Genomic DNA, 115,343 nt, shown 5'->3' on the forward strand with positions numbered 1-115,343 from the left:
TTTCCGAGTACGGAGGTCAGGTATGTCCGGGCGGAGCGGGCGGCGGGGTCGACGAAGTACAGCGTGTCGAAGATGTTGCGGTTGGCGTTTGACAGCGTGACTGCGTTCTCGGCGGCGCCGTTGCGGTTGGCGACCTGGTTGGGTCTGCTGGGTGGGGTGATGTCGGGGTTGTTCGTGGTGGGTGCGTTGGTCATCAAGTTGACCGGTCGGGGTGTTCCGGGGTGGACGTCGACGGTGTTGGCGGTGAGTGTGATCGGGGCGATCCAGTTGTTGTGTCTGGGCCTGCTCGGTGAGTACGTCGCCCGGTTGTTCCAGTCGAGTCAGCGCCGGCCACAGTTCCTCGTCGGGTACGACAGCCTCGAAGACTTGGGGCACCACACATACTCCGAGGACAACGACTAAGCTCCGTGCCCTATGAGTTGGTACGACGCACTCGAGGCCGGTGAGCTGACCGTGCGGCCGTCGGTGGATGCGGCGAAGCGGTTCGGGGTCTCGATCGACCGGATGTCCGTGTCCGCCTCGGCAGGTACGCCGCTCGCCGAGGTGCTGTCCGCTGTCGAGAAGTCGACCGCTGACGTGATCGTGCTCCGTTACCCGGCTCGCGAGACCACGTGGTTTGCCGCGCTGGCGAGTGGACCGCGGCGCGCGCTGCTGGCCGACACCGTTGTGTACTGGTCTCTCCCGGTCGGCAAGGGGCGGCGGCCCGCGCCGCTGGCCGGGTTCACCGCGCAAGTGGAGCCGGCGGCCGACGACGAACTGGTGGACGACCTGGTCGCGGACGTCTTCGGCGACTCGGGGAACCACTACTGCGCCAACCCGGTGTTCGACCGGGGTCTCGCGCTGGCCGGCCGGCAGGAGTGGGCCCGGCGGCGGATCGCCGACGCGGGGGCGGTGGTCCTGCGCGGCCCCGACCGGCGGGTGCTCGCGCTGGGGTCGATCGATGAGCAGCGTTCGTGGACAGAGATCCAGCTGGCGGGCGTCGTACCGGCCGAACAAGGCCGCGGCCGCTACGGTCACCTGCTCGCCGCGATCGAGGACGCGTGCACGACCAGGCGGCTGGTCGTGTCGACTCAGTCACACCACACCGGCATCCAGCGCGTCTGGTCCCGCTACGGATTCGAACCGGTGCATAACCTTCTGACCGTTCACCTCGTTGCCGCTGCGTAGAGAGTGCCTTGGGGGGGCACCACGTGGTCCAGCAGTGAGGGAGTTTTGCCGGAGTGACGCCGCGGCTGAGCGTGGTGGTGCCCTTCTACAACGTCGGTGAGTACATCGGAGCCTGCCTGGAATCGATCCAGCGGCAGACGTGGAGCGATTTCGAGGCGATCCTGGTCGACGACGGCTCGCCGGACGACAGCGCGGTGATCGCGAAGGCGGTCTGCGCCCAGGACCCCCGGTTCCGGATCGTCCAGCAGGACAACGCCGGGCCGGGGCCGGCCCGGGACACCGGGATCCGGGAGGCGTCGGGCGAGTACCTGGCATTCGTCGACGGCGACGACCTGGTCTCCCGGCACGGGTTCGCGGCGCTGATCCGGACGCTGGACCGGACCGGCTCGGACTTCGCCGGCGGCAACGCGCGGCGGTTCAACAACAGCTTCGGGGTCCGTCCGTCCTGGCTGCACCGGCAGCCCTTCGCCCGTACCCGGCACGCCACCCACGTGTCCGAGTTCCCCGACCTCGTGCTGGACCGGATGCTCTGGAACAAGGTCTACCGTCGGTCCTTCTGGACCGAGTACGGCTACAGCTTCCCGGCCATCCGCTACGAGGATTACCCAGTCGCGCTGAAGGCGCACCTGGACGCGGTGACCGTGGACACGATCCCGCAGGCGGTCTACTACTGGCGCGAGCGGGAGTCCGGTGAGTCGATCACCCAGCAGAGGTACCAGCTCGGCAACATCCGTGACCGGGTCGTCTCGGCCGGTCTGGTGATGGACCTGGTCGAGGACAGCCTGCCGGTGGTCCGCCGGCGCGTGCACGCACACCTGGCCCAGATCGACCTGCTCACGCTGATGTCCGCGTTCGGTTCGGTGCCGGTCGAGGAGGAGCAGCACCTCATCGAGCTGTCCCGCGAACTTCTCGATCGGCTCGACGGCTCGGTGCTGGCGGCCACCCACCGCTACGACCGGATCCAGCACGCGGCGCTCCGGGTCGGCGACGTCGACCTGCTCCGGAGGCTCGCGGTCTTCCGCAACGACGGTGGACTACGCGGCGGTGCCCGGGCGGTGCCTCGCTCGCGGCGGCGGTGGCATCTCGACTACAACTACCCGGGCCTGCGCGAGGCCGCCGTACCGCAGGAGCTTCACCGCGTCTCGGAGCAGGACCTCACGCTGGCGACGAGTGTGCGCGAGGTGGCTTGGATCGACGGCGCCTTGTCGGTCAAGGGCACGGCTGAGATCCGCCACCTGGAGACAGAGCGCTCATCGGACCTGGAGATCTCCCTTGTCGTCGGGGACACCGCGCATCCGCTCCAGGTACGCCGGTATCCCACGCTGGACCTGCACGGTGACATCACGCCGGTCGGGTTCGAGGTACTGCTGGACCGCGAGCTCCTCGCGCAGTGCACGGCTGATCCGGCGCATTTCGACGTGCGAATGAAGTCTGGGCGACGGCAGCGGCGGGGGATGCTCCGCGGGCAGGGGCCGGGAAGTCCCGGCTGGCCGCCCGGCGCCTGGATCGACGAGGCGAACTGGATTCAGCCCGGGTCGGGGAAGCATGGATGGTTCGCGCTCCGGAGGCTGACGGATCCTTGCCGGCTGACGTCGGTCGAGCGGACACCGGATGCGCTGGTGGTGCGCGGCCGGTCGTCGTTCGACGGTCCGTCGTTGCTCGTCACCCGGCCGGTGAAGGGTGGCGAGGAGAAGGTCCCGCTGGAAGTCGAGGGCCGTGACTTCACCGCCCGGCTGCCGATCCGGGACATCCTGGCGCAGACGAATCCGGACGACCCCTTCGGTCAGCGTACGACGCGATCGTTCCGGCTCCGCGGTCCCGAAGGACAGCACCGGGTGTTGCTGTGGACGGCAGGGGAGTCCGCGGTCTCACACGTCGGCGGCGGCCGAGTGGTCACGCTGACCCGGTCGACCGGTGGGTACGTGAACCTGCACGAGTCGCCGATCCGGACGACGGCGACGGCTGCGGTTGCCGATGGCAACATGTTGGTCGTGCGCGGGTCCGAGGGCGGTGACGTCGACTTCGGCTGGCGGCGCTACCTGGCCGATTCCGATGATCACCTGGACGTGGCCTGTCGGCGTACCGTGACTGAGGACGGCTGGTCGGCAGCTGTCGACGTGGACGCGTTGATCCCGGCTGCGGCGGTGCGCGTCTCGGCCGACCCGCTGGCATCGCTGGCGGACTGGATCCTGTTCGCGACGAAGTCGGACGGTTCGTCCCATGCCGTGCAGTGCGAGCCGTTCCTGTGCAGCCGGTTGCCGTTGACGATCTCGCGCGACAGACACGCCCTCGCCGTACGGCCGCATGCCGGCACCCTGCACGTGGAGGTCCGCTGATGCATCATCACAACCACTACTACGGTCAGGCGCACATCCTGTCGCGCTATGCCGGGCTGGACTTCAATCACCCGCCACGGTTGCGTGGCTATCTGCAGCACGGCTGGAACATCGGCTGCGGGTGGAACCCGGTGCACGAGTTCTACGACGGCGCCTGGCGGTTCACCTGGAGTGATGCACCTCGGCGGCGCGGGCATGCGCTCGGGCGGCGGAACTACCACAGCATCGGCGCCCCCTTCCTGTACCTGCTGGAGTTGGAGAAGGACGCCGAGCCGGTCGAGCGCGAGGGCACGCTGTGGTTCCTCTTCCACGGCTGGGAGGGCGGCAAGATCCACGGCGACCACCAGCGACTGATCGACGAGATCCGCGAGACCGAACCCGGCCCGGTCACCTTCAGCCTCTACTACACCGAGTACGAGCGTCCCGAAGTACGCCGGTACTACGAGGACGCGGGCTTCCGCGTGGTGTCGTTCGGGCGGCGCGGCTTCTCCTACGAGGGAACCGATCGGCGCTTCCTGTTCAAACAGCTGGACGAGCTGCGGCGGCACCGGCGGGTCGCGGCCAACCGGTTGTCGACGGCAATCTTCTACGGCGTCGCGGCCGGCTGCGAACCGGCGGTGTACGGCGACCCGATGGAGATGGAAGGCGAGAATCCCTTGTTCGGTGGGCAGAGCCGGATCGAACGGCTGTGGCCGGAGATGCTCGGCAAGTCGATCGACCCGGAGGCCGCGCGGGCGACGACCGACCTGGAGCTCGGCAAACCCTGGATGATGCCGCCCGCGGAGCTGCGGATGCTGTTCGATTGGAGAGAGCGTGTCTGAGGTGCAGGTGGTTCGTGGCGAGATGCAACCGTGGACCGATCACACGGCGCATCAGCCAGCCCTGGCGGAGCTGCTGACCGATGTCGTTCCCGCCAACCGTCGCACGCTGATCGTCGGGCCGCACGCCCCACTTCTGATCGAGTCGGTCCTGGCCCACTCCGCGGACGTGACGATCCTGGTCCGCTCGATCTCCGACGCGCAGCAGTTGGCCGAGGAGTTCGGGCCCTGTCTGCACGTGGTCGCCGGTGCTCTGGACGGCTTGACCTCGTCGCATCCGTTCGAGGTGATTGTGGCCGCGGACGGCCTCGATCGTGTCCTCGGCTACGACAGCGGTGATCTGAGCTGGACCGAGCGGCTGAACGCCCTGGCTTCGCTCGCCGCTCCTGACGCGGTCGTCGTACTCGGTCTCGAGAACGAGTTCTCGCTGCTGAACCTGCTGGACAGCCGCCCGGCCGACGAGCGCCACGGTGACGACGAGTGGCGTCCGTTGCATGACGACCCGACCCGCCCGGTGTCGGTCGATCAGCTCGCGTCGGCTCTGCCGTGGACCGCGCAGGTGTACGCCGACTTCGGCTCGCGAACCTTCGTGACCGCGGAGGTCGCCGCGGGGGCCCGCCCGGGGGAGCTGCCGACTCGTCTTGCCGTGGATGCGCTGGAGGCGGCCGATGTGCCGCTGCTCTCGCCCATCGCCGAAGGCGTCGACTCAGCCGCACGGGCCGGGCTGCTCGCGTCCATCCCCACCGGCTGGCTGGCCATCTCCGGCGCCCGAGCTCCGCACGACCTGTACGCCGAGACCGGCCCAGCCGTCCTCACCGCCGACCGCTCGCCGGCCGGTTGGCAAACCACGGTGTCGGCCTCGACGTCCGCGAGTGCGGCCGACGCCTCTTCCGCGAGCCCGCTGGTGTTTGACGCGGGCGTCGTACCGCCTCAGGTTCCCGATGGGGTGACCGTTGAGTCCGTCCTCGTTCGTCTGGCTGCGGCCGAGGACGTGCCCGCGTTCCGCAAGCTGGCCGCTCGGCTCGGGGAATGGGCCACGGACTCCCGGGTCGCCCTGCGCTGGGACGACGTCGTGGTCGACGCAGACACGTTCGCCCACGGGGTGTCGCCGTGGGTGACCGAGGAGCCGACGGAGAAGGCGGACCTGCTGGCGGCCGCGTGGTACCGGTTCCACGAGCGGCTGATCGGTCAGCACCGCCGCCACCCCTGGCCACCGTGGATGCTCGGCGACGACCTCGTCTCCACCTGGCTGGGAATGTCCGGCGTCGAGCCGCCCGAGCCCGTCCCGGCGACCTCGCCCGACACCCCACCGGCGTCCGCCGGACAAGTTGCTCGCGGCAAGGAGTTGGCCGCCGCGCTGACCGCCGTACTCCCAACGCGTGACGGCTCGGCGGTCGACGTCCGTACCGCGCTGGCCGACGCCGAGCAAGCGCGGCGCGAGTTGTTCGAGCTGAAGGGGCATGTCTACGGTCTCGAGCGCACGCTGGGGTTCCGCAACAAGGCGATGAAGACGCGGGAGAACCGCATCCGGGAGCTTCGCACGCAGTTGCAGAAGCTGACCGTGGACCACGACCGGATCCGCGGATCACGTACGTACGCCCTGTCCCGGGTGATCTTCCACGCCGCCCAGGTCCGCAGGCCGCACGTGGTGGCCCGCAAGCTGTCCCGTCGCCTGCGGAAGCGATGATGACGCCGCGGCTGAGTGTGGTGGTGCCGTTCTACAACGTCGGCGCCTATCTCGGGGACTGTCTGGACTCGATCGAGCGGCAGACCTGGACCGATTTCGAGGCGATCCTGGTCGACGACGGCTCACTGGACGACAGCGCGGTGATCGCGAAGGAATTCTGCGCACGTGACTCCCGGTTCCGGATGATCCAGCAGGACAACGCCGGACTCGGTCCCGCCCGCAACACCGGCGCCGATCACGCCGTCGGGGAGTACGTCGCCTTCGTCGACAGCGACGACCTGGTCACCCGGCACGGGTTCGGCATGCTGGTCCGGACGCTGGACCGGACCGGTTCGGACTTCGCCGGCGGCAACGCGCGGCGGTTCAGCAACAGCTACGGAGTCCGGCCGTCGTACCTGCATCGGCAGTGTTTCACCCGCGACCGGCTCGCCACTCACGTGTCGGAGACGCCCGAGCTCGTGCTGGACCGGATGGTCTGGAACAAGGTCTACCGGCGATCGTTCTGGGACGAGTTCGGGTACCGCTTCCCGGCCATCCGGTACGAGGACTACCCGGTCACGCTCAAGGCCCACCTCGACGCGGTCACCGTGGACACTCTCGCTGCCCCGGTGTACTTCTGGCGCGAGCGGGAGTCGGGTGACTCGATCACCCAGCAGAGGTTCCAGCTCGGCAATCTCCGCGACCGCGTCCTCTCGGCCGGTCTGGTGATGGACCTGGTCTCGGACGCGTTGCCGGCGGTTCGCCGCCTCGTGCAGGCGCACTTCACCCAGATCGACCTGCCGGCCGTACTGGCGGCCTTCGCCACCGTTCCCGCGGATGAAGTGCAGCAGCTCGCCGAGGTCGCCCACGAGCTGATCGATCGGCTCGACGAGTCGGTGCTCGACGAGTCGGTGCTCGACGAAGCGCCGCGGCTCGACCGGTTGCAGTATGCGGCACTCCGGGCCGGTGACGTCGAGCTGTTGCGACAGCTTGCCCTGTTCCGCAACGACGGCGGGGTTGGTGTGCGTGCAGTGCCCCGGCCGTGGGGACGGTGGCTGCTCGACTACCCGGGCCTCCGCGAGGGCGCCGTACCAGAGGAGCTGTACCAGGCTTCGGACGACGACCTGACCTTGGCGACCAACGTGTGCGAGGTGGCCTGGGTCGACGGCAAGCTGTCGGTCAAGGGCACAGCGGAGATCCGGCACCTGGAGACCAAAGGCTCCTCGAGCCTCCGGATCGCGCTGGTCATCGGCCGGCGTCCCTATCCGTTGCAGGTACGGCGATTCGCGACCACGGACCTGCGCGGCGACGAGTCACTCGTCGGGTTCGAGGTACTGCTGGATCGTGAGCTGCTGGCGAAATGCACGGCCGGTCCGGCCCACTTCGACGTACGGATGACGTCCGGGCGGGTACGGCGGCGGGACGTGCTGCGCGGGCAGCGGGCAGGTAGCCCGGGATGGCCGCCTGGGGCGTGGATCGACGAGACCAGCTGGATTCAGCCCGGGCCCGGCAAGGACGACTGTTTCGCGATCCGGCGGCTGACGGATCCGTGCCGGTTGACCTCGGTGGAGCAGACCCCGGACGCGCTCGTGTTGCACGGCCGGTCGCGGTTCGATCGTCCGTCGCTGTTCGTGACCCGGCCGGTGGCGGGTGGCGAGCAGGAGGTCCCGCTGGAGGTCGACGGCCGTGACTTCACGGCCAGGTTGCCGATCCGGCCGATCCTCGAGGAGACGAACCCGGACGACCCGTTCACCCAGCGGACCACGCGGGCGTTCCGGCTGCGCGGTGCCGAGGGCGAGGAGCAGGTGCTGCTGTGGACGGCCGGCGACCGGCTGGTCTCGCACGCCGAGGGCGGCCGGGTGGTGATGCTCACCCGCTCCACCGGTGGGTACGTGAATCTGCATGAGTCACCGATCCGGACGACCGCCACCGCTGCTGTTGTCGCGGGCAACATGTTGGTGGTGCGTGGACCTGACTGGGGTGAGGTCTGCTTCAGCTGGCGGCGGTACCTGGCCGGCTCGGACGACCCCGTGGACGTGCCGTGTCGCCGTACCGTCTCGGACGACGGCTGGGCGGCCGTGGTGGGCATGGACGCGTTGGAGCCGGCGGACTGGATCCTGTTCGCGACGAAGCCGGACGGTTCGTCACATGCCGTGCAGTGCGAGCCCTTCCTGTCCAGTCGACTGCCGTTGACGATCTCCGCGGGTTTGCACACGCTCGCCGTCCGGCCGCAGGCGGGGACGCTGCACGTCGAGGTGAGGTCAGCGGCGGGCGACGAGGAGCTGGTGGGTGTCCGGCCAGTCGATCGGGTCGCCGCCGGGTGAAGTGAGGGACGCGACGGGTGCGATGCGGTTGTCGACGACCCAGTCGTTGCGCCACGGCTTCGAGGCCGGGTCGATGGTGAACCCGGCCCGCTCGGCGACCGCGGACCAGCCGGCGAAGTTCAGTCCGCAGAATTGTTCGTGCGTCTCACTCAGCCAGTTGTCGACGTAGTCCTTCCGGGTGAGGAAGTCCATCGCGTCGGCCAGCCGGAGTACGAGCCCGTCGTGGCGTACGTCGTACTCGAACGGGACGCCGGCGTTGCGCCGGAAGTCGTGGGCGAACTGGAAGAACCTGGCCCGGGTGGAGAGCTGGCGCACGGAGGACGCCGGGTCGGCGAGCGAGTCGAGCTCGGTGATGCCGTCCGGATTCGTGCCGTCGCTGTCATCGAGTCGCAGGACGACGGGACGGTCCGGCTCGGCGGGTCCGCAGACGTCGGAGTTGACCCAGACGCCGCCGGGTGCGGTGTGCGCGAAGAGCGCGTCGGCGAACCGCTGGACCGTTTCCGGTCGCGACCCGTCGGCGTACGACCAGATCTCGTGGGTCAGCGCGAGTGTCAGCGTGGTGTCGATCGAGCGCGGTGGGAAGACGGCCGAGCCGAGCATGTTGCGCTGGTAGAAGTAGACGTTCGGGTTCTGAAAGCGGCCTTGTTCCTTCTTGTGCACGCATTCGGCGTACAGGTGCCGGGCGACCTCGACCCCGATCAGGTCGGACTCGTGGAAGCGCGGATCCGCGTCGATCAGTTGCAAGGTCGCGCCGGTCGCACAGCCGACGTCGAGAATCCGTCCCGGACGCACGAAGTCCTTGATCTGCTGCCATTTCCGGTCGGCCGCGGTCTCGAAGGCGTCGGCGTACGTCTTGTAGTCCCGCGTCGTGGTCAGCCCGCCGTCGTCGCCGACGACCGGATCGTTCACGCACCGGGTGATGTGCGCGTCCAGGCCGTACCGCTCGAACACGTCCACGGTCGCCGGGTGCGCCAGCTCCTTCCACTGATCATTGCCCTCAGCAATCATCAGCAGCACGTCCCACGGCCGCTGGGTGCCGGCCGGCTCGACGCCGATCACGTCGTACCCGAGCTGCTCGTACAGCTTGCTCACCGCGGGCGTAGAGCAAGCCACCAGCGTGTTGGCCGGGGTCAGCCGGACGAGGTCATCGGTCCCGGCCTCGATCGCCTTGACCGTCACCTCGGCGAACTCGTCCGTCGGCGGCGTGTCCACGACCCCGACGACGATCGACCGGATCCCCTCCACCACACTGAGCCGCTCGATCGCCGCCTCCCGCCGATCAAACCCCACCGGATTCCGCTTCGTCGTCCGATGATTGGCCGAAGTAACCGCCCACACCACGGTCCGGTCGGCGTACTCCCGCAAGAACTCCCCCTGAAACCGGGTCAACACATGATGCCGCCCCGGAAACAACAAGTACTCGGTCATGTCAGAGCAGGTCCCAGGTCAGGGGAGTGCCGGCTTGGGCGTTGACTCGGAACGGGCGGCCTTCGACTTGGGGGTAGAGGTCGGGGGGCAGGCCGCCGGCGGGGCGGATGGAGCGGACGTTTTCGGGGGTGATGAGGTCGCCGGCTCTGACGTCCTGGGTGACGTAGAGGGAGCGGCGGAAGCGCAGGACGTTCTGTTCGGCTTGTTTGGGGCCGATGATCGGTTGGCCGAGGGCGAGTTGGGCGATGCGGGTGTTCTCGACCAGGGACGCCAGTTCGCCTGGCTCCAGGGAGAAGGCGGAGTCGACGCCACCGTCGACACGCTTGAGGGTGACGTGCTTCTCGATGACGGTCGCGCCCAGCGCCACGGCCGCGATGGCGGCGCCGATGCCCATGGTGTGGTCGGACAGCCCGACCTGTACGCCGAGGGCGTCGCGGAGGACCGGGATGGCGCGCAGGTTCGACTGCTCGGGCGGGGCCGGGTAACTCGCCGTACACGAGAGAACGATGATCTGCTCGTTGCCGGTCGAGCGGGCCGCGCGGACCGCGGCGTCGATGTCGGTCAGCGTCGCCGAGCCGGTGGAGATGATGATCGGCTTGCCGGTCTCCGCCATCCCGCGGACCAGCGGCAGGTCACCGATCTCGTTCGACGCGACCTTGTACGCCGGCACGTTCAGCTTCTCCAGGAAGTCGATCGCGGTCCGGTCGAACGCCGACGAGAACGCCACCAGCCCGAGGGACGAAGCCAGCTCGAACAGCGGCTCGTGCCACTCCCAGGGCGTATGCGCCTCGGCGTAGAGGTCGTACAGGCGCGCGTCACTCCACAGCTCGTGCTCCGCCGGTAGCCGGAAGGCCGGCAGGTCGACGTCGAGCGTCATCGTGTCCGCGGTGTACGTCTGCAGTTTCAGCGCCTGCGCACCGGACTCCGCCACCGCCCGGACGATGTCCTTCGCCCGCTCCAGATCGCCGTTGTGGTTCCCCGACATCTCCGCGATCACGAACGGCTGGTGGTCCGGCCCGACCGGCACGCCGCCGATCTCCATGGTCATGCTGTCCTCTGAGGTCGTCGGTCCTGCTTGCGCAGGCTGATCGGAATCACGGTGAGCTCCCGGCCGTCGGCGTACCGGACCTCGGGCGTCCCCTCGGTGAAGCGGAACCGCCGGTTCATCTGCCGGACGACGGTGTTGTGCGCCAGCACCTCGCCGGTGAGCAGCTCGAGTCCGAGGACGTCGAACGCGTACGCCGTCGCCTCGCGCATCACCTCGATCCATGCGGGCAAGGTCTCGCCGCGTCCGGCCAGGCCGTCCGCGTCGAGGAAGAACCCCCAGGCGGCGGTAGGTCCTTCGATGTCGAAGAAGTTCACCACCCCGGCCGTCGTGCCGTCGCGCTCGTAGATCAGCACCCGGCGGGTGGGATCGATCGAAGTCTTCGCCCACCAGGCGGCGTGCTCGTCCGCGCTGATCTCGTGAGACGTGATGCTGACCTCGCGATTGGCCCGCTGGTTACGCAGCCGCCGGATCGTGCCGGCATCATCTTCAGTGGCGTTGCGCAGCATGCGCCTAACCTAGCGTCTTCTCTCCGAGGGCCTTGATGTGTAAACATCTTTCGAGTTCATCGGCGAAGATGGTCGGAGAGTGACATGAGAGTCTGGCGAGTCATGGGCGTCCTCGGGATGACGGCAGGTCTGGTGCTGAGCGGCCTCACCAGTACGGCGTCCGCCGCGCCAACACCCGATGATCGGTGCGTCCCCAGCCCGACCACTCCGCTCCGGCAGTTCCGCGCCTCCTGGGTCGCATCAGTGGTCAACATCGACTGGCCGTCAAAGACCGGTCTGACCGCGGCCCAGCAGCAGGCCGAGCTGATCGGCTGGCTGGACGACGCGGTCCGCCAGCGTCACAACGCGGTGATCCTCCAGGTCCGCCCGACCGCCGATGCCTTCTGGCCGTCCACGATCGAGCCCTGGTCGCAGTACCTGACCGGCCGGCAGGGCGGCGACCCCGGTTACGACCCGCTCGCCTTCGCCGTCGCCGAGGCGCACAAGCGCAACCTCGAGTTGCACGCCTGGTTCAACCCGTACCGGCTCTCGATGGGCACGAACCTCAACGCGCTCGTCCCGACGCACCCCGCCCGACAGCACCCGGACTGGGTCGTCACGTACGGCGGCAAGCTGTACTACAACCCCGGTATCCCGGCGGCCCGCAAGCTGGTCGAGGACGCGATCATGGACGCGGTGACGCGCTATGACATCGACGGCGTCCACTTCGACGACTACTTCTACCCCTACCCGGTGGCCGGTCAGGTCTTCGACGACGCGGCGACGTACGCGCAGTACGGCGCCGGCTTTCCGACCCTGGCCGAGTGGCGGCGGAACAACATCAACCTGCTGATCCAGGAGATGCAGGACCGGATCAAGGCCGCCAAGCCGTGGGTGAAGTTCGGTATCTCCCCGTTCGCGGTCTGGCGCAACAAGGCCACCGATCCGGAGGGCTCCGACACCACCGCCGGTGTTCAGACGTACGACGACCTGGCCGCGGACACCCGGCGCTGGGTGCGCGAGGAGTGGATCGACTACATCGTCCCGCAGGTCTACTGGGCCGGTGGGTTCGCTCCGGCCGACTACAACAAGATCGTGCCGTGGTGGGCCGAGCAGGTGCGTGGCACCGACGTACACCTCTACATCGGTGAGGCGACGTACAAGGTCGGTACGTCGACCCAGTCGCCGGACTGGTCGGACCCGGCCGAGCTGAGTGACCACCTGGCGTTCGACAGCACGATCCCCGAGGTGAAGGGCAACATCTACTTCTCCGCCAAGGACGTCCGCGCAGACCGCCTCGGTGCGACCACGCTGCTCAACAACACCTGGTACACCCGGCCCGCGCTCATCCCGACCATGCCGTCGCTGGACTCGCGCGCACCGCTCCCGGTCCATGCCGTCCGCTCCACCCAGACCACTGACGGTGTCCAGCTCACGTGGCGCCGTACGTCTGCCGACAGCACGTCGTACGCCGTCTACCGTCGCGAACTCGCCGGCGGCGACCACTGCCCCGACAACGACGCCCGCAACCTGATCGGTACCACCCGCGACACGACCTACCTGGACACGACCGCCACCCCGGGCAAGGCCTACATCTACACAGTCACGGCCCTGGACCGCCTCGCCAACCAGAGCGTCCCGATCCCGACGGTGGTCTTGCGCTGACCGCTCAGGGCGTGCCGATGCTCGGTGTCGGAAGGGTCTGACCCGGAGAGGGTGTCTGGGTGGGTGGTGACCCGGTCGGGAAGGTTGGGCTCTGGGACGGGGTGCCCGATGGTGTGGGGAACGGGTTCGCCGGTGGTGGCGGATAGAGCTGGTAGACGCGGACCGTGCCGTAGTGGAAGCGCAGCTCGGTCAGGCGCTCGAGGTTCTTCGGAGGTGCGCTGACGCGTTCGTCGAGCAGCAGCCACTGGACGCCGTACTGAGTCCGCAGCCTCTCGAGTGCGTCGCGCGTCGGCTCGGTGAATGCTTCGTCGTTCAGGCGCAGCTTCTCCTCGTCCCAGTAGCTGCTCTGCACGCCGTCCGGATACGTGTCGTCCACTCTGGCCTGGTACGCCCACCCCTGAACGAGTACACGGCGTTCGGCATACCCGGCGATCCAGTACGAACCAGTGAGGCAGTGTGACGCGCGGGCGCGGTGACAGTGCAGGTTGGTCGCGATCAGGTCGCCCGACCCCGAGTTCCGTCGGATGAACCGCGCTGCCTCGATCCCACCCGGCGCGATCGACTCGTACTCCGTCAACGGCGGCGTGGCGAACTCGCGCAACGACACCACTGTGGGGGAGACCGTCGTACCCAGGAGAACCGCTACCGCGATGACAGCCCAGGTACGCCGTGAGCCGCGCAGGAGGAGTCCGAAGACGCCGATGCCGAGTACTGCGATGACGAGAGCAACCGCCAGCCCCTGTCCGAAGCAGTTCTCGGTCGTGCACGAGGAAGGCGACCGGTAGCGACCCCAGTAGATGGCGGCAACGCCGATGAGCAGTGCGATCGCGGCTACCCAGTACTGACGACGCTCCAGCGACCCGAGACCCCAAGTCGCGAGCAGGACGCCGTAGATGAAGCCGGTGCGGACGAAGAACAGCTGGGACTGGCCGTCGTCATACAGCAACGATGCGGCGCTCAGAGCAGCCAGGAAGCCGACGACGAGGAACACCGGCATCGGATCGCGCGGCAGCCGTCGCCGGATCAGCAGTGCACCGGCAGCAGGCATCAACCAGCCGATCACCACGACCGCGGCGATCACAGCGACTGCAGACCCGTCACCGCCCATGCGGTCCGCCATGCGCTCGAATGTCGCTCCCGGGTCGAACAACACGCTGGATTCGGCGCCGCGCAGTACCAGGAAGAAGGTCAGCGCATAAGCAGCCGCAACGCCCACACCAAGGACCAGCGCACGCAGGTTGAGCCGACCGGCCCGGACAGTTAGGTAGACCCACGCTGCAGCGAGCCCAGCGGCGTACACCGGCAGTGTGGTCGCCTTCGTCAGGGCAAGCACAGCAATGAGCACTCCGGCGGCGACGAACAGTCCAAAGAGCTGTGCACGTGTCTGACCCGGTTTACGTCGCAGAAGCAGCGCAGTGACCGCGATGAGCGGCAGCAACAGCACAGTGGAGAACGCCTGCGGTGGATTGGTCAGTTGACCAAGTGAGAACGGGCTGTCGGTGAACAGCCGGTCCGACACCGTCCACGGCCACGCAGCCAGATCGCCCGCGACCACAGTGAGCCCGGCAGCGATCGGCCCGGCGACAGCCCGTCCAGTGAGCAGAATGCCGACCGCGGCGGCGCCCAGCACAGTCAGCAAGAGCCAAGCGAACGGCACCATGCGGTGCGTCAGTACGTCGAGCGGAATGCTCGTGATCCAGTGTGACGAAGCGATGTGGTCGTACGCGGCCCAGTGGCTGGTCACCCACTTGCCATCGGCGTACGGGACCTTCGCCGGGAAGTGATGCGTGAGCTCTGCTGCCAGTGCGAGGTTGTGCGGCGCATCCGAGTTCGGCCGCAATGCGCTCGGCCCGGTCAGGGGGATGAGCTGCGACCCGACCCGCACGAACCACGCGGCCGCGACGCCGACCGCCACCATCGCGCCCGCGGTCGCCCACCACGGCGTCGGCCGCTCAGGCAGCTTCCGGCGCGGCAACGCGCGAAACATCCCGAAGGCCAGCGCCGGCATCAACAGCGCCGCGAACGGCATGCTGAACACCATCCCGAGCGGGTAGAGCAGTGCCTCGACGGCCAGTCCGAACGCCGTACCGAGGACGACGTCGGTGGTGAACCACCCAGTGCCCCCGGTGAGCCGCCGCCAGAACATCGTGCCCGGTACGACGATGACGACGAGCAGGTAGCCGAGATACGCGCCCGGCATCCACGGCGGATGCTCCTGCAACGCCACGAACCACGCCAGCGGCAGCACCGGAAGACTCACCATCGCGGCGAGCCGCGTTCCCCGGCCGGGACCAACCCGCCTTCCCCGGACGGCGGGCACGCGCTTGTTCCGCCGGCCTGGTCTGATCACCCGGAGAGTCTATGAGCCGGCGGAGTCGCGCTCACGGGCGGTGAGTCGTTTACGCACAAGCTAGGCTTTGGCCTCATGAGTTCGGTAGCACGTGGCAGGGTCAGGGAGTTGATGGGTGAGGTGATGACGGCGCAGGGAAGGACGTTGCCGGGCGACGACACCGCCGATCTGCGCGAGATCGGGTTCCGGTCGCTGGACTTCTCCGAGCTGGCCCTCCGGGTGGAGGACGAGCTGGGTGACGAGCTGAACTTCGATGCCCCCGGGCTGCGCCGGATCGCCACTGTCGGCGACGTGCTGGACTTCATCGAGCAACTCCAGTCGGCGTGACAGCGTCGTGACCAGGCGGCGCCGGACCACCGCTCTCATCGGTGACGACAACACAGTGGTCGTGGCCGGGAAGAGGCTGACCTGGCGGACCCTGCACAAGCTTCCGCAACTGCCCTCACCCGCCGCCGTCCTGGTCGACAACGGTGCGGACGCGCTGGCCGCGCTCCGCCATCACGCGGTCCACGGCACCGAGCTGCTGGTCTCGACCAGATCCCGCGTCGACGAGCGGATGCGCGAGGAACTGGGGGAGTCCGGTTTCGCCATCGTGCTGCCCGACGGCGACGTCACCCCGGCGAAGCTCAAGCGGATCGAGGAGTCCGGCCGCGCCTGGTTGCTCACCTCGGGTTCGACCGGCCGCCCCAAGCGCATCGGCCACACCCTCGAAAGCCTCACCACCGTCACCGGCGAACAGCCGCCGCGCACCTGGCTGCTCCCGTACTCCCCGGGCACGTACGCCTGGTGGCAGGTCGTCACGCTCTCACTGACCCACGCCGACCAGGGCCTGGTCGTGATCGAGCCCGACGAACTGGAGGACTGGCCGGTCATCGCCGCCGAGCACGGTGTCACCGCCGCCTCCGGTACGCCGACGTTCTGGCGCCAGGCGATCTACCGCGATGCCGACGCGCTGGCCGCGGTACCGCTGGAGCAGATCACGCTCGGCGGTGAGCCGGTGGACCAGGCGATCCTTGATCAGCTGCGTGAGCTCTTCCCGAAAGCCCGGATCTCCTGGATCTACGCGTCGTCCGAGGTCGGGGCGTCGATCGTCGTGCACGACGGGCTGGCCGGATTCCCGCGGGAATGGCTGGACCGCAAGCCCGATCCGGATCGTCCGATGCTGTCGGTGGACGGCGATGAGCTGGTGATCCGTTCGCCGCACCACGGTGCCGGGCTGGTCGGCGCGGTGCACACCGGTGACCGGGTCGAGTTCGCCGGCGACCGGGTGCTCATCATCGGCCGGCTCGACACCGACGAGATCAACGTCGGCGGTTCGAAGGTGTCGGCCGGCATCGTCCGCAACGTGCTGATGGGTCACCCGGGCGTCTCCTGGGCGCGGGTGTTCGCGCGCAAGGCGCCGCTGGTCGGCCGGATGGTCGCGGCCGAGGTCGTGCCGAACCCGGCGCTCGGCCCGATCACCGACGCCGACCTGGTCCAGTGGTGCTCCAGCCGGCTGCCGGACTACGGCGTACCGCGGCGGATCCGCTTCCTGGACGAGATCCCGCAGAAAGAGACGCTGAAGAGTGAAGTCTGAAGCCAGTGTGGTCCCGCCCGCGTCGGTCGTCCTGGTGTCGGGTGGATCCCGCGGCCTCGGCCTGGCCATCGTCACCGACCTGCTCGCGGCCGGGCTGAAGGTCGCAGCCTTCGCCCGGACCGTGACCCCGGAGCTGACCGCCCTCGGCGAGAAGTATCCGGACCACCTGTACTACGGCTCCGTCGACGTGAACGATGCCGAGGCCGGACAGGCGTTCGTACGCACGGTCGAAACGACCCTCGGCCCGATCGACGGCCTGGTCAACAACGCCGCCATCGGCCAGGACTCACTGCACGTCCACACGTCGGCCGACCAGCTCGCTCAGATCATCCAGACCAACCTGACGTCACCGCTGATCCTGACCCGCTTCGTTCTGCGCCGGATGCTCGCCAAGGGCCTGAAGGGCCGGATCGTCAACGTCACCTCGATCTGCGCCCAGCGCGGTTATCCCGGCCTGGTCGCGTACTCCGCCACCAAGGGCGGGATGGACGCGGCGACGCGTTCCCTGGCACGCGAGCTCGGCGGCCGCGTGCTGGCCAACGCGGTCGCGCCCGGCTTCTTCGCCTCGGAGATGTCCGCGGTGCTCGGCCAGACCCAGCTCGACCAGATCGTCCGCCGTACGCCGACCGGCCACCTGACCGAGCCGGACGAGGTCGTACCGGTGGTCCGGATGCTGCTGCTCGACCACACCAACATCAACGGCCAGGTCCTGGTCGTCGACGGCGCCGCCTCGATCTGAGCCGGCGCCGTCGACGATCTCACGGCTTGATGTTCTGGTTCCGGTGGAACACGTTGTCCGGGTCGTACTTCCGCTTGAGCTCGACCAGCCGGTCGTACTTGTCCCCGTACGACGCCCGCAGCCGGTCCTCGTCGACATCGGCCAGCCCGTTCACGTAGGCGCCGCGGCCGAGCGCGTGCGGTTGCAACGCGTCCCAGAACGACCGGACCCAGGCCCGCTCCGCTTCGAGCATCTCCGGCGCCGGGCACACCGCGATCGGGAAGACCATGTAGCGCTCGGTGCGTCCACCGCTGAACGCGGTGGCGTCGTCGTCGACCTCGAGGTACGCGCCGTCCAGGTGGTAGAGCAGCACTACGGACAACGGTGACGTCTTGCGCGGGAGGTACTCGGTGATCACCTCGATCGCACCGTCGCTCAGGTCCTCGAGGTAGCAGCCCTTGTCGTAGTTGTGGCGCCCCCAGGCGTTCGCCTCGTCCAGCAGTTGCTGTACGGCGACGTACGGCATCGGAGTGGCGAACTCGACCAGCGGCGGCAGCAGGCGGCGGATCTTGTCCAATGCCTCCGCGTGCTGCTCGGGCGACCCGAAGCCGACGATCACGAGCGCGTAGCCGGGCTTGAAGTGGTGCTCCTCCGGCACGAACGGCGCCGGCGGCGCGTTCAGGCAGGCGGTCACGATGTTGATATCCCGCGGCATGCTCGGGATCAGCTCGCGCGCCATCCGCAGCATCTCGGCCCCCTGGTCCAGACCCCAGAAGAGCATGGCGTACTGCACCAGCGGCCCGGCCTCGTGCAGCCGGAACTCGAACTCGGTCACCACACCGAAGTTGCCGCCACCTCCGCGGACCGCCCAGAACAGGTCGGCGTTCTCGTCCTCGGCGGCGCGCAGGATGCTGCCGTCCGCGGTGACGATCTGGACCGACTCGACATTGTCGATGCTGAGGCCGTGCTTCCGGGTCAGCCAGCCCATCCCGCCGCCGAGCGTCAGTCCGCCCACGCCGGTGTGGCTGATCATCCCGGCCGGTACGGCGAGACCGTACGGCTGGGTCGCGGCGTCGACATCACCCAGCAGCGCCCCGCCGCCGACGCGGGCCCGGCGAGCCTCCGGGTCGACCGTGACCTGGTTCATCAGGCTCAGGTCGATCATCAGGCCGTCGTCGACGGACGACGCGCCGGACATGCTGTGGGAGCCGCCGCGGACAGCGATCTCCAGTCCGTGCGCGACGCCGAAGCGGACGGCGGCCGAGACGTCTTCGGCGGTCCGCACCTGGGCGATCACCGCCGGTCGCCGGTCGTGCTGCGCGTTCCACAGCCGCCGGGCGTCGTCGTACCCGTCCTCGCCCGGTCCGAGCACGGTCCCCGTCAAGGCCGTGCGCAGTTCGTCGAAGCCGGCTTCCGCAAGCTGAGTCATGACTTCCCCTCCCCGATGTGAGTGCAGCCAGGCCAGATGCCTGGTCCCCCTGCAAACAGCGTCCTGTTGGTGCAGATCTTCGCGCGCTGTCTTCAGACAGGCTTCAGAAACGCCTGGTTTTCCACAAGGGCTGGTCATCGCGTTTGGGTGACAACTTCGTGGAGTGTCAGACTCGACCGCGTGAGTGACGAAGAAATCCTTCAGCTGTTGCCGATCGCGGCCACGATCGTTGCCGTGCGCGACGATCGGGCCGACGCCCAGCTCGCCCGCCTGGGTGCGTACGACGAGCGCGACCGGGCGCAGGTGGATCGTTGCGTCCAAGGGTTTCTGACCGCTCTGGTCCGCGCGGCCTGGGAGCGCGGCTGGTCGCCCGCCGATGTCGTCCAGCATGCGCGACGGCAGTTGGATCCAGGAGTCGAGCCGTTGCTGCTGGCCGCGATCTCGGCGGAACACAACGGCTATCCACCCACCACCATCGACCCACGCTGGCTCGATCAACTGACGGATCTGGGCGTCTCGCCACCCTTCACCGAGCTCAGCCTGACCGCGTGGGCGGCCGCGGCTCGCGTCGGCCGCTACCTCACTCTCCACCACTGTCTCGCTCTTGCGGGGTTTCTCCAGTCCCTGCCGATCCTCGCCCGCCTCTACCCCCTGCCGGGTACGCCGGTCCGGCACCAAGCCCCCGTCGTACCTGTGAACGGGAAGATGCTGGCCCGGATCCGGGGACTGCTCGCGAAGGCGGAGGCGACCGAGTTCCCCGACGAGGCGGAGGCGCTGTCCGGCAAGGCGCAGGAGCTGATGGCGAAGTTCTCCCTCGACCGTGCCCTGGTCGAGGCCGACCCGGCGGTGGAGATTCCTGACGACTCGGCCGCCCGCCGGCTGTGGGTCGACACGCCATACGTCTCGGCCAAGGCGCAGCTGGTCGGTGCGGTCGCGTCGGCGAACCGGTGCCGTACGGTTGTGATCGACCAGCTGGCCGTGGTCACCATCGTCGGCGCCGAGCTGGACCTGCAGCTGACCGAGATCCTCAGCACTTCCCTGCTGGTGCAGGCGAATCGGGCGATGCTTGCCGCAGGCAAACATATTGGCCGGCGCGGCGAGTCCCGGACCCGGTCGTTCCGGCAGTCCTTCCTGATGGCGTACGCCCAGCGGATCGGGGAGCGGCTGCAGGCGACCGCCGCGGCCACGCAGGCCGCCGTACCGGAAGCGGATGCGGGCCGGCTGCTGCCGGTGCTGACGAAACGGGAGGAACACGTGGACGCGCTGTTCACCAGGCTGTTCCCGAGCACCACGACCCGGCGGACCAGGATCACCAACGGCGCCGGCTGGGACGCGGGACTCACCGCGGCCGACCAGGCCCAGCTCGACGCCCGCCGGCAGGTCCGCCGATGACGACCACTATCCCTGGCCTGCTGCGGATCGAGCTGGAGGTTCAGCCCCACGACGACGGCTGGTTCAAGGAGAACTTCCACGCCGCCAAGCTGGCAGCCGCCGGAGTGCCGCGCTTCGAGGTGCGTCAGCACAATGTGCTCTATCTCGACGAGCCGGGGACGACGCGGGGGATTCACGCCGAGCCCTGGGACAAGTACCTGTCGCCGTCGGCCGGCCGGGTGTTCGCGGCGATCGTCGACCTGCGCGACGGTGAGACCTTCGGGCGGGTGGAGACGTTCGAGCTCGACGCCGGCCAGGCGCTCTACGTGCCGCGCGGGTGCGGCAACTCCTTCTGCACCTTGGAGCCGCACACCGTCTACAACTTCCTGGTGAACGAGTACTGGTCACCCGAGCGAGTCACCGTCGACCTGTTCGACCCCGAGCTCGCGATCGACTGGCCGTTCCCGCGCGAGAGGCTCAACTGCACCGAGCGCGATGCCGCGAACCCGTCGCTGGACAGCGTCAGGAGGACGCGGGCCTGAGACCGCACAGGACGATGTCGAGCAGCCGGTTCGCCTCTTCCGGCTCCATGTCGCGAGCCATCGTGATGCCGCCGACCAGACGCATGATGTCCATCAGCTCCAGGTCCTGGCGGACGGTCCCGGCGGCCTTCGCCTTCCTCAGCAGGAGTTCGCCGGCCTCCTGCACATTCACCTTGCAGGACTGGAAGAACGGCGAGTCCTTGCCCAGGGCAGCGGTCAGCTCACCGGCCAGGCTCTTCTTCGAGACGCCGTACCCGACGAAGCTGCGCAGCCAGGCGGCGAGCGCCTCGAACGGCTCGAGCTTCTCGGCGAACCCGTAGGCCCGGTCGCAGACGGACTGGATCTCGTCGACGTACACCGCCTCGAGCAGCGCGGTCCGGTTCGGGAACCGGCGGTACAGCGTGCCGATGCCGACGCCCGCCCGGCGCGCGATCTCCTCCAGCGAGGTGTCGGTGCCGTGCTCCGCGAACGCCTCCCGGGCGGCAGTGACGAGCAAGTCGTAGTTCCGCGCCGCGTCGGCGCGGGTCGGCCGTGTTGACGGCAACGGTGTCGGCGCCATCCCGGCCTCCTCACTGTCCGTAGCGGGCGTACCGCGAAAAGTTGCCCGAGAATATCGCTTGCAAAAGCGGAGGGGGCCTCCGTATCGTATCCGGAGGGGCACTCCGCTTTCTTTCTTCAACTGTAACCCCTCCGGGGTAAGGAGCAATATGTCCGCACCAACCTCAGGTCCGGCCGCGGCCGCCACCGGCACGCCCGCGCGGCGGCCGGGGGTCGTCCTCGCAGTCATCCTGATCACCCAGCTGATGGTCATCCTCGACGGCACCGTGGTGAACATCGCGATGCCGAAGATCCAGCACGCCCTCGACTTCAGCCCGTCCAGCCTGTCCTGGGTGCAGAACGCCTACGCGCTCGCCTTCGGCGGTCTGCTTCTGCTCGGCGCTCGCGCCGGTGACCTGCTCGGTCGCCGCCGCGTGTTCGTCACCGGCGTCGCCGTCTTCACCCTCGCCTCGCTGCTCGGTGGTCTTGCGCCGAACGCGGAGCTCCTGCTCGCCGCCCGCGTCCTGCAGGGCATCGGTGGTGCCATCGCGGCGCCGGCTGCCCTGACCCTGCTCATGCTCACGTACCGCGAAGGCCCGGAGCGGATGAAGGCACTCGGCTACTACAGCCTGGTGTCGTCCGGTGGCGGCAGCGTCGGCCTGGTGCTCGGGGGCATGCTGACGGACTGGGTGTCCTGGCGCTGGGGCCTGTTCATCAACGTGCCGATCGGTATCGGCCTCGTCATCGCGGCCCGGCAGGTGCTGACCGAGACCGAGCCGGAGACCGGCCGGTTCGACGTGGCCGGTGCGCTCACCTCGACGCTCGGCATCACCTCGCTCGTCTACGGCTTCATCCGGGTCGCCGAGGTCGGCTGGACGTCGGCCGAGGTGCTGGCCGCGTTCGCCGCCGGCGTGGTGCTGCTGGTCTCGTTCGTCCTGATCGAGCGCCGGGTCAGCCACCCGATCGTGCCGCTGCGCCTGTTCCGGTCGGCTGACCGCTCGGCGTCGTACCTGACCATGCTGTTGGTGGTCGGCACGATGTTCGGGATGTTCTTCTTCCTCACCCAGTACCTGCAGGGTGTGCTCGAGCTCAGCCCGCTGGCGGCCGGTCTCGCCTTCCTGCCGCTGACCGGTCTGCTGTTCGCCGCGTCGCGGATCGTGCCGAAGCTGGTCGCCCGGATCGACGGCGGCAAGCTGATGCTGACCGGGTCCGTCCTGGTCACCGCGGGCACGGTGTGGCTGACCCAGCTCGACGCCCGCAGCACCTACCTGGCCGACGTGGTCGGCCCGATGCTGCTGTTCGGTCTGGGCGCCGGGATGATCTTCATCCCACTGGTCGGCCGGGCCATCTCAGGGGTCGCGCCGGAGGACTCGGGTGCCGCATCCGGCATGCTGAACGTGGTCCAGCAGGTCGGCGGTGCACTCGGCCTCGGCATCCTGGTCACCATCTTCGGTACGGCGAGCCGCAACACCACCGAGGTCGCCCCGCGGGAGATCCTGACCGACGGCGTGCACGCGGCCTTCGTCGGCGCCCTGGTCTACGCGGTGCTGAGCCTGACGATGATCATCCTGAGCGTCCGCCCGTGGACCTGGTTCCGGCGTCGTCCTGCGCTGGTCGAGCCGACGCCCGAACCAGTGGTGGTCGACTCGCACATCTGATGACGGATCCAGCGGTACGCCGGGCGACCGGCGTACCGCTGGATCTCAGAGTGGCAAGCGGTAGGTGATCGTCTTGGTGACGACCGCGAACCCGAGCCGCTCGTACAGTCCCAGCGCGCCAGTCGGATTGTCCGCATCCACTCCGAGCGACACCCGCTGGTAGCCCGCCTTCGCGGCTTCGGCCATCACCCGCGCCAGCACGATCCGCGCCAGACCGCGTCCCCGATGCGACCGCCGGGTCCCCACCTGGCCGACGTACAGCTCCCGGACACCGGTTGCCTCGGTGTCCGCGACGTACTCGTAGCCCAGGACGTAGGCGACAATCTGGTCCCCGTCGAGCAGCAGGTACGACGATCCGCCGCGGAAGGCACGCGATCCGGTGAACCAGACCCGCCAGCTGTCCGGGTCCTTCGGTACCGAACCCCAGTGGTCCAGGAACACCTCGTTGTGAATGACCCGGAGCGTCTCGTTCATCGACGCGTCGAACGGCACCAGTCGCAGTCCGTCCGGCACCGGCACCTCGGGCACCGGGGTGTCGAGCGGCCGGTGCATGTGGAAGAAGTAGCGGCACTCCTCGAAGCCGAAGGACTTCAGCAGGGCGTCCGCGCCGGTGTTCGTACTGATCGCGCTGGTGTTGATCTCGCCCGCGACGTCCGGCCGGAGCTCGGCGTGCAGCTCCCCGGCCCGCCGGATGACCCAGGTCAGTAGTGCCGATCCCAGTCCACGGCCTCGCCAGTCGGGCCGGGTGACCGCTTCGGTGCGGATCCGATGGACGTCGACGACGTCGCTCGGCGTGTTAACGGTGCCGTACCCGACCATCTGGCCATCGGACCACAGCCCGATCGTGTCCCGGGCGGCGTTCAGCTTCGGATCGGACAACTCCTCGAGGAGGTCGTCGGCGTCGTAGTTCTCGCCTTCCTGATCGACCTTCTCCTTGGCGGCCAGCAGCTCGGCCCACGCCGCCGTGTCACTCTTGTCGATTGGCCGGGCCTCAACCCCACCCGGCCAGCTCACAGTCCCCATGGCTCGAAGGTACGGGTCGCCCGTGCGTCAGGCACCTGAATTACCGCAACTGCTCCGCCAGCCAGCGGACCGCAGGCGCGCAACTGGCTCTCGTACGTCGTCTGCTCGAACCGGCCGGCGAGTTCCGCGGACCACGGCAACATGGGCAACCTCCGGGAGAGTCACATGGCGTCCGGGGCCGCCATACCGAGCAGGCCCAGTCCATCGTGCAACACCTTGCGGGTCGCCGTGCACAGGGCGATCCGGCTGGCTCTGGTCTCCCCTTCGCTCGTGAGCACCGGGCAGTGCTCGTAGAACGCCGACAGTGCGGTCGCCACGTCGTACAGATAGGTGCACAGCCGATGCGGCTGCAGTGTCTCGGCCACTTGGAGGACGACGTCCGGGAAACCGGTCAGCAAGAGGGCCAGCCGTTCTTCGGTCGGCTCCTTGAGCTCCTTGATCTCGCCGCCTTGCTCATTCGCCTTGGAGAGCAGCCGGGTCAGCCGGGCGTGGGCGTACTGCAGGTACGGCCCGGTGTTGCCGGTCATCGCGACCATCCGGTCGAAGTCGAAGACGTAGTCGTTGACCCGATCGCTGGACAGGTCGGCGTACTTGACCGCTCCGATCCCGACCGCCTTCGCCGTGGCCTGCCGATCGATGCCCTCCCGGCCCTCGAGGAGTGCATCCGCCCGGGCGACCGCCTCATCGAGCAGGGTGGTCAGCTTCACCGTGCCGCCGGCCCTTGTTTTGAACGGCTTCCCGTCTGGTCCGAGGACGGTGCCGAAGCCGACATGCTCAGCAGCCGTTGTCGGTGGCAACCAGCCCGCGGCCCGGGCGAGCGTGAAGATCTGGTCGAAGTGCAGCGCCTGCCGGTGGTCGACGACGTACACGATTCGGTCGGCGTGGAGGGTGGCGACCCGGTGCCGGACGGCGGCCAGATCGGTCGCGCTGTAGCCGAATCCGCCGTCGGACTTCCGCACGATCACCGGCAGCGGCTGACCGTCCCGGCCGGTGAAGCCGGGCAGGAACGCGCACAACGCACCGTCGGACTCGGTCAGCAGGCCGGCCTGGGTGAGCTCGTCGACGATCCGCGGCAGGTCGTCGTTGTAGGCGCTCTCGCCGACGACGTCGTCCCGTGTGAGCTGGGAACCGAGCAGAGCATAGACCTGGTCGAAGTCGTCCAGCGAGACGTCGACCATCCGCCGCCAGCTCGCCCGGGTCTCCGGATCGCCGGCCTGCAGCAGGACCACCCTGGCCCGGGACTTGTCGGCAAAGGTGCCGTCGGCATCGAAGTGCTTGCGGCTCCGCTCGTAGAGCAGCTGCAAACCCCGCAGATCAAGGGTTTCCGGGTCGAGATCCTCTTCGAGCAGTTGCTCGATCATCATCCCGTACTGCGTGCCCCAGTCGCCGACGTGGTTCTGCCGGATCACGTCGTACCCGACGAACGCCAAGACGTTGCAGAGCGCGTCGCCGATCACGGTCGACCGGAGGTGGCCGACGTGCATCTGCTTGGCTACGTTCGGCTGGGAGTAGTCGACGACGACCCGTTGCTGCCTGCTGGTGAAGGTGACCGGCTCGTTGACCGCGGCCGCCAGGATCGACGGGAGCAGGGTCAAGTTGAGGAAACCTGGCCCTGCTATCTCGACCGGCTGGCAGAGATCGGTGACGTCGAGAGCCTCGACCAGGCCGGCGGCGATTTCCCGCGGCGGTCGGCGGAGGGCATTGCCGAGCCGGAGCGCGAGATTGCTCTGGTAGTGGCCGAACTCGGGCTTCGTCGCCGACCGCAGCTCAGGGTCGAGCTCGCCGTACGCCGAACCGAAGGCGGTCGCGGCGGCGGTGGACAGTCTGGTGGCCAGGACAGGCAGAACAGCGGGCATGACAGGTCCTTCGGAACTGTGCCAATGGAGGATGGCGCACTGGAACGACGAGGTGTTCAGACAGTGCGTCGTCGTCGCAGGCTGGACCGCCGGCGCAGCGCGCTCACGGACTCCAGGCTGATCGACATGTCAGCCATTATGCATGAAGTACGCCGAGGGTGCCGGTTTCCGCTGGGCCAGTGGCACGATCGGCGGTATGTCGGTCTCGCCCAGGAACACTCGCCGGACCACTCGTTCGGCCGCGCGTCCGTCGTCGTACTCGCAGAACTTCTCCCGGTACAGCTGGCGGTGCTTGGCCGCCTCCGCGGACGCGAAAGCGCCGGTCTGCAAGACGGTCAGCAACTCCTCGGGTGACCGCGCGACCAGACCGGGCGGGAACTCGGTGATGTCGAAGTACGTGCCGCGTCGGCCGTCGTAGAAGCTCTTGTCCTCGACCAGCAGCAGGATCGGCCGGTCGAGGTTCGCGTAGTCGAAGGTGATCGAGGAGTAGTCCGAGATCAGTACGTCGGCCGCCAGCATCAGATCCTCGACCCGCGGATACCGGGAGACGTCGATCACCTTGCCCGAGTGAACCTCCGGCTCCGCCGACAGCGAGTAGTGCGTCCGCACCAGCACCCGGCCGTGCTCACCGACCGACGAGGCCAGCCGGTCGAGATCGAGGTGGATACCGGTTCCACCGAGGTCGACCAGGCCGGTCGGGAGCCGCACGGAGTCGACTCCGTCCCGGAACGTCGGCGCGTACATCACCACGAGGTGCGAGTCGTCGAAGCCGAACCCGGCCCGGATCGCGCGGACGTCGTCGATGGCCGCGTTGATCAGCCGGTCGTTGCGCGGAAAGCCGTACTCGAGCTCCTCGAAGTACGCCGGGTAGGTCCGCTCCCAGATCTCCGAGGAGTACCGGTTCGAGGAGATGTTGAAGTCCCACCGGTCGGTCTGCCGCATCAGCTCGTCGAGATCCAGGTCCCTGCCGGCCAGCGGGAAGTGCCGCAGGTCGGTCCCCATCGTCTTGAGCGGCGTACCGTGCTGGGTCTGCAGGTGGATCTGGCCCTCCCGCTTCTCCAGCTCCTTCGGCCAGTTCATGTTGCTGATGAAGTACGTCGCCCGTTCCAGCAGCTTCTGGTACGCCGGGGAGCCCGCGACGACGTACTCGACGCCCTCTGGGATCACGTCGACGTGGTCGGCATCCACGACCCAGACGCCACGCAGGTGCGGAGCCAGCTCGAGGGCCTTCTCGTAGATCGCGCGCGGGTTGCACGCGTACTGCTTGAACCAGTAGGAGCAGTAGGCGGCCAGGTTCGGGTCGAGCTTGCCGCGGTGCAGCAGCTTGCCGACGCTCCTGCGCGCGCTCGGGACCTGCAGCACCTTGGCACTCAGCTTGAGCGTGGAGTACGTCGCGTAGTCGTCGTGGATGAGCAGCCAGCGCTTGAACCCGCGGCGGGTGCGCTCGGTGCTGTAACCCTCCGGCTTCCAGCGCTTCGCGAACGCATGGGCCGCGTGGAAGAACTCGGCCCGGTCCTCCGGAGCGATCCGCTCCGGCTTCGCCAGTACGGCGAGGATGTGGTCCAGTGACCGGTCGAACGCGAACCGCCGCCAGCCGGCCAGCTCCGGATCGGACTGGATGAACGCGTGCACCCGGTCGTACTGGTCGAAGATGTCCCACTGCTTGCGGCCGCGGGTGGCGTGGATGTTGCCGCCGGTCCGGTGCTGCCGGTAGTGCACGACCACCCGGTCCAGCGTGGCGATCCGCTCGGCGGTCAGCATGGTCGAGTACGTCCAGGGCGCGTCCTCGTAGAAACCGGCGGTGAACGCGAAGCCGTGCCGGGTCAGGAAGTCCCGCCGGCAGGCTTTGTTCCAGACCACTTCGAGGAAGGTCAGGAAGATCGGCCGCTCCGCCGCGGTGAACACGCCGGCGCCGTGCCCGGCGAAGGCGTCGTGCCGCTGGTTGCCGACCACCCGGCCGTCCCAGAAGACCCGCTCGTAGTCGAACATCAGGATGTCCGGCTGGTCCGTCGCGTCGATCCGGGCCGCGATCGCCTCCAGCGAGCCGGGCAGGTACAGGTCGTCGGCGTCCAGGAACAGCACGTAGTCCCCGCGGCACTCCTTCAGGCCGGCGTTCCGGGCCGGGCCCAAACCGACGTTCTCGTCCAGGTGCAGCACCCGCACCCGCGGGTCGGCGGCGGCGTACTCGTCCAGGATCCGGCCGGAGCCATCGGCGTCGGCATCATCCACCCCGATGATCTCGAAATCGGTGAACGACTGACCGAGCACCGAGTCCAGGCACGGCCGCAACCACGCCCGCGAGCCATGGCAGGGAACCACGATGCTGAACTTGGGGACGATACCGAGCACCATGCCACGTCATCCTAGGCTGCAGTCATGAGTACAGATGTGTTCGAGCCGCTAGCTGGTCTGGAAGGGGTCGGTTCGGCGGCCCGGGCGGCCCGGGATGCGGTGGACGTCCTGCTCCGGGATCGCGGCCTGCGCAAGGTCGGCTCGGACATGACCGCCGAGGCGCTGCTGCGCGGCGCCCACGCCTCAGCCGCCCTGGCCGGCAGCCCGGCAACACTGGACGAGGTACGGCGCGGCGCCGGCGACGGACTGGCCATGGGCGCGGTCCGGATCACCGGCGAGCTGATGCGACTCGCTCCCCAGGTGGACACCGCGCCGGTGCAGGTCTGGACCAGACTGCACCAGTTGGCCGCTGCCGATCTGGGCCCGGAAGACCAGTTGGGCCATCTGCGGACCAGTCGCGAGCCGGTGCCGGACGACATCCCGGGGCTGCCACCGGCGCCGGGTGCCGACGAGATGTGGGAGCGGCTCAGCGCGCTGGCGCAGAACCTCACCCGCCCGACCAAGGCGCCGGGTCTGGTGGTCGCGGCGATCGTGCATGCCGAGCTTGCCATCCTGCGGCCCTTCCCGACCGCCAACGGATTGGTCGCGCGAGCCGCCGAGCGCAGCCTCTTAGTTGCCCGAGGCATCGATCCGGTCGCGGTCACCGTGCCGGAGGTCGGTCACTATGAGTTGGCAGGCACCTATCCGTCCGGGCTCGGCGACTACGCAGCGCGAGGACTGACCGGGGTCCGTGACTGGTTGCTGCGGACCTGTGAGGTCGTGGCACTCGGTGCCGAACGCTCGCCGCTGGCGCGCCTCGGCTGAGGGTTGCGCACATGCGAACGGCGTTCTCTGATGAGAACGCCGTCGCTGGCACGTCATCCCGGTTACCATGCGTGCACCTGTCTGCCGCCACAGGACTTGCCTGGGTCGCGCTGCCCGGTTGGGATGGGCTGGTCGCCGCGTGGGTGCCTGGATGCCGTGCAATCTCTACCGGACCCGAAGGTCCTTTGTGCTTCCTTTGTACTCCTGAAAACCCTTTCTGTGAAGGGCTTACGTGACCTTCATGGACTTGAGAACATTGAAGCGACCTTCAGCTTCCCGGTGCCGCCGAGGGCTGCCGCCGGTGGTTTTTCGGCGTCGTTCCGGTTCAGCTGTCGGTCCGGCGGGCGCGCCATCGGGCGGCCAGGAACAGTGCCCAGGCGGCGACTCCGGCGACGGCCACGGTGGCCGCGGCGGGTCGCCGTACCTCACGAAAACGGCCGCGCTCGGTCAGCCCGACCGGCTCGTTGAAGTCGAGTACCGGCCAGTTCCGGGCGACCGCGATCCGCCGTAACGCTTTGTCCGGATTGACCGCGAAGGGGTGACCGACCGCAGCCAGCATCGGCTCGTCGGTGACGGAATCCGAGTAGGCGTACGAGTTGTCCAGGTCGTATCCCTCGGCCTCGGCCAGGGCCCGCATCGCGGTCGCCTTGTGCGGGCCGTAGGCGTATTCCTCGATCTCGCCGGTGTACTTGCCGTCGGCAACTACCATCCGGGTGGCGATCACCTTGTCGGCGCCGAGCATCGCCCCGATCGGCTCGACCACCTCCGCCCCGGACGACGACACGATCACCACGTCCCGGCCGGCCGCGTGGTGCTGGTCGATCAGCTCGACCGCTTCCTCGTGGATCATCGGGGTGACGATGTGGTGCAACGTGTCGGCGACGATCGCCTTGACCGTCTCCACGTCCCAGCCGGTGCACATCGCGGACAGGTACTCACGCATCCGTTCCATCTGGTCGTGGTCCGCGCCGCCGAGCAGATACACGAACTGGGCATAGGCGCTGCGCAGGACAGTACGGCGGTTGATCAGCCCGCCGGCGTAGAACGGCCGGGAGAACGCCAGGGTGCTGGATCGGGCGATTATGGTCTTGTCCAGATCGAAAAAGGCGGCCGTTCGGGCCGTCCTGGGGTGCGCCATGGGGTTGAGCATAGGCATCGGGGAGAAACGCCGAGGGACCCGGGCTTTTGTGTGGGCCGGTCTCCCGTTAGACTGTTTGGCAGTGTGGCAGTGGCACTGGCTGGAAACGTCTGATCGGCGGCTTCAGCGCCTGGAGGAAGCGGTCTCGGTTGCAACCGAACTGAGATGTGTGGACTCCGGTCTCAGGGGGTAGATTTCCCCTGACAGTGGCAGACTGTCGCCTCCTGATCGGCCCCCGGCTCCTCCCCCCGAGCCCGTGGCCGAAGACGGCCCCCGGTCACCCCCCCGCCGGGGGCCGTCGCCTTTCTCGGGGCGGTTTCTCCTCGCGCTGATGTAGAAGGGTCCTCAGTTTTCTGACTGTGGGAGCGCTTTCACTTTATGCAGGCTCTTGACAATGTAGTTAAGCAGTCACAGTTTGTAAGTCATGAGAACGCGTGCCGCCGCCATCAACCTGGTCACGTGAGTATGCACAGCTACCGACCGGCTCCGGTGCTGGGAGCGCTCGGTGTCCGCTCGGAGGACGAGCAGCTCTACCGGGCGCTTCTGGCCCGGCCGGAGTCCACGACTACCGACCTGACCCGCGACACCGGCTGGCCGGCTACCCGCGTAGGTAGACACCTTCGGTCGCTGCTGTCGGTTGGCCTCGTGTCGCGTACGACGGGCCGCCCGGCCAGGTACGTGCCGGCCGTGCCGGAGGCCGCTGTCGAACTCCTGGCGCTACGCAAGCAGGCAGCGATCGTTGAGGCCAGGCTCGGTGCGTCTGTGCTGACCACGGAGTTCCGGCGGCAGGACTCGTTCACGGTGATCCGCGGGACCGAGGCGGTCGCACAGCGGTTCTCTCAGGCTCAGCAGAGCGCACAAAGTGAAGTGCTGGTCCTCGACCGGTCGCCGTACGTCGTACTGCAGATCGAGCCGCGGCGTGTGTCCTACCGGGCGATCTACGACCTGGCGTCGCTGTCCGACCCGGCTGATCTGGAGGCTGCTCGGTCTGCCGGTTGCCGGATCCTGCGCGACGTACCACTCAAGCTGGTTGCGGTGGATCGTCGTACCGGACTGCTGCCGACTGGTCCAGACGTGATCGTGGAGCTGGGGCCTTCGAGCTTGCTGGACGCGTTGCTGCGGCTGTTCGAGCTGTTGTGGCAGCAGGCGAGTCCGCTGGCTCCTTCTGCTTCGGACGGGCCCTTGAGTGGTGAGGACCAGCAGTTGCTGGCGCTGGCCGCGGCGGGGCTGACAGACCAGGCGATCGCTCGACGGCTCGGGGTGGCGCAGCGGACGATCGAGCGGCGGATGCAGCGGATCCTGAAGGCACTGGACGCGACGACCCGCTTCCAGGCCGGTTTGCGCGCCGGCCAACGCGGATTGCTCGCCTAGCCGGTGATCTCCTGGTTGGGCCTAGTCGGTGACGTCGGCGACCGTTGCGGTGAGGGCTTTCACCAGGTCGTCGGCGTTCACGGTGATGCCGACGCCGTGGTCGCCGCCACCGATGGAGATCGTGCCGGTGATGCGTTCGTCGGCGACGACCGGCCAGGCATGCGTGCTGCCGAGCGGTGTGATCGTGCCGCGGACATAGCCGGTCACGGCGAAGGCAGTGTCCTTGTCCGGCATCGAGATCCGGTTGACGCCGAGCAGTGCGCGCAGCTTCGGCCAGGCGATCTCGCGGTCGCCCGGCACCAGCACGAAGCGGTAGTCGTCATCGGACAGCCGGACCACGATCGTCTTGATCAGACTCGCCGGCTCGATACCCCGCGCGGCCGCGGCCTCCTCCAGGGAGTTGACCCGCCCGTGCCTGGTCACCTCGTAGCTCAGACCCAGCTGGTCGGCTGCATCGATCGCTTTGGTCACCCGGCTAGTTTCGCACCTTGCTGGGAACGGTCCTCAGGAGAACGGCCAGAACGAGCGTGATGAGGAACAGCGCACCCGCCTCGAGCGCCACGCCGCCCCAGCCGCCATGACTCCACGCCGCTCCCGCCAGACCGCCGAAGACCGACGATCCCAGGTAGAAGGAGAACAGGTAGAGGCTCGCCGCCTGTCCGGTCCCACCACCGCCCGCATGCGCCCTGACGGCCACCCAGCCACCGGCCACACCGTGTACGGCGAAGAAGCCCGCCGTCATCACCGCGAGCCCGATGACGATCAGTGGAAGCGGCGCGGCCAGTGTGATGGCCAGTCCGCCGAGTGTGACCAGGCAGCCGACCGGGACGACCGTACGACGTCCGTACCGGTCAGCGAGCCACCCTGCCGTCGCCGAACCAGCCGACCCGAGCAAGTACACGGTGAACACCAGCCCGGCCGCCCCGGCACTCAGGTTGTACGGCGGCCCGGAGAGCCGGAAGACGGCGCCGTTGTAGACAGCGACGAAGGCGCCAACCGCGGTCGCAGCGATTCCGTAGAGGGCGAGCAGGGCCGGATCGCGCAGTACCCGCCCTGTCTGTGCCAGTAGCTGCCGTCGGCTCGCTGGGGACGGGTGGAAGTTCTGGGAGGCAGGTAGTAACAGCCAGACCACTGCGGCACACATCACGCCGACGAGCGCGATGCCGCCGGCCGCGAGCCTCCAGCCGCCGAGGTCCGCGAGCCCACCTGCGATCAGGCGACCAGCCATGCCGCCCACCGCCGTACCCGCGATGTAGAGGCCGCTGGCGCGTGCGTGACTGTCCTGGTGCACCTCCTCGCGCAGGTACGCCATGGCGACAGCGGGCAGTCCAGCCATGGCGACGCCCTGCAGGCCGCGGAGGGCGAGCAGTGTGTGCCACGTCGGAGCCACTGCACAGAGCAGTGCGATGCCGGAGGTCGCTGCGACCGACCAACGCATCAGAGCAGTGCGCCCGATCACTTCTGAGGCCGGACCCGCGATCAGGAGCGCGATACCGAGCCCGAGTGTGGCCAATGACACGGTGAACGCGCTCTGGCTGGGGGAGACGTCGAACGCCTCGACGAGCTCGGGGAGGAGTGGCTGGGTGCTGTAGAGCAGTGCGAACGTCGCCAGACCCGCCGCGAACAGCGCGACGGACAGCCGGCGGTAGCCGGGTTCGCCGGGGCGGTAGCCGGGGTGGACGGCGACGGAGGCGTGCATGCCTTCGACCGTGCCACGCGGTTGTCGATACGTAAAATGTCGATCTCGGGGGTAATCGATACGATTCTGGTATGAATTTCGAGGACCTGCGGTGGTTCGCCGTACTCGCGGAGACCGAGCACCTGACCGAGGCAGCCGCGGCGCTGGGCACCAGTCAGCCGAATTTGTCCCGGTCGCTGCGCCGGGTCGAGAGCGCGTTCGGTGTCCAGCTCTTCGAGCGCGAGCATCGTGGCCTGCGGCTGAACCCGTACGGCCGGGTCGTCCTGGAGGCTGCCCGAGCCGGTACGGCGGCAGTCGACTCGGCGCGGCAGCGGATCGACGCGTTGCTCGACCCGGAGTCGGGGACGGTCCGGCTCGGGTTCCTGCACTCGGTCGCGACCAGTCTGGTGCCAGACCTGCTGAAGGCGTTCCGTGAGGTGGCCCCAGCGGTGCGGTTCGCACTGCGGCAGGAGCCGGCTCACGACATCGTCCAGGACCTGGAGAGCGGTGAGGCCGAGATCGGCATCCTCGCGCCGCGGCCGGATCCGGAGCGGTTCGGCTGGCACCTGCTCGAACAACAGCGGCTGTGCCTGCACGTCCCGCCGGGGCACCCGCTGGCGTCGCGGCGCCGAGTGGAGCTGGCGGCCGCTGCGGACGAGCCGTTCATCGGGCTGCGGCCTGGGTTCGACTTCCGGCGGATCAGCGAGGAGCTGTGTCGTGCAGCCGGCTTCACCCCGCAGCTGGCCTTCGAAGCGACCGACCTCGCCACCATCGACAGTCTGGTCGGTGCCGGCCTCGGAGTGGCCGTGTTGCCGTCGGGTGCGGTTCGTGGCAACGAGAGTGGAGCGGTCTCGATCCCACTCGCCGGGGTCCGGGCTCGCCGCGAGATCGGCATGGCGTGGCGCCTGGGGGCCCAGCTCGCCCCGGCGGCCGAGCGGTTCCACACCTTCGTCCGGGCCCAGCCGGTGCGGTCGACCTAGGTCCACGCCCCCGCGCGGCACCAGCGACTTCCGTGGCGTTGGTCCAATTTCCACGGTGTCGACTTGCAGTGAGAGGGCTTTCCCACGCACAGTTTCCTCCGTGAGGAAGCGTCTCAGTTCGATCCGCGCGAGCCGGCGCCTGCTGTTCACAGCGGGTACGGCTGCCGCGGCGTCGACGGTTGCGTCGGCTGCCACGGCGTCCGCGGGTGAGCTCGCTTCGACCGGTGCCTACGGTTCCGGCGTACTGGGTGCCTGGGAGCGGCAGGCACGCGCGATCTCGAGCGAGTCGCAGATCCGCAAGACCCGGGAGAACGACGGCGTCTACATGTTCGGCGACAGCATCGGCGTCCAGGACGGTCCGTCACTCGCCAAGCAGCTCGCCCAGCACGGCATCTACATGGCTGTGCACAACTGGGCCGGCCGACCCGTCACGCCGGCCGTCGACGCGCTCGACACCTGGGCCCAGGACTACGGCCTGCCGCACCGCATCCTGATGTCGGTCGGCTCCAACGACATCTTCACCCCGCCGGCAGTGGCCGCCCAGGTCGAGCGGACCATGCAGATCGTCGGCACCGAGCGAACGGTCTTCTGGGTCAACATCCAGGCGGCCCGGACCGCCCACGGTCCCGCCGTCCAGGTCTCCGACCAGCGCAACAGCGCCTGGATCAACCTCCAACTCGCCGAGGCCCAGCGCCGCCACGACAACCTTCGCATCATCCACTGGGCCGAACACCTGGCCGCCAAACCCAACCGCCTGGCCAAGTACCTCCGCGACGGCCTCCACCCCTCCATCCCCCTGGGCCAGAACGCCCGCAACGCCCTCATCCTCGCCGCCCTGAAATCCGGCTGACGTTCGCCGGCGCGGCGACGTGCGGGTGGTTGGCCGCACGTCGCCGTACCGGATTGTCTAGAAGCCCGCGGTGATGCGGGTGAACTCCCAGTCGGGTTGTGCGATGCCGGAGCAGTGGGAGACCACTCCGCCACCGGCGCACCCGCGGTCACGGTTCACCGACCAGAACGCCAGCCGGCCCAGACCGTTGGACCTGGCCCAGTTGGTGATGTTCTGCCAGGTCGCCGTGGTGGTCAGTTCCTGCTGGTCCGACAGCCCGTTCATCCCCGAGATGCCCTGGTGGGCGTAGGCCTGCGCGGTCGTCCAGCCGAAGGTCGCCTTCAGCTTGTTGTTCAGCCCCACGGAAGCGTTGACCGTGTCCTGGTAGATGTTCGAGCTGCCGAAGTCGAACGGCATCAGCGTGTAGATGTCGATCTTCGCGCCGAGTGCCGCGGACCGCTCGATCAGCCGGTTGCCCCAGTAGTTCGGGCCGCTGGTCGACGTACCGAACGTCAGGATCGTCTGGATCCCCGGGTTGTTCTGCTTGACGATCTTGAGCGCGGTGAGGATGCGGTCCTGGACCACCTCGTTCTCGAACTCGTCGCTGTTCTCGATGTCGACGTCGATCGCCTTCAGGTTGTAGGCGTTGATCACCTGCTGGTACGCCCCGGCCAGCGCCTCCGGCGTACTGCAGTTCGGGCCGAGCTTGTTCCCGCTCCAGCCGCCGATCGACGGCACGATGTCGCCGCCGGCCGCCCGGATCTGAGCGATCGCATTCGCATCGGCACTGCCCTGCAGCGGCCTGCTGCCGTCCCAGGCCGGGTTGCAGCCTCCGGACGACAAGATGAATGCCATGGTGAACCACTTGATGCCAGTGGCGTTCATGACGGTCGCAGGACTTGGCGGGTCACCCCAGCCCATGTAGAGGTACGGCGCCGCCCGTCGGGTGCTGGGCTCACCGCCACCAGTGGTGGTCTTCACGGAGATGGTGCCGCTCTTCGGACCCTCGCCTGCGCTGTTGGACGCACTGACTTGGTAGTTGTACGTCGTGTTCGCGGCAAGACCGGAGTCCGTGTACGACGTACCAGTCGGGCTGCCGACCTTCGTGCCGTTGCGGTACACGTTGTAGCTCGTTGCACCGCTTGATGCGGACCAGGTGAGGCTCACCGACGACGAGGTCGCCGTACCGGAGAGACCTGTTGGTGCGCCGGGTGGGGTGCCGCCACCACCGCCGGTGCAGGAGCCGCCGTTCAGTCGGCAGGCCGCGAGCCCGGGGAAGTTGCCAGGGCTGCCGTTGAAGCCGAACGTGACGGTGGCACCGGGAGCGAGCGGTCCGGCCCAGCTCGGCGGGGTGAACGTATGTGTCTGACCACTGCTGCTCCTGGTCGCGTCCCACGAGCTGCTGATCGTGTAGCCGGATGGGAAGTCGAGTGCGACCGACCAGGTGCTCAGCGAGCTCGTGGTGCCGTTCGTGACGGTCACCTTGCCCTCGAAGCCACTGCCCCAGTCGGACACCTTGGTGAAGGCTGCGGTGACTCCAGCCGCATTGGCAGTGGGTGCTGTCAGTAGAGCGAGAACTACTGCGGTGACGGCCGCCAGGGCCATCGAGATGCGCTTCATGTTGCTCCGATCAGTGGGCGGTACGTGATCAGACCCGGCCCCAGAGTGCGGGGACGTTCGGTGGCTCCCAACCGGTCAGGGAGGTGTGACCCTGGATGCACTTGTAGGTGAGGCCGCTGTAGCTCACCAGCGCACCGGTCGTGTACGCCGTGTTGGGCGCCCACGGGGTGGCCGTGGGGGGCGTCGGCGTGGGAGTGGGTGTCGGCGTAGGGGTGGGTGTGGGCGTAGGAGTTGGTGTGGGCGTGGGAGTCGGTGTGGGCGTGGGGCTGGGGGTCGGCCCGCTGCAGCCCGGTGTCTCGGCGTTGACCGCGTTGACCACGTGGTTGAACAGGGTGACGTTCGGGTCGAGTGCCTCGAGGGAGTACATCATCGCGCCGGCCAGACCCTTGCAGTGCTGGTAGTCCGCTTTCGCCTTGATCGACTGGGCGTTGTCACCGGTCCAGAACGTCCCGTTGCGATAGAACCACGATGCCTTGGTCGTGTCGTCGAAGTACGTCGCTGATCGGTCGTCGACGAATCCGACGAGCTCTTTGTAGAAGGAGACCCCTGGCACGTTGCCACTCATCGCATGACCGTCAGCTGGTCCAGTGGCCGGCTGGTACTTGCCGTTCGCCGTACTGGGGACACCCTTCCAACCCCTGTAGTAGAAGGGATATCCGATGGTCAGCTTGTTCGCCGGAAACCCACCGGGGATGCCATATGCCGGGTCACCAGTGGTCCAAGCCTTCACGGCTCCGTCGATCGAGTACTTCGCCGAGCCGGGCGGGATCGGCGTACTCGGGTCGTCCGGAGCCTGGTAGAGCGGGTCCTGGAAGTTGGTCGGCCCGGTGGCGTCCCAGCCGCCGTGCATGTCGTACGTCATCACGTTGTTGTAGTCGAGGTACTGACCGATCTTGTCGGTCTCGATCGTGGCGATCTTGTCCTGCCCGGCCGGCGTGGCGGCGGTCAGGTAGTAACGCTTGCCAGCCTGGTTGCCGTAGGCATTGAGCTGGGCGCGGAACTCGGCCAGCAGCAGCGTGAAGTTCTGCTTGTCGGCCGGGCTCCAGTGGTTGCCGACGTGACCGTTCGGTGAGCCCGGGTACTCCCAGTCGAGGTCGATCCCGTCGAAGATGCCGGCCGCCGTACCGGGGCCGCCGAAGCCGTCGATCACCGGCAGATCGCCCTTGAGGAACATGTTCACGCAGGAACTGACGAAGGTCTTGCGCTTGGCATCGGTCGAGGCGGCGTCGGAGAAGTACTTCGAGTAGGTCCAGCCACCGATCGAGATCAGGATCTTGACATTCGGGTAGCGGGCCTTGAGCTTCTTCAGCTGGTTGAAGTTGCCCTGGATCGGCTGGTTCCAGACGTCGCCGACTCCGTCGACGCTGATGTCCGCGCCGTACGACTTGCCGTAGTCGGCGAACGCGTCACCGGCGCCGTCACCCGCGTTCGGGTTGTTCTCGTCCTGCGAGGCGGCCTTGTTCGCCATGAAGCAGGTGTGGTCGGTCGGGTGGATGTTGGCGAACGCGTAGTTGAGGAAGTCCAGCTTGCCGGCGATCCCGGTGGTGATCATGTTCTTGGGGTAGAACGCATTGGCGTAGATACCCCACTGGGCGAAGTACGCCGTTTTCACGCCGCCGCTGGTGGCGGCCGGGGCTTGGGGTGCGCTGGGCGTCGCGGCCGACACGCCGGCGGCGGTCAGCAGAGCGGTGACGGCGACGGTGGCCGTCGCGGCGAACAGGCGTAATCGACTCATGGGTCCTCCGGAGCTGGGGCGGAAGCGGTCCGGTGAAATTTAGTTAAAGACGCTTCGAAAGGAACCGTAACGGTTCCCGGCGCCGTTGGTCCCCACCTCGTGCTGGCGGATTCCCGCTGCTGACGGAAACCCGACAACGCCTTTGTCCACAGGGTTTCCAGTTGTTCGTCCAGTGACGGTCCCGCGAGTGCATCTTCTAGGCATGGACACTTCTTCCACTTCGGTGCTCTTGGCAACTACTGATGACGTGCTACTCGACGACCTGCTCCGGCTAGCCGCGGCGGCGTCGATCACACCCCTGGTCGAACACGACCTGCTCGGCCTCCGCCGCAACTGGCATGCCGCCTCACTGGTCGTCGTCGGCCACGACCTCACCGAGCCACTCGCCCGCACTCAACCGGTACGGCGCTCAGGCGTCGTTGTGGCCGGGTTCGCGGACGGGGATGACGTGTATCGCTGTGCGTTCGACATCGGCGCGGAGGCGGTGTTCCGGTTACCCACGGACGAATCGGCCCTGGGCGACAAGCTGGCCGATGCCTTGGACGGCGGGGTCCGGACGGCCTTGACGCTCGCGTTCGTCGGCGGCTGCGGGGGAGCGGGGGCGACCACGCTGGCGTCGGCTGTCGCGGTGTTCGGGAACCGGCGCGGCTTCCGGACGATGCTGATCGACGGCGACCCCCTCGGGGGTGGTATCGAGCTGGCGCTCGGGATCGAGCACGATGTCGGTGATCGCTGGCCGAAGCTGCTCAACGCTTCCGGGCGGGTGAGTGCCGCGGCGTTGCGGTCCGCCTTGCCCTCGGTGGATGGTCTGGCGGTGCTGTCCTGGGATCGGTCCGATGTGACCGTCCTGCCGCCGGAGACGATGAGTTCGGTGCTGAGCGCGGCTCAACGCAGTAGTGATCTGGTCGTGGTCGATCTGCCTCGGCGTGCTGATCCCGCCGTTGAGGAAGGTTTCGTCCGCGCCGGCGCGACGCTACTCGTCGTACCGTGTGATGTCAGATCCGTCGCCGCTGCCAACCGGCTGGTCGGTCCGCTCCGCGATGTCGCCGGTGACCTTCGCGTGGTGGCCCGTGATCCCCGCGTGAACGGACTGTCCGCAGCCGACGTCGCCACCCACTTGTCATTGCCGCTGGCAACGAAAGTTGGCTACGAGCGAGACCTGCCCGCCGCGATGGATCAGGGGCGGTTCGATCCGCGTCCGCGTGGACCGCTCGGCCGCGCCGCCTCCGAGCTGCTGGATCTCTTCGGCCTCTACGCATCGGCAGCGGCATGAACGTCTCCACTGCCCTCATCGACCGGGTCCGCGGGACCTTGGCGCTCACCGGTGCCGAGCCGACGCCGGCCCGGGTCGCCGCCGCTCTGCGCGCGGACGGCGGCGTCTACGGCGACGCCATCGTGCTCGCCGTTGTCGCGGCTCTCCGCCGGGAGGCGCTGGGAGCCGGCCCACTCGACACCCTGCTCACCGAGCCAGGGATCACCGACATCCTGGTGAACGGCCCCGACGAGGTCTACGTCGACCGAGGCTGCGGCCTTGAACGGGTGTCGATCCGTACCGGCGACGAGCCCGCGATCCGTCGCCTCGCCACCCGCCTGGCCGCAGCCGCCGGCCGCCGCCTCGACGACGCCACCCCGTACGTCGACGTACGTCTCTCCGACGGCACCCGCTTCCACGCCGTCCTCGCCCCCGTCGCCGCACCTGGCACGTGCCTGTCCCTGCGAATCCCCTCCCGCAAGGTCTTCACCCTCGACGACCTGGTGGCCGCAGGCGCCCTACCACCAGCCGGTACGACGATCCTGCGCGACCTGGTCGACGCACGCCTGGCCTTTCTGATCAGCGGCGGCACCGGAACCGGCAAGACAACCCTGCTCAATTCCTTGCTGTCGTTGGTGGATCCGTCCGAGCGACTGGTGCTCGTTGAGGACGCCAGCGAGCTTCGCCCGGACCATCCGCACGTAGTACGCCTCGAGGCGCGACCACCAAACGTCGAGGGCAGCGGCGAGATCAGCCTGTGCGACCTAGTCCGCCAGGCATTGCGAATGCGCCCCGACCGCCTGGTCGTCGGAGAGGTCCGCGGCGCCGAAGTTGTCGATCTCCTCGGTGCTTTGAACACCGGCCACGAGGGCGGCTGCGGCACGATCCACGCAAACTCCGCGACAGACGTCCCCGCCCGCCTCGAAGCCCTAGGTGCCCTGGCCGGCCTCAGCCGCGAAGCCATCCACAGCCAACTCGCCTCAGCCCTCCACGCCGTCATCCACCTGACCCGAACCCCCAACGGCCCCCGCCGCATCTCCGAGATCCACGTCCTCGACCGTCAACCAACCGGCCAGGTAATCACCCGTCCAGCCATTGAATTCCTCCCCAACGGCAACGTGACCCACCACCCCGCAGCCCGCCGCTTCACCAACCCTCTACCAGCCGCCGCATGACCCTCGCCCTCGTCACCAGTCTTCTCGTCCTGGTCACCGTCCTTCTGATCCTGCCCACCCCGGCCCGGGGCCTGCATCGTCTCGCCGCACGCCCGACACAGCCGTCCGTCCGACGAGGCGGCTCCCCTCTCGCCGCACGCCTACCCCAACGCTGGCTACTCGCTCCGATCGCTGCCCTCACCGGAGTTGTGCTCGGCATGCAATTCCTGGTCTCGGTCTCGGCCCTCGCCGTAATCACCGCGTTGGTCCTCGTCCAGCGAACCCAACACCGCCGCGGCACCTCCGCCGCAACCCGCCGCGCCCACATCATCGAAGCACTCGACATCCTCGCCGCCGACCTCACAGCAGGCCGCCCACCCATCGACGCCTTGGAAGGCGCCGCCACCATTTGCCCCGAGTTCCAGGTCGCCCACGCCGCCGCAAAACTCGGCGGTGACGTCCCCGGCGCCCTCGAGCTAGCCGCAGAGTCCCCCGGCGCCTCCGGCCTCCGAGCCCTAGCGGCAGCCTGGCGCGTCGCCGACGAATCAGGAGCCGCCTTCGCCGCCCTCACCGAACGCTTGGCCGAATCGCTTCGCGCCGACGAAGCCGTCCACCGCCAAACCGCAGCCAGCCTGGCCGGCGCCTACTCAACTGCCCGCATCCTCGCCGCATTGCCCATCTTCGGCATAGCCCTCGGCTACTCCCTAGGGGCCAACCCCCTGACCTTCCTCACCGCCACCCCCACCGGCTGGCTCTGCCTAGCCGCCGGCCTATCCCTAACCACCCTCGGCCTCCACTGGACCACCCACCTAGCCAGGCCCCATCTTTGACCACCCACGAGGCGGACCCACCTCGCGACCACTCGCTGAGCCCACCTCGGCCTGGACCACTCTCTACACGGAGCTTCATCCATGACCGCTACGTCGGCTGCAATCGCGGCGGCCATCTCGTCGTACCTCCTGATACCACCTCACCCAGACCTCCGCCGCCTCTCCCCACAACCCCGCCGCGCCCGGCCGCAAACACCTCGCCTACACAAGCTGGCCACGACCGCAGCCGCCCTCGGCCTCCTCCTCGCCCTCGGAATTCCATGGGGCGTCCCGCTCGCAGCCGCAGCCGTCTTCACCATCCCCAGAGCCCTATCCCGCCTGGAACCAGCAGCCACAAGGCAACGCACTGCCCAGATCACCCACGACCTCCCGCTGGCAGTAGACCTACTCGCCGCCTGCCTCCGAGCCGGACGCCCACCACAACAAGCTCTCGCGACCGTGGCCGCCGCCATCCACGGTCCACTCGCCGAACTCTTGGCCGAGGTCGCCCACCACCTCACCCTCGGCGCAGACCCCGCTGACGCCTGGTCACATCTCCGCTCCGAACCAGCCTGCGCCCCCTTCGCCAGAGCCATCGACCGCTCACTCCGTTCAGGCGCACCGCTGTCAAAGACTCTCGAACACCTGGCCGACGACACCCGCCAGGCACACCACCACGCCGCTGATCAACGCGCCCGCGCCATCGAATCCCGCACCGCCTTACCGCTCGGCCTCTGCTTCCTGCCCGCCTTCGTCCTGCTCTCCATCGTCCCCACCATCGCCGACGCCTTGATCCCTTATCTATCTCGATAAAGGGGCCGCAGGCAACGAGCGCTGGATGGTCGAAGAGTTGTCCCCAGGTCCGAAACTCCTTCAAAAAAAGGGCTCCAACGACGGCACCTTGTCAGTGAGTGGTCCGGACGAGCCGGACCACAGATCGGGAGGTATCAGATGTCCAACGCGCTGGTGGCGGTCCGTCACCGTCTTCGCAACCGCTCCGAGCGCGGAGCCGCCACCGCCGAGTACGCGGTGAGTGTCGTCGCGGTCTGCGGCCTCGGCGGCATCCTCGTCGCCCTGCTGAAGTCCGACGCGATGCTGAACGCACTCAAGGCCCTCATCAACTACGCCCTGCAACTCGCTGGCGTAGAAGGCGTCCAGCTCTAACCCCGGGTCGGTCGCGGGCCCCCTCACCCGCGACCGACCCACCCAGCAAGGAGCCCAAAATGGCACCCACGACGACAAGCTGCGCCACCGCGGCAGACCCGCGCAACACCGCAACCAACCCGCGCCGCCCAGCAAAAGCCAGGCGCCCCACACCTAGAGTCCGGCGCAGCAGAGCTAGGAACTGGCGTGGCACGGCGAGCGACCGTTGTAGTAGAGCAAGAGTCCGGTGCGCCCATATCTGGGCCCCCGCGCTGATTGCCAGCCGCCGCCGGCGAGCTCAGCGTGGCGCGATCACCGCCGAGATCGCTGTCACCCTTCCAGTCCTGCTCACCTTGCTCTTCCTGGGGACCTGGCTGATCGGCGTAGTCATCACCAACATCCAATGCATCGACGCCGCCCGAGACGTGGCCCGCGCGGTAGCCCGAGGCGAATCCCCCGAAACAGCCCAAGAACTAGGCCGCCGCACGGCCCCCACCAACGCAACCATCTCCATCACCCGCATCGGCCCCGACATCCAAGTCACAGTCACCGCCACCCCCCACCACAAGATCCCGCTCCTCTCCGCCCTGCCACCCCCACCCATCCGCGCCCAAGCCACCCTCCAATCCGAGCCCACGACCCAGGCCCCGTCCCCATGACCCCACCCCAAACCTCGCCCTCAACCCCGACCCACCTCCCACCCGCTCCCTCCGCTGCAACCCCTCACCCGCCACCGCCGTACACACCACGCCACCCACCAACCCGCGACGGCGTACGCCGCCCGCCAACCAGGGACGAAGTACGCCGCCCACCAACCCGCGAGGATGCACGCCGTCCACCAGACACCGGCACAGCACTGGAGTTTCCAGCTCCCGACGTAGTACACCCACCGAGCCGACACCCGGTACGTCCTTCACTAACCGGCGACGCAGCACGCCACCTACCGACTCGCGACCTGCTCCTGCCGACTGGCAACGGAGTAGGCCGCCTGCAAACTGGCGGCGCAGTCCGGCGCGAGTCGAACGCCAGGGTGATGTGTGTCCGGCCGGTCGGTGGTGCAGTGCGTCACCGGCGTCGGCGGGTGCGGTCCGAGCGCGGGAGCGGCAGCCTCCTGACGCTCTTCGCCTGCGTGGTGGTTGCCACAGCCGTAGCCATGGCAACCCTCTGGGCAGCCATCTCGACAGAGCGCCATAACCTCGCGGCCGCCGCCGACCTAACAGCGCTGAGCGCCGCCCAATCCCTCGCATCCGGTGCCCCCGACCCCTGCGTGACCGCCCGCCGAGTTGCCACCACCCACCAGGTTGCGCTAGCCGACTGCCGAGTAACCGCCGACACCATCTCGATTCGGGTGACGAAGCAACTAAATCTCGCCGCTCTCGCGAGCCCGACGCTCTCCGCCCAGGCCCGAGCAGGCCCCGCCTAGGCGCCAGTTGCGTGATTGGTGGCCCAGCCCTTCGCCGACGTGCGCGGAATCGTGCGACCGCACAGAACAGAGGTGGAGATGAGAGGAAAGCGGGTGGTACTGAAGCGGTCGCGATCTGGTCGCAATCTGGTAGAGATGCCGCGTTGATCTGGACGAGGCGCAGGCGAGGCCTCCATGATCTGGAACCGAAGTCCTGCCCATCCTCCCGGACGCACTTCCCCGGCGCCCGGACGGTCACCCAGGAGGCTCGTTTGCCCGACCGCATCCGGCTGTTGCTGGTCGACGACCAGATCCTCAGTCGAGGCGTACTCAGAAACGGCCTGGAGCGCGAACGCGACCTGGAGATCGTTGCCGAGCTCAACCGTTCGGACGACGTGGTCGGCGCCGCGAAGCGGCTCCGGGCGAACGTCGCCCTGCTCGACACCGCCGGACCGGGGAACGACAGCATCAAGGTCACCACCAAGCTGCGCACGTCGATACCGGAGTGCCGCGTCGTCATGCTCACGACGTACGGGCGCCCGATCCACCTCCGCCGCGGTCTCGAGGCCGGCGCCAAGGGATTCGCGCTCAAGGGCAGCCCGGCGCCGCAGTTGGCAGACGCCGTACGACGGGTGCACCTCGGGCTTCGCGTGGTCGACGCCAACCTGGCCGCCGAGAACCTCAGGTACTCCGACACGCCGCTGGACGACGACGAGACCGACACCCTCCGCGCGGCCCGCGACGGCGGATCGGTCGCGCTGATGGCGCGCAAACTCGAAGTCTCCGAACGCGTCGTCCGCACCCGCCTCTGGTCCGCCATCGGCAAGACCGGCGCGCGCACCCGTTCCGACGCCATCCAAATAGCCGAACGCAACGGCTGGCTCCTCGACTAGCCAGCCGACCGCCCGCCCGCACCGACGACCACGCTGTGTGGTCGATGGTCATATCGGCGGGTGGCTCAGATCTGCCGGACAAAGAAGGTAGTTCGGCGGACGCCGGTGGTCAGCGCAAGGGTGGGACGTCGGATTCGTCGAGGGAGTGCAGATGTTGTCTGATCTGGTCGGCGGATCGGATGCGGTGGGCGGGGTGTTCGTCCCATTGGCGTAATAGCGCGAGCAGTTGGTCGCCACGGGCTGGCTGCCAGAGGTCGGGTACGTCGCCTAGGCCTCGAGGACGCGTTTGTGCGGATGCGTAAGGGATTTGTGTCTTGTCCATCTGGTCGATCGCCCACCGGATGTGTCCCAGTAACCGCACCACGGAAGCTGCTCGTACGGGACGTCCACCACGACCACCGGATACCCGAGCTCCGCGAGCACCGCATCGAACATTTGCCGAGCCTCGGTCGCCTGGCGGCGGGACAGCCCCGCGAGTTCACGCAAGAGCGTGCCTCAAAGCCCGCCGTCAGCCAGTGCGCCGCAAGCATCGGCAGATCGCATCTCGCACAACCTCACCACGAATCGCCTGCTCAGGCGTGATGTCAAAGTCCACCGCGCAAACCTCACACACCCGCCGTCATCACACCGGCCACCTGCCGTCATCACACCGGCCACCTGCCGTCATCACACCGGCCACCTGTGGTCCTCACCCGCCGACGGTCATAGCATTCACCGGCCCGCCGTTGATGCGCTGCTTGCGGTTGTCGTGCCCGACTGGGTGCTGTCATTGCGTGTCTGCGGTCCACACCAGCACCTGCCTTCGTCACACATCCCAACGTCGTCACACACAAGTCCACCCGGGCGCCGTCGTACGCTCACGGTCGTCACATCCAACCCGCCCGCCGTTGTTGCGTGGGTGCGGTTGGCGTGCCTGTCTGCGTGCCAGCGTTGCATGCCCGCGGTCGTCACACCGCGCTCGCGCTGCTGTTCGGTACGTCGTTCGTCGGCTCCGCCTGTCGTCGCCTCCGCCTGTCGTCGTCGCTGGACCGCAGTCGTCGCACCCCCGCTTGCCGTCGTCGCCGCCATCCGCCCTGCCTTCGTCCGACGCCTAGCGTCGCCACGCTACCCACGTGCCGTTGGCGCGTCCCGGTGTCAATGGGGGAGAGACTGGGCGCATGGTGCGTGGGCGGGTGATTGTGGTGGATGCTGCCAATGTTGTTGGGTCGCGTCCGGACGGGTGGTGGCGTGATCGGGCGGGGGCTGCGCGGAAGTTGTTGGTGAAGCTCGCTGCGCTGCAGGAGAGATTGGGGGAGACGACCGACGTCGTGGTGGTGCTTGAGGGTGCTGCGCGGGGTGCGGTCTCGGGTCCTGAGGCTCCGGAAGTGGGCGGCCTCCGGGTAGTACTCGCCGACGGCTCTGGTGACGACACCATCGCCGCTGTCACCGCTGAGACAGTTGCCGCTGACACCAACCCCGAGGTCACCGTAGTCACTGCCGACCGCGGCCTGCGCGAACGCATCGAACCAACAGGTGCCACAGCGGTAGGTCCCCGTTGGCTCCTCGATCAGCTCGGCCACTAGCCGCCGAAGTGTCGAAGGTATGCCGCGGGTGTCGTGCTGCGCTGTCGGTCTGGTTGGTCGAGCCATCAGCCGCGGCAGGTGTGTTTGAGGAGTGGTGCTGCGGTTGTCTGGCTGGGCCGGTTGAGTGGTCGGTGGGGGCATGGGCCGGGCGGGTGTGTTCAAGCAGTGGTGGTGCAGTTGTCGTACTGCGCCGCCTGTCCGTCGGTCGAGCCCTCAGCGGGCGGGTGTGTTAGACGAGTGGTGCTGCGGTTGGCGGGCTGGGCCAGTTGGCCGGGCCGCTTGATCTGTTGGAGGCGTGGGGCTGCAGTTTGTCCCGGTTGGGCCGGCCGGGAGTCGGTTTGAACGTCGGGCGTGGGGTGTTGAGTGTTGTTGTGGGGCTGCCGGGGTTAGGGGGAGGTGAAGGTCAGGATGTGGGGGGATGCTTTGTGGAGGGTGGGGAAGTGGCGGTGGGTGCCGGTCGGTGGGGTGGGGGTGTTTACGGTCCAGACGGTCATGCCGGCGTGGAGGGCGGATTGGACGCCGGAGGGGGTGTCTTCGATGACCAGGCAGTCGGTCGGGGCGGCGCCTAGTTGTTCGGCGGCTTGTAGATAGGGGATGGGGGAGGGTTTGCCTTCTTCGACGGCGGCTGCGTCGATGATCACGTTCGGGAGTGGTAGGCCCGTGCGTTGGAAGCGGCCGCGTACGCGGTGGTCGTAGTTTGAGGTGACCAAGGCCCAGGTGTCCGGCGGGAGGCTGTGGAGGAGTTCCGAGGCGCCGGGGAAGGCGGTGTAGGTGCCGGATCGGACGTCTTCGTCCTCCAGGGCGTGTAGGAGGGCTAGGCATTCGTGGGGATCACGGGTGGCAGCGACCTGGGCGAACGTCTCCATCGGGCGCGTGCGTAGTGCTACCTCGTAGACCTCGGCTGCGTTCAGACCGTAGTGCGTTGCCCAGGATTCCCAGACCTGGCGCTGGTTGCTCAGGGCGTCGATCAGCGTGCCATCGACGTCGAAGAGGACGTACCTCGTGCGGCGGTCTCCACTCGTCACGCGTCGATGATGCCAGCCGGTCTGCGCGCGAGTGGAGAACGGTCATAGGCGCAGAGCGAGAGGACGGTCCTTACGCGCAGAGGGAGAGGAGGCGCCCGTTGTGGGTGATGAGGTAGTGGGGGCCGGCGGTGGCCGGGACGACTTCGTGGGGGGTGCGGATGGGGCGGCGGGTGCCGTCGGGGGAGATGAGGAGGGTGTTGGGGGCGTCCAGGACTACGAATGAGTCTTCGGTGCGGAGGAGGACGGGAGCGGTGTAGGAGGTGGAGATGGCGGTGCGGCCGGCGGTGAGGGCTTCCAGGACGGCTCTGGGGAGCTCGTCGGGGCCTTCGGCGGAGGCGTCGACGGCGATCCAGGTGGTGGGGGTGCCGGGTGGGGTGATGGAGGACGGGTTGTGCCAGTCGCTCCCGCCGATGGGCGTCGTACTGGTCAGGCCCCAGGCTTGCCACCAGGCGATGGGGCCGCCCCAGGTGTGGTCGAGCCAGTTGGAGTGCCAGATCTCGGCGAGTGGTGGGTGTTCCGGCAGGGGGTGACGCCAGGAGCAGTCGCCGCCGAGTGGGTGGTTGATGGAGAGCAGTCCGCCGCGGGCGGCGACCTCCGTGACCCAGGTGGCAGCCGGACGGCGGAAGTCGACGACGCCGATGTCGCCGAACGCGTTCGCGTGGCCGGACTCGGTGGTCACCTCTTGGCCGGGGATCAAACCGATGCCGAACTTCTTGCTGAGCCCAGGCAGCTCGGGATGATGGGCGACCGTGTTGTGGTCGGTGATCGCCAGTACGTCGAGCCCGGCCACCACACCGAGTGCGGCGAGGTTGGCGATCGGCGTGGACCCGTCGGAGTGCAGCGAGTGCGCGTGGAAGTCGCCGGCCACCCACTTCAAGCCAGGGGCTGCGGGGAGCGTACGGCGTGGAGGACGAGGCGGTACGGCGATAGCCGCGGTGGCGTCGGCGTACTCGTTCAGACCTGGGACTACGTCGACCGGACCGGTGACTGCTTCGACGATGAGCTCGACGCCTTCGACAGGGAGGCGGTGCAGGCCGATCACGACCCACCAGGTGCCTGGCTCGAGGTCACCGGGCAGGTAGCCAGGTGTCGCCGCGGTCGGAGTGATGGCGAACGTACGGCGTGCGCCGCCGGACCACCCGCGCCAACCGCCGGCACCTTCGCAGCCGATGTCGATGACGGCGCCGTCGACCGGTGGGATGGTCAGCGTGACGAGCAGACCGGGGCAGCCGACCGGGATGTCGACCGGCAGCGAGTGCCAGACCGATTCGGCGCGGTCGTCGAGGGTCCAGTGGCGGCGGTACGACGTGTTTGCCATCAGCCTACTGTGGCCGGTTGACGGGCGAGGAGGTCGCCCGACTCGCGGTCGTACAGGAGAACGCGCGACGCCGGTGCCGTGAGCACGACCGTGGTACCAGGCTCCGGCTCGTCCTCCTCCGGCACGGTGACGCCGATCAACGTGCCGTCGCAGTCCACGCTCACAAGGGACTGGGTGCCGAGGTTCTCCGCCACCACGACCTGGCCGCGCAGCGACGGTCCGGTGACGTCGCCGGTGGTGAGCGTGAGGTACTCGGGCCGCGCGCCAACCGTCACCTCAGCACCGACCGGCGCCGACCCGGTTGCTGCAGGCAACAAGCCTCCCGCGACCGAGACGGTGCCGACGGGGTCTGAGCCGGGCCGCGAACCATTCGCACCGGAGGGTGAGCCGGCGGCGGAGGTGACTGTGCCGGGGAGGAGGTTCATGGGGGTAGAGCCGATGAAGTTGGCGACGAAGGTGTTGGTGGGGCGGGCGAAGACTTCGCGGGGGCTGCCTAGTTGGCGGAGTTTGCCGGCCTCCATCACCGCGATGCGGTCCGCCAGGGCCAACGCCTCGGCCTGGTCGTGGGTGACGAAGACGGTGGTGATGCCCAGGTCCCGCTGCAGCTTCTTCAGGAACGTCCGGGCTTCCAGCCGCAACCGGGCGTCCAGGTTGGAGAGCGGCTCGTCGAGCAGCAGCACCTTGCCCTGGGACGCGATCGCGCGGGCCAGAGCGACCCGTTGCTGCTGGCCACCCGACAGTTGGCCGGGCTTGCGTTCGAGCAGCCCCTGCAATGACAGCTCACCAGCGGTCCGTTCCGCTGTCGCCGTACGGGTCGCCGCGGAAACCCGGCGTACCTTCAACGGGTAGGTGATGTTCTCGGACACGTTCATGTGCGGGAACAGGGCGTAGTCCTGGAAGACCATCGCCACCCCGCGCTTGCCCGGCTCGGTGCGCGTCACGTCCACGGCGTCGATCCGGACCGTGCCCTCGGTTGCTTGCTCGAGGCCCGCGATCGTTCGCAACAGGGTGGTCTTGCCGCAGCCGGACGGGCCGAGCAGGGCGAAGAACTCACCGTCCTCCACGTGCAGGTCCAGCCCGTCGACGGCGCGGACGCCGTTCGGGTAGACGGTCGCGAGGCCCTCGATGTCGATACCCGCCATCAGCTCTTGATCCCTCCATGGAAACGGAACCCGTACCGCGAGTTCACCAGCAGGTACAGCACGACGACCGGGATCGAGAACAGCAGCGAGAAGACCGGCAGCACCTGCAGGTTCACGCTGCCGCCTTCGTCGGTGAGGGTCTGCATCAGCACCGCACCGGGCTGCAACTCGATCGACCGGATGAGCAGGAAGGGCACCAGGAAGTTGCCCCAGGAGTTCACGAACGCCCAGACCATGATGGTGGCCAGGCCGGGCCGCGCCACCGGCAGTACGACGTCGCGCAGGATCTGGCCGGTGGACGCGCCGAAGACCCGGGCCGACTCCTCGTACGACTTCGGCACCGCGTCGACGAAGTCCTTCAGAATGAAGATTGCCGCCGGCAACAGCCCGCTCGTCATCACCAGTGCGACCCCGAACCGGGAGTCGATCAGGCCGAGCTGGAAGATCATCACGAAGATCGGCACCATCGCGGCCGTCCCGGTGACGACCGAGGACAGCAGCAACAGCCCGTACAGCAACGCGTCCCGCCCGGGAATCCGGACCCGCGACAACGCGTAGCTGGCCAGCGCGGCGAACGCGGTCACCGCCACCGCGACGGTCACGCAGATGACGAGTGAGTTGACCATCGAGTGCATCGCGTACGGATGGTCGAGGGTCTTGCGCAGGTTCTCCAGCGTCCAGTCCGGCCGGTGGACGCCGAGGCCCGGGTTCTTGTCGAACGGCGCCGACGCGATCCACAGCATCGGGACCGCGAAGAACAGCATGATCGCGCAGATCAACACGTAGAAACCGATCCGCCGTACGACGAAGGCCGCGGTCATGGGGTCTCCCCGCCTGGACTGAGGAGCGGAGCGAGGCCCCATGACCCCGCCGGCGCCGAAGGCCCGGCCAAAAGCACAGTCCTCACGAGCGCCTCCTCAGCAGTCGGAGGTAGATCAGCGAGACCAGCAGGTTCGCGATCAGCAGCAGGAACGAGATGGCCGAGGAGTAGCCGAGCTCGCCGCCCTGCAACGCCACGTTGTAGATGTAGACGGGCACCGTCTCGGACTCGTGGTTCGGCCCGCCCTTGGTGAGCAGGAACGGCGAGAAGTCGTTCGCTGTCCACAGCGAGATCAGCAGCGTGTTGGTGAGCACGTGACCCCGGATGTGCGGGAACACCACGTCCCGCAACGTCTGCCATCCGGATGCGCCGACCATCCGCGCCGACTCCAGTTGCGATGGCGGGACGGCCTGCAGCGCGGAGGAGTAGAGCATCATCGAGAACGCCGTGCCGCGCCAGGTGTTGAACACCACCAGGCATGCCATCGGGTAGTCGATCAGCCAGGCGGTCCCCGGCGTACCCAAGATGCCGTTGAGGGTGCCGCCGTCGCGGTCGAAGAAAGCGACCCACAGGTACGCGACCACCGTGGAGGGCAGGATCCAGGCCAGCAGGACCAGGCCTTCGACGGTACGGCGTACGACGGGACGCGTACGGCGCATCACCCAGGCCAGGGCGAAGCCGAGGATGTTCTGGCCGATGATCGCGGAGCCGAGGACGAACAGCAGCGTCAGCCACAGGGCGTTGTGGAAGAGCGCGTCGTTCAGTGCCTTGGTGTAGTTGGACAGGCCGACGATCGACGGCGACACCGCCTCGACACCGGTGAGCCGGTAGTTGGTGACGCCGATGTAGATGGTCCAGACCGCCGGGAAGACCAGGAACGCCCCGATCAGCAGCAGCGCCGGCGCGACGAAAGCCAGCGCCCGGCCGACACCGAGCCCTGCGACGTCGACTGCCGGACCACGCCGACCCGCCGGACCACGCTCACTCGCCGGACCACGCCCGGCCGGGCCGCCCTGCCCGGCCGGAGCACGTTCCTGGGCCGGGTTGACTGACACAGGTGCGGAAGCAGACGTCATCAGTTGCTGGCGACCTTGTCCTTGCTGCCGGCCGCGGCCTCGACAGCCTTCTGGTACGCCGCCGCCGCGGCGTCGGTGGTCTTCCCGCCGACCACGTCCGCGGTCGCCTGCTGCAGGTTGGCCGAGACCTTCGGGTACTCCGCCAGGCCCGGACGGTACTGCGTGATCGGCAGCACCTTGGTGGCGACGAAGTTCAGCATCGGGTCACTGGCCAGCACCTCGGTGTTGACGTCGGTGCGCTGGGTGATCTTGGCCGCGCCGTTCAGGGACTCCTTCACCATCTCGGCGGAGTTCATGAACTGCAGCAGTTCCCAGGCCTGCTGCGGGAACTTCGTGTTCGGGTTGATCACGGTCGCGCCGCCACCGGACATCGAGACGAAGTCCTGGCCCTTCACGCCACCGCCCGGCTTGCTGGCCGGGATCAGCGCGTAACCGACGGCGGTGTCCCGGTCGGCCATCTTGGCGACGCCCTCCTTCGGCTCCACCACGCTGCGCCAGAAGTAGTCGCTCTCCAGCAGGATGCCGATCTTGTTGGCGGCGAACTGGGCGAACGACTTGTCCCGGCCCTTGGCCTCGCGCTGCAGCACCGGGTCGCCGAGGCCGGTCGAGTAGATCTGGCGGTAGAAGTCGAGCACCTGGCGCAGCTGCGGGGTGTCGCCGAGCCACTTGCTGTCGGAGTAGACGGTCGCGCCGGTTCCCACCAGCAGCGGCAGCACACCCTGCATCGTGGTCGCCTCGCCCATCGCCGTACCGGCGTTGATCTGGATCGGGGTGACGCCGGGCACCTTCTTCAGCGCCTGGCCGGCGGAGATGATGTCGTCCCACGACTTCGGCTGCCAGTCGGCCGGCAGTCCCGCCTGCTGGAACAGCTTCTTGTTGAAGAACAGCACCCGGCCGTCGGTCCCGCCGGGGACGCCGTACCGCTTGCCGTCGAAGCTGCCGAGCTGCTGGACCGCCTCCGGGATCTGCTTCCAGCCGTCCCAGTCGTCCACCTTGCCGGTGTCGCCGACGGTGTCGGTGAGCGGTTTGATGTAGCCGGCCTGGGCGAACTCGCCGACCCAGATACCGTCGATCTGGATCAGGTCCGGGCCGGACTTGTTCGACAGGTCCAGCGACAGTTTCTGCTTGTAGACCTCGTCGTCGGAGCCGTCGCCCTGGAACTTGACCGTGACGTCGACGCCCTTGCCCTTCTGCTCGGCGACGAACTTCGGGATCAGGACGTCCTCGATGAAGGTGGCGCCGGCGCTGCTCTTGCCGCCCTTGACCGCGTTCGAGCCGATGGTCAGCTCCACCTGCTTGGCCTCGGCGTTGCGGTTCGCGTCCTGGTCGCCGCCGGTGTCGGACGAGCCGAGACAGCCGGTGAGCAGCGCGAGAGCCGCGGCGCCCAGGGCTGCGGATGAGTACAGCCTCAGTGATCGCATCAGGGGTCTCCTTGCGGGTCGGTGCAGCGAGTGCCCGTCAAAGATTGGCACTCCTTGGCGACTATGTGAAGACTTTTACCCAACCGCCCGGAAAACGTTGTCAGCCTGTCCCCCGTGCCGCCGGCAACCGGTTGGGGGCTGCAGGCAACGTCGTACGCGAAAAACCCTTCCAGGGGCCCACTCTCAAGCCGCGGACGGTTATCGGTGATCCGGCCGCGGCGTCAAATCAGGTTCGGGCGGGGGCGTTGCGAAAGGGTTAAAGTGAGCTCAAGGTTCTGTAGCAACCGGTATCTGACTAGATACATAACGTGACAACAGCCGGTAACGTCCCTGCCGATCGGTTCAGTGGATCGGAGGTGAAAGACATGCTGTTGCACGGACTGGCTTGCCTTCTCGACGACCTGCTCTGGCACTGCCACCATCACTTCTGGTGATGACAGCCCTGGCCGCCTGGTGACGGCCGCGGACGAGACGTCCGGACGGTGACCCCGACGCGAGGCTCCCGCTGACGCGCAAGCAGCGGGGATCCGCGGCGATCGGACCCGAGCACCGGTTCCGGACCGAAGACCTCACCAGACCCACAACTGAAGGAGTGTCGATCACCGAAGGATGAGAAGGCCAGCCGGCCCCGACGATGTCGGGGCCGGCTGGCCTCTGTGTGGCTGAGGATCCTCCTTCGGATCAGTGAGCCGGACGCGGCCATGCTCCGGTCGGCTGTGCCTGCTTGGCCTTCCCCATGCGCCAAGTCGTTGCTCAGGGCATCGAAATCGTGCTGCGGGATCGTCGTGCCCGACCCTGCGGAGGCTGTGCGGTGATCGAGAGGTTGCGGCAATCTCTGGATACGCGGACACAGCTCTGAGCTAGTTGATGCCCTGAGCAACAGTGTGTTCAGTGGGTTTGTTTCGTGTCAGTGGTGTTGTCGACCGGGTGGCGTTCGGTCGCCGGATGGTCGGCGGCGGGCGCCTCGTCGCGGTCTGCGGTTTGCCCCGAGCCGGCGTCACTCTGAGTAACCTCGGGCGTGGCGTGCGCGCGGAGTTCGCGCATCTCCTTGTGGCGGCGATAGCCGCGGCCGAGCCCCTTCTTGGTCAGCCAGAGCCCGAGGAGCAGTGTGGCTCCGGCCAGCGCGCCGAGGAAGAAGACGGTTGCCAACGACATCCCGAAGTCGACGCCGAAGACTTCCATCGTGGTGGACGCGGACGACGACACCGAGACCCCGAGGCCGAACAGGACGGCGAGGACGATCAGGACGATTCCGAGGACGGCCATGGTGAGCTGCTCTCTGCCAGCCGGGTGGCTGGCTGTTCAGGCCTCACTGCTGAGTAGTGCGGTGAGCAGCGCCACCGCGCCGCTCTTGTCCAGTGGGTTGTTCTGGTTCCCACATTTGGGCGACTGTACGCACGACGGGCATCCATCCACGCATTCACAGTGTGCAATCGCCTCACGTGTCGCAGTCAACCACTCACGCGCCGCGGCGTACCCGTGCTCGGCGAAGCCGGCGCCGCCCGGGTGGCCGTCGTACACGAAGACGGTGAGGCGGCCGGTGTCGGCGTGCCGGGCGGTGGAGACGCCGCCGATGTCCCAGCGGTCGCAGGTGGCGAACAGCGGCAAAAGGCCGATCGAGGCGTGCTCGGCCGCGTGCGCCGCGCCTGGTACGTCGTACAGCCCGAGCGCGGCCACGGTGGTGTCGGGCATCGTCCACCAGACCGCTTTGGTCCGCAGCGTCCGCACGGGCAGGTCGAGCGGCTGCTCATCCAGTACGTCGCCAGTCGCGATCAGCTTGCGCTGGAACGAAACCACCTGGCTCGTCACCTGGACCCAGCCGCGCGACAGCTCCGCCGTACCCCAGGAGCACGTCTCCTCGGTCGCCAGGATGCTGATCTCGGTCACGTCCCGGGCGAAAGTGGTGTAGTCGGGGGCGGCCGGCTCCACGACGGCGGCGTACCCCTCGAGGTCGAGGGTCTTCACCAGGTAGGACTCGCCGGCATGCACGTAGACCGCGCCCTCGTGGACCGACGAGTGCGCCGAGCCGCCGTCGACTGTGCCGAGCAGCCGGCCGGTCTGGTCCTCCACGATCTGCACTGTCTTGCCACCAGCCGAGCGGATGTCGATGGCGTCCACTGCCCGCTCCCGCCGCGTCCAGAACCAGCCGTGCGGCCGCTCCCGCAGCAGGCCCTGACGGACGAGCTGCGCGATGACTGTCGGCGTCGTACTGCCGAAGATCTGGTAGTCCGCTGCGGTCAGTGGGAGCTCCTGGGCGGCGGCGCAAAGCTGGGGGCCGAGGACATACGGGTTCTCCGGGTTGAACACCGTCGCCTCGACAGGACGTCCGAAGATCGCGGCCGGATGTCGGACCAGATAGGTGTCGAGCGGGTCGTCGCGCGCGACCAGCAAAGCCAGTGCGTCGCCACCTGCGCGTCCAGCACGCCCGGCCTGCTGCCACAGCGATGCCCGGGTGCCAGGCCAGCCAGACAGCAGTACGGCGTCCAGGCCGGCGATGTCGATGCCAAGCTCCAGCGCATTCGTCGCGGCGACTCCGGTCAGCTCACCGCTCTGCAGCATGCCTTCAAGCCGTCGGCGCTCCTCTGGCAGATAGCCCGCCCGGTACGCCGACACCTGCTCGGCCAGCGCAGGGTCTACCTCGGCCAGGTTCTCCCGGGCTGTCATGGCGACTGTCTCGGCGCCACGCCTCGACCGGACGAAGGCCACTGTCCTGACACCAGTAACGACCAGGTCGGTCAGCAGGTCGGCCACCTCGGCTGTGGCAGAGCGTCGTACCGGAGCGCCGTTCTCACCGCGCAGTGAGGTCATGGGCGGCTCCCACAAGCCGAAGGCGATGCCGCCCCGCGGAGAGCCGTCCTCGATCACCTCCACCATCGGCAGGCCGGTCAGCCGCTCACCGGACACTGCCGGCTCAGCGACTGTGGCCGATGCGCAGACGAAGATCGGGTGGGCGCCGTACTGGGCGCAGACCCGACGCAGCCGCCGCAGCACGCCGGCCACGTGCGCGCCGAACACACCGCGGTAGTGGTGGCACTCGTCGACCACGACGTACTGCAAGCAGCCGAGGAAGCGAGCCCAGCGCTGGTGATTCGGCAGGACCGAACGGTGCAGCATGTCCGGGTTGCTCAGCACGTACGTCGCGTGGTCGCGGGCCCAGTCGCGTTCGGTGCGTTCCGAGTCACCGTCCAGCGTCGTCGCCCGCAGCCCGGGCACCGTGTACGACGAGACCGCGCGGAGCTGGTCATGCGCCAGAGCCTTCGTGGGAGACAAGTACAGAACAGACGCCGTCCGTCGATGCGGTGAGGCGGCCTGCGCGATGCTCAAGGTGGCAAAGGCGGGCAGCAGGTAACCGAGCGACTTGCCCGACGCTGTCCCGGTCGCGACCACGACATGCTTCCCGGCGTACGCCGCTTCCGCCGTGGCGACCTGGTGAGTCCATGGTGCGGTGATGCCGGCGTCCGCGAGTTGGCTGAGAACCTCGGCCGGGACCCACCGGGGCCAGGCACATGTCTGCCCGGCGCGGGCCGGCACGGACTCGACGTGGGTGAGCCGGTCGTCCCTACCCACGGCAAGGCGCTTCAGCACGACCGCCGCCTCACCACCTGCACGCATAACCCTGAGCTTAGTTATGCCCTCGGACAGTGGTGTTCCGGTCCAGTCCTTCCCGTGCAAGTGCGGATGCACGCAGCTTTTTCGGCACGAAGATCGACTTCGGGTGTAACGAGATGAAAGAGTTTTCGGAGACGGCCCTACTCACGGTCCGTACATGGTTGAATGCAGCAGTTCACGGGATCGGAGGCCGAAGTGGATCTGTCGCTCAACGCGCGCGCCGAGGGCGGGCGGACCGTCATCGAGGTGGCGGGGGAGATCGACGTCTACACCGCACCGAAGCTCCGCGAGAAGATCGCCGCGCTCGTCGACGAAGGTGTCCATCACCTGGTGATCGACCTGGAACGCGTGGAGTTCCTGGACTCCACCGGTCTCGGCGTTCTCGTCGGCGGACTGAAACGGGTGCGTACCCACGACGGATCCCTGTCCCTGGTCTGCACCCAGGAACGGCTGCTGAAGATCTTCCGGATCACCGGCCTGACCAAGGTCTTCGACATCCATCCGGATGTCGAGTCCGCGATCTGAGCCAAGCGAAAAGGTATCCGCACAGCTACGAAGAGTGATGCTCTTGCCTGATCCACCGGGTATGGCGTAGACCACCCTGTCGTCAGGTCTGGTCGAATACCCGTTAGAGTGACCCACCGCGCCAGTCATTGGCGCTGTGTCGTATTTCCCCAACCCTTCGGTTGCGGCAGACGGGGGCCGTCAAGCACGGATGGGTTGCCTACAAGGAGGACGGATGTCCGCGCTGCTTGCACAAGCGGTGGATCTTTCGTCGAGCAACACCACACTGGTGATCGTCGTCGGAGTGATCGCGATCCTCGCGGTCGCCATTGCGATGGTCTTCCGGGGCCAGGTGCTTGCCGCGAACGATGGCACCGAGAACATGAAGACGATCGCCGCGGCGGTTCAGGAAGGCGCCTCGGCGTACCTGAACCGGCAGTTCCGCACCCTGTCGATCTTCGCCGTGATCGCATTTCTGCTGCTGTTCCTGCTGCCCGCGCACAGCGACAGCGGCAACGAGACCACGCTGAAGATCTTCCGGTCCGTCTTCTTCCTGGTCGGTGCGGGCTTCTCCGCCCTGATCGGCTACCTGGGCATGTGGCTCGCGACGCGCGCCAACGTGCGGGTGGCCGCGGCGGCCCGGCACGAGGGCCGCGACCCGGCGATGCGGGTCGCGTTCCGGACCGGCGGCACCGTCGGTATGGCGACGGTCGGTTTCGGCCTGCTCGGCGCCGCGGTCGTCGTCCTGCTGTTCAAGGGTGACGCCCCGACCGTGCTCGAGGGCTTCGGTTTCGGCGCCGCGATGCTCGCCATGTTCATGCGTGTCGGCGGCGGTATCTTCACCAAGGCCGCCGACGTCGGCGCCGACCTGGTCGGCAAGGTCGAGCAGAACATCCCCGAGGACGACCCGCGCAACGCGGCCACCATCGCCGACAACGTCGGTGACAACGTGGGTGACTGCGCCGGTATGGCGGCCGACCTGTTCGAGTCGTACGCCGTGATGCTGGTGGCCTCGCTGATCCTGGGCAAGGCCGCCTTCGGCGAGCAGGGCCTGATCTTCCCGCTGATCGTGCCGGCCATCGGTGCCGTCACCGCGGTCATCGGCGTCTTCCTGACCCGCCCGCGCACCGGCGAGAACGGCCTGCGCACGATCAACCGGGCCTTCTACATCTCCGCGGTCATCTCGGCGGTGCTGTGTACGGTGGCCGCCTTCGTCTACCTGCCGAGCAGCTTCGGCGACCTGACCGGGGCGACCGAGGCGATCGCCGCCCACGACGGCGACCCGCGACTGATCGCGACCGTGTCGGTGCTCATCGGCATCGTGCTGGCCGCGGTCATCCTGGCCCTGACCGGCTACTTCACCGGCACTGAGGACAAGCCGGTCAAGGACGTCGGCAAGACCTCGCTGACCGGCGCCGCGACCGTCATCCTGTCCGGTATCTCGGTCGGCTTCGAGTCCGCCGTGTACACCGCGCTGGTGATCGCGGCCGCCGTGTACGGCGCGTTCCTGGTCGGCGGCTCGGGTGTCGTCGCACTGTTCGCGATCGCGCTGGCCGGTTGTGGTCTGCTCACCACCGTCGGCGTCATCGTCGCGATGGACACCTTCGGCCCGGTCTCCGACAACGCCCAGGGCATCGCCGAGATGTCCGGTGACGTGGACGGCGAGGCGGCCCAGATCCTGACCGAGCTGGACGCCGTCGGCAACACCACCAAGGCGATCACCAAGGGCATCGCGATCGCGACCGCGGTGCTGGCCGCGACCGCGCTGTTCGGTTCCTACACCGACTCGATCTACGCGGTGCTCAACGACGCGGGCGACGCGGCGTTCAACGCGGACGCGCTGGTCTTCGACCCGTCCACCCTGGTCGGCATCATCATCGGCGCCGCCGTCGTGTTCATGTTCTCCGGTCTCGCGATCAACGCCGTCGGCCGCGCCGCCGGTGCGGTCGTCTACGAGGTACGTCGCCAGTTCCGCGACATCCCCGGGATCATGGAGGGCACCGGCAAGCCGGAGTACGGCAAGGTCGTGGACATCTGCACCCGCGACTCGCTGCGTGAGCTGGCCACCCCGGGTCTGCTCGCGATCCTGGCCCCGATCGCCGTCGGCTTCGGCCTCGGCGCCTCGGCACTGGCCGGCTACCTGGCCGGTGCGATCGCGTCCGGCACCCTGATGGCGGTCTTCCTGGCCAACTCCGGTGGCGCCTGGGACAACGCGAAGAAGCTGGTCGAGGACGGCCACCACGGCGGCAAGGGTTCGCCCGCGCACGAGGCCACCGTCATCGGTGACACCGTCGGTGACCCGTTCAAGGACACCGCCGGCCCGGCCATCAACCCGCTGATCAAGGTGATGAACCTGGTCTCGGTGCTGATCGCCCCGGCCGTCGTCGGTATGTCGGCGATCGGCGAGGACACCAACACCCCGCTGCGGATCGGCATCGCCGTCGTCGCGGTCGTCATCCTGGTCGCGGCCGTCATCGTCTCCAAGCGTCGTGAGTCGGTCATCGCCGACACTCCGGCCGAGGTGAACGCCGCCGCCTGATCCAGGCAAGCAGAACGGCCCGCCGGTTGATCCGGCGGGCCGTTTCGCATGGACCCGGACAGTCCACCGCCTTAGTGTCGTCGGTACGACGAATGACGCCAGAGGTCTCGGCCGGTGCAGGGAGGTAGGGTGCCTCGACGACAGGACAACGGCTCTGCTCCTTCCCGGCACATGGCGACTGCCCGTCTGTCGGCGTTTCTGCTTCTTGTCGTGGCGGGAGTGCTGGCTGCGGCCCAGCCGGGGCACGCGGCGCCGACGCAACCGGATGTCAACTACCTCAACGCAGCCCACCAGATCAACCTGACGATCATCCAGGCCGGCGAGGCCGCCAAGACCCATGGCCGGAGTTCGTGCGTGCGGCGCGTCGGCGCCCTGATGGAACGTGACCATCGCAGACTGGCCGCGCAGGAGGTCGAGGTCGCCCGTCGTCTCGGCATCGGGCTGGTGACCATACCTTCGTCGGCCCAGCGTCAGCAGCTCACTGCTCTCGCCGCCAAAGCCGGGACCTCTGGGTACGACGCCGCCTGGCTGGCGTTGCAGCGGCAGGAGCACCGGCGGTACCTGTCGCTGATCGGGGGCGACCTGCCAAAAGCCGCCTCGCCTGCCGTCGAGTCAGTGGCCAACGGCGCCAAACCCGTGGTCCAGATGCATCTGCGCATGGTGGCAGGCACCTGTCGCGCCGAAACCGGCTCCCCGACAGTGCCCACTGGTGACGGCGGCCAGGTGGCGGAAGCCCAGCGGATACGCTCGCGGACAGGGTTGGTGCTGTTCGGGATCGGAATGCTTCTCCTGGCCGGCAAGCACATCCGGCCGCGGCGACGCCTGCTGGGAATCGCGGCGGTGGGCGTAGCGCTCGCGATGGTGTTCGGCGGGCAGCCCGGTGATACCGGAGAGGTCCCGGAAGCCGGCCCTTCGATTGCGGACCGGGAAGCAGCCATTCCGCCGGTCCGGCTGGCGCTGCCCGGCTACCTCGACGCGCCGGTGATGCCGGTAGCGACCGCGCGCGACGGCCAGTTGCAGGTGCCGAAGTCGCGTGCCGACGTGGGCTGGTGGGCAGCAGGTGCGGCGCCGGGCTCGGCCGGTGGCACCGTGCTGCTTGCGGGCCATGTGGACTCGGGCCGCGGGCGCGGGGTGTTCGCCGCGCTGTCCGAAGTGCGGATCGGCGCCAGAGTCGCGGTGACATCCGGGGACGGAGACGTGCACTGGTACCGCATCGTGGCTCGCCGCACTTATCCGCAGGAAGCCTTGCCCTCCGACCTGTTCCGCGGTGCTGCGAAGCCGCGGTTGGCGCTGGTCACCTGCATCGGCTCGTACGACCACTCGGCCCGCCGCTATACCCATAACCTGGTGCTGTACGGCGTTCCGTTGGATTGAAGCCGTTTCGTGTTGAAATCACACGTCGCCGCCATTCGGTGGTGACTTCCATCTTCAACGGCCCGTATCCCGAAGTACCGGCGTACTTCGACTTTCGGCTGATGTGGACCGCGCCCGGATAGGGGATCGTCGGGGTCGTGGTCAGGGCTTTAACCGATGGCAGTGCGAGCCGGCCGGACGGCAGAATCAACCCACGGGTGGACACACCGGATCCGCCCCGGGTCCGATGCTCAGGACGGGTCAGCCCTCGATACTGAATGCGACACAGCCCGCTCAGACGACCAGATGGCGCGCCACCGAACGAGGAGTACGGCGATGATCGAGGCAAAGGGCCTCACCAAGCGATACGGCGCAACCGTTGCCGTAGACAACCTGTCGTTCGAGGTGAAACCCGGCAAGGTGACCGGCTTCCTCGGCCCGAACGGGGCCGGCAAGTCCACCACCATGCGGATGATCCTCGGACTGGACACCCCGACCTCCGGCGACGTCCGGATCGACGGCCAGCGGTACCGCGACCTGCACCAGCCGCTGACCAAGATCGGTGCGCTGCTGGACGCGAAGTGGGTGCACCCGAACCGCTCCGCGCGGGCCCACCTGTCCTGGATGGCCGCCTCCAACAAACTGCCGAAGTCGAGTGTCGACAAGGCGCTGGAGATGGTCGGCCTGACCTCGGTCGCGAACAAGCGGGCCGGTGCCTACTCGCTGGGTATGTCGCAGCGACTCGGTATCGCGGGCGCGCTGCTCGGCGACCCGGAGGTGCTGCTCTTCGACGAGCCGGTCAACGGCCTCGACCCGGAGGGCATCGTCTGGATCCGCACCTTCATGCACCGGCTGGCCGACGAGGGCCGGACCGTGCTGGTCTCCAGCCACCTGCTGTCCGAGATGGCGCTGACCGCCGAGGAACTGATCGTCATCGGCCGCGGCAAGCTGATCGCGCAGAGCTCCACCCGGGAGTTCGTCGACCGCGCCAGCGGCACCACGGTCAAGGTGCGGACCCCGCAGCTGGACCAGTTGGCCGGCGTACTGCACCAGCAGCAGCTGGTCACCCGGATCGAAGAGGTCGACAACGAGGGCAAGGTGCTGTTCGTCGAGGGCGACCTGACCACCGACGAGGTCGGCGAGGCGGCCGCGGCGCACGGCATCGTGCTGCACGAGCTGTCGCTGCAGCGCGGTTCGCTGGAGCAGGCGTTCATGCAGATGACCGGTGACTCGGTCCAGTACCACGCCCACGACGAGCTCGCCCACGTCGGCGACGTGAACCTCGCGCCGCCGACCGGCGTCGAGGTGGCCTCGGGTCCGAAGGAGGACAACTGACATGTCGCTGATCACCGTCGAGCGGATCAAGCTCTTCTCCACCCGGTCGCCGTGGTGGTGCATGATCATCGCGGCCGTCCTGGCCATCGGCCTGGCCGCGCTGGCGACCGGGTTCGCGACCGGGCCGGACGAGGCCCAGGTGACACCGGCGATGACGCAGTTCGGCGTCGGGCTCGGGCAGATGGTCATCATGGTGATGGCTGCGCTCGCGGTCACCACCGAGTACCGCTTCGGCACCATCCGGACCAGCTTCCAGGCGGTCCCGCAGCGTGCCGCCCTGCTTCTGAACAAGACCCTCGTGGTCGGCACCCTGGCCGCTGTCGTCGGCCTGGCCGCCTCCTGGGGTTCGTGGGCGATCGGCAACCTGTTGGCACCCAGCGCGGACATGGCGATCAACACCTCGGCCGAGTGGCGGCTGATGTTCGGGCAGGCGTTCGTCTACGCGCTCTCCTCGGTGTTCGCGATCGCGGTCGGCATCCTGATCCGGCAGAGCGCCGGCGCGATCGCGATCCTGATCCTCTGGCCGCTGCTGGTGGAGAGCCTGCTGCCGCTGATCCCGAAGATCGGCGACGACCTGCAGAAGTGGACGCCGTTCACGAACGCGAACCAGTTCCTCAACGGCGGGCAGGACATGGGCCTGGCCGGCGCGGACGCGGCGGGCGCCTCCACCGCGCTGTCGCCGTGGTGGGCACTGGTGTACTTCGCCGCCTGGGCGTTCGGCCTGCTGATCATCGCCCTGGTGAGCGCGAGCAAGCGCGACGCCTGACAAGAACGACCCCGGTCGTGGTTGAGGGGCCCTGGCCGGGGGCGCGTGGCACGGTCGGGCTGAGGGGTCCTGGCCGCTACGGCCCGTGGCACATCCGGGAGACCGGATGGACCACGGGCCGTTCCCCGTTCCGGAAGCCGGGGCCGGGGTGGCGGGCCGGGTGGGAAACGTTTAGCCTGCCGCGCATGACCGACTGGGCGCGGGTGCGCGCCGACGGCTACGCCGTCCCGACCGATCGTCCGCTCACCGATCTCGTCGCCGAGCTGTCCGGCCTGCTGCGCTCACCCGATCCGGTGATCCGCGACACCCAGGCGTACGCCGTACTCGCGACCTGGATCGGCCGTGGTGTCCTGTCGACCGACCAGCTCCGCGGGCTCGGCGACGAGATGGTCACCCGGTTCGCCGATCCGGAGCCGCAGGCGCGGACGTTCGCGCCGCTGATCCTCGACTCGATCGTGTCGGCCGGCGTGTTCGAGCCGAGCTGGGTGCCGCGGTTCGAGCGCTGGTACGTCGCCGAGGAGGATCTGCGCGGGTACGACGCCAAACTCGGCTGGCTGCACGCGGTTGCCCACGGCGCCGACCTGCTCGGGACACTCGGCCTGCATCCGGCGGTCGAGCCGGTGCAGATGCTCCGCCTCGGCATCGGCCGCCTCCTGACGCCCACGCCGCACGTGCTGCGCGATCTGGAGGACGACCGCCTCGGCTACGCTCTCGCGGCCACACTCACCCGTGCGGACCTCACCGAGACCGACGTCACCGACTGGCTCGACCCCGCCCTCCGCGTGCTGTCGGTTCCACCGGTCGAAGGCATCACACCCGAGGTGACCAACACCATCCGCACGCTGCGCGCGACGTACTTCCTGATCGACCACGGCTTCCGGCTCTCCGGCAGCGCCACGCTCACCCGGATCCCGCACCGCGATCAGGTCAAGACAAAGCTGGCCGACGTCATCCGCATCGTCACGCCGTACTACCTCTGACGCTTTCCGGAGGATTACTGCCACCCAGCGCAAACTATCTTCCGGAAACTCGGGACCGGCCGAGCGTCAGACCTGGGGTGGATGGCACCTGCGACTTTCGGATAGGGCTTCCCTGAACTGTCCCCGAGATGCGACGTGCCGCGGTCCAGGGAACGGTACAGGTGGTTTCCGGTGGAAGCGGAACCCTTGTCCGTGGGATCGTCTGTGCTGGCAATGCCGTGGCCCCCTCCCATGGTGGTGCCAACGCCACTACCGCAGTAGTGCCAACACCATCGGATCTGGTCCGTGGCGACGTTAGTTTTCTAGCTGATGAAAAGCCGTCGGGGGCAGCAGTCCAGAGAGGGCGCGTGGAAGTCATGGTTGTGACATACCTGAAGAAATGGGTCGGCAGCCGGATCTTGAACAGGACCACCCGCAAGGGTGGTCTTGACTTGTCGAAGATGCGGATAGTCCCCCGTCAGGTCTCGATGCCGCTGCGTCGCGTCGGCGTCGACCCGGTCCCGGCGCTGGGACGGGTGCGCGAGACCGAGCCGGTGCACAGACTGGCCCATCTGTTCGGGTTGAACGTGTGGGTGGTGAGCGGCCACGCCGAGGCGAAGGCCGTGCTCTCCGACACCGCGAACTTCAGCAACGACATCCGGCCGCTGGTCGGCTCGGACCCGAACAAGCCGTCGGAGGGGATCGGCGGCCTGGGGTTCACCGATCCGCCGGACCACACCCGGCTGCGCAAGCTGCTGACGCCGGAGTTCACCAAGCGCCGGCTGGCCAGGCTGGAGCCGGCGATCGAGAAGATCGTCAACGACCAGCTGGACCTGATGGAGGCCAAGGGCCCGGTCGTCGACATCGTCTCGGACTTCGCCTTCAACGTGCCGTTCCTGCTGATCGCCGACCTGCTCGGCGTCGAGGAGTCCGACCGCGACCGGTTCCGCGCCCTCGGACCGGCCCGGTTCGACCTGTCCGGCGGCGGGATCGGGGTGTTCGGGTCAGCGAGCGAGTCGCGGGACTTCCTGTTCGAGATCGTCCGCAAACAGCGCAAGGAGCCCGGTGACGGGCTGATCGGGTCGATCATCCGCGAGCACGGCGACACCATCGACGACATCGAGCTGGGCGGCCTCGCCGACGGGGTGTTCCTCGGCGGGTACGAGACATCGGCGAGCATGCTCGCGCTCGGCACGCTGGTGCTGCTGCGCGACCCAGCGAACTTCGAGCGGATCCGGAACGAGCCCGGCGCGGTCGACGCGATCGTCGAGGAGCTGCTGCGGTACCTGACCGTCGTACAGGTCGCGTTCCCGCGGTTCGCGCGGCACGACCAGGAGTTGTTCGGCCAGCAGGTGAAAAAGGGCGACCTGGTCGCGGTGTCGCTGTCCGGCGCCGACCGGGACAAGCAGGTGTTCGGCCTCGACGCCGAGGACTTCTACCCGCGGCGGGCACCCGCCGCCCACCTCGCCTTCGGCCACGGCATGCACCGCTGCGTCGGCGCCGAACTCGCCCGGATGGAGCTGCGCGCCGCCTTCACGGCCCTCGCACACCGCTTCCCCGACCTGGCCCTGGCCGTCCCGGAGGAGCAGCTGCGCTTCCGCGACTTCTCCATCGTCTACGGCGTCGAAACCCTCCCCGTCCAACTCCACGCCAACCCCGCCGAACAGGTCGCCGGCTGACGTGCAGCCGCGCGACGAGTACGTCGCCCTCGCGCTCGAGGCGGTGGACGAGGGTGCGACGGTGTTCTGTTAGTACGGCGTACGCGTCGGCTGAACGTCAGGCTGCGGTGCGGTAGACGGCGCAGCCTCGGGTGGTGAGGGCGTGGACCCATTCGGGGACGACGGGGAGGTCCAGCCAGCGGAGGTCGAGCTTCTCCAACGCCGGGAACGCGGTTGGGGGCAGGTCAGGCAGGCCGGTGAGGTGGTTTGCTCGCAGATCCAGGTGCCTAAGGAGCGGGAGGCGGCTCAGCTGGACCGGGAACTCCATCAGGGCGTTGGCCCGGAGGCTGACCACGCGAAGGTTGGTGAGCTGGTCGAAGGTCGCGGGCAGGCGCTCGATCGCGTTCCGGTCGAGGTGAAGCTCTCGCAGCGCGTGCAGGTCGCCGTACGCGTCGGGGAGCTCGGTGAGGCGGTTGCCGTAGAGGCGGAGCTCGAGCAGGTTCCCGAGGCGACCGAGCGACTCGGGCACTGAGGTGAGGCCGTTGTCGGTGGCCCCCAAGTAGAGGAGTGCTGACAGGTTTCCGAGCGACGAGGGCAGCTCGCCGATCGCGAGGTCGCTCACGTACAAGAACTCGAGCTGCTGCAGCCGCCCCAGCGAATCGGGCAGCACCTTCAACGGCTGATGACTGAGATCAAGAATCCGCAGCTCAGTTAGGTCACCAACCCAGTCAGGCAGGCTGGTCAGCTGGTTCTCGTGCAGGTACAGCTCGCGCAGACCGACGTACTCGCGGATCCCAGGATCCAACCTGCTGACTCCGGTCCCGCCGAGGTTCACGCTCCGAGCCGACATCCCAAGCATCTTAGGGCTCCAGCCGTACGCCGATCGCGCCGCCAGCACAACGGCAGCGGGCAGGCGTCGCGGTGCGGGGGTATTTGTCGTGCTTGTGGGTAGTTTCTGGGTGGCGCTGGGTGGTTGGGGCGGGTTCGGGTCGTGACAGGGATTGGGGTGGGTGGTCACAATGGGCGGTCCGGCCCGAGGTGCGGGTGTGGAGAAGGAAGGCCGCCGGCGGGCTATGGGTAGTGGCGAGATGGCGATGGGTGACGCGTTGACGACCCGGATCGCCGCCGCGATGACATCGGCCCAGTCGGGTGGGCATGCGACCGCGGCCGCCGAGATCGAGGCGATTCGGGCGGAGCTCGGTGGTGTGCCGAGCTATCAGCTGGCGGCGGCGGAGTACGTGCGTGGTGTCACGGCCCACCATGCGAGTGACGCGGATGAGGCGTTGAAGGCCGTCGATGCGTGTGTCGCGGTCGCGAAGGCGATCGACGAGCCGGGGTGGGAAGCGAACGCGCTGCCGATCCGGATCATCAACCTGGCCCGCAGCGGCCGGGGCGGGGACACGGTCAAGGATCTGGTCACCGCCGAGCACGCGTTGAACCGGACCAAGGATGCCGGCCTGAGCGCCTGGGCACACACCGGCCTCGGTTACGCGTACGACGTCCTACGACTCTACGAACTGTGCATTCCGCATTACGAGCACGCCACCCAGTTGGACGCGGACGTGTTCGAGCTGGCCGAGTCAAGGGCGATCGATCGGCTGAACCTGGCCGAGACCTATCTGCGCTGGGCTCACGAGCTCGAGCGGATCGGTGATCCGTCGTACCGGCAGGAGATCCAGGAGCGGCTCGCGTCGGCGGCGTACTGGGCGCGCGCGGCGGAGCGGGTGATCGTCGACGACGAGAGCCAGGAGTTCTGGAGGTTGAGCGCCCGGCTGTGGATAGCGGCCGCGGCAACCATCGAGGACCCGGCAGCCGCGGTCGCCGAGTTGACCGAGTGCCGCGACGAGATCTCGAAGCTCGGTGAGACGGAGCGGCTGGCGATCGCGGGCGTCTATCTGGCCAGAGCTCTCCAGGCCGCGGGCAAGTACGACGAGGCCAGGGCGGCGGCCGATCGGGCCGCGGCTGACCTGATTCCGTTGGCGGATCCGGCCACGCACGTGCTGGTGTTGCAGACCCGCTCGGAGATCGCGGCGGCCGCCGGTGAGCAGGGAGCCCTGACCGGATTGGAGTACGCGCGTTCGGTCGCGCGCGGCTGGTGGAAGGAGCGGCAGCGGGCGCTGAACGCCGTGCGGCATGCGCTCGCCAGCCATGATCTCTCCGCCCGGCACGACGCGGAGTGGCACGCGGCCCGGCAGGATCCGCTGACCGGGATCGGCAACCGCCGGGCGCTGGACGAGCGGCTGACCGCGGCCCGCGACTCGGGGCGCGCGGTGACGGTGCTGGCCATCGATGTCGATGATCTGAAGGTGGTCAACGACACCTACGGGCACGCCTCCGGGGACGAATTGCTGCAGGTTGTGGCAAATCTGCTGGTAGAACAGGCGCGAGCCACCGATGCCGTGATTCGATCAGGAGGCGACGAGTTCATCGTGGTGCTCGACCAGCCGGACGCCAAGGGCGGTGCCCGACTGGCGCTACGGATCCGGACCGCGGCCGCGGCCATTGCGACGGCGGCCACGAAACCGTGGCTCGGGCGGCTGGGGTTGAGCATCGGGTACGCCGCGACGGCCGAAGGCGTCGGGGTGGATCAGCTGATCGCCACGGCGGACCGTCGGCTGTACGAGGACAAGCGCCGCAGGCGGTGGGGCGACAGGGGGTTGTGAGGTGCGCGACACGTCGGGGGTGACTGCGCGGATCGCGGCGGCGATGACGCGCGCCCAGTCCGGCAATCCGGCCGAGGCCGCCCTCGAGCTCAACCGGCTGCTGGCCGAGCTCGGCTCCGAGCCGAGTCCGGAGCGGGCCGCCGCCGAGTACGTGCGTGCCGTCGCGGCCCATCACGCCACTGACGCGGTCGAGGCGCTGGACGCGGTCGACGCCTGTATCCGGGTCGCCCGCGCGATCGACGAGCCCGGCTGGGAGGCGAACGCGATCGCGATCCGGATCGTCACCTTGATCCGTACCGGCGAGGGCGGTGACTCGGTCGCCGACCTGGTCGCCGCCGAGAACGCGCTGTCCCGCACCCGCGACCTCGGCCTGGCCGGCTGGGCGCACACCGGCCTCGGCTACGCCTACGACCTGCTCCGGCTGTACGAGTTGTGCATCCCGCACTTCGAGCTCGCGGCCGAGGGCGATCACGATCCGCTCGAGTTGCCCGAGGCGCCGGCGATCAACCGGCTCAACCTGGCCGAGTCGAACCTGCGCTGGGCGCACGAGCTCGAGCGGCTCGGTGATCCGTCGCACGACGAGGAGGTCCGCGAGCGCCGGCGGGAAGCGCACCGGTGGGCTGGGGAAGCGGTTCAGGTGATCGTCCGCGACGACCTGCTCGGGTACTGGCCGATCGCCGGGCGGATGTGGTTGGCCGCCAGCAACGACGACAGCGACGCGGCCGAGGCCGTGGTGATCCTGAAGGACTGCCGGGACCAGTTGGTCAAGCTGGGCGACCTGGAGCTGGCCGCGATCGCGGGTGCCTACCTGGCGAAGGCGTACGCCACTCTGGGCCGGCTCGAGGACGCCGCAGAAGCCGCGCATCGGGCCGGGAGTGACCTGCCGCCGACATCCGATCCGCCGGTCGAGGCCCTGGTCCGGCACACGGCAGTGCAGATCGTCGCGGAGTCAGGTGACGCCGGCGCGGTCACTGGGCTGCAGTACGCGCGGGCGATCACCAGAGGCTGGTGGGCCGAGCGGTTGCGCGGTCTGTACGCCGTACGGTCCGCACTGGCCAACCATGAGCTCTCGATCAGGCACGACGCGGAGTGGCGGGCCGCACGCGAGGACCCGCTGACCGGTGTGGGCAACCGCCGCGCCCTCGACGAGCGCATGTCTGTCGCGCACGACACCAGCCGGTCGGTGGCGGTGATCGCCATCGACGTGGACAACCTCAAGGTGATCAACGACAGCTACGGGCATGCCTGCGGTGACGAGGTACTGCGACGAGTCGGGCAACTGTTGACCGAGCAGTGCCGGGCCGAGGACCTGGTGGCGCGAGCCGGTGGTGACGAGTTCGTCGTCATCCTGGACAAGCCGGACGAGCGTGGTTCGCGTGAGCTGGTCGAGCGGATCAGGACAGCGGCGGACCGGGTCGCGGTGACGGCGCAGGAGCCGTGGTTCGCCTTGCTTCGGCTGAGCATTGGGCAGGCGAGCAGCACCGACGGTACGGCGGTCAGCGAGCTGCTGGCCGAGGCCGACCGGCGCATGTACGCCGACAAGCGCCGGCGCCGGGCTCAAGAGCGGACTCAGTAGTCCAGGAACCCTTCGACAACAAGGCGTCTGACTTGCGGAAGGTAGTCCCGCAGTACGTCCGTCAGCGGCCGGTCAAGGAGGTCGGCCAGAGCGGCCAGGATCTGCCCGACGCTCAAGTCCCCGTCACAAGCCCCGACGAAGCCGGCCAGCACAGTGTCCGCCTGCTCGGCTCGCCGCATCCCACGCTGCCGCCGCAGCACGATCGACGCCGGATCTTCGGCACCCGGCTGCCCGCTCGTCTCCTGGATCACGTCGTCAGCCACCATCAGGTGCAGCCCGGTCAGGTCGTCCGGCATCCCCTCCGAGCGTTCGAACCGCCGCAGTACGTGCGGACCGATCGGCCGCTCGATCTCATACGGCCACTCCTCGGCCTCGAGCGTCCCTTGCACGTTGTGCATGGTGATCCAGCCCATGCCGATCGCCTCGACACCCTGTTCGTCCAGCCAGCGCAGCCAGGCGTCGTACCGAGCCGTGTACTCGGGGGACCCGTGCAGACCCGCGTCCCGCAGCCAGAGCTCGACGTACTCGGACGGGTCGAGCTGCTCGCGCTGCACCGCCCATGCCGACCGATCGCCGGTCCAGTCGGCGATCCGGTCGCGCCAGTCCTGACCGCGGACGCAGGTCCAGTTCGCAAGCAGCTGACACCAGCCACCCTCGGTCAAGTGGTACGGCGCCTGTCGCACCAGCTGCTCGACCACGGAGTCACCGGCGAACCCGGTCTCGCGGTACGTCAACCGGCCGTCCCCCGGCGAGATCACGTACGGCGGATTGCTGACGATCACGTCGAATCGCTCGCCGCGTACCGGCTCGAACAGACTGCCTTCGCGGACGTCGAGCTCGACCCGGTTCAGCGCGGCCGTCCACCGGGCCAGCTGGAGAGCGCGCGGGTTCACGTCGGTGGCGACGACCTGGTTGACCCGGTCGGCCAGGTGCAGCGACTGAATCCCGCAGCCGGTGCCGATGTCGAGGGCACGCTCGGCCTTGATCGGCACGGTCAGGTGGATCAGGCTCAGGCTGGCCGGGGCGATCCCCAGCACGTAGTCGGACCGCATCGGCTCGCGCCGTCCGTCCAGTCCGGGCGTGAGGTCCGCGACCACCCACCACTCCCGGTCGTCCTCGGCGTAGGGCCGGACGTCGAGACGCGCCCGCGCCTGACCGCCGGACGTCTCGACGAGGCCCAGAGCAACCAGGTCGACACCGGGAAAGGCCTTCAAAACAAGGGATTCCGGTACGGCGCGCTGCAGCAGGAACAACCGGATCATCGTGTCCAGCGCGTCACCGGACCCGGTGCGCCGGCCCGCAAGAGTCGTCTCGTTGCGGGCCAGCGCACCGTTGGCCTGAGGGCCCAGCCGGCCGGCCACCCCTTCGACGGTGTAGCCGGCTGCCGTGAACGCCTGCCGCAGTGCGTCCACATCGGTCCCCGTCAGCTCTTTCATGCAGCCATTATGGGTTGCAGGTCACCTTCGCCTCCGCCCAGTCCGCGTGGTCGCTGGTGATGCCGTCGCCGCCGTCGGTGACTTGGAGGGTGAGGGTCTGGCCGCCGGTGACGTCGACCGAGACGGGAGCCGTCGGTGAGGTTCCGGTGAGCAGGTCGGAGGTGTACTTCGCGACGCCGTCGACCAGGACTTTGAAGCTGACCTTGCCGCGGTCCTCCACTTCGTCGTCCACGCCGACCTTCGCGGTGAAGGTGCTGCAGTTCCCGCCGATCCGGACGCTGACCGTCGACGGTGCGTGCGTACCCAGGCCTTTCGCGTACTGCATCCCGTCGAGGGTGATCGGGTGGCCGTCGGCCGCGCCGTCCTCGCCGTTGCTTCGATCGCGCTCGACCGGCCCCCAGCCGTTCGTCGAGTCGAGGAACTCCAGATCGCTCACCCACTTCTCACCAGTAGGTGCCGGTGGCAACGGCTTGTCCGCGACCGTGGCGGCGAAGAATCCGAGTCCGCCGCCGGGCAGCTTGATCGCCTTGACCGTCTTCCCGGGATCCAGTGGTACGGCGGTGTAGAAGACCCGGTAGTCGGTCGTGGTGTTGCTCAGCCCCGCCTGGGTGTAGCGACCCTTCACCGATACGGCGAGCTTGGCGCCGCCGGTGGCCGGGTCTTGGCAACACCAGTTCGGCAACTGGAACGTGCCCTGTGACTGCGATCCGTCGGTGTAGATGATCGTCACCGCTCCACGAGCGTTGAGACTGGCGCCGGCGCCCAGGAGTGCGAGGTGCGAGCCGGTGCCGGAGACCAGGATCGGCGCCGACTGGTTCTTCACCAGGTTGGGCGTTCCCGGTCCGCCGGCCGGCCAGGTGAACTCGGCGTCCTGGACGGTGACCTTGGCGCCCGGCGTGTAGCCGGCGGCGGCCAGCGCCTCGCCGTTGTAGCTGTTACCGGATCCGTCGAAGTTGCCCCGCGCGTACGTCGACGCGTCGCTGATGCCGACCACGTTGGCTGCCTGCGACAACGACGCGTACGGCAGTTGCGCGGTCGCCGTCGCGGAGTTGGTGTAGCTCTTGCCCTGGGCAACATAGCTGGCCGACAGCTGCAGCGTGAAGCCGGCCGGCTTCACGTCGGCGCCCGGGGTCACCTGCAGTTTCGTCGTCACCGTCTTGCCGGGTGCGACGCTGGAGAAGGTGTTGGCTCCGGTAACGGTCCAGCCGCTGGGGGCCTGGATGTCGAGGCGCACACCGCTCATGGTCGTGTGGCTGTCGTTGCGGAAGGTCGCGGTCACCTCGGTGGCCTGGCCGGGAGCGTTCCAGAGCGAGGGCGTGGCCAGCTCCGGCGTGCCGAAGGTGTTCGCGACATCCGGGCCGCCGACCGAGGAGGTGCCGAGCAGTTGGACGACAGCGGCACGTGCGGTGGAAATCCGTGCGGTGTTCACCCGGACCACACCGTTCTCGTACTCCCAACCGCTCGGGCCGTTGGGAAGACTCCGCCCGTCCACGATGACCTCGCGCGGCGCCGTACCGGTGTGGACGGTGAGCTCGTACGGACGCGATGCTGGCTTACCGGTGTAGCTGCCGACGCTGGCGCCGATCTGCACGGTGATATCGCCGCGGGACTGTGTCGGTGCCTCGACGGTGAAGACCTGCTGAGCCGACTTCTGCGCCCGGGTGACTCGGTCATCCTCGTACAAGCTGAACGACGACTTGCCCTGCGGGTAGATGTCGAGGGTGAGCCGGTCGCCGAAGCCTTGCTCGGCCGCGGTGTTGATCCCCGTCTTCCACATCGGTACGACGGCGCCGGCCTTCACGAACAGCGGCAGGGTGTCCAGCGGCGCGTGGTAGCCGTTCACCGTGGTCGGGCCCTGGTAGACCCGGCCGGTCCAGTAGTCGACCCAGTTGCCCTTGGGCAGGTAGATCCCGTTCTTCACCTCGTCGGCACCCCATATCGGCGCCACCAGGAACTCCTTGCCGGCCAGGAACTCGTACTTCGTGGTGTCGTCCCACGTCTTCGGGTCGGTCGGGTACTCCAGCACCAGCGAGCGGTTCAGCGGTGCACCGGTCCGGTGGGCCTCGGCCGCGTACGAGTAGAAGTACGGGAGCAGGCGCTCACGCAGTCGGAGGTACTTGCGGTTGATCGAGGTGTACGGGTCGCCGTACGCCCACGGCTGCTTGAAGGCCGGGGTGGCCCAGCCGGACATCGTCATGAAGGCCGGATTGAACACCTTCCACTGCATGTCCCGCACGTAGCTCGTGGGCGAACCGCCGAAAATGCCGTCGACGTCACCGGCGCTGTACGCGATACCGGAGTTGCCGGAGCCGTGGATTGCCGGGATCTGCCACTTGATCGCATCCAGCGAGCCGCTGTGATCGCCGGTCCACTGCACCGCGCACCGCTGGGCACCGGCCCAGCCCTCCACCATCCAGGCGAAGCCGCGGGCGTTGCTGTACTGCTCGATACCGTCGTGCGCGGTGTCGCAGGCGCTGAGCGCGTGCCGGTAGCCCGGACCGACCCAGGCCACGTCCAGCTTGCGGACCCGAACGCCGGCCTCGCCGACCTCGGCCGGCTGGCGGTCCAGTGAGGACTGCGTCCACAGACCCATCTGGATGTTGCGCTGCCGGAGCTCGTCACCGGTCTGCTTGAGCGCCGGGATCTCCCGCTTGCCCCACCAGGTGCCCTCGACCTGCTCGAAGTCGGTGTCGTCGGAGTAGCCGCAGCCGTAGTCGTCGTTGACCAGCATCCAGCCGCCCGGCATGTCCTCGTCCTTGAACCGCTGCGCGATCTTCACCGCGTCCAGCGTGGTCACCTTGTCCGGGTGCACCTTCCAGTCGTTGCTGGAGTCCGGGTCCTTCGCGTAGTGACCGCGGTTGTAGCAGTCCGAGTCGCCGTACTCGAGCCCGTAGATCGGTGGCATGAACGGGCGACCGGTGAGCTCGGTGTAGCGGTCGAGCGAGGTCTTCAGGTCGCCGACGAAGTAGTACGCGTCGAACCGCTTCTCGTCGTGCTTGGTGACGACGGGGTCGGTGAAGCTGTAGCTCCCGGGGCTGAACGTGTTCCGCAGTACGCCGTACCCCGCGGTGCTCATGTAGTAGGGAGAGGCGTTCGGGTTGCCGCCGTCCTCCCAGTTGAAGTCGCGGGAGATCTTGATGGTCTGGCCGCGGTGCGAGAACCGGCCGTTCTGCATGCCGCCGCCGAAGAACTGCTCATTCGGCCCGCGGCCCAGCGACTGGGTGGTGGCGGTGTCGTTCCACGACAGCGGCGCCGTCTCGGCCCAGACCAGCTGACCGTTCGCCCGGTGGAGCGAGAACCGCAGCGGTGACTTCTGCGCCCGGACCTCGATCTTGCCGGTGGACAGCGAGTAGTAGCTGCCGCGATCCCGCCACGACGTACTCGGAGTTCCGTAGTCCGTCTTGGTGACGATGGTCGACGACGGCTCGGCCGGGTCGGTCGGCGGCGTACTGGCCGGGTCGGTGAAGTTCCCGTCCGGTGCCAGCCAGAGCCGGAACACGTCGTCCTTCAGGAACACGACCCGCACCTTCGCCTGACCGGCGGTCAGTGTGTACGTCGCTTCGTCGGCCGCGAACCCACTCACGTCGCCTAACGCGGTGTCACCGGCGGCGGGCTCGGCCGAGGCCGGACCGCTCACGCTGAGCAAGGCACCGGCGACCAGGGCCAGCATCGAGCCGGCGATGGTTGCTGAACGTTTCATGCGGACAAAGATGCTCACGAGTGCCTCATTTCACGCATCTATGAACAAGAATGCGGTTATTGAAGCGTACGCACGACGCCTTGTCATCAGCTCGGCCGTCATGAAGTTGAGACCCGCCATCACAAATCCCAGAGGTCCACGTCGCCCGTTGAGTCCAGGTTGTGATGCTTGCCACCCCTGTACGTGGCTGAACGGCGTACCCTCGTCACGACATGGGGGGCGGATGGGACGGGGCCCAGAGCGCTCGGTGGTCACGCCGCGACGCGCCGTGAACGGGCTTGCCGGACACTTTCTGAAGCCCTGAAAGGTGTACGAACGGCGGTACCGGTTACCGTGCGTTCAGAAATGCGTTGCCGTCGGCCGTACCCTGTCCTCGGACGGGGTCGGTCTGTGCTCGGGGGAACAGGCGTCCGGTCACGGACGTTGTCGGCAGGACGAGAGTGCTAAGGCAAGGAGCGCGGTGGCAGGGGCAGCAGGGACGAAGACATCGGCGGCGGCCGGCTCATCATCTTCGGGTGGACGGCGCCTGGTGATCGTCGAGTCGCCGAAGAAGGCGCGGATGATCGCCGGCTTCCTGGGGTCCGGGTACGTGGTGGAGTCCAGTTTCGGCCACATCCGGGACCTGCCGAAGGGTGCGGACGAGATCCCGGCGAAGTACAAGGGACTGCCCTGGGCCCGGCTCGGCGTCAACATCGAGGACCACTTCGACCCGCTGTACGTCGTACCGGCCGACAAGAAGGCCCAGATCCGCAAGCTGAAGGACCTGCTCAAGTCCGCCGACGAGCTCTACCTGGCCACCGATGAGGACCGCGAGGGCGAGGCGATCGCCTGGCACCTGCTGGACGAGCTGAAGCCGAAGATCCCGGTCAAGCGGATGGTCTTCCACGAGATCACGCCGAAGGCGATCCAGGACGCGGTCGGCAGCGCCCGCGACATCAACGAGTCCCTGGTCGACGCCCAGGAGGCGCGCCGGATCCTGGACCGGCTGTACGGCTACGAGGTCTCGCCGGTGCTGTGGAAGAAGGTCATGCCGAAGCTGTCGGCGGGCCGGGTCCAGTCGGTCGCGATCCGGATGGTGGTCGACCGGGAGCGTGAGCGGATCGCGTTCCGCAGCGCGTCCTACTGGGACCTGGACGCCACCCTCGACGCCGGTGAGGGCCGGTCGCCCCGGCAGTTCCCGTCCCGGCTCGTCTCGGTGGACAGCCGGCGGGTGGCGCAGGGACGCGACTTCAACGCCACCGGTGAGCTGAAGAGCCCGAACACGGTCCACCTGAACGAGGAGACCGCGACCGCGCTGGCGACCGCTTTGCGCGACTCGCAGTTCACCGTCCGGTCGATCGAGTCCAAGCCGTACACCCGTAAGCCGTACGCGCCGTTCCGGACCACCACGCTGCAGCAGGAGGCCGGCCGCAAGCTCGGCATGTCCGCCTCGCAGACGATGCAGATCGCCCAGCGGCTGTACGAGAACGGCAACATCACCTATATGCGTACGGACAGTGTGACGCTGTCCGACACCGCGATCACCGCCGCCCGGGCCCAGGTCCGGGAGCTGTACGGCGCGTCGTACCTGCCGGACAAGCCGCGGGTCTACACCTCCAAGGTGAAGAACGCGCAGGAGGCGCACGAGGCGATCCGGCCGGCCGGCGAGGTCTTCCAGACCCCGGCGCAGACCGGGCTGAGCGGTGCCGAGTACCGGCTCTACGAGCTGATCTGGATGCGCACGATCGCGTCCCAGATGAAGGACGCCGAAGGCCGCAGCGTCTCGATCAAGATCGACGCGCCCGCCGCGACCGGTGAGCTGTGCGAGTTCACCTCGTCCGGCCGGGTGATCACCTTCCACGGCTTCCTCAAGGCGTACGTCGAGGGCGCGGACGACCCGTCCGCCGGGACCGACGACCAGGAGACCCGGCTGCCCGACGTGGCCGAGGGCGACGTGCTGGCCGCGCTCGAGGTGCTGGCGTCCGGGCACGAGACCAAGCCGCCGGCCCGCTACACCGAGGCAACGCTGATCCGCGAGCTGGAAGAGCGCGAGATCGGCCGTCCGTCGACGTACGCGTCGATTCTCGGCACCATCCAGGCCCGCGGGTACGTCTACAAGAAGGGCACCGCGCTGGTGCCGGCCTGGCTGGCGTTCGCGGTGGTCCGGCTGCTGGAGGAGCACTTCACCCGGCTGGTCGACTACGCGTTCACCGCGACCATGGAGGACGTCCTCGACGAGGTGGCGGCCGGGGACCTGCAGCGCGAGGGCGTGCTGTCCCGGTTCTACTTCGGTGACGCTGAGCTCGAGGGCCTGCACTCGATGGTGAACGACCTGGGCGACATCGACGCCCGGGAGATGTCCACCTTCCCGGTCGGCGGCGACGACACCGGCATCGTGGTCCGGGTCGGCCGCTACGGGCCGTACGTCGAGGACAAGGACGAGCGGCGCGCGAACGTACCGGAGGACCTGCCGCCGGACGAGCTGACGGTCGACAAGGCCCAGGAGCTGCTCAGCCAGCCGGCGGGTGTCGAGCACGAGCTCGGTACGGCGCCCGACACCGGCCTGAAGGTGGTCGCGAAGGCCGGCCGGTTCGGTCCGTACGTGACCGAGGTGCTGCCGGAGGACGCGCCGAAGAGCGCCAAGCCGCGGACCGGGTCGCTGCTCAAGTCGATGACGCTGGACAGCGTCTCGCTCGAGGACGCGATGAAGCTGCTGTCGCTGCCCCGGGTGGTCGGCAAGGACCCGGAGACCGGTGACGAGATCACCGCACAGAACGGTCGCTACGGGCCGTACCTGAAGAAGGGCTCCGACTCGCGGTCGCTGGCGTCCGAGGAGCAGATGTTCGACATCACCCTCGAGGAAGCGCTGAAGATCTACGCCGAGCCGAAGCAGCGTGGCCGCCGCGCCGCGGCGCCGCCGCTGAAGGAGCTGGGCGAGGACCCGGAGTCGGGCAAGCCGGTGGTGGTGAAGGAGGGCCGGTTCGGTCCGTACGTCACCGACGGCGAGACGAACGCGACCCTGCGCAAGGACGACTCGGTCGAGACCATCTCACTGCTGCGGGCGGCCGAGCTGCTGGCGGACAAGCGGGCCCGCGGGCCGGTGAAGAAGTCGGCCAAGAAGTCCGCGGCGAAGAAGACGGCCACGAAGAAGACAGCGGCCAAGAAGACAGCGGCGAAGAAGACCACGACCAAGAAGGCCGCGGCCAAGAAGACAACCGCCAAGAAGGCGACTGCCAAGAAGACGGCCGCGAAGAAGTCCTGAGGGGGCCCCATGACCAGTGCGGTCGAGGTCACCGCGCAGCGGCTGCGGGACCGCGGCGAACGGGTCACGCCGGCACGCCTCGCGGTGGTCGAGGTGCTCGCCGGCACCGAGGAGCACCTGAGCGCCGAGCAGATCGGCGAGCGGGCAGAGCAGTTGCGCCCCGGCATCCACCGCGCCACCGTCTACCGGGCCCTGGACGCGCTTGGCGAGTTCGGCCTGGTCACCCACGTCCACCTCGGCCGGGCCGGGACGACGTACCACTTGGCCGGTGATCTGGCCCCGCGCCACCTGCACCTGCGCTGCTCGGAGTGCGGCACCGTGTACGACGCTCCCGGCGACATCCTCGAGGCCGCCCGGAAGAAGGTCCAGCGCGACCTCGGCTTCCAGCTCGCCCCCGAGCAGGTCGCCCTGGTCGGGGTGTGCGCCGACTGCAGCCGCTGACGGCTTGTGTCACCACTGGCGGGTTGTAACGCGCCAGTCGTCGCACAAGCCGCCACCGACCGATTCTGGCCAGGAGGTGGCTGTCCATATCTGTTGATCGGTGTGGATTCATGAACAAATTAGGCTTAGGGTCGATGTCTGTGACCCATGACCACAGCTACGTCGAGGACTTTGCTCCCGGCGCCAACGTGCTTCCCCCGCGTGCCTGGCTGGATGACGACTCGGCCAAGCTCCCGCTGACCGGCGACTGGAGTTTCCGGCTGTCGCCGAGCGTTGCCGACGCCCCCGACGACCTGAAGGACCCGGACACCTCCGGCTGGGACACCATCGCGGTCCCGGGTCACTGGCAGCTCAGCGGGTACGGCGCTCCGGCCTACACCAACGTCGTCTACCCGTTCCCGCTCGAACCGCCGTTCGTGCCGACGGACAACCCGACCGGTGACTACGTCCGGACCGTGACGATCCCGGCGGACTGGGCCGGCGCCCGGGTGGTGCTGCGGTTCGAGGGTGTCGACTCCCGGTTCGCGGTGCACGTGAACGGCGAGCTGGTCGGCTGGTCGTCCGGATCCCGGCTGCCGTCCGAGTTCGACCTCACCGACTTGGTTGCTCCCGGCAACGAGGCCCGGATTGCGGTCCGGGTGCACCAGTGGTCGGCCGGCAGTTATGTCGAGGACCAGGACATGTGGTGGCTGTCCGGGATCTTCCGCGAGGTCAACCTGGTCGCGCTGCGTCCTGACGCCCCCACCGACGTCTTCGTCAAGGCGGCGTACGACCACGTCGACGGCGCCGGCACGCTGGTCGTGGAGTCCGACGTTCCCGGCACGGTGAGTGTTCCCGAGCTCGGGCTGGAGCTCCCGACCGGCGAGCACACCCGGATCGAGGGTGTGCAGCCGTGGAGCGCCGAGGTGCCTCGCCTCTACGACGGTGTGCTGCGGACCGAGGGTGGTGAGGTGCGGCTCCGGATCGGGTTCCGGACCGTTGCGATCGTCGACGGTGTGCTGACCGTGAACGGGAACCGCGTGCTGTTCAACGGGGTCAACCGGCACGAGTTCCACCCTGACCGGGGCCGGGCGCTGACCGAGCAGGACATGCTGGACGACGTACTGCTGATGAAGCAGGCCGGGATCAACGCGGTCCGGACCAGTCACTACCCCCCGCACCCGCATTTCCTGTCGCTGTGTGACGAGTACGGCCTGTACGTGATCGACGAGTGCGACCTGGAGACCCACGGGTTCGGCTACGAGCCGGAGCCGCCGAAGCTGCCGAACCCGGTGATGGACCCGCGGTTCCGCGACGACCTGGTCGAGCGGATGCGCCGTACCGTCCACCGGGACAAGAACCACCCCTCGATCATCATCTGGTCGCTCGGCAACGAGTGCGGGATGGGCGAGAGCCTCAAGGCCATGTACGACCTGGCGAAGGAGATCGACCCGTCCCGGCCGGTGCACTACGAGCGCGACACCGAGGTCGAGTTCGTGGACATCGCCTCGCAGATGTACACCGCGCCGGAGCGGCTCGCCGAGATCGGCGCGGACCCGTCGCTGTACAAGAACCTGCCGTTCATCCTGTGCGAGTACGGCCACGCGATGGGCAACGGGCCGGGCGGGCTGCTCGACTACCGCGAGCTGTTCGAGAAGTACCCCCGGCTGCAGGGCGGTTTCATCTGGGAGTGGATCGACCACGGCCTCCGGACGACCATCAACGGCCGCGAGGTCTACGCGTACGGCGGTGACTTCGGCGAGACGATCCACGACGGGAACTTCGTCTGCGACGGATTGCTGTTCCCGGACCGGACGCCGTCACCGGGCATGCTCGAGTACATCAAGGTGATCGAGCCGCTGCGCATCGTTGCTGATGGCAACGGTGGTGTGTCGATCACCAACCGCTACGAGGTCCTCGCCACCAGCCACTTGACCTTCTCGTACGTCGTGGAGGTCGAGGGTGAGCAGGTCGACGCCGGCGAGCTGACGGTGCCGGCGATCGCGCCGGGCGAGACGGCGACTGTGTCGTTGCCGGCGGTGGATGCATCGAACCCGGAGACGTGGGTCACGGTGACCGCGGCGCTGGCGAACGCCACGTCGTGGGCCGAGGCGGGACATCGCATTGCCTGGGGCCAGGTCCGGCTCGATGCGCCGGCTGATTCAACCGAGGTGAGCGGTGCACCGGCTACGAATGTGGTGGCCGGCGTTGGCGGGATCAGCTTCGGGGATGTGCGGAACGCTCGGCTGGATGTGTGGCGCGCGCCGATCGACAACGACGCCAACCCCGGGGTGGCGAACGCCTGGCGGGAGGAAGGTCTGCACCGGGTGCAGCACCGGATCGTGTCGCAGGGTGAGCGCGACGGTGCCTGGGAGGTCGTCACCCGGACCGCACCCCCGCAACTGCAGTGGGGTCTGGTCAGCACCTGGCGCTGGACCGCTGTCGACGGTGCGGTCGTCCTGGACCTGAACGTCGTACCGGAGGGCCTGTTCCCCGAGGTGCTCCCGCGGCTCGGGATCACCTTCGAGCTGCCGAAGGTCGAGCGGGTCGAGTGGTTCGGCACCGGTCCGAACGAGGCGTACGTCGACACGCGTGAGGCCGCGGCGGTCGGCAAGTACTCGGCCACCGTCGCCGAGCTGCAGACGCCGTACGTCCGCCCGCAGGAGAACGGTCACCGCATCGACACCCGCTGGGCCGCTCTCACCACGCCCACCGGCAGTGTCCGGATCGACGCCGTCGGCACCCTCTTCGGCCTCACGGTCCGCGACTGGACCACCCACGACCTGGAGACCGCCAAGCACACCGCCGACCTGACCCCAGGCGACACCACCTACGTCACCCTCGACATCGCCCAAACCGGCGTAGGCACAGCCGCCTGCGGCCCCGCCCTCCCCGACCGCGACAAACTGAAAACCGCCCCGGCGCGGCTGTCGCTCCGCTTCACCAGCTAGACCACGGGCCGGGGAGGGTTTCCTCCCGATCCGGTACAGAAACCCTCCCCGAACCACGCCGTCAGGGTGGGAACGTGACGTCAGGCGATCAGATCGCGATGGCTGGGCGGGGGGATACCCGGTCGGCCGGGGGGTTGTAGGTGTGCCAGGCGCTGGATAGGCGGGTTACTGCTTCGGTGAGTTCTTCGGGGCGGGCTCGGAAGTGGAGGCGGACGTAGGGGTCGCTGTTGCCGGTGACGTCGAGGCCGGAGCCGGGGAGGATGGCCAGGCCGTGGCGTAGGGCGGTTTGGGCGAAGGAGTTGCCGTCGCCGTGGGGGAGGCGTACCCAGAGAGTCTGGCCCCCTTGGATGGATGGGACGCGCCAGGTCGGTAGGTGCCTGGTGAGTAACCCGCGCAGGTGGTCGTGGCGAGTTTGTAGCTCGGTGGCCAGGTCTAGTTCGTCCAGCTCGTCGACGAGGTGGGCGGCGGCTAGTTGGGCGGGGACGTTTCCGCCGAGGTCGTGGACGGCGCGGAGGCGGGCGAGGCGGTTGGTCAGGGGTGCGGGTGAGCGGATCCAGCCGATTCGGAGACCGCCCCAGACGCTCTTGCTGAGTGAGCCGATCGAGATCACCGCATCGCTGTAGGCCGCCATCGGCACCGGTTGCGACGTACCTGGGAAGCCGAGATCCGCCGGCACCTCGTCCTCGATCAGCGGTACGTCGGCCGCCGCGGCAGCTCGTGCCAGCCGCTCCCGGACGAGCGGGGACAGCACGAAACCCGTCGGGTTCTGGTACGTCGGAATCACGTAAGCCAGCCCTGGACGCCGTTCCCGCACCGCGGCCTCGAAGCCCTCCAGACCAACCGGCAGCCCACGCAGTACGGCGGCCTCCTCGCGGAACGCCTCCAGCGCGCCCGGGTACGTCGGCGCCTCGACCAGCACCTGGTCGCCGGGTGAGAGCAGCGCATGCGCCAACAGGGACAGCGCCTGCTGCCCGCCGTTCGTCACCAGGATCTGGTCCGGTGCAGTCGGTACGCCGCGATCGGCGTACCGCTGCGAAATGGCCTGCCGCAGGATCGGGTGGCCGTACGGGTAGTACCCGATGTCACCGCTGATCTCCCGCAGCGACGGCAGAATCCGCTCGTAGGCCTCGGCCAGCTGCGGCGGTGGGTCGCCGGGAGCGGCGCAGATCGCCAGCAGTACGTCGTCATCCCGAGACTCCAGCGAGTCCAGGAAGATCGGGTCGACCGGCGCATCCTCGACGGTCCCCGACGGCCGGCTCCCCACCACGCGCGTCCCGCTGCCCTGTCGCCGAGTGATCCGGCCTTCCGAGCGCAGCAGCTCGTAGGCGGCGACCACAGTCGTCCGGCCGACCGCCAGAGCCGCCGCCAGCGCCCGGTCCGGCGGCAGCAGCGCGCCCGGCGGTAGCTCACCGTCGTCGATCAGCCGGCGCATCCGGGCCGCGAGCAGCACGTACAGCGGGCCGCGGCCCGATGACCAGCGGCCCAGACGGTCGCACACCTCGATTGGTCTCATTCGCGAACCAATTGTGCCGGATTGGCTCTGGGGTGACCAGACCCGGGCTCGGACGATGGCGGTATGGCCACCTTTCCTCGCAACGACATCGTGTCCCTGACCGACATACAGCCCACCCACGAGTTGGGCGACAGCTACGGACCGGACCTGCGGCTGGCGGATCTACTGACCCCGGAGTTCGGCGAGCTCGAGCTCGGCTACGGCACCGCGTACGGCGATCTGCGGCTGCGGACCGCGATCGCCGAGCGCCACGGCGTTCGGCCCGACCAGGTCGTCATCACCGTCGGCGGGATGCATGCGATCTTCCTGCTCGCCTATCTGGTCGCGGACCGCGGCGGCCAGGTCGTCACGACCGCGCCGCTGTTCCCACTGGCCCGCAACTGCTACGAGTCCGTGGGCGCCGACGTACGTGTCATCCCGCTGTCCTTCGATGACGGCTACCAACTGACCGTCGACCACGTCCGTTCTCGCCTCACGCCGGACACCAGGCTGGTCAGCCTTGCGACACCGCAGAACCCCTCTGGGGTAGCGGTCGATCGCGCCGTTGTGAAGGAGATCGTCGACGCGATGGCAGCCATCTGCCCCGACGCGTACCTGATGGTGGACGAGACCTACCGGACCGCGGCGTACGGCGATGATCCGATCGCGGAGACCGCCGTACACCTTGGCCCGAAGGTGGTGTCGGTCGCGTCGCTGTCGAAGTGCCATGGGGCCGCGGGATTGCGGATCGGCTGGCTGGTCAGCACTGACCCCGAGCTCGTCGACCGGATGGTGACCGCCAAGTTCAACACCGTCGTGAGCGCGGCGCCGCTGACCGAGGCGCTCGCCGTCCGTGTCTTCGAGCAGGAGGACGAGATCCTCGGCGTGCGACGCCGTTGGCTGGCCGACGCGTTGGTCACGACCGAGGAGTGGGTGCGCGCGAACGACACCCTGGTCGAGTGGATCCGCCCCGACGCCGGCGCCTTGTGCTGCGTCCGGCTGAAGCCTGCGGTCGCGGTCGACCGGTTCCGTCAGGCGGCCGCGGAGCTGAGCGTGCGCGTGGCCGACGGCGACTGGTTCGGCGACGAGCCGCGGGTCTTCCGGCTCGGGTTCGGATTCCTGCCGCCGGTCGAGCTGAAGGCAGCCCTCGATGCCCTGGCGACGGCGCTGCGTCAGGCTGTCCACGCCGCCGACTAGTCTTTGGGTGTGCCGGAGGTTTATGACCCGCTGACTGATCCTGCACCGGCGCATGATGTGCGCGCGGTGTTGCGGATCCGGGCGTTCCGGCGACTCTGGGTGGCCTTTGGGCTGTCCAGCCTGGGTGACTGGATCGGCCTGCTGGCACTGACCGCGATGGCGAAGTCCTTCGCCGGGGACGACTACCAGGCGGCGAACTTCGCCATCGGCGGTGTGCTGTTCCTCCGGGTGCTGCCCGCGTTGGTGATGGGACCGGTGGCCGGCTGGGTCGCGGACCGGCTGGACCGGCGCTGGACGATGATCGTCGGCGACCTGATCCGGGCCGCCTTCTTCGTCACCATCCCGATCGTCGGCACGCTCACCTGGCTGCTGATCGCGACCGTGCTGATCGAGATCGTCAGCCTGGTCTGGGGCCCGGCCAAGGACGCCAGCGTGCCGAACCTGGTGCCCCGGCACCGGCTGGAAGCGGCCAACCAGCTCAGCCTGATCACCACCTACGGCTCAGCCTTGCCGGCCGCCGTCATCTTCACCGCGATCACCCTGGTGACCCGCGGGCTGGGCGAGCTTTCCATCGACCTGGCCGTGTACGTCAACGCGGCCACCTTCGTCGTGTCGGCGCTGGCGATCGTGTCGGTGGCCGAGATCGGCCGGGCCGTGCACGAGCACGAGCAGCATCCGACGCTGTGGCGGACCGTGGTCGAAGGGTGGTCCTACGTCACCGGTACGCCGGTCGTCCGCGGGCTCGTGGTCGGTATCTCCGGTGCGTTCGCGGCCGGCGCGGTCGTGATCGGCCTCGGTCGCACGTACGTCGAGGACCTCAAAGCCGGCGATCCCGGGTACGGCGTGCTGTTCGGTGCCGTGTTCGGCGGTCTCGCCCTCGGCATGGGGTTCGCGCCGCGGCTGTTCTCCGGTCTGTCCCGGCGGCGGTTGTTCGCGGCCGGACTGGTCGGCTCCGGGGTCTGCCTGGCCGGGCTGGCGCTGATCCAGCAGCTCGAGATCGCCACCATGATCGCGGTGCTGCTCGGCTTCTGCGCCGGCGCGTCCTGGGTCTCCGGCTACACCCTGCTCGGCCTCGAGGTCCCGGACGCGGTGCGCGGCCGGACCTTCGCCTTCGTCCAGTCCGCCGTACGGACCGTTCTCGCGGTCACGCTGGCGATCGCTCCGTTCGCCGCCGGTGCGCTCGGCCGGAACACGTGGACCATCGGCGGCAGGTCGTTCACCTACAACGGCGCCGCGCTGACGATGCTGATCGCCGCCGTGCTGGCGGGCGTGATCGGCGTCGTCGCCTGGCGGCAGATGGACGACCGTCCGGGGGTCCCGTTCTGGCGCGACGTACGGCGGAGCTTCGGCAAGACTCCTGGCGTCTACCCGACCACCGGCCTGTTCATCGCGATGGAAGGTGGCGAGGGCGCCGGCAAGTCGACCCAGTCCGCCATGCTGGTCGAGTGGCTCAAGGAGCAGGGCCAGCAGGTCCTGCTCACCCGCGAGCCAGGTGCGACCGACCTCGGCAAGACGCTGCGGCAGATCGTGCTCGACCCGGCGACCGGTGACATCTCGCATCGCGCCGAGGCCCTGCTGTACGCCGCCGACAAGGCCGAGCACGTCGACTCGGTGATCAAGCCCGGACTCAAGGCGGGCGCGGTCGTCATCACCGATCGTTACGTCGACTCCGCCCTGGCCTACCAGGGATCCGGGCGGGACCTGGACCTGTCCGACGTGGAACGGGTCAACCGCTGGGCGACCGACGACCTGCGGCCGAACCTGACCATCCTGCTCGACCTGCCGCCGAAGAGCGGACTCGACCGGTTCACCGAGCGGGACCGGATCGAGGCCCAGTCGCACGACTTCCACCTGCGGGTGCGGAACGCCTTCCTCGAGCTCGCCGCGGCCGAGCCGCAGCACTACCTCGTCCTCGACGCCACCCAGGACCGCGAAGAGATCGCCGCCCAGATCCGCGCCCGCCTCCAACCGATGCTGCCGAAGGTGGATCTATGAGGGTTTGGGACGACTTGGTCGGGCAGGGGCCGGCGGTTGCCGTGCTCGAGAAGGCTGTGGTGGCCGCGGCAGCCGGGATGCGGGGTGAGCGCGGGGCGGCGGTGGCCGGGATGACGCATGCCTGGCTGATCACCGGGCCGCCCGGGTCCGGCCGGTCGAATGCGGGCCGGGCGTTCGCGGCCGCGTTGCAGTGTGCGAACCAGGGGTGCGGTGAGTGCAACGAGTGCCGTACGGCGCTCAGCGGCGCGCACCCGGACGTGTCGCTGATCCGCACCGAGCTGCTGTCGATCCGGGTCAGCGAGATCCGCGAACTGATTCGCCGGGCCGCGATGAGCCCGACCCAGGGACGCTGGCAGGTGATGGTCGTCGAGGACGCGGACCGGCTGACCGAGCAGGCCGCCGACGCGTTGCTGAAGAGCATCGAGGAGCCGTCGCCGCGGACCGTCTGGGTGTTGTGCGCTCCGACGGTCGAGGACGTCGTACCGACGATCCGGTCGCGCTGCCGGTTGCTCGTGCTGCGGACGCCGCCGGTGGACGCGGTGGCGACCATGCTGACCGGGAAGCTCGGTGTGGATCCGGAGCTGGCTGGGTTCGCGGCCCGGGCGGCCCAGGGCCACATCGGCCGGGCCCGGGCGCTGGCCCGCGACCATGAGGTGCGGGACCGGCGGACGAAGGTGCTCGAGGTCCCGTTCGCGCTCCGCGACCTCGGCGCCTGCCTGAAGGCCGCGCAGCAACTGCTCGAGGCGGCCAGGGAAGAGGCGAAGGCCAGCGCCGCGAAGGTCGACGAGAAGGAACGGGCCGAGCTCGAGCAAGCGCTCGGCGTCGGCACCAAGGGCGCCAAGCCGCGGGAGGCGAACGCCGCGCTGAAGGAGCTCGACGAGCAGCAGAAGGCCCGGGCCAAGCGCTGGGAGCGCGATGTGCTCGACCGGTCGCTGGTCGACCTGATCGCGCTCTACCGCGACGTGCTGATGGTTCAGACCCGCTCCGGTGCCGAGCTGATCAACGCCGAGCTCCGCCCGAACATCGAGCAACTCGCGGGCCGGACCACCCCTGAGCAGACGATTCGAAGGATCGACGCGCTCGCCGCCTGCCGAGAGGCGATCGAGACCAACGTCGCACCGCTGCTGGCCCTCGAGGCGATGACGATCGGCCTGTTCGAAGGGTGAGACCGCCGTCCGTTCAGCGGGCAGCGGCTGTAACACCGAGACCGGCGGGTCCGATGTTTGGGTGTCCGGGCAGACCGTTCGGGCCTCCTTGCCCGAACGGACCTGAATGACGCAGCCGCCTCCGATCCAGCCTGCCCGGCCTTCGTTGCCGCCGGCCGAGTCCTGGCTCGCGGGCGTTCCGACACCCGCGCAGCAACGCCAGGACCGCTACGCCGTGGCGGCGCTGGTGACGAGCCTGCCTGGGCTGGTGCCGATCGCGGTAGTGCTGGCCGGGATCGCGCTGCGCCGGCTCAAGCGGTCCGGCAGCCGCGGCAAACGACTCGCGTACGGCGCGCTGGCGATCAGCGCGTGCTGGGTGATTGCGATCGGAGTCGCGGTCGCGCTCGGCCTGTACGGCGAACGACGGGCGGGCATCGGCCGTACCGTCGCCATCTCGGAGGTCGCCGTCCAGCAGTGCTTCGACGCGGACCTGGAGGCGGACACGCTGCGGGTGGTGCGGATCGCCGACTGTGCGGTCGCGCACACCGGCGAGGCGTACGCGAAGGTCCAGGCCAACCTGGCCCGGTTGTCGGCCGAGGACAAGGGGACGGTCGCCACCCAGCAGTGTGCGGTCGCGTTCGGCGCCTTCGTGGGCAAGCCGTACGAGCAGTCGGAGCTGGACATGTACTACGTGGTGCTGGCGGATCGTCCTCTTGCTGACGGCAATGTGCTTTGCCTGGTCGGCATGCCGGGGACCCGGTTGACCGGTACCATGCGCGGGGCGCAGCGGTAACACCAGCGGGGGAAAGCACTGGGGGAAATGTGAGTCAGCCACCGTACCGACCGGAGCCGGAACGGCCCCAGGACGTGCCCAGGTCTTTCCCGACCTACGGCCGTCCTGACCAGCACCACACCCAGCAGTCCGGCGGCCAGCCGCCGCAAGGGCAGCCGGGTCGTCAGCCGTCGTACGGGCCGGCGGGTGGATCGACGCAGTGGGCGGCGCCGGGGCAGCCGCAGCAGCCTCAGCCGGCCGGACAGTCGCCGTACGGGCAATCGCCGTACGGTCCGCCGGGTGGTCAGTCGCCGTACGGTCCGCCGGGTGGTCAGGCGCCGTACGGGCAGCAGGGTGGTGCGCCGTACGGGCAGCCGCAGTACGGGTATCCGTCGGCGGGGACGTGGCCGGCGCCGTACGGGTATGGCTATCCAGGTACGGCCGGTCGCGGCAACAACGGGCTCGCGATCGCCTCGCTGGCGACCGGGATCGGCGGTTTCTGCATCGGCATCGCCTCGCCGGTGGCGGTCGGCCTCGGCATCGCCGCGTTGGTGCAGATCAAGAAGCGCCAGGACGACGGCAAGGGCATGGCGATCGCCGGCCTGGTGCTCGGCGGCCTGGGCACGCTGGGCTGGGCGTTCTACCTCGTGCTGATCGTCGCCCTCGGCTGGTTCGGCGCCAGCAGCGACGACGACTACTACGGCGCGCCGGAGCCCACGTCGTACTCGACGCCGGACACGTACGTCGACGACCTCGCCGTCGGTGAGTGCTTCGACGAGGGTGACGAGGAGGACGAGGTGGTCCGCCAGTCCTGTTCGGTTCCGCACGACGGCGAGATCATCGCCGGCGTGACGCTCCCGGCCGGCCCGTACCCGGGTGACCGGGAGATCGACAAGGCCGGTGAGCAGGGCTGCGCCACGGAGTTCGCCGAGTACGTCGGGTCGACGGTGAAGACCACCAAGCTCGAATGGGACTACTGGACCCCGACCAGACAGCTCTGGAACGCCAACGACCGCCTGGTCGTCTGCGCCGCCTACGGCCCCGACTTCGACCAACTCACCGGAAGCGTCAAGGGCACCCGCCGCTAGGCGTACGGGGCTACAGCCCACGCGTGGGCTGTTCCTGTAGCCGGTGGAAGTACGCTGGCGGCGTGGGCATGGTGATGGCGGTGTCGTTCGAGCGGTATGGGCGGCTGTACTACCTGGACCCCGGCCCGCATCGTCCGCGTGTCGGGGACAAGGTGCTGGTGCCGACCGATGACGGTCCGGAGGTGGCGGAGTGCGTGTGGGCGCCGCAGTACGTCACGGAGGACATCGGCGGCTTGCCGCTGTGTGAGGGCATCGCGACCGCGGCGGACCTGGACCGGGACGAGCAGAACCGGCAGCGGCGCGCCGACGCGCGGGTGATCGCGAAACGGCTGATCCGCCAGCACGGGCTGCCGATGAAGGTGGTCGGGATCGACTTCGTCGACCGCCGGCCGGACGTGGACCAGTTGGTCATCGTGTACTTCTCCGCGCCGCACCGGGTCGACTTCCGCGAGCTCGTCCGCGACCTGGCCCGCGGGCTGCGGGCCCGGATCGAGCTGCGCCAGGTCGGTGCCCGCGACGAGGCCCGGCTGCAGGGCGGGATCGGGCCGTGCGGCCGCGACCTGTGCTGCGCCACCTTCCTGAAGGACTTCGAGCCGGTCAGTGTGCGGATGGCGAAGGACCAGGATCTCCCGCTCAACCCGCTGAAGATCTCCGGCGCCTGCGGGCGGCTGATGTGCTGCCTGAAGTACGAGCACCCGCTGTACCAGGAGTTCAACGCGAAGGCGCCGCCGGCCGGCACCCGGGTGGAGACCCCCGCGGGTGATGGAGTGGTGGTCGGACACAACGTGCCGAGCGACACCGTGGTGGTGCGGCTGGCGGCGTCGGGCCGGCGCTGCGCGTGCAGCCGGGCGGACGTCTGCTCGCCACGCCAGCAGTACGAAGCCTCCAGTACGACGACACCGGACGCACCGCCGGTCGAATCAGCGGCTGACGTCGTACCAGCGGCCGCCGTACCAGCGGAGGCCGCACCACCGGAGGCCGAGTCGGTGGCGGCCGAGTCGGCGGAGGACGTCGTACCGGCGGTGGAGGTCGAACCGGCGGAAACGGAGTCGCCGGAGGAGCGGCGCCGACGGAAGCCGCGGCGGCGCAGGCGCTTGCACCATGACGACGAGGGAGACAACTCGCAGTGAGATTCCGCAGGACGACCGCAGCCCCTCGAACGACGCGAGGCGTTGCGGTCCTGCCCAAGGTCCTGCCCAACCGCGGGGTTGCTCTGTTCGCGGTGCTGGCGGTGCTGGCGAGTGGCTGTGGGGTCGCGAGCCGGGCCCAGGACGCGGGCGACCGCAGCACGAGCGGGACGACCGGCAGCAACCCGACCAAGGGGCCGGCAGGTCCCGTCCCCGCCGGGCTGGAGAAGTTCTACGAGCAGCAGCCGGACTGGGAGCGCTGCGGCTCCAACCAGCAGTGCGCGACCATCACCGTGCCGCTGGACTACTCCAAGCCGACCGGCGAGACGATCGAGCTGCGGGCGCGCAAGGTGCTGGCCCGGGACCGGGCCGGCAAGGTCGGCACACTGTTCATCAACCCGGGCGGTCCGGGCGGGTCGGGGCTGGATTTCGCCGCCTCGGCCGGGTTCGTGCTGGGCGCGCAGCTGCTGCGGAAGTTCGACGTGATCGGCTGGGACCCGCGCGGCGTCGGGCAGTCGACTCCGGTGCGCTGCCTGGACACCGCGCAGCTGGACAAGTTCATCGCGACCGACGGCAGCCCGGACAACGAGGCCGAGATCAACGAGCTGAACAGTGTGTCGAAGACCTTCGCGAACGCCTGTGAGCAGCGCTCCGGTGAGCTGCTGCCGCACGTGTCGACCAAGGACGCCGCTCGCGACATCGACGTACTGCGGGGGATCGTCGGCGACTCGGAGCTGTACTACCTCGGCATGTCGTACGGCACCTACCTCGGCGCGACGTACGCCGAGCTGTTCCCGAAGAACGTCGGCCGGCTCGTGCTGGACGGCGCCGTGGACCCGTCCAAGACCTCGAAGCAGAACAACATGGCGCAGGCGAAGGGCTTTGACACCGCGCTGGACGCGTTCGCGGAGGACTGTGCGCAGCGGTCGTGCCGCCTCGGCAGCACCAAGCAGGAGGTGCTCGCCAAGGTCGACAAGCTGATCGACGACAGCGACGCGACCCCGCTGCCGGGTGACGGGAAACGCCAGGTCACGCAGGCCCTGGTGGTGCTGGGTGTCATCTTCCCGCTGTACGTGAAGGACTTCTGGCCGCGACTCGAGGACGCGGTGCTGGACGGGCTGGCCGGTAACGGCGCCCGGCTGCTGGCGCTCGCCGACGAGTACACCGACCGGGAGCCGAGCGGCTACACGAGCAACAGCAACGAGGCGATCTACGCGGTCAACTGCCTGGATCGCCCGGACATCAGCTCGATCGCGCAGGCGAAGGCGGAGGAGCCGGAGTACAAGGCCGCGTCACCGCGATTCGGGTCGTTCCTGCTCTGGGGATCGCTGGCGTGCGCGAACTGGCCGGTGAAGGCCGAGGACAAGCCGCACGCGATCAAGGCGTCCGGGGCGAAGCCGATCGTGGTCATCGGCACCACGCGCGACCCGGCGACGCCGTACGAGTGGGCCGTCGGCCTGGCCGGCCAGCTGGAGAGCGGGGTCCTGATCACCCGTGACGGCGACGGTCACACCGGCTACAAGGCCGGCAACGCCTGTGTCGACAACGCGGTGGAGAGCTACCTGCTGCAAGGTACGGCGCCGACCGCCGACATCAAGTGCTAGCTCAGTGCTCAGTTCGGCCGGGTGTCGTTGTCTGACGGCGGCAGCTGCAGCGTCGTGGTGGCGTGCTCGAGGACGGCGCGGAGGGCCGCTTCGTCCTTCGGGCGGCCGCCGACGGTGACTTCGACGGCGGTGCTCTCGCCGCCGTCGGTGGAGATCCAGCGGGACAGGCCCATCCGCGGTCCGCGGGTCTGGTCGACGTACGTGTAGATCAGGGTGCCGTTGTCGCGGCCGAGCACCTTCAGATCCGGCTCGTCGATGCTGCCGGCGCGGCTGTCCGCCAGCTCGGCCGGGGACTGCTTGCTGCCGCGCGTGTCGAACCGGATCTGCCAGACGCCGGTCGGGTCCACGAACCGTGGACGGGTGCCGTCCTGCTCGCTGGTCCACCCGGTCGGGACCTCGGCGGACACCTGGTCGCTCTTGGTGCCGAAGGTCTGCAGCGTGTACTGCAGCGAGCCGGCCTGCAGGCAGTCGGCACACGACGGCGTGCTCGGTGCGGGTTGGCTGTTCACGATCCCGACGGGTGTGTCGTTCCCGGTCAGGTCCCCGTTGATCGCCAGCACGGTGCCGAATACAGCTACGCCGACGGTCATTCCCGCCAGCGTCATCAGCAGCGCCTGGTGCCTGGGCGTGAGCATCCCGACCTCGCTTCCCGATCTGTCCCTGCTGATTATCGACCACGAAGGGGGCGACCCCACAATTTCCGCGTACGCTGGCACGTCGTGGATCCCGTTTTGGACCAGGCACTCCAGCGGTACGACGCCGGTACGGCGGAACGCGCCGACCTGAAGCTGCTCACCAAGCACCTGCTGAAACTCCTGGTCGCGAAGGCCCCTGGACACGCGGTCGAGGTCCGCGTCCCGCCGTACGGCGCGGTGCAGTGCATCGAAGGACCCCGGCACACCCGTGGCACCCCGGGAGCGGTCGTCGAGCTGCCGCCGGAGCTGTGGATCGACCTGGCCCTGGGCCGTGCCACCTGGACCGACGCCCGCGCCAGCGGCAGACTCCGCGCCAGCGGCGAGCGCACCGACCTGAGTCCGCTGCTCCCACTCGTCTGAGGGTTGACAGCCGGCCGGGCTGTTCCCGTCCGGAAGGTTGACGCCATGGGCAACCAATCGGTCCCGGGGGTAGAACGAAAAGGGTTCTTCCCGGGGTGACTTCCCATGTCACTATGTGCCGGTGGCATCAAGTGTCCGTGCACGCCTTTCCCGGCTCCGTGTCGATCTGACTCCGTGGCATGGTTCCCGGGACTTTCGCATCCTGGTGATCTCGGGTTCCGTCTTCTTTCTGGGCGGCATGGTCGGGTATGTCGCATTGCCGTATCAGCTGTACCAATTGACGCATTCGAACTTCGCCGTCGGCGCGATGGGTCTGGTGACGATCGCGCCACTCGTCGTGTTCGGTTTGTACGGCGGAGCGCTCGCGGACCACGTCGACCGGCGGAAAATGCTGATCGGCACCGGTATTGCCCAGGTCGTCATTTGTGCTTTGCTCCTCGCCAACACCCTGCTCACCAATCCACAGGTGTGGCTCATTTATGTCTGCGGCGGTCTCAACGCGATCGCATCGTCTTTGCAACGGCCGAGCCGGGACGCCCTTTTCCCGCGGGTGGTGAAACACGAGGAGATGCCGGCCGCGGTCACGCTGAACGCGCTCATCCTCCAGGTCGGTCAACTGGCCGGTCCCGCGCTCGGCGGCGTCCTGGTCGCGACGGCGGGCGTCGCCTGGGCGTTCACGGTCGAGTTGGCCGGTCTCGCCGTCGCGACGCTGCTGTACCTGCGGCTGCGGCCGTACAAGACGAGCGAGCACAGTACGCCGCCGAGCCTGCGCGCGATCGGCGAAGGCATCACCTACGCGTTCCGGCGCCGCGACCTGCTCGGGACGTACGCCGTCGACATGGTCGGGATGTTCCTGGCGATGCCGATCGTGCTGTTCCCGGCGTTCGCCACCGAGGTGCTGAAGGAGCCGAAACTGCTCGGTCTCCTCTACAGCGCGGAGGCGATCGGGGCGATGCTCGCGACCCTGACCAGCGGCTGGGCTCGCCGGGTGCATCACCACGGCCGGGCCGTCGTGCTGGCGACCATCACCTGGGGCGCCTCGGTCGGGGTCGCCGGGCTGGCGCCGAACATCTGGTTCGCGATCGCGTTCTTCGCTGTCGCCGGCGGCGCGGACATGATCTCGGGGCTGTTCCGCGCGGTGATCTGGAACCAGACCATCCCGGACGAGATGCGCGGCCGGCTGGCGGGGATCGAGATGCTGTCCTACTCGCTCGGCCCGCTCGGCGGCCAGTCGCGGTCCGGCCTGGTCGCGGATCTGACCAGCGTGCGGACGTCCATCGTCAGCGGCGGTGTGCTGTGCGTCGCCGGCGTGGTGGTGACCGCGGCCTGGTTGCGCGACTTCTGGCGGTACGACGCCCGCACCGACGAGCACGCCGTACGGGAAAGGGAGCTCCGGGCTGCCGCGGAAGCGGGGTGAGTCTGTCGGTCCGGTCAACTACAGTCGGGTCATCATGCGTATCCGTCCTGTAGTGCTCGTGGTGGTGCTGGCGCTGGCCGGGTGCGGCGGGCCCGGCAACGAGACCGCGCCGAACGTGCCGCCGCTGGTCTCGGTGAGCACCCCGCCCACCCAGACACCCTCGCAGACACCTTCGGAGACTCCGAGCACGCCGCCGACCGCGAAGATGGCGGAGACGCTGTGCGTGCGGATGGACCAACAGCTGGTGCAGTCGACGCTCGGCGTGCCCGTGGTGACACTCCAGACCAAGCCGGTGCCGGCCGACTTCGGTCTGCCGACGTACGACGTCTGCCAGTTCGGGCTCAGCACCAGCCCGAACGGTCCGCTGCTGCGAGTCGAGGTTTCGGTGCTGCCGGCAACGAAGGCGACGCTGACCGGCGCGCAGAAGGCCTACGCGGCGACGAAGGGCGAGCCGGCCAAGCCCGCGGCGGTGGGTGAGGGCGGCTTCGGGACCAGCACGTTCGTGGTGTTCCTGCTGAAGGGACGGCTCTACAAGGTCAGTGGCCCGGCGGCGACGCCGGCGAAGTACGTCGTACTCGGGCAGGAAGTCGTCCGGCAGGCGCCCGGGTTGCCGGAGCCGCAGCCGCTGATCGCCCGGCCGGACTGCGAACGCGGGTCGTCCGCGGCGGCGAAAGTGATGGGCGCGCCGGCCATGGTCCGCCGCGACGGGCAGACCGCGCTCGGCGACCTGGTCTGCGGCTGGGTCAACCCGACCAGCGTGCTGTCCACCTCAGTACGCCGTACGCCGAACGCGGAGGCGTTGATGGCGCCGATCCGCAAGGCCGCGACGTCGCAGTCGATCCCGCTCGGGGACGAGGCGTACGTCGACACCGCCACCGGCCGGACCACGATCCGCGTCGGCGCCGACAAACTGGTCGACCTGGTCCCCCTCCCAGCCCGCGCGATCGACCCGGACACCATGACCGCCTTCGCCCTCGCGATGTCACCCCTCTACACCCGCTGAGCTCTCCAGTGGACTGAGGTAGCCGACCAGGGCGCGGTTGAGCTCGGCGATCCACCGTTCGCGGTCGGGGGCCGGTACGGACACGATCGTGCCGAGCAGGGCGGCGAAGATCTGGGTGGCGACCGCCGCGGCGGTGTCGCGTTGCTCGGCGGGCAGGTCGGGCAGGCGTGCCGCGATGACCTCAGCGACCCGACCGGTGACGGCCTGCTGGAGTGCTCGTGTGGGTGCGGTCAGGCGGTCCGGCAGGTCGCCGCTGCTGAACAGGGCCTTGAAGCCAGGGTTGGCGAGGTTGACCGCGACCATAGGCCGGATCATCCGGTCGACCATCTCGGGCAGCGGCAGCTTGGCCATGCTGAGGTCGAACGCCTCCTCGTGCGCGGCCTTCAACTCGACCCGATAGCGCTCCGCCAGCGCCTCCGCGAGCGCCTCCTTGTTGGCGAAGAACTGGTACAGCGTGCCCGGCGAGACGCCGGCCTGTTTGGCGATCGCGTTGGTAGTCGCCTTCGCGTACCCGACCTCGGCGAACACGACCGCCGCCGCGTCAGTCAACTGCTCCATCCGCCGCTGCCCACGCGCCTGCCGCCGCGGTTCCTCGGGCATCCGCCATCCCTTCGTTGACAAACACGAGTAAATGCTCGTATTTTCTCCGTATGCGAGCAACTGCTCGTGTTTCGTCATCCTAGCGCCGCCGGCCGGCGGCGCCATCTGGGAGGTCCGCCGTGTCCGCACCCACCCTCGAACGCCCGGCGGAGCCAGGCCGGACCACCACTGGCCGAACCCTCCTCGATCGGCTCGGGTGCCTCGTGGTTCGGCGTCGCCGGGTGGTCGTCGTGCTCTCCGCGGTGCTGACCGTGCTGGTTCTGGCGGTTGCCTCCGGGGCTCTGAATGCCTTGTCCCTGTCCCGGATCGCAGACCCCGCGTCGGAATCGGATCGGGCCAGGCGCGTCCTCGAGGCTCAGTTCGAGACCGGCCCGCCGAACCTCGCCTTCCTGGTCACCGCGGACTCCGGCACCGTTGACGATCCCGCCGTACGGGCGTCCGGCGTCAAGCTGACCGAGGAGATCGCCGACCGTACCGGTGTCGCCGAGGCGGCGTCGTACTGGTCGCGGGGTGACAGTCCCGCCTTGCGCAGCAAAGACTCTCGTCAGGCGTTGGTGCTGGTCCGCGTGCCGGGAGATGTGAACGAGGCCCGGGCCCGGGTCGGTGAGCTCGCGAAAGAGTTCGCCGGTCAGGGCAACGGGATCTCGGTCCAGTCCGGCGGTCAGGACGAGGTGTTCCGGGAGATCGGTGCGCAGGCGCGGGAGGACTTCCTGCGCGCGGAGTTGATCGTCCTGCCGATGGTTCTGCTGCTTCTGGTGCTGATCTACCGCAAAGTCTCACTGGCCCTGGTGACGCTGGGCGTCGGGATCTTCGCGGTCGGCGGTGCGCTCGCCGGGCTGCGGGTGATCGCCGCGGTGACCGAGGTCTCCACCTTCGCGGCGAACCTCTCGCTGGTCATGGGTCTCGCCCTCGGCGTCGACTACTGCCTGTTCGTCATCGCGCGCTTCCGCGAGGAGTTGGCCGGTGGTGCGGAGGTCGGAGACGCTGTGGTGGCCGCGGTCGCCACGGCCGGCCGGACGGTGTTCTTCAGCGGCCTGACGGTCGCCATGTCGCTGCTCGCGCTGCTCTTGTTCCCACTGCCGTTCCTGCGTTCGTTCGGGTATGCCGGTGTGCTGGTCGTGGCTTCGGCCCTCTTCGGTGCCCTCGTGATTCTCCCGGCCGCGCTCGCCCTGCTCGGCCGGCGTGCCGCCGGAACGGTTGCCGAGCGCAACGAGGGGAGATGGTTCCGGCTGGCCCACTGCGTGATGCGGCGCCCGGTGCTGACCGGTGGCGCGATGCTCGCGCTGATCCTGTTGCTTTCGGCGCCGGCTTTGGGGCTGCGGCTCGGTCTGCCCGACGCACGCATCCTGCCGGCCGACGCGAGTAGCCGGATCATGGCCGACCAGGTCCGCGCCAACTTCGGCCAGGAGGAATCCGATGCCCTGTACGTCGTGATGCCGGCAACGGATCAGGTCGCCGCGCTCGCGCCGTACGCCGAGACGCTGTCGAAGCTGGACGGTGTTGCCCAGGTGGACACGTACACCCGGAACGGAGGCGCCTACCTGACGGTCACGCCGACCCAGGACGTGCTGGACGGTGATGTCCCCGGTTGGGTGGAGCGGGTGCGGGCGGTCGAGACGCCGTACGACGCAGTCATCGGCGGGACGCCGGCCGAGATGGTGGACTGGCGGTCGGCGTTGACCGAGCGGATTCCATTGGTACTCGGGCTGATTCTGCTCCTGAGTTTCGCGGTGCTCTGGGTCGCGACCCGCAGTGTGCTGTTGCCGTTGAAGGCGACCGTGCTGAATCTGCTCAGCCTTGCGGTGATGTTCGGCGTGATGGTGTGGATCTTCCAGCGGGGCAACCTGTCCGGGCCGCTCGGGTTCACCGCGACCGGCGTGCTGGAGGCGAGTATGCCGATGCTGATGTTCTGCATCGTCTACGGGCTGTCGATGGACTACGAGGTGTTCATCGTGTCGCGGATCCGGGAGGAGTACCTGCGAACGGGTGACACGGTGGGGGCGGTGGCGACCGGACTGCAGCAGTCCGCGCCGTTGGCGACGACGGCAGCCGCCGTAATGGCGTTGTCGTTCGCGGTCTATGCGACGGGTGGTGTCGTCTATCTGAAGATGATCGGCATCGGGATGGCGGTGGCGGTCCTGGTGGATGCGACCGCGATCCGGGGCGTGTTGCTGCCCGCGTTCATGAAACTGGCTGGTCGGGCGAACTGGTGGAGTCCGGTCACATGACTTCGGCGATGGTGGCGATGGCTTCGGTCAGCTCGCTCGGGGTGCGGGCGGCGTACCCGAGGACCAGGCCCGGGGCGTGCGGGAGTTGGCAGTGCCAGGAGAGGGGGTGGGTTTTCACGCCCTTCTGCAGGGCGGCCGCGGCCAGCTCGACGTCGTTCACCGAGAAGTCGAAGGTGATGGTGAGGTGGAGGCCGGCGGCGGCTCCGTGGACTGTTGCTGTAGGCAAATAGTTGGTGACGGCCCGGACCATGGCGTCGCGGCGGGTGCGGTGCCGGCGGCGGAGGAAGCGGAGCTGACGCTCGAGCTCGCCCGACTCCATCAGGTGGGCCAGGGTGAGTTGCGGGAGTGCCGCGTTGCCGAGGTCGGCCAGGCGCTTCATGTCGATCAGGTCCTGTTTGTACTCCGGCGGCGGCAGCATCCACCCGATCCGGAGCGACGGCGCGAGCAGCTTCGACACACTGCCCGCGTAGATCACCTGGTCGGCCAGCATCGCCCGCAGGGCGGGAACCGGCGGACGGTCGTACCGGTGCTCGGCGTCGTAGTCGTCCTCCATGATCAGCCCGCCCTCGGCCGCCCACTGGATCAGCTCCCGCCGCCGTTCCCCATCCAGTACGACGCCAGTCGGAAAATGGTGAGCCGGAGTCGCCATCACCACGCGGGCCCCGGATTCGCGCAGCAGATCGACCCGGAGCCCGCCTTCGTCGACCGGTATCGGGGGCGTGTCGAGACCCCAGTTCTGCAGGTGCTGGCGGGATCCGAGTGACCCGGGATCCTCGACGGCCATCGCGGTGATGCCGCGAGTCTTGAGGACCTGGGCGACCAGGCCGATCGCCTGGGAGACGCCGGCCACGATGATGAGGTCGTCGGGGTGCGCCGTCACACCGCGATTGCGGGCGAGCCAGTCGGCGACCGCCCGACGCAGCGCCGGCGTACCGGACGGGTCGCCGTACCCGAACTGCGCGGACTCGAGGTCGTTCAGTACCGCTCGCTCGGCGCGCAGCCAGGCGGTCCGCGGGAAGGCGGCGAGGTCGGGTACGCCGGGGGTGAGGTCGATTCGGGCCGGAGCCGCTCGCAGGGTGTCGAAGACGTCCAGGCCCGGCGCGCTCACCACCGGCGGCTCGACCGCGGCAGGCTGCCGCCGGGCGCGAGGCGGAGCGCTCGGCTGGGCTGGGGTTCCAACGGGCGCGGCGACCACGACCGTGCCGGCGCGACCCTGGCCGGCGACGTGACCGTCTTCGGTCAGGCGCTGGTAGGCCTCGGTGACGACGCCACGGGAGACCTGCAGCTCGGCCGCGAGGACGCGGGTGGCGGGCAGCCGGCTGCCGATCGGGAGCCGGCCGTCCGAGATCGCGGCCCGGAGCCGCTCGGTCAGCCAGTCCGACAATCCGCCGGCCGGTGCGTCCGCCGGGTCCAGCTGAAGGAAGTCGGCTCCTGTTTTGGACTGGCCAATTTCGCCCTGATTGGACCTGTTCACTGGACCATTGTGACGGCAGCGTGGAGGTATGGGAACTGACTACGTGCACGGCTACACCCCGGCCGAGACCCGTCGCCTGACCGAGCAGGCGCAGACTCTCGCCGATCTCCTGCACGCCGGGACGAGCTATCCGGCCGGGAGCCGCGTACTCGAAGCCGGCTGCGGGGTCGGCGCGCAAACGCTCCAGCTGGTGACCCGCAGCCCCGGCATCGACCTGGTCTCGGTCGACATCTCCGAGGAATCACTCGCCCAGGCCAAAGCCCGCGTCAGCGCCGCAGCCCCGGACGCCCGGGTCGACTGGCGGCTCGCCGACCTCCACGAGATCACCGAGGAGTTCGACCACGTCTTCCTCTGCTTCGTGCTCGAGCACCTGCCCGATCCGCACGACGCCCTGGTCCGGCTGCGGCGGTTGCTGAAGCCCGGCGGCACGATCACCGTGATCGAAGGCGATCACGAGTCAGCGTTCTTCCACCCGAGGAGTGCGGCGGCGCACGCGGTGATCGACTGCCTCGTCGACCTGCAGGCGGAGGCGGGCGGGGACGCGCTGATCGGCCGGAGGTTGCAGCCGTTGCTCAAGGACGCCGGGTACGACGACGTGCGGGCCTGGCCGTGCACCGTGTACGCCGACGAGACGCTGCCGCACTTGGTCGACGGGTTCACCCGGAAGACCTTCATCGCGATGGTCGAGTCCGTCCGGCACCGCGCGATCGCCGCCGGGATGCGAACCCCTGCCGAATGGGAGCGCGGCATCCGCGACTTGTCCAAGGCCGCGGAGTCCGGCGGCACCTTCCACTACACCTTCTTCAAATCGGTAGGCCGACAATGCTGATCCTGCTGCTGTTCCTCGTCCTGATCGCCTTGGCTCTACAACTCAACCACGGCCGGCAGGCCTGGCCGTCCACGCCAGGCATCACGCGTAACGGCGTACCCGATCGTGATCTGGAACGCCTCGCCGCCGACCTGCGGGTGCTCCGCTGACCAGTTCATGAACACCTGGTAAACAAGGGGGATGGCGCCCAACGAGCAGCTCGAGATCGAGACCAAGTACGACGTCGACGAAACTGCGAGCGTCCCGGCGCTGCACGAGCTGCCCGGGGTAGCAAGAGTGGCGCAACCGGTCGAGCAGGAACTCGAGGCGGTGTACTACGACACCGAGGCCTTGAGTCTCGCCGCCAACAAAGTGACCTTGCGCCGCCGGACCGGTGGCGAGGACGACGGTTGGCACGTGAAACTCCCGGTGTCGTCGGGTGAACGGCTGGAGGTCCGCCACCCGCTGGGTCGATCGACGCAGAAGGTGCCGGGCGAGGTGGCGCGAACCGTGCGGGTGCATGTCCGCGACCATGAGCTCGTCCCGGTGGTGACCCTGAACACGAGGCGGGTCGTGCACCGGCTGCTCGACTCCGACGGTGCAGTGCTTGCGGAGCTCGCCGACGACCGGGTCACCGCGGCCGTCAACGGCGCCGAGCCGGAAAGCTGGCGCGAGTGGGAGGTCGAGCTCGTCGGCGGTGAGCGCTCGCTGCTGGAGGCCGCCGACGAGGTGCTGCGATCCGCGGGCGCTGAGCCGGCCGCGGGTCCGAGCAAACTCGCTCGCGCACTGGGCGACCGTGTGCCGGCGCGCGATGAGTGGGAGCTGCCGTCGAAGCCGCGCACGTCCGACCTGTTCCGTGCGTACGCCGCCGCCCAGGTGCAGGCGATCCACGAGCGGGATCCGGAGGTACGGCGGGATGTCCCGGACTCGATCCACAAGTTCCGGGTGGCGACGCGGCGGCTGCGGTCCGCGCTGGCGACGTACCGGCCGGTGGTGGACCGCGAGGCGGGCGATCAGATCCGGGCCGAGCTGAAGTGGCTGGCCGGTGAGCTCGGAGTCGCGCGGGACGCCGAGGTCCAGCGCGAGCATTTCGCCGCCGAGGTCGCGGAGCAGCCGGCCGAACTGGTGATGGGTCGCGTCGCGGGCCGGATCGACGACCACCTGCGGGGTGTTTACCAAGAGGGCCGCGCGGGTGCCCTGGCCGCTTTGGAGAGCGAGCGGTACTTCCGGCTGCTGGACACTCTCGACGAACTGATCGCCAATCCGCCGCTCGTCGGAGACGACCGCAAGGCGGCCAAGCAGATCCAGGACCTCCTCGACCACGACTGGAAACGGATGCGCAAGGCGGTCCGCCGGTCAAAGGCGGCCGAGACCACAGCGGAGCAGGACCATGAGCTCCACGAGGTCCGCAAGGCCGCCAAGCGACTCCGGTACGCCGCGGAGTCCGCCGTACCGGTCCTCGGTGACGAAGCCGCCGACCTGGCCGCCCGCGCCGAGGAAGTCCAGGAAGTCCTCGGCGAACACCAGGACTCCGTCGTCTCCCGCGACCTCCTCCGCCAACTGGCCGTCCAGGTCCAGCTCGACGGCGGCAACGCCTTCACCTTCGGCCGCCTCCACGCCGCCGAGGAACACCGCGGCACCCGCTCCCGCGACGCCTTCTACCAACTCTGGCCCACCCTCGAGTTCGGCTGAACGCAGAAGACGGACCCGGCCAGGGGGTACCGGGTCCGTCTCCAGGGGCGGAGGTGGGGCTGTCAGGCAGGTTCGCTTGTGTTCAGCAGGGCCTGCCTGACAGGTCTCAGTGCTGGACCGCCTTCTCGGCGCCGGCGCCGGTCAGCGAGCGGACCTCCATCTCGGCGAACTTGTCGACGTCGGTCTGCTCCTTGCTGGTGACCGTGCCGAGCCAGCCGAGCACGAAGGCCAGCGGGATCGAGACGATGCCGGGGTTGTCCAGCGGGAACCAGTGGAAGTCGATCCCGGTGTCGGTGATCATCGACAGGCTCTGGCCGGTCTTCTTGTCCACCTTGCCGGAGACGACCGGGCTGAACGCGATCAGGATGATCGCCGAGCCCAGGCCGCCGTAGATGCTCCACAGCGCGCCGCGGGTGTTGAACCGCCGCCAGAACAGCGAGTACAGGATCGTCGGCAGGTTCGCGCTGGCCGCGACCGCGAACGCCAGCGCCACCAGGAACGCGATGTTCTGCCCGTTGGCGAAGATGCCGCCGACGATCGCGACCGCACCGATCACCAGCGCGGTGATCCGGGCGACCCGGACCTCGCCGTCCGCGTTGACCTCGCCCTTCTTGATCACCTGGCCGTAGACGTCGTGGGCGAACGACGTACTCGCGGTGATGGTCAGGCCGGCCACCACGGCCAGGATGGTGGCGAAGGCGACCGCGGAGATGACACCGAGCAGCAGCTCGCCGCCGAGCTCGAACGCCAGCAGTGGTGCGGCCGAGTTCGCCTTGCCCGGAGCGGCCCGGATCGCGTCCGGTCCGACGAGCGCGGCGGCGCCGTACCCGAGGACGAGGGTGAACAGGTAGAAGATGCCGATGATCCAGATCGCCCAGCTGACGCTGCGGCGGGCTTCCTTGGAGTTCGGCACCGTGTAGAAGCGCATCAGGACGTGCGGCAGACCGGCAGTACCGAGGACCAGGGCCAGTGCCAGCGAGATGAAGTCCAGCTTGCTGATGCCGGTCGCGCCGTACTGCAGACCCGGGTTGAGCAGCTTCTCGCCGGCGGCCGGGCTGCGGTCGACCGCCGCGCCGAGCAGACCGGACAGGTTGAAGGTGTACTTCGCCAGCACCCACAGCGTCATCAGGCCGGCGCCGAGCACCAGCAGAACGGCCTTGATGATCTGCACCCAGGTGGTGCCCTTCATCCCGCCGACCAGCACGTAGGTGATCATGATGAGGCCGACCACCGCGATCACCAGGCTCTGCCCGGCCCGGTCGTCGATGCCCAGCAGGAGTGCGACGAGACCCCCGGCGCCTGCCATCTGCGCCAGCAGGTAGAAGAAGCAGACGCCGAGGGTCGAGATCGCGGCCGCCATCCGGACCGGCCGCTGCTTGAGCCGGAACGACAGTACGTCGGCCATCGTGAAGCGGCCGGTGTTCCGGAGTAGTTCGGCGACCAGCAGCAGGGCCACCAGCCATGCCACCAGGAAGCCGATCGAGTAGAGGAAGCCGTCGTACCCGTTCAGGGCGATCGCACCGGCGATGCCGAGGAAGGACGCGGCGGACAGGTAGTCACCGGCGATCGCGATACCGTTCTGCGGGCCGGTGAAGGACCGGCCGCCGGCGTAGAAGTCGGCCGCGGTCCGGTTGTTCCGGGACGCCTTGATCACGATCGCCAGCGTCGCGACCACGAACAGCGCGAAGATCGCGATGTTGACGGTCGGGTTGCCGATATCGGTTGCCAGTGGCAACAGAAGAGGCGCGCTCACTGGTCAACTCCCTCGATCTGGTGGCGAAGCTTCTCGGCGTCGGGGTCGACCTGCTTGTCGGCCCAGCGAACGTAGACCATCGTGATGGCGAACGTCGAGACGAACTGGCCGAGACCGAACAGCAGCGCGACGTTGATGTTGCCGCCGATCCGGGCCGACATGAAACCGGGCGCGTAGGCCGCGAGCAGGACGTAGAGGAAGTACCAGACCAGGAACAGGCCGGTCATCGGGAACACGAAGCGCCGGAACCGGCGACGCAGCTCGGAGAAGTCCGGTGACACCTGGACATCTCGGTACGTCGTCAACTCCGGATCGCCCGCGGATCGCGTCGTTTCGCTCATCGCGGGACCTCCAGACGGAATCAGGCCGGGCGGTGACCGGCAGGGGGTGCTGGTCCGTACTGTGGTCGGCGTCACGCCGCGCCGACAGCATCCACGCGGCATCGAGCGCTCAGCGGATGACACCAGTCGACCGGTGGATCACCGCGTTGCGACGAGCGGTCGGATCCTCACGACGAGCGGTACGGCGGTAGCGGCAGGCCGCGGTCGACGTCGACGGCCTCGGGGGTGTGCAGGCGGACCATGCTGCGGGCGGTGCCGGCCGGGATCTTGTCCGGGGTCAGCTTCGACACCACGATCACGGTGAGGAACGCGAGCGGCATCGTCCACGCGGCCGGTTGCCCGACGAGTGCCTGTGGCCAGCCGCTGTCCGGGCCGCCGATCACGTTGACCAGCGCCGCGGCACTGGCCGCGACCCCGCCGACCACGAGCCCGGCGGCCGCACCGGTCGTGGACATCCGCCGCCACCAGATCCCCAGCACCAGCAGGGGACAGAACGTCGACGCGGCCACCGCGAACGCGAGCCCGACCGTGTCGGCGAGACTCAGCGACCCGGTCAGCTGGAACGCAACGTACGGCACGCACATCGACAGCAGCGCCGCGATCCGGAAGCTGTTCACCGCGACGTAGTCACCGCCCGTCCACCGGTGCAACCTGCTCCGCAACAGGTCCTGGTCGATCACGCCCGCGATCGCGACGGTCAGCCCCGACGACGTCGACAGGAACGCCGCGAACGCTCCGGCCGCGACCAGTGCGCCGAGCAGATCCCCTGCTGTACCAGGGAAGATGCGCCCCGGCAGCTCCAGTACGACGGTGTCCGCACCACTCCCGACCAGGTCCGGCGCGAACGTTCTTCCGAGGACGGCGTACATCGGTGGGAACAGGTAGAACGTCCCCAGCAGCGCCAGTACGACGACTGTCGTACGGCGGGCCGCCCGTCCGTCCGGGTTCGTGTAGAAGCGGACGAGCACGTGCGGCAGGCCCATCGTGCCGAAACAAAGGGCCAAGAGCAGCGAATAGGTGGCGTACAGCGGATGATCGCGGCCACCCGCGGTCGACAACGGCTCGGCCCACTCCGCACCGGCGCCCTGCAGCGACTCCAGCACGCCGACCGGGTGCTCCAGCGAACGCCACGCGATCAGGATGACGAAGATCGGCGCAGCCAGAGCGGTGAGCTTCAGCCAGTACTGGAACGCCTGGACGAAGGTGATCGAGCGCATACCACCCGCGGCGACGTTGATCACCACGATCACCGCGACGACCGCGGCACCGACATCGGGCGGCGCGCCCGTGACCGTCTGCAGGGTGAGGCCGGCGCCGTGGAGCTGGGGCAGCAGGTACAGCGTGCCGATGCCGACGACCAGCCCGGAGCAGATCCGCCGTACGACGGCCGACTCGAAACGGGTCTCGGCGAAGTCGGGCAGGGTGTACGCACCCGATCGGCGCAGGGGTGCGGCGACGAGCACGAGCAGCATCAGGTAGCCGACCGTGTAGCCGACGGAGAACCAGAGCATGTCGGCGCCGTTCACCAGCACCAGCCCGGCGACGCCGAGGAACGATGCCGCCGACAAGTACTCACCGCTGATCGCGGACGCGTTCCAGCGCGGCGTGACAACCCGGCTGGCGACGTAGAAGTCACTGGTCGTGCGCGAGATCCGCAAGCCGAACAGGCCGATGCCGATCGTCGCCACGATGACCAGCGCGATCGCGGTCAGACTAGTTGCCGGGGACATCTATTCCCGTCCGACGAACTCGGTGAACTCGGACTCGATCCGCTCGGCGTTGCGGACGTAGATGCGCGCGGCGACGTACACGACCGGGTAGACCACGATGCCCAGGATCACCCAGGGGAGTGGCAGGCCGAGAACCGCGAAGGTGCGGGTGGCCGGGACGAGCGCGAACAGCAGCGGGATGCCGCCGAGGACGACGGCGGATCCGGCGATGACGGCCAGGGCGAGGCGGAGCTGGGACTGGATCAGCGATTGCATGTAGACCTGGCCGAGCCGGGTCTGCTCGTCGATCTCGCGGGTGCCGGTCCGGGTGATCGGGCGGCGGGCCGCGCTGGTCCGCGGGCTGGTCACCCGCACTCGTCGACGAACGCGGGACTCCTCGGGGCCCTGCGGCGTACTCATCTCATCCGCCCTCAACCGCGCAGTGAGGTCGACCGGACCAGCAGGTCGCGGAGTTCACGGGTGTGCCGACGGCTGACCGGAAGCCAGTCGCCGCCGACGCGGACCGCGCACCGGCCGCCGTCGACGCGCATCTCGTCCACGTGCGCGAGGGCGACGAGCGTACTGCGGTGGATCCGGGTGAACCCGGCGTCGCGCCAGCGTTCCTCCAGCGTGCTCAGCGGAATCCGGACCAGGTGCGAGTTCTGCCCGGTGTGCAGACGGGCGTAGTCGCCCTGTGCCTCCACGTAGCGAACCGTCGAGCGCTGCACGAACCGGGTGACGCCGGCCAACTCGACCGGGATCACCTCGTCATCGGACTCCTCGGCACTCTGCAGCGCGGCCGGCGCGCCCACGGTGACGACCCGGCGGACCGCCTCGGCCAGTCGCTCGGCGCGGACCGGCTTCATCACGTAGTCGGTCGCATCGAGGTCGAACGCCGCCACCGCGTGCTCGTCGTACGCGGTGACGAAGACGATCTGCGGGCGGCTGGCGAACTTGGACAGCACCCGGGCCAGGTCGATCCCGTCCAGGCCGGGCATCTTGATGTCGCAGAACACCACGTCGAGGTCGGCGGCCTGCAGGATCTTCAGCGCCTCCGGCCCGTTCGAGGCGGTCCGGATCTCGCCGATCCGGTCGTCCTGCGACAGCAGGTACACGAGCTCGGCCAGGGCGGGCTCCTCGTCGTCCGCGACCAGCGCGCGCAGGGGAGTGTCGGCCATGCCCACACAGTAATGCCAGCGAATCCGGAATGGAGCTACTGTCTTTGCGGGGAGTGGCCCGATGAGCGAGCTTTCGATGACGCGGAGGTCGACACGCCAGGCCGGGTCTGACGGTCCCACGCCTAGGGCGACGCGTGTACTCCTGAGGAGTACTTCGGCACCCGGAAGGTCACCTTGGTCCCGGCGTCGACGGCGGTCTCCACGACCAGGCCGTACGCGTCGCCGTACACCTGCCGGAGCCGGGCGTCCACGTTGCCGAGGCCCACCGAGTCGCTGCCCGACCCACCGGACAGCGCGGCCCGGATCACCTCGGGGTCGCTGCCGGCGCCGTCGTCCTCGACGCTGATCTCGGCCTCGTTGATCTGGTCCCGGGCCCGGATGGTGATCCGGCCGATCCCGGTGGTTCCTTCCAGACCGTGGCGGACGGCGTTCTCCACCAGCGGCTGCACGACCAGGAACGGGATCACCACCGGCAGCACCTCGGGCGCGATCTGCAGCGACACCTTCAGCCGGTCACCGAACCGGGCCTGCTCGAGCACCAGGTACCGCTCGACGTTGCGCAGCTCGTCGGCCAGTGTGGTGAACTCGCCGCCACGCCGGAGCGCGTAGCGGGAGAAGTCGGCGAACTCCAGCAGCAGCTCACGCGCCCGCTCCGGGTCGGTCCGCACGAACGACGCGATCGCGGCCAGCGCGTTGTAGATGAAGTGCGGGCTGATCTGTGCCCGCAGCGCCCTCAGCTCGGCCTCCATCGCGCGGGTGCGCTCTTTGTTCAGCTCCGCCAGCTCGACCTGGCCGGACACCCAGCGGGCGACCTCCTCGGTGGCCCGGACCAGTGCGGCCGACGTGCGGATGCTGTACGCGACCAGTACGGCGACCACGCGCTCCTCGGTCACGATCGGGGCGACGACCGCCGTACGGATCGGACACTGCGGATCGCTACAGGCCACGTCGTGCGCTCCGAGCACCGCCGTACGCCCGGTGCGGAGGGTTAGAGCCGCGAGAGCCTTCGCATCGCCCCGGTGGTTGCTCTCGTAGGGTCCACCGACCCCGTCCCACGCCAGTACGCCGGAGGAGTCGCAGATGGCGATGGCCGCCGTGCCCAGGAGGTCCCGGAGGTGGCGGCTCGCCTTACCCGCCGCGGCGGGGGTCAGGCCCTCACGCAGGTGCGGTGTTGCCAGCGAGGCGGTATGCAGAGTCGCATACGTCGCCTTGTCAGCCTGAGTCCCGAAATGCTTCCGCCGTCGCGCGAACACGTGTTGACGGTAACCGCTCAACCCTCCGCGCGGGGTCTGAACGCCTCCAGCGCCTCTGTGTCGGAGTAGGTGGAGAGCAGATACTCGGCCACCCAGGCCTCTCTGCCTGGGTACGTCGACTCCGCGACGATCCGCTCGGCGGCCTCTGTGCTGTCCAGCGCCGACCGTCGCAGCTGGACGCCGTCCAGGGTCAGCAACGCCCAGCTCGGCCCGGGAGCGCCGTACGGCATGCCCACGCTGCCCGCGTTCACCACCAGCCGCCGATCGACCTGCCGCGCGAACGGCATGTGCGTATGCCCGCAGACGACGGTCCTGATCTCCTCCGGCAGCCCGCTGAACACCTGAGCCCACCGTGAGATCGGACTGTCCACCAGCACCATCTCCTCGTCATCCCTCGGCGTCGCATGGCAGAAGAGCATGTCGTCGATCGTGGAGGTCGTAGGCAGGCCCGCCAGCAACTCGACCTGATCAGCCCGGAGCTGCTCGGCCGCCCACGGACTCACCGCATCCGGCGGCTCTCCCTCGAACTCGTGCCGAGCCATCTCGACCAGCTCCCGATCCGCATTCCCCCGAACCCACACCACCCGCTCCCCGAGCGAGCTGAGCAGATCCAACGTCTCCACCGGCATCGGCCCACTGGCAATGTCCCCCGCCAGCACCACCACATCCGCCGCCCGCACGTCATCCTCGGCCAGAACAGCCTCGAGCGCAGGCAGCACCCCATGAACATCCGCAAGCACGGCAACCCGGTCCATGAGGTCAGTCTGCCCTCGGCGGCACCGGTCTCCGGGCTTCTTAGCTGCGGGCAGACATCAGTCGGCGATGAGCTGGTTGGCCTTGGTGAGCGGCGTGGCGAGTTCACAGGCGCCGGTGGTGATGGTGCACCGGATGATCGACTCCGGACTGTCCTCGCCGTCGTCGGCCAGGATCAGCAGGTGCTGGTCGTCCTCGGCGACCGTCTGCCGGAACGTCCCGGTCCACTCGTGGATCAGCGTCCCCTTCGTCATGTCGAGCGCGGCGGCGAGACCGTTGCCGTACCCGTCGAGGTAGAACGGCTGGCCGATCGCCGTGCGGCCGTCGGGGGTGAAGCCGCTGATGCCGTACTCGCAGGTGCGCCACAGACGCTTGCCGGTGGCAACCTCGACGACGTGGGTGCAACTGCCGTAGTCGGTCCGGGTGCCGATCGACGCGGCGGTCTTCCCGTCGCGGGACAGGCCGGTCGGTCGCGGAACGGTTTTGACCACGGTCGGTTTGGCCGCCCCCGGCCGCCACTCGTACAGGTTCCAGACGTTGGCCGTCTTGCTCGCCTGGGCCTGGAAGTAGACCGTGTCCTGGATGTAGGCGAGCGGCACCGCGTCGAAGATGTCGGGAACCGTCACCTTCTGGACCTGGCCGCTGTTCTCGGCGTAGACGACGGCACCCGGTTGCATCTCTCCGCTCTCGGACGACTTGATGGCGATGTAGGCCACGGACACGTCGTCGTCGGAGCTGACGATCTGGGTGACGTCAGGGGTACGACGGATCTCGCCGGTGCTGTCGATGCGTAGCAGTTCGCTGCTGTTGCCGTCGGTCACCACGGCCAGCGCGTCGTCGTTGATCCGGGCGACGTCCGCGATGTCCAGGGTGCCGGGGACCTTGATCTCGAGGCCGCTGCCGCGGATCGTGCGGCCGGACAGATAGGTGACCTGCGGGGCACGGCCCTGGGTGAGCTTGGCCAGGTTGACCGCCGTCTTCACCGGACCGGTCTTCGTCGGGGTACTGGACGGGGTCGTGGTGGGGGTTGATTTGGTGGCTGGCGGGGTTTTCGACGGGGTTGGCGTCGGGGTGGCGGTGGGAGATGGGGAGCCGGTCAAGGGGCCGGCGTCGGCCTGGGCTCGCTGGGGGCCCTGGCGGTAGGCGAAGGCGGCGCCGACGGCCACCGCGGCTACTGCTACTGATGCGACCAGGATGACCAGGCGCCTGTTGTTGTTCCGCACCAGCGGGCTCCTAACTCACGATCCGAGCAGCAACGGCTCGGGGGGACCCGCGCCTCGTCCATCCCCGTTTGAGACGCCCTGAAGACCCGGTTTGTTCGCTCCGAAAAGCCGTACCGAAAGCTCCGGCGAACCAGTCGCAGGTGGGATCGAGCATAATTGCGCCATGGACCAGCCACCGCGGATCGGCCGGTACTCCCTGGTCCGCCGGGTGGGTGCCGGTGGTTTCGCGACCGTCTGGCTGGCACGCGACGAGCAGCTCGACGCCGAGGTCGCGGTCAAGATCCTCTCCGACAACTGGATCGAGGACGACGACGTCCGGCGCCGGTTCCTGGCCGAGGGACGCTTCCTGCGCAAGGTCGACTCGCTGTACGTCGTCGGCGTGCACGACATCGGTGAGGCCGACGACGGCCGCCCCTTCATGGTCCTCACCTACGCCGACGGCGGCACGCTCGCGGACCGGATCAAGGCCGGCCCGCTGGAGATCGCCGAGGTGGTCCGCATCATCACCCAGGTCGGCCGGGGACTGAAGCACCTGCACGCCCGCGGCGTCCTGCACCGCGACGTGAAGCCGGCCAACGTGCTGTTCCACACCGACCCGGCCGGCGACCGGGCGATGCTGTCGGACCTCGGGCTCGGCAAGTCGCTGGCCGAGGTCTCGCGGATCACCATGCCCGGCGGCACTCCGGCGTACGTCGCACCCGAGCAGGTTCGCGGTGAGCGCCTGGACCACCGGGCGGACCTCTACTCGCTGGGCGCGGTCGCGTACGCCGCCTTCACCGGACAGCCGCCGTACGGCGTGGCGAGCCTGAGCGCGGTGATGCAGATCGAGACCCCACCGCCGTCGATGGCGACCCTGCGCGAAGAGATCTCGGACGCGATCGACGTCGTCGTACGGCGTGCCCTCGAGCCGGATCGGGACAAGCGCTGGCTGGACCTGGACAGCTTCCTCAACGCACTGCGCGATGCGCACACGACCGGCGAGATCCCACCCGGCCTGGTGCCGGCCGCGGAAATGCCCACCCCGGCCACGCCATCCGCCGACGTCGACCAGGCCACCGCACTCGCCAGCGCCAACCAGTCGACAGTCGCGGCACCACCCAAGCGATCCGCCCGCGGCCGGGTTCTCGCCGCGCTGCTCGCGGTTTTGCTGGCCGCCGCCGGCGGCTATGGCGGCTACCAACTCGTCCTGACCCGCCCGGTGCAGGTCGAGTACAACAAGCTCGCCGTCGAGGTGCCGAGGGACTGGTCGCAGAAAGCCGAGCGGGCTGATGGACCAGCCTTGCTGGTCAGCACCAGCACCGCGGACTGGGACAAGTCCACGGACGTCGATGGTGTGTACCTGGGCGTCACCAGCGGATCCAGTCTGCCGAGCACTACAACGCCTCCACCGGGCTGCAGTGCAGTCCAAGGGGAGACGCAGACAATTGACGATCGGCAGGCGGTCCTCTTCCGTTACCCGTGCCCGAGTGGGCACACCGTGTTCGAGCGGTTCATCCAGCTACGCGACGGCAAGCTGCTGCAGGTCCAAGTGCGCGATGACAATCCCGAGCACCGGCAGTCCGTCCTGGACTCGGCGTCGTACGCACCCTGAGGAACCAGCGACGTCAGCGACCTACGAGAATTTCAGAGTAAATCGCCAATGAGTGACGCGCGAGCGTGAAGTGGGCGTGGGCTGCGCGAACGGACGCCGTACCGTAGGCGCATGACCGATCTGTCCGCGGCGATCGACCGCGTTCTGCCCAGTGTCCGTGCCGACCTCGAGGACCTCATCCGGATCCCGTCGGTCAGTTACGAACCGGCCCGCGCGGCCGACGTCCAGCGCTCCGCCGAGGCGACCGCGGCGCTGTTCGAGGCCGAGGGATTCACGGTGAAGATCGTCCGGGCCGGTGCCGGTGCGCCGGCGGTGATCGCGAAGAAGGCCGCGCCGCCCGGGAAGCCGACGGTCCTGCTGTACGCACATCACGACGTCCAGCCGACCGGTCCGGTCGAGCAGTGGACGTCCGACCCGTTCGAGCCGACCGAGCGCGGCGACCGGCTGTACGGCCGGGGCGCGGCGGACGACAAGGCCGGGATCGCCGCCCACCTGGCCGCCGTACGGGCCTTCGGCAACGATCTGCCGGTGGGTGTGACGGTGTTCGTCGAGGGCGAGGAGGAGATCGGCTCGCCGACCCTGCTGCAACTGCTGGACGAGTACTCCGCCGAGCTGGCCGCCGACGCGATCGTGATCGCCGACTCCGGCAACTGGGACGTCGGTGTGCCGGCACTGACCGTGTCGCTGCGCGGTCTGGTCGAGGCGTACGTCGAGGTGCGCACGCTCGACCACGCCGTTCATTCGGGTCTGTTCGGCGGCCCGGTCCCGGATGCGCTGTCCGCGTTGTGCCGGCTGCTCGCCACCTTGCACGACGACAAGGGCGATGTCGCGGTGGACGGCCTGCACGCCTCGCGGGCGGCGGATGTGGTGTACCCCGAGGACCGGCTGCGCGCCGAGTCGAGCGTGCTGGACTCGGTCCGGCTGACCGGTACGGGATCGCTCGTCGACCGGCTGTGGACTCGCCCGTCGGTCGCCGTACTGGGGATCGACGCGCCGTCGGTCGCGGAGGCGAGCAATACGCTGGTCCCGGTCGCGCGGGCCAAGGTGAGCCTGCGGGTCGCGCCGGGCGACGACGCGACCAAGGCGAGCGCGGCGTTGAAGGAGCATCTCGAGCGCAACGCGCCGTGGGGTGCGCAGGTGACCGTGACCGAAGGCCAGATCGGCCAGCCGTGCAGCGTGAACGCCCGCGGCGCCGGGTACGAAGCGGCCCGCTCGGCCTTCAAGACCGCCTGGGGTGTCGAGCCGATCGACATGGGGATGGGCGGGTCCATTCCGTTCATCGCCGAGTTCCAGCAGACCTTCCCGAAGGCCTCGATCCTGGTCACCGGCGTGGAGGATCCGGACACCCGCGCGCACGGTATCGACGAGGGTCTGCACCTCGCCGAGTTCACCAAGGTCTGCCTCGCCGAGGCCCTCCTGCTGGAGAACCTCGGCAAGGACGGCTGACCGGGCTTTCCGGCGACCCAGTGTTTGGCATAGGTTTCGGCGAGTGAAGATCGCAGTCGTGCGGGAGACCAGACCGGCCGAGCGCCGGGTCGCGCTGGTGCCGGAACAAGTCGCGAAACTCATCGAGCTCGGCTATGAGGTGGCGGTCGAGCCGGCCGCCGGCGAACGGGCGCTGTACTCCGACGATCAGTACCGCGACGCCGGGGCCGAGGTCGCCTGGGGTGCCGACCACGCCGCCACCATCGTGGCGTCGGTGCAGCCGTTGGAGCGCGAGCGCCTGCAACGGCTGCACGCCGGTACGGCGCTGATGTCGTTCCTGCCGACGAATCCGCCGGACGTGGTCCGGTCCGCCACCCGGGCCAAGCTGACCGCGTTCGCGATGGAGCTGATCCCGCGGATCTCCCGGGCCCAGTCGATGGACGCGCTGTCCTCACAGGCCCTGGTCGCCGGGTACCGCGCGGCGATCGTCGCGGCCGAACGGCTGCCGCGCTTCTTCCCGCTGAACATGACCGCGGCCGGCACGGTCCCGCCGGCCCAGGTCGTCGTCCTCGGCGCCGGTGTGGCCGGCCTGCAGGCGATCGCGACCTGCAAGCGCCTCGGTGCGGTGGTCAAGGCGTACGACGTGCGGACGGCGGCGGCCGAGGAGATCGCATCGATGGGTGCCGTGCCGATCGAGCTGGAGCTGGGGACGTTGGACGGTCCGGGCGGGTACGCCCGGGAGATGACGGCGGAACGCGCGCAGCTCCAGCGTGAGCTGCTCACGCCGTACGTCGCCGCCGCGGACGCGCTGATCACGACGGCCGCCGTACCCGGGAGAACCGCGCCGATGCTGGTGTCGCGATCGATGGTCGAGCAGATGAAGCCCGGTTCGGTCGTCGTCGACCTGGCCTCGGAACAGGGCGGCAACGTCGAGGGCTCGGTCGCCGGGACCGAGCTGACCATCGGTGGCGCGCTGGTCTGGGGCGGTGCGAACGTACCGAGCCAGATGGCCGGACCGGCCAGCAGGCTCTACGGTCAGAACATCACCAACCTGATCCGGCTGATGACCCGCAACGCGGCATTCGATCCGGACTTCGACGACGAGATCGTCCGCGGCTGCTGCGTCACCCACGACGGCAGCGTCCTGCACGAGCCAACCCGCGAGCTCCTGGAAGGACCGCTGGCATGA

At 68.6% G+C, this 115,343-nt stretch carries 94 protein-coding genes (1 of these 94 running past the window's edge); 56 read left to right on the top strand and 38 right to left on the bottom strand.

Going from position 1 to position 115,343, the window contains the following annotated elements; genetic code table 11:
* The coding region (locus AB0F43_RS09330) for a hypothetical protein (RefSeq protein ID WP_360473109.1) at positions 1-194 on the bottom strand (194 nt) is incomplete at its 3' end.
* 49 nt (positions 195-243) lie between these two features.
* On the opposite strand from AB0F43_RS09330, the gene AB0F43_RS09335 reads away from it, so the two are divergent.
* Genes AB0F43_RS09335 through AB0F43_RS09360 form a run of 6 tightly spaced genes read left to right on the top strand, consistent with a single transcriptional unit; the run spans position 244 to position 8,311 of the window.
* On the top strand, positions 244-402 hold the full coding sequence (locus tag AB0F43_RS09335; protein ID WP_360473112.1) for a hypothetical protein: 159 nt from the start codon (positions 244-246) through the stop codon (positions 400-402).
* A gap of 12 nt (positions 403-414) precedes the next feature.
* Positions 415-1,167, top strand: a complete 753-nt coding sequence (locus tag AB0F43_RS09340; RefSeq protein WP_360473115.1) for an N-acetyltransferase — start codon at positions 415-417, stop codon at positions 1,165-1,167.
* A gap of 53 nt (positions 1,168-1,220) precedes the next feature.
* Positions 1,221-3,503: a glycosyltransferase gene (locus AB0F43_RS09345; RefSeq protein ID WP_360473118.1), complete on the top strand. Its 2,283-nt coding sequence runs from the start codon at positions 1,221-1,223 to the stop codon at positions 3,501-3,503.
* Positions 3,503-4,324 (top strand): hypothetical protein, encoded by an 822-nt coding sequence (locus AB0F43_RS09350; protein WP_360473121.1) that lies wholly within the window; start codon positions 3,503-3,505, stop codon positions 4,322-4,324. The genes AB0F43_RS09345 and AB0F43_RS09350 overlap by 1 nt, the downstream gene beginning before the upstream one ends.
* Positions 4,317-6,008, top strand: a complete 1,692-nt coding sequence (locus AB0F43_RS09355; RefSeq protein ID WP_360473124.1) for a hypothetical protein — start codon at positions 4,317-4,319, stop codon at positions 6,006-6,008. The genes AB0F43_RS09350 and AB0F43_RS09355 overlap by 8 nt, the downstream gene beginning before the upstream one ends.
* Positions 6,005-8,311 carry a glycosyltransferase gene (locus AB0F43_RS09360; RefSeq protein WP_360473125.1) on the top strand — a complete coding sequence of 769 codons (2,307 nt, stop codon included), beginning with the start codon at positions 6,005-6,007 and terminating at the stop codon, positions 8,309-8,311. Before AB0F43_RS09355 ends, AB0F43_RS09360 begins: the two co-directional genes overlap by 4 nt.
* Here AB0F43_RS09360 and AB0F43_RS09365 read toward each other — a convergent pair.
* Genes AB0F43_RS09365 through AB0F43_RS09375 form a run of 3 tightly spaced genes read right to left on the bottom strand, consistent with a single transcriptional unit; the run spans position 8,249 to position 11,293 of the window.
* On the bottom strand, positions 8,249-9,739 hold the full coding sequence (locus tag AB0F43_RS09365) for a class I SAM-dependent methyltransferase (RefSeq protein WP_360473127.1): 1,491 nt from the start codon (positions 9,737-9,739) through the stop codon (positions 8,249-8,251). The genes AB0F43_RS09360 and AB0F43_RS09365 overlap by 63 nt on opposite strands.
* A gap of 1 nt (position 9,740) precedes the next feature.
* Positions 9,741-10,787 (bottom strand): pseudaminic acid synthase, encoded by a 1,047-nt coding sequence (pseI, locus tag AB0F43_RS09370; protein WP_360473129.1) that lies wholly within the window; start codon positions 10,785-10,787, stop codon positions 9,741-9,743.
* Positions 10,784-11,293: a GNAT family N-acetyltransferase gene (locus AB0F43_RS09375; protein ID WP_360473130.1), complete on the bottom strand. Its 510-nt coding sequence runs from the start codon at positions 11,291-11,293 to the stop codon at positions 10,784-10,786. Before AB0F43_RS09375 ends, pseI begins: the two co-directional genes overlap by 4 nt.
* 84 nt (positions 11,294-11,377) lie before the next feature.
* Between AB0F43_RS09375 and AB0F43_RS09380 the strand changes: the two genes are divergently transcribed.
* Positions 11,378-12,937, top strand: coding sequence for a family 10 glycosylhydrolase (locus AB0F43_RS09380; protein WP_360473132.1), 1,560 nt, complete (start codon positions 11,378-11,380; stop codon positions 12,935-12,937).
* A gap of 4 nt (positions 12,938-12,941) precedes the next feature.
* Here the strand turns inward: AB0F43_RS09380 and AB0F43_RS09385 are convergent, their stop codons facing one another.
* Entirely contained in the window at positions 12,942-15,287 is a 2,346-nt protein-coding gene (locus AB0F43_RS09385) for a hypothetical protein (RefSeq protein ID WP_360473134.1), read from the bottom strand.
* A 75-nt stretch (positions 15,288-15,362) separates the two neighbouring features.
* On the opposite strand from AB0F43_RS09385, the gene AB0F43_RS09390 reads away from it, so the two are divergent.
* From AB0F43_RS09390 to AB0F43_RS09400, 3 genes are read left to right on the top strand one after another with little or no spacing between them, the layout of a single operon-like run.
* Complete coding sequence (locus tag AB0F43_RS09390; RefSeq protein ID WP_360473136.1) at positions 15,363-15,614, top strand: phosphopantetheine-binding protein; 252 nt, start codon at positions 15,363-15,365, stop codon at positions 15,612-15,614.
* Positions 15,615-15,621: 7 nt separating this feature from the next.
* Entirely contained in the window at positions 15,622-16,863 is a 1,242-nt protein-coding gene (locus AB0F43_RS09395) for a class I adenylate-forming enzyme family protein (protein WP_360473138.1), read from the top strand.
* Positions 16,853-17,602: an SDR family NAD(P)-dependent oxidoreductase gene (locus AB0F43_RS09400; RefSeq protein WP_360473140.1), complete on the top strand. Its 750-nt coding sequence runs from the start codon at positions 16,853-16,855 to the stop codon at positions 17,600-17,602. Before AB0F43_RS09395 ends, AB0F43_RS09400 begins: the two co-directional genes overlap by 11 nt.
* Positions 17,603-17,621: 19 nt before the next feature.
* Here the strand turns inward: AB0F43_RS09400 and AB0F43_RS09405 are convergent, their stop codons facing one another.
* Entirely contained in the window at positions 17,622-19,010 is a 1,389-nt protein-coding gene (locus tag AB0F43_RS09405; RefSeq protein ID WP_360473142.1) for an FAD-binding oxidoreductase, read from the bottom strand.
* A 180-nt stretch (positions 19,011-19,190) separates the two neighbouring features.
* On the opposite strand from AB0F43_RS09405, the gene AB0F43_RS09410 reads away from it, so the two are divergent.
* Positions 19,191-20,402 (top strand): DUF2786 domain-containing protein, encoded by a 1,212-nt coding sequence (locus tag AB0F43_RS09410; protein ID WP_360473144.1) that lies wholly within the window; start codon positions 19,191-19,193, stop codon positions 20,400-20,402.
* Positions 20,399-20,923, top strand: coding sequence for a dTDP-4-dehydrorhamnose 3,5-epimerase (gene rfbC / locus AB0F43_RS09415; RefSeq protein ID WP_360473146.1), 525 nt, complete (start codon positions 20,399-20,401; stop codon positions 20,921-20,923). The genes AB0F43_RS09410 and rfbC overlap by 4 nt, the downstream gene beginning before the upstream one ends.
* On the opposite strand, the gene AB0F43_RS09420 is transcribed toward rfbC, so the two are convergent.
* On the bottom strand, positions 20,904-21,482 hold the full coding sequence (locus AB0F43_RS09420; RefSeq protein WP_360473148.1) for a helix-turn-helix domain-containing protein: 579 nt from the start codon (positions 21,480-21,482) through the stop codon (positions 20,904-20,906). The genes rfbC and AB0F43_RS09420 overlap by 20 nt on opposite strands.
* Positions 21,483-21,630: 148 nt before the next feature.
* Between AB0F43_RS09420 and AB0F43_RS09425 the strand changes: the two genes are divergently transcribed.
* On the top strand, positions 21,631-23,118 hold the full coding sequence (locus tag AB0F43_RS09425; RefSeq protein WP_360473150.1) for an MFS transporter: 1,488 nt from the start codon (positions 21,631-21,633) through the stop codon (positions 23,116-23,118).
* A gap of 45 nt (positions 23,119-23,163) precedes the next feature.
* Here the strand turns inward: AB0F43_RS09425 and AB0F43_RS09430 are convergent, their stop codons facing one another.
* The 3 genes from AB0F43_RS09430 to AB0F43_RS09440 all read right to left on the bottom strand — a co-directional run bounded on the left by AB0F43_RS09430 (position 23,164) and on the right by AB0F43_RS09440 (position 28,349).
* Positions 23,164-24,141 (bottom strand): GNAT family N-acetyltransferase, encoded by a 978-nt coding sequence (locus tag AB0F43_RS09430; protein ID WP_360473152.1) that lies wholly within the window; start codon positions 24,139-24,141, stop codon positions 23,164-23,166.
* Positions 24,142-24,302: 161 nt separating this feature from the next.
* Positions 24,303-25,997, bottom strand: a complete 1,695-nt coding sequence (gene argS / locus AB0F43_RS09435) for an arginine--tRNA ligase (RefSeq protein WP_360473154.1) — start codon at positions 25,995-25,997, stop codon at positions 24,303-24,305.
* Positions 25,998-26,126: 129 nt separating this feature from the next.
* Positions 26,127-28,349 (bottom strand): CDP-glycerol glycerophosphotransferase family protein, encoded by a 2,223-nt coding sequence (locus AB0F43_RS09440; protein WP_360473156.1) that lies wholly within the window; start codon positions 28,347-28,349, stop codon positions 26,127-26,129.
* Positions 28,350-28,373: 24 nt separating this feature from the next.
* On the opposite strand from AB0F43_RS09440, the gene AB0F43_RS09445 reads away from it, so the two are divergent.
* Positions 28,374-29,153, top strand: coding sequence for a cell filamentation protein Fic (locus tag AB0F43_RS09445; RefSeq protein WP_360473158.1), 780 nt, complete (start codon positions 28,374-28,376; stop codon positions 29,151-29,153).
* Between the two features lie 325 nt (positions 29,154-29,478).
* On the opposite strand, the gene AB0F43_RS09450 is transcribed toward AB0F43_RS09445, so the two are convergent.
* The gene (locus AB0F43_RS09450) at positions 29,479-30,291 is read right to left on the bottom strand and encodes an HAD-IB family hydrolase (protein WP_360473160.1); all 813 of its coding nucleotides are present in this window, start codon (positions 30,289-30,291) and stop codon (positions 29,479-29,481) included.
* A gap of 465 nt (positions 30,292-30,756) precedes the next feature.
* Here AB0F43_RS09450 and AB0F43_RS09455 point away from each other — a divergent pair, with 465 nt between their 5' ends.
* Entirely contained in the window at positions 30,757-31,662 is a 906-nt protein-coding gene (locus AB0F43_RS09455) for a helix-turn-helix domain-containing protein (RefSeq protein WP_360474487.1), read from the top strand.
* 21 nt (positions 31,663-31,683) lie between these two features.
* Here AB0F43_RS09455 and AB0F43_RS09460 read toward each other — a convergent pair whose 3' ends face one another.
* Entirely contained in the window at positions 31,684-32,133 is a 450-nt protein-coding gene (locus AB0F43_RS09460) for a YbaK/EbsC family protein (RefSeq protein WP_360473162.1), read from the bottom strand.
* 4 nt (positions 32,134-32,137) lie between these two features.
* Positions 32,138-33,361 (bottom strand): MFS transporter, encoded by a 1,224-nt coding sequence (locus AB0F43_RS09465; RefSeq protein WP_360473163.1) that lies wholly within the window; start codon positions 33,359-33,361, stop codon positions 32,138-32,140.
* 71 nt (positions 33,362-33,432) lie between these two features.
* On the opposite strand from AB0F43_RS09465, the gene AB0F43_RS09470 reads away from it, so the two are divergent.
* Together AB0F43_RS09470 and AB0F43_RS09475 are read left to right on the top strand one after the other, a co-directional pair.
* Positions 33,433-34,320: a LysR family transcriptional regulator gene (locus tag AB0F43_RS09470; protein WP_360473165.1), complete on the top strand. Its 888-nt coding sequence runs from the start codon at positions 33,433-33,435 to the stop codon at positions 34,318-34,320.
* A 100-nt stretch (positions 34,321-34,420) separates the two neighbouring features.
* A complete protein-coding gene (locus AB0F43_RS09475; RefSeq protein WP_360473167.1) occupies positions 34,421-35,170 on the top strand; it encodes a hypothetical protein in 750 nt (249 codons plus the stop codon).
* A 57-nt stretch (positions 35,171-35,227) separates the two neighbouring features.
* Here AB0F43_RS09475 and AB0F43_RS09480 read toward each other — a convergent pair whose 3' ends face one another.
* Together AB0F43_RS09480 and AB0F43_RS09485 are read right to left on the bottom strand one after the other, a co-directional pair.
* Positions 35,228-36,769, bottom strand: a complete 1,542-nt coding sequence (locus AB0F43_RS09480) for a cellulose binding domain-containing protein (protein ID WP_360473169.1) — start codon at positions 36,767-36,769, stop codon at positions 35,228-35,230.
* Positions 36,770-36,797: 28 nt separating this feature from the next.
* A complete protein-coding gene (locus tag AB0F43_RS09485; protein ID WP_360473171.1) occupies positions 36,798-38,504 on the bottom strand; it encodes a glycosyl hydrolase family 18 protein in 1,707 nt (568 codons plus the stop codon).
* A gap of 202 nt (positions 38,505-38,706) precedes the next feature.
* Here AB0F43_RS09485 and ssd point away from each other — a divergent pair, with 202 nt between their 5' ends.
* The 9 genes from ssd to AB0F43_RS09530 all read left to right on the top strand — a co-directional run bounded on the left by ssd (position 38,707) and on the right by AB0F43_RS09530 (position 46,719).
* Positions 38,707-39,777 carry a septum site-determining protein Ssd gene (ssd, locus tag AB0F43_RS09490; RefSeq protein WP_360473172.1) on the top strand — a complete coding sequence of 357 codons (1,071 nt, stop codon included), beginning with the start codon at positions 38,707-38,709 and terminating at the stop codon, positions 39,775-39,777.
* The gene (locus AB0F43_RS09495) at positions 39,774-40,931 is read left to right on the top strand and encodes a TadA family conjugal transfer-associated ATPase (RefSeq protein WP_360473173.1); all 1,158 of its coding nucleotides are present in this window, start codon (positions 39,774-39,776) and stop codon (positions 40,929-40,931) included. The genes ssd and AB0F43_RS09495 overlap by 4 nt, the downstream gene beginning before the upstream one ends.
* Positions 40,928-41,740 carry a type II secretion system F family protein gene (locus tag AB0F43_RS09500; RefSeq protein WP_360473175.1) on the top strand — a complete coding sequence of 271 codons (813 nt, stop codon included), beginning with the start codon at positions 40,928-40,930 and terminating at the stop codon, positions 41,738-41,740. The genes AB0F43_RS09495 and AB0F43_RS09500 overlap by 4 nt, the downstream gene beginning before the upstream one ends.
* Positions 41,741-41,821: 81 nt before the next feature.
* The gene (locus AB0F43_RS09505) at positions 41,822-42,532 is read left to right on the top strand and encodes a type II secretion system F family protein (RefSeq protein ID WP_360473177.1); all 711 of its coding nucleotides are present in this window, start codon (positions 41,822-41,824) and stop codon (positions 42,530-42,532) included.
* Between the two features lie 138 nt (positions 42,533-42,670).
* Positions 42,671-42,883 carry a DUF4244 domain-containing protein gene (locus tag AB0F43_RS09510; RefSeq protein ID WP_360473178.1) on the top strand — a complete coding sequence of 71 codons (213 nt, stop codon included), beginning with the start codon at positions 42,671-42,673 and terminating at the stop codon, positions 42,881-42,883.
* 59 nt (positions 42,884-42,942) lie between these two features.
* Positions 42,943-43,521: a TadE family type IV pilus minor pilin gene (locus AB0F43_RS09515; RefSeq protein ID WP_360473180.1), complete on the top strand. Its 579-nt coding sequence runs from the start codon at positions 42,943-42,945 to the stop codon at positions 43,519-43,521.
* A 374-nt stretch (positions 43,522-43,895) separates the two neighbouring features.
* Positions 43,896-44,285 (top strand): Rv3654c family TadE-like protein, encoded by a 390-nt coding sequence (locus AB0F43_RS09520; protein ID WP_360473182.1) that lies wholly within the window; start codon positions 43,896-43,898, stop codon positions 44,283-44,285.
* 251 nt (positions 44,286-44,536) lie between these two features.
* A complete protein-coding gene (locus tag AB0F43_RS09525; protein ID WP_360473184.1) occupies positions 44,537-45,157 on the top strand; it encodes a response regulator transcription factor in 621 nt (206 codons plus the stop codon).
* Between the two features lie 1,259 nt (positions 45,158-46,416).
* A complete protein-coding gene (locus AB0F43_RS09530; RefSeq protein WP_360473186.1) occupies positions 46,417-46,719 on the top strand; it encodes a hypothetical protein in 303 nt (100 codons plus the stop codon).
* A gap of 386 nt (positions 46,720-47,105) precedes the next feature.
* Here AB0F43_RS09530 and AB0F43_RS09535 read toward each other — a convergent pair whose 3' ends face one another.
* The 8 genes from AB0F43_RS09535 to AB0F43_RS09570 all read right to left on the bottom strand — a co-directional run bounded on the left by AB0F43_RS09535 (position 47,106) and on the right by AB0F43_RS09570 (position 57,133).
* Positions 47,106-47,744 carry an HAD-IA family hydrolase gene (locus AB0F43_RS09535; protein WP_360473188.1) on the bottom strand — a complete coding sequence of 213 codons (639 nt, stop codon included), beginning with the start codon at positions 47,742-47,744 and terminating at the stop codon, positions 47,106-47,108.
* A gap of 70 nt (positions 47,745-47,814) precedes the next feature.
* Positions 47,815-49,062, bottom strand: a complete 1,248-nt coding sequence (locus AB0F43_RS09540) for a CehA/McbA family metallohydrolase (protein WP_360473190.1) — start codon at positions 49,060-49,062, stop codon at positions 47,815-47,817.
* Positions 49,062-50,204: an ABC transporter ATP-binding protein gene (locus AB0F43_RS09545; RefSeq protein WP_360473192.1), complete on the bottom strand. Its 1,143-nt coding sequence runs from the start codon at positions 50,202-50,204 to the stop codon at positions 49,062-49,064. Before AB0F43_RS09545 ends, AB0F43_RS09540 begins: the two co-directional genes overlap by 1 nt.
* Complete coding sequence (locus tag AB0F43_RS09550) at positions 50,204-51,025, bottom strand: carbohydrate ABC transporter permease (protein ID WP_360473194.1); 822 nt, start codon at positions 51,023-51,025, stop codon at positions 50,204-50,206. Before AB0F43_RS09550 ends, AB0F43_RS09545 begins: the two co-directional genes overlap by 1 nt.
* Before the next feature lie 82 nt (positions 51,026-51,107).
* Entirely contained in the window at positions 51,108-52,100 is a 993-nt protein-coding gene (locus AB0F43_RS09555) for a sugar ABC transporter permease (RefSeq protein ID WP_360473195.1), read from the bottom strand.
* Positions 52,100-53,521 (bottom strand): extracellular solute-binding protein, encoded by a 1,422-nt coding sequence (locus AB0F43_RS09560; RefSeq protein WP_360473197.1) that lies wholly within the window; start codon positions 53,519-53,521, stop codon positions 52,100-52,102. Before AB0F43_RS09560 ends, AB0F43_RS09555 begins: the two co-directional genes overlap by 1 nt.
* Positions 53,522-54,409: 888 nt before the next feature.
* Positions 54,410-54,787 carry a hypothetical protein gene (locus AB0F43_RS09565; RefSeq protein ID WP_360473199.1) on the bottom strand — a complete coding sequence of 126 codons (378 nt, stop codon included), beginning with the start codon at positions 54,785-54,787 and terminating at the stop codon, positions 54,410-54,412.
* Positions 54,788-54,823: 36 nt separating this feature from the next.
* Positions 54,824-57,133, bottom strand: a complete 2,310-nt coding sequence (locus AB0F43_RS09570; protein ID WP_360473201.1) for a DEAD/DEAH box helicase — start codon at positions 57,131-57,133, stop codon at positions 54,824-54,826.
* Between the two features lie 192 nt (positions 57,134-57,325).
* Here AB0F43_RS09570 and AB0F43_RS09575 point away from each other — a divergent pair, with 192 nt between their 5' ends.
* The 7 genes from AB0F43_RS09575 to AB0F43_RS09605 all read left to right on the top strand — a co-directional run bounded on the left by AB0F43_RS09575 (position 57,326) and on the right by AB0F43_RS09605 (position 66,265).
* On the top strand, positions 57,326-57,655 hold the full coding sequence (locus tag AB0F43_RS09575; RefSeq protein WP_360474489.1) for an STAS domain-containing protein: 330 nt from the start codon (positions 57,326-57,328) through the stop codon (positions 57,653-57,655).
* Between the two features lie 214 nt (positions 57,656-57,869).
* A complete protein-coding gene (locus tag AB0F43_RS09580; protein ID WP_360473203.1) occupies positions 57,870-60,173 on the top strand; it encodes a sodium-translocating pyrophosphatase in 2,304 nt (767 codons plus the stop codon).
* 171 nt (positions 60,174-60,344) lie between these two features.
* Positions 60,345-61,547, top strand: coding sequence for a DUF4142 domain-containing protein (locus AB0F43_RS09585; protein WP_360473205.1), 1,203 nt, complete (start codon positions 60,345-60,347; stop codon positions 61,545-61,547).
* Between the two features lie 315 nt (positions 61,548-61,862).
* A complete protein-coding gene (locus tag AB0F43_RS09590; protein WP_360473207.1) occupies positions 61,863-62,861 on the top strand; it encodes an ATP-binding cassette domain-containing protein in 999 nt (332 codons plus the stop codon).
* Between the two features lies 1 nt (position 62,862).
* Entirely contained in the window at positions 62,863-63,627 is a 765-nt protein-coding gene (locus tag AB0F43_RS09595; protein WP_360473209.1) for a hypothetical protein, read from the top strand.
* A gap of 185 nt (positions 63,628-63,812) precedes the next feature.
* On the top strand, positions 63,813-64,607 hold the full coding sequence (locus AB0F43_RS09600; protein WP_360473211.1) for a DUF2785 domain-containing protein: 795 nt from the start codon (positions 63,813-63,815) through the stop codon (positions 64,605-64,607).
* Between the two features lie 356 nt (positions 64,608-64,963).
* Complete coding sequence (locus tag AB0F43_RS09605; protein ID WP_360474492.1) at positions 64,964-66,265, top strand: cytochrome P450; 1,302 nt, start codon at positions 64,964-64,966, stop codon at positions 66,263-66,265.
* 97 nt (positions 66,266-66,362) lie between these two features.
* Here AB0F43_RS09605 and AB0F43_RS09610 read toward each other — a convergent pair whose 3' ends face one another.
* Positions 66,363-67,094: a leucine-rich repeat domain-containing protein gene (locus AB0F43_RS09610; protein WP_360473212.1), complete on the bottom strand. Its 732-nt coding sequence runs from the start codon at positions 67,092-67,094 to the stop codon at positions 66,363-66,365.
* A gap of 196 nt (positions 67,095-67,290) precedes the next feature.
* Here AB0F43_RS09610 and AB0F43_RS09615 point away from each other — a divergent pair, with 196 nt between their 5' ends.
* Complete coding sequence (locus AB0F43_RS09615) at positions 67,291-68,907, top strand: GGDEF domain-containing protein (RefSeq protein WP_360473214.1); 1,617 nt, start codon at positions 67,291-67,293, stop codon at positions 68,905-68,907.
* 1 nt (position 68,908) lies between these two features.
* Positions 68,909-70,483 (top strand): GGDEF domain-containing protein, encoded by a 1,575-nt coding sequence (locus AB0F43_RS09620; protein ID WP_360473216.1) that lies wholly within the window; start codon positions 68,909-68,911, stop codon positions 70,481-70,483.
* Here AB0F43_RS09620 and AB0F43_RS09625 read toward each other — a convergent pair.
* Together AB0F43_RS09625 and AB0F43_RS09630 are read right to left on the bottom strand one after the other, a co-directional pair.
* Positions 70,477-71,919, bottom strand: a complete 1,443-nt coding sequence (locus tag AB0F43_RS09625) for a class I SAM-dependent methyltransferase (protein WP_360473218.1) — start codon at positions 71,917-71,919, stop codon at positions 70,477-70,479. The genes AB0F43_RS09620 and AB0F43_RS09625 overlap by 7 nt on opposite strands.
* 7 nt (positions 71,920-71,926) lie before the next feature.
* Positions 71,927-75,619: an NPCBM/NEW2 domain-containing protein gene (locus AB0F43_RS09630; protein WP_360473220.1), complete on the bottom strand. Its 3,693-nt coding sequence runs from the start codon at positions 75,617-75,619 to the stop codon at positions 71,927-71,929.
* A gap of 460 nt (positions 75,620-76,079) precedes the next feature.
* Between AB0F43_RS09630 and topA the strand changes: the two genes are divergently transcribed.
* From topA to AB0F43_RS09645, 3 genes are all read left to right on the top strand, one after another.
* Complete coding sequence (gene topA, locus AB0F43_RS09635; protein WP_360473222.1) at positions 76,080-78,860, top strand: type I DNA topoisomerase; 2,781 nt, start codon at positions 76,080-76,082, stop codon at positions 78,858-78,860.
* Positions 78,861-78,869: 9 nt separating this feature from the next.
* Positions 78,870-79,301, top strand: a complete 432-nt coding sequence (locus AB0F43_RS09640) for a transcriptional repressor (protein WP_360473224.1) — start codon at positions 78,870-78,872, stop codon at positions 79,299-79,301.
* A gap of 134 nt (positions 79,302-79,435) precedes the next feature.
* Entirely contained in the window at positions 79,436-82,231 is a 2,796-nt protein-coding gene (locus AB0F43_RS09645; protein ID WP_360473226.1) for a glycoside hydrolase family 2 TIM barrel-domain containing protein, read from the top strand.
* Between the two features lie 88 nt (positions 82,232-82,319).
* Here AB0F43_RS09645 and AB0F43_RS09650 read toward each other — a convergent pair whose 3' ends face one another.
* Positions 82,320-83,744 (bottom strand): PLP-dependent aminotransferase family protein, encoded by a 1,425-nt coding sequence (locus tag AB0F43_RS09650; protein ID WP_360473228.1) that lies wholly within the window; start codon positions 83,742-83,744, stop codon positions 82,320-82,322.
* A 63-nt stretch (positions 83,745-83,807) separates the two neighbouring features.
* Here AB0F43_RS09650 and AB0F43_RS09655 point away from each other — a divergent pair, with 63 nt between their 5' ends.
* The 7 genes from AB0F43_RS09655 (at position 83,808) to AB0F43_RS09685 (ending at position 92,651) form a co-directional block, all read left to right on the top strand.
* A complete protein-coding gene (locus AB0F43_RS09655) occupies positions 83,808-84,920 on the top strand; it encodes a pyridoxal phosphate-dependent aminotransferase (protein ID WP_360473230.1) in 1,113 nt (370 codons plus the stop codon).
* Positions 84,921-84,929: 9 nt separating this feature from the next.
* Positions 84,930-86,915, top strand: a complete 1,986-nt coding sequence (tmk, locus tag AB0F43_RS09660) for a dTMP kinase (RefSeq protein ID WP_360473232.1) — start codon at positions 84,930-84,932, stop codon at positions 86,913-86,915.
* Complete coding sequence (locus tag AB0F43_RS09665; RefSeq protein WP_360473234.1) at positions 86,912-88,081, top strand: DNA polymerase III subunit delta'; 1,170 nt, start codon at positions 86,912-86,914, stop codon at positions 88,079-88,081. Before tmk ends, AB0F43_RS09665 begins: the two co-directional genes overlap by 4 nt.
* A gap of 106 nt (positions 88,082-88,187) precedes the next feature.
* Positions 88,188-88,853: a DUF4190 domain-containing protein gene (locus tag AB0F43_RS09670; protein WP_360473236.1), complete on the top strand. Its 666-nt coding sequence runs from the start codon at positions 88,188-88,190 to the stop codon at positions 88,851-88,853.
* Between the two features lie 74 nt (positions 88,854-88,927).
* Positions 88,928-89,920 (top strand): DUF4190 domain-containing protein, encoded by a 993-nt coding sequence (locus AB0F43_RS09675; RefSeq protein WP_360473238.1) that lies wholly within the window; start codon positions 88,928-88,930, stop codon positions 89,918-89,920.
* A 68-nt stretch (positions 89,921-89,988) separates the two neighbouring features.
* Positions 89,989-91,050, top strand: coding sequence for a regulatory iron-sulfur-containing complex subunit RicT (ricT, locus tag AB0F43_RS09680; RefSeq protein WP_360474495.1), 1,062 nt, complete (start codon positions 89,989-89,991; stop codon positions 91,048-91,050).
* The gene (locus AB0F43_RS09685; protein WP_360473240.1) at positions 91,047-92,651 is read left to right on the top strand and encodes an alpha/beta hydrolase; all 1,605 of its coding nucleotides are present in this window, start codon (positions 91,047-91,049) and stop codon (positions 92,649-92,651) included. Before ricT ends, AB0F43_RS09685 begins: the two co-directional genes overlap by 4 nt.
* A gap of 8 nt (positions 92,652-92,659) precedes the next feature.
* On the opposite strand, the gene AB0F43_RS09690 is transcribed toward AB0F43_RS09685, so the two are convergent.
* Positions 92,660-93,286, bottom strand: a complete 627-nt coding sequence (locus AB0F43_RS09690) for a hypothetical protein (RefSeq protein ID WP_360473242.1) — start codon at positions 93,284-93,286, stop codon at positions 92,660-92,662.
* 84 nt (positions 93,287-93,370) lie between these two features.
* On the opposite strand from AB0F43_RS09690, the gene AB0F43_RS09695 reads away from it, so the two are divergent.
* From AB0F43_RS09695 to AB0F43_RS09705, 3 genes are all read left to right on the top strand, one after another.
* The gene (locus AB0F43_RS09695; RefSeq protein WP_360473244.1) at positions 93,371-93,706 is read left to right on the top strand and encodes a sterol carrier family protein; all 336 of its coding nucleotides are present in this window, start codon (positions 93,371-93,373) and stop codon (positions 93,704-93,706) included.
* A 121-nt stretch (positions 93,707-93,827) separates the two neighbouring features.
* Entirely contained in the window at positions 93,828-95,123 is a 1,296-nt protein-coding gene (locus tag AB0F43_RS09700; protein ID WP_360473245.1) for an MFS transporter, read from the top strand.
* Positions 95,124-95,157: 34 nt separating this feature from the next.
* A complete protein-coding gene (locus AB0F43_RS09705) occupies positions 95,158-96,126 on the top strand; it encodes a hypothetical protein (protein WP_360473247.1) in 969 nt (322 codons plus the stop codon).
* Here AB0F43_RS09705 and AB0F43_RS09710 read toward each other — a convergent pair.
* Positions 96,106-96,726 (bottom strand): TetR/AcrR family transcriptional regulator, encoded by a 621-nt coding sequence (locus tag AB0F43_RS09710; protein WP_360473249.1) that lies wholly within the window; start codon positions 96,724-96,726, stop codon positions 96,106-96,108. The two genes, AB0F43_RS09705 and AB0F43_RS09710, sit on opposite strands and share 21 nt — an antisense overlap.
* A 119-nt stretch (positions 96,727-96,845) precedes the next feature.
* On the opposite strand from AB0F43_RS09710, the gene AB0F43_RS09715 reads away from it, so the two are divergent.
* Complete coding sequence (locus AB0F43_RS09715; protein ID WP_360473251.1) at positions 96,846-98,954, top strand: MMPL family transporter; 2,109 nt, start codon at positions 96,846-96,848, stop codon at positions 98,952-98,954.
* Here the strand turns inward: AB0F43_RS09715 and AB0F43_RS09720 are convergent.
* Entirely contained in the window at positions 98,947-100,428 is a 1,482-nt protein-coding gene (locus AB0F43_RS09720) for a PLP-dependent aminotransferase family protein (RefSeq protein WP_360473253.1), read from the bottom strand. The genes AB0F43_RS09715 and AB0F43_RS09720 overlap by 8 nt on opposite strands.
* Before the next feature lie 28 nt (positions 100,429-100,456).
* Between AB0F43_RS09720 and AB0F43_RS09725 the strand changes: the two genes are divergently transcribed.
* Genes AB0F43_RS09725 through AB0F43_RS09735 form a run of 3 tightly spaced genes read left to right on the top strand, consistent with a single transcriptional unit; the run spans position 100,457 to position 102,928 of the window.
* Positions 100,457-101,257: a methyltransferase gene (locus tag AB0F43_RS09725; protein ID WP_360473255.1), complete on the top strand. Its 801-nt coding sequence runs from the start codon at positions 100,457-100,459 to the stop codon at positions 101,255-101,257.
* Positions 101,251-101,406 (top strand): hypothetical protein, encoded by a 156-nt coding sequence (locus AB0F43_RS09730; protein WP_360473257.1) that lies wholly within the window; start codon positions 101,251-101,253, stop codon positions 101,404-101,406. The genes AB0F43_RS09725 and AB0F43_RS09730 overlap by 7 nt, the downstream gene beginning before the upstream one ends.
* 31 nt (positions 101,407-101,437) lie before the next feature.
* On the top strand, positions 101,438-102,928 hold the full coding sequence (locus tag AB0F43_RS09735; protein WP_360473259.1) for a CYTH and CHAD domain-containing protein: 1,491 nt from the start codon (positions 101,438-101,440) through the stop codon (positions 102,926-102,928).
* Positions 102,929-103,034: 106 nt separating this feature from the next.
* On the opposite strand, the gene AB0F43_RS09740 is transcribed toward AB0F43_RS09735, so the two are convergent.
* The 8 genes from AB0F43_RS09740 to AB0F43_RS09775 form a co-directional block, all read right to left on the bottom strand.
* Positions 103,035-104,681: a cation acetate symporter gene (locus tag AB0F43_RS09740; protein ID WP_360473261.1), complete on the bottom strand. Its 1,647-nt coding sequence runs from the start codon at positions 104,679-104,681 to the stop codon at positions 103,035-103,037.
* Complete coding sequence (locus tag AB0F43_RS09745; protein ID WP_360473263.1) at positions 104,678-105,022, bottom strand: DUF485 domain-containing protein; 345 nt, start codon at positions 105,020-105,022, stop codon at positions 104,678-104,680. The genes AB0F43_RS09740 and AB0F43_RS09745 overlap by 4 nt, the downstream gene beginning before the upstream one ends.
* A 167-nt stretch (positions 105,023-105,189) precedes the next feature.
* Positions 105,190-106,752, bottom strand: coding sequence for a cation acetate symporter (locus AB0F43_RS09750; RefSeq protein WP_360473265.1), 1,563 nt, complete (start codon positions 106,750-106,752; stop codon positions 105,190-105,192).
* Positions 106,753-107,151, bottom strand: a complete 399-nt coding sequence (locus AB0F43_RS09755; protein ID WP_360473266.1) for a hypothetical protein — start codon at positions 107,149-107,151, stop codon at positions 106,753-106,755.
* Between the two features lie 11 nt (positions 107,152-107,162).
* A complete protein-coding gene (locus AB0F43_RS09760) occupies positions 107,163-107,909 on the bottom strand; it encodes a LytTR family DNA-binding domain-containing protein (protein WP_360473268.1) in 747 nt (248 codons plus the stop codon).
* A gap of 122 nt (positions 107,910-108,031) precedes the next feature.
* Entirely contained in the window at positions 108,032-109,162 is a 1,131-nt protein-coding gene (locus AB0F43_RS09765) for a histidine kinase (protein WP_360473270.1), read from the bottom strand.
* A gap of 17 nt (positions 109,163-109,179) precedes the next feature.
* Positions 109,180-109,917, bottom strand: a complete 738-nt coding sequence (locus AB0F43_RS09770; RefSeq protein WP_360473272.1) for a metallophosphoesterase family protein — start codon at positions 109,915-109,917, stop codon at positions 109,180-109,182.
* A gap of 57 nt (positions 109,918-109,974) precedes the next feature.
* Positions 109,975-111,138 (bottom strand): hypothetical protein, encoded by a 1,164-nt coding sequence (locus AB0F43_RS09775; protein WP_360473274.1) that lies wholly within the window; start codon positions 111,136-111,138, stop codon positions 109,975-109,977.
* Positions 111,139-111,301: 163 nt separating this feature from the next.
* On the opposite strand from AB0F43_RS09775, the gene AB0F43_RS09780 reads away from it, so the two are divergent.
* Positions 111,302-112,729: a serine/threonine-protein kinase gene (locus AB0F43_RS09780; RefSeq protein ID WP_360473276.1), complete on the top strand. Its 1,428-nt coding sequence runs from the start codon at positions 111,302-111,304 to the stop codon at positions 112,727-112,729.
* Between the two features lie 111 nt (positions 112,730-112,840).
* Positions 112,841-114,175 (top strand): dipeptidase, encoded by a 1,335-nt coding sequence (locus AB0F43_RS09785; protein WP_360473278.1) that lies wholly within the window; start codon positions 112,841-112,843, stop codon positions 114,173-114,175.
* Between the two features lie 43 nt (positions 114,176-114,218).
* Entirely contained in the window at positions 114,219-115,343 is a 1,125-nt protein-coding gene (locus AB0F43_RS09790; protein ID WP_360473279.1) for an NAD(P) transhydrogenase subunit alpha, read from the top strand.
* Positions 115,340-115,343, top strand: the 5' portion of a protein-coding gene (locus AB0F43_RS09795; protein ID WP_132149116.1) for an NAD(P) transhydrogenase subunit alpha. The gene runs 302 nt beyond the window's last position; 4 of the gene's 306 nt are visible here — the first part of the coding sequence; its start codon is at positions 115,340-115,342; the stop codon falls past the right edge of the window. Before AB0F43_RS09790 ends, AB0F43_RS09795 begins: the two co-directional genes overlap by 4 nt.

The organism is Kribbella sp. NPDC023972 (assembly GCF_040639075.1).
Lineage (GTDB): Bacteria > Actinomycetota > Actinomycetes > Propionibacteriales > Kribbellaceae > Kribbella.

Bases quoted from the DNA above. Each gene is read 5' to 3' on its own strand.
- AB0F43_RS09735 (WP_360473259.1), top strand. From the start codon at position 101,438: ATGGCGCCCAACGAGCAGCTCGAGATCGAGACCAAGTACGACGTCGAC.
- pseI (WP_360473129.1), bottom strand. From the start codon at position 10,787: ATGACCATGGAGATCGGCGGCGTGCCGGTCGGGCCGGACCACCAGCCG.
- AB0F43_RS09340 (WP_360473115.1), top strand. From the start codon at position 415: ATGAGTTGGTACGACGCACTCGAGGCCGGTGAGCTGACCGTGCGGCCG.
- AB0F43_RS09540 (WP_360473190.1), bottom strand. From the start codon at position 49,062: ATGGCAAACACGTCGTACCGCCGCCACTGGACCCTCGACGACCGCGCC.
- AB0F43_RS09625 (WP_360473218.1), bottom strand. From the start codon at position 71,919: ATGAAAGAGCTGACGGGGACCGATGTGGACGCACTGCGGCAGGCGTTC.
- AB0F43_RS09440 (WP_360473156.1), bottom strand. From the start codon at position 28,349: ATGGTGCTCGGTATCGTCCCCAAGTTCAGCATCGTGGTTCCCTGCCAT.
- AB0F43_RS09545 (WP_360473192.1), bottom strand. From the start codon at position 50,204: ATGGCGGGTATCGACATCGAGGGCCTCGCGACCGTCTACCCGAACGGC.
- AB0F43_RS09560 (WP_360473197.1), bottom strand. From the start codon at position 53,521: ATGCGATCACTGAGGCTGTACTCATCCGCAGCCCTGGGCGCCGCGGCT.
- AB0F43_RS09645 (WP_360473226.1), top strand. From the start codon at position 79,436: ATGTCTGTGACCCATGACCACAGCTACGTCGAGGACTTTGCTCCCGGC.
- AB0F43_RS09480 (WP_360473169.1), bottom strand. From the start codon at position 36,769: ATGAAGCGCATCTCGATGGCCCTGGCGGCCGTCACCGCAGTAGTTCTC.
- AB0F43_RS09405 (WP_360473142.1), bottom strand. From the start codon at position 19,010: ATGACTCAGCTTGCGGAAGCCGGCTTCGACGAACTGCGCACGGCCTTG.
- AB0F43_RS09600 (WP_360473211.1), top strand. From the start codon at position 63,813: ATGACCGACTGGGCGCGGGTGCGCGCCGACGGCTACGCCGTCCCGACC.
- AB0F43_RS09465 (WP_360473163.1), bottom strand. From the start codon at position 33,361: ATGCACGCCTCCGTCGCCGTCCACCCCGGCTACCGCCCCGGCGAACCC.
- AB0F43_RS09755 (WP_360473266.1), bottom strand. From the start codon at position 107,151: ATGAGTACGCCGCAGGGCCCCGAGGAGTCCCGCGTTCGTCGACGAGTG.
- AB0F43_RS09670 (WP_360473236.1), top strand. From the start codon at position 88,188: ATGACGCAGCCGCCTCCGATCCAGCCTGCCCGGCCTTCGTTGCCGCCG.
- AB0F43_RS09710 (WP_360473249.1), bottom strand. From the start codon at position 96,726: ATGCCCGAGGAACCGCGGCGGCAGGCGCGTGGGCAGCGGCGGATGGAG.
- AB0F43_RS09500 (WP_360473175.1), top strand. From the start codon at position 40,928: ATGACCCTCGCCCTCGTCACCAGTCTTCTCGTCCTGGTCACCGTCCTT.
- AB0F43_RS09570 (WP_360473201.1), bottom strand. From the start codon at position 57,133: ATGCGTGCAGGTGGTGAGGCGGCGGTCGTGCTGAAGCGCCTTGCCGTG.
- AB0F43_RS09630 (WP_360473220.1), bottom strand. From the start codon at position 75,619: ATGAAACGTTCAGCAACCATCGCCGGCTCGATGCTGGCCCTGGTCGCC.
- AB0F43_RS09745 (WP_360473263.1), bottom strand. From the start codon at position 105,022: ATGAGCGAAACGACGCGATCCGCGGGCGATCCGGAGTTGACGACGTAC.
- AB0F43_RS09605 (WP_360474492.1), top strand. From the start codon at position 64,964: ATGGTTGTGACATACCTGAAGAAATGGGTCGGCAGCCGGATCTTGAAC.
- AB0F43_RS09585 (WP_360473205.1), top strand. From the start codon at position 60,345: ATGGCGACTGCCCGTCTGTCGGCGTTTCTGCTTCTTGTCGTGGCGGGA.
- AB0F43_RS09650 (WP_360473228.1), bottom strand. From the start codon at position 83,744: ATGAGACCAATCGAGGTGTGCGACCGTCTGGGCCGCTGGTCATCGGGC.
- AB0F43_RS09505 (WP_360473177.1), top strand. From the start codon at position 41,822: ATGACCGCTACGTCGGCTGCAATCGCGGCGGCCATCTCGTCGTACCTC.
- AB0F43_RS09510 (WP_360473178.1), top strand. From the start codon at position 42,671: ATGTCCAACGCGCTGGTGGCGGTCCGTCACCGTCTTCGCAACCGCTCC.
- AB0F43_RS09470 (WP_360473165.1), top strand. From the start codon at position 33,433: ATGAATTTCGAGGACCTGCGGTGGTTCGCCGTACTCGCGGAGACCGAG.
- AB0F43_RS09365 (WP_360473127.1), bottom strand. From the start codon at position 9,739: ATGACCGAGTACTTGTTGTTTCCGGGGCGGCATCATGTGTTGACCCGG.
- AB0F43_RS09730 (WP_360473257.1), top strand. From the start codon at position 101,251: ATGCTGATCCTGCTGCTGTTCCTCGTCCTGATCGCCTTGGCTCTACAA.
- AB0F43_RS09770 (WP_360473272.1), bottom strand. From the start codon at position 109,917: ATGGACCGGGTTGCCGTGCTTGCGGATGTTCATGGGGTGCTGCCTGCG.
- AB0F43_RS09360 (WP_360473125.1), top strand. From the start codon at position 6,005: ATGATGACGCCGCGGCTGAGTGTGGTGGTGCCGTTCTACAACGTCGGC.
- AB0F43_RS09450 (WP_360473160.1), bottom strand. From the start codon at position 30,291: ATGGCGCACCCCAGGACGGCCCGAACGGCCGCCTTTTTCGATCTGGAC.
- AB0F43_RS09420 (WP_360473148.1), bottom strand. From the start codon at position 21,482: ATGGCGCCGACACCGTTGCCGTCAACACGGCCGACCCGCGCCGACGCG.
- AB0F43_RS09780 (WP_360473276.1), top strand. From the start codon at position 111,302: ATGGACCAGCCACCGCGGATCGGCCGGTACTCCCTGGTCCGCCGGGTG.
- AB0F43_RS09665 (WP_360473234.1), top strand. From the start codon at position 86,912: ATGAGGGTTTGGGACGACTTGGTCGGGCAGGGGCCGGCGGTTGCCGTG.
- AB0F43_RS09555 (WP_360473195.1), bottom strand. From the start codon at position 52,100: ATGACGTCTGCTTCCGCACCTGTGTCAGTCAACCCGGCCCAGGAACGT.
- argS (WP_360473154.1), bottom strand. From the start codon at position 25,997: ATGCCCGCTGTTCTGCCTGTCCTGGCCACCAGACTGTCCACCGCCGCC.
- AB0F43_RS09705 (WP_360473247.1), top strand. From the start codon at position 95,158: ATGCGTATCCGTCCTGTAGTGCTCGTGGTGGTGCTGGCGCTGGCCGGG.
- AB0F43_RS09590 (WP_360473207.1), top strand. From the start codon at position 61,863: ATGATCGAGGCAAAGGGCCTCACCAAGCGATACGGCGCAACCGTTGCC.
- AB0F43_RS09595 (WP_360473209.1), top strand. From the start codon at position 62,863: ATGTCGCTGATCACCGTCGAGCGGATCAAGCTCTTCTCCACCCGGTCG.
- AB0F43_RS09690 (WP_360473242.1), bottom strand. From the start codon at position 93,286: ATGCTCACGCCCAGGCACCAGGCGCTGCTGATGACGCTGGCGGGAATG.
- AB0F43_RS09785 (WP_360473278.1), top strand. From the start codon at position 112,841: ATGACCGATCTGTCCGCGGCGATCGACCGCGTTCTGCCCAGTGTCCGT.
- AB0F43_RS09485 (WP_360473171.1), bottom strand. From the start codon at position 38,504: ATGAGTCGATTACGCCTGTTCGCCGCGACGGCCACCGTCGCCGTCACC.
- AB0F43_RS09550 (WP_360473194.1), bottom strand. From the start codon at position 51,025: ATGACCGCGGCCTTCGTCGTACGGCGGATCGGTTTCTACGTGTTGATC.
- AB0F43_RS09640 (WP_360473224.1), top strand. From the start codon at position 78,870: ATGACCAGTGCGGTCGAGGTCACCGCGCAGCGGCTGCGGGACCGCGGC.
- AB0F43_RS09725 (WP_360473255.1), top strand. From the start codon at position 100,457: ATGGGAACTGACTACGTGCACGGCTACACCCCGGCCGAGACCCGTCGC.
- ricT (WP_360474495.1), top strand. From the start codon at position 89,989: ATGGTGATGGCGGTGTCGTTCGAGCGGTATGGGCGGCTGTACTACCTG.
- AB0F43_RS09515 (WP_360473180.1), top strand. From the start codon at position 42,943: ATGGCACCCACGACGACAAGCTGCGCCACCGCGGCAGACCCGCGCAAC.
- AB0F43_RS09520 (WP_360473182.1), top strand. From the start codon at position 43,896: ATGTGTGTCCGGCCGGTCGGTGGTGCAGTGCGTCACCGGCGTCGGCGG.
- AB0F43_RS09580 (WP_360473203.1), top strand. From the start codon at position 57,870: ATGTCCGCGCTGCTTGCACAAGCGGTGGATCTTTCGTCGAGCAACACC.
- AB0F43_RS09610 (WP_360473212.1), bottom strand. From the start codon at position 67,094: ATGTCGGCTCGGAGCGTGAACCTCGGCGGGACCGGAGTCAGCAGGTTG.
- AB0F43_RS09445 (WP_360473158.1), top strand. From the start codon at position 28,374: ATGAGTACAGATGTGTTCGAGCCGCTAGCTGGTCTGGAAGGGGTCGGT.
- AB0F43_RS09425 (WP_360473150.1), top strand. From the start codon at position 21,631: ATGTCCGCACCAACCTCAGGTCCGGCCGCGGCCGCCACCGGCACGCCC.
- AB0F43_RS09750 (WP_360473265.1), bottom strand. From the start codon at position 106,752: ATGTCCCCGGCAACTAGTCTGACCGCGATCGCGCTGGTCATCGTGGCG.
- AB0F43_RS09350 (WP_360473121.1), top strand. From the start codon at position 3,503: ATGCATCATCACAACCACTACTACGGTCAGGCGCACATCCTGTCGCGC.
- AB0F43_RS09430 (WP_360473152.1), bottom strand. From the start codon at position 24,141: ATGGGGACTGTGAGCTGGCCGGGTGGGGTTGAGGCCCGGCCAATCGAC.
- AB0F43_RS09390 (WP_360473136.1), top strand. From the start codon at position 15,363: ATGAGTTCGGTAGCACGTGGCAGGGTCAGGGAGTTGATGGGTGAGGTG.
- AB0F43_RS09380 (WP_360473132.1), top strand. From the start codon at position 11,378: ATGAGAGTCTGGCGAGTCATGGGCGTCCTCGGGATGACGGCAGGTCTG.
- AB0F43_RS09455 (WP_360474487.1), top strand. From the start codon at position 30,757: ATGCACAGCTACCGACCGGCTCCGGTGCTGGGAGCGCTCGGTGTCCGC.
- ssd (WP_360473172.1), top strand. From the start codon at position 38,707: ATGGACACTTCTTCCACTTCGGTGCTCTTGGCAACTACTGATGACGTG.
- rfbC (WP_360473146.1), top strand. From the start codon at position 20,399: ATGACGACCACTATCCCTGGCCTGCTGCGGATCGAGCTGGAGGTTCAG.
- AB0F43_RS09375 (WP_360473130.1), bottom strand. From the start codon at position 11,293: ATGCTGCGCAACGCCACTGAAGATGATGCCGGCACGATCCGGCGGCTG.
- AB0F43_RS09760 (WP_360473268.1), bottom strand. From the start codon at position 107,909: ATGGCCGACACTCCCCTGCGCGCGCTGGTCGCGGACGACGAGGAGCCC.
- AB0F43_RS09565 (WP_360473199.1), bottom strand. From the start codon at position 54,787: ATGGCCGTCCTCGGAATCGTCCTGATCGTCCTCGCCGTCCTGTTCGGC.
- AB0F43_RS09655 (WP_360473230.1), top strand. From the start codon at position 83,808: ATGGCCACCTTTCCTCGCAACGACATCGTGTCCCTGACCGACATACAG.
- AB0F43_RS09495 (WP_360473173.1), top strand. From the start codon at position 39,774: ATGAACGTCTCCACTGCCCTCATCGACCGGGTCCGCGGGACCTTGGCG.